The sequence below is a fragment of the Neobacillus sp. 204 genome (assembly GCF_046562815.1).
GTDB lineage: Bacteria > Bacillota > Bacilli > Bacillales > Cytobacillaceae > Neobacillus.
Genome location: NZ_JBJORY010000006.1, coordinates 288,358 through 376,569 on the forward strand (window position 1 = coordinate 288,358; position 88,212 = coordinate 376,569).

At 38.3% G+C, this 88,212-nt stretch carries 91 protein-coding genes, 1 pseudogene and 2 other annotated features (1 of these 94 only partly in view); of the genes and pseudogenes, 11 read left to right on the forward strand and 81 right to left on the reverse strand.

What is annotated here, in order from left to right; genetic code table 11:
* Together ACJ004_RS14775 and ACJ004_RS14780 are read right to left on the reverse strand one after the other, a co-directional pair.
* Positions 1-105 carry the 5' portion of a deoxyribonuclease IV gene (locus ACJ004_RS14775; protein ID WP_410893822.1) on the reverse strand. Its footprint begins 789 nt before the window's first position, so only the first 105 of its 894 coding nucleotides appear in the window; it begins with the start codon at positions 103-105; the stop codon falls past the left edge of the window.
* Positions 106-126: 21 nt separating this feature from the next.
* Positions 127-1,443 (reverse strand): DEAD/DEAH box helicase, encoded by a 1,317-nt coding sequence (locus ACJ004_RS14780; protein ID WP_410893823.1) that lies wholly within the window; start codon positions 1,441-1,443, stop codon positions 127-129.
* Positions 1,444-1,705: 262 nt separating this feature from the next.
* Between ACJ004_RS14780 and vrrA the strand changes: the two genes are divergently transcribed.
* The gene (vrrA, locus tag ACJ004_RS14785; RefSeq protein WP_410893825.1) at positions 1,706-2,365 is read left to right on the forward strand and encodes a VrrA/YqfQ family protein; all 660 of its coding nucleotides are present in this window, start codon (positions 1,706-1,708) and stop codon (positions 2,363-2,365) included.
* A 141-nt stretch (positions 2,366-2,506) separates the two neighbouring features.
* Positions 2,507-3,451 (forward strand): 4-hydroxy-3-methylbut-2-enyl diphosphate reductase, encoded by a 945-nt coding sequence (locus ACJ004_RS14790; RefSeq protein ID WP_410893826.1) that lies wholly within the window; start codon positions 2,507-2,509, stop codon positions 3,449-3,451.
* A gap of 43 nt (positions 3,452-3,494) precedes the next feature.
* Here ACJ004_RS14790 and ACJ004_RS14795 read toward each other — a convergent pair whose 3' ends face one another.
* The 25 genes from ACJ004_RS14795 to rpsU form a co-directional block, all read right to left on the reverse strand.
* Positions 3,495-4,610 (reverse strand): Nif3-like dinuclear metal center hexameric protein, encoded by a 1,116-nt coding sequence (locus ACJ004_RS14795; protein ID WP_410893827.1) that lies wholly within the window; start codon positions 4,608-4,610, stop codon positions 3,495-3,497.
* Entirely contained in the window at positions 4,597-5,316 is a 720-nt protein-coding gene (locus ACJ004_RS14800; protein WP_410893828.1) for a tRNA (adenine(22)-N(1))-methyltransferase, read from the reverse strand. Before ACJ004_RS14800 ends, ACJ004_RS14795 begins: the two co-directional genes overlap by 14 nt.
* A 101-nt stretch (positions 5,317-5,417) precedes the next feature.
* Positions 5,418-5,783 (reverse strand): cytochrome c550, encoded by a 366-nt coding sequence (gene cccA / locus ACJ004_RS14805; protein ID WP_410893830.1) that lies wholly within the window; start codon positions 5,781-5,783, stop codon positions 5,418-5,420.
* A 191-nt stretch (positions 5,784-5,974) separates the two neighbouring features.
* Positions 5,975-7,114, reverse strand: a complete 1,140-nt coding sequence (locus ACJ004_RS14810) for an acyl-CoA dehydrogenase family protein (RefSeq protein WP_410893831.1) — start codon at positions 7,112-7,114, stop codon at positions 5,975-5,977.
* Positions 7,115-7,503: 389 nt separating this feature from the next.
* Positions 7,504-8,634: an RNA polymerase sigma factor RpoD gene (gene rpoD, locus ACJ004_RS14815; protein ID WP_026563551.1), complete on the reverse strand. Its 1,131-nt coding sequence runs from the start codon at positions 8,632-8,634 to the stop codon at positions 7,504-7,506.
* A gap of 42 nt (positions 8,635-8,676) precedes the next feature.
* On the reverse strand, positions 8,677-10,485 hold the full coding sequence (gene dnaG / locus ACJ004_RS14820) for a DNA primase (RefSeq protein WP_410893833.1): 1,809 nt from the start codon (positions 10,483-10,485) through the stop codon (positions 8,677-8,679).
* A 633-nt stretch (positions 10,486-11,118) separates the two neighbouring features.
* A complete protein-coding gene (locus ACJ004_RS14825) occupies positions 11,119-11,928 on the reverse strand; it encodes a pyruvate, water dikinase regulatory protein (RefSeq protein WP_410893834.1) in 810 nt (269 codons plus the stop codon).
* A 33-nt stretch (positions 11,929-11,961) separates the two neighbouring features.
* The gene (ccpN, locus tag ACJ004_RS14830; protein ID WP_410893937.1) at positions 11,962-12,582 is read right to left on the reverse strand and encodes a transcriptional regulator CcpN; all 621 of its coding nucleotides are present in this window, start codon (positions 12,580-12,582) and stop codon (positions 11,962-11,964) included.
* A 133-nt stretch (positions 12,583-12,715) separates the two neighbouring features.
* Positions 12,716-14,098, reverse strand: a complete 1,383-nt coding sequence (locus tag ACJ004_RS14835) for a glycine--tRNA ligase (RefSeq protein WP_410893836.1) — start codon at positions 14,096-14,098, stop codon at positions 12,716-12,718.
* A 64-nt stretch (positions 14,099-14,162) separates the two neighbouring features.
* Positions 14,163-14,337, reverse strand: a binding site (T-box leader).
* 219 nt (positions 14,338-14,556) lie between these two features.
* On the reverse strand, positions 14,557-15,309 hold the full coding sequence (gene recO / locus ACJ004_RS14840) for a DNA repair protein RecO (RefSeq protein ID WP_410893837.1): 753 nt from the start codon (positions 15,307-15,309) through the stop codon (positions 14,557-14,559).
* 34 nt (positions 15,310-15,343) lie between these two features.
* Positions 15,344-15,487 (reverse strand): YqzL family protein, encoded by a 144-nt coding sequence (locus ACJ004_RS14845; protein WP_066257674.1) that lies wholly within the window; start codon positions 15,485-15,487, stop codon positions 15,344-15,346.
* Between the two features lie 173 nt (positions 15,488-15,660).
* Positions 15,661-16,584 (reverse strand): GTPase Era, encoded by a 924-nt coding sequence (era, locus tag ACJ004_RS14850; RefSeq protein ID WP_410893839.1) that lies wholly within the window; start codon positions 16,582-16,584, stop codon positions 15,661-15,663.
* A complete protein-coding gene (locus tag ACJ004_RS14855) occupies positions 16,574-16,975 on the reverse strand; it encodes a cytidine deaminase (protein WP_410893841.1) in 402 nt (133 codons plus the stop codon). The genes era and ACJ004_RS14855 overlap by 11 nt, the downstream gene beginning before the upstream one ends.
* 203 nt (positions 16,976-17,178) lie before the next feature.
* Entirely contained in the window at positions 17,179-17,559 is a 381-nt protein-coding gene (locus ACJ004_RS14860) for a diacylglycerol kinase family protein (RefSeq protein WP_410893843.1), read from the reverse strand.
* Positions 17,543-18,013 carry an rRNA maturation RNase YbeY gene (gene ybeY / locus ACJ004_RS14865; RefSeq protein ID WP_410893844.1) on the reverse strand — a complete coding sequence of 157 codons (471 nt, stop codon included), beginning with the start codon at positions 18,011-18,013 and terminating at the stop codon, positions 17,543-17,545. The genes ACJ004_RS14860 and ybeY overlap by 17 nt, the downstream gene beginning before the upstream one ends.
* Positions 18,010-20,181: an HD family phosphohydrolase gene (locus tag ACJ004_RS14870; protein ID WP_410893845.1), complete on the reverse strand. Its 2,172-nt coding sequence runs from the start codon at positions 20,179-20,181 to the stop codon at positions 18,010-18,012. Before ACJ004_RS14870 ends, ybeY begins: the two co-directional genes overlap by 4 nt.
* 67 nt (positions 20,182-20,248) lie before the next feature.
* Positions 20,249-20,506, reverse strand: coding sequence for a hypothetical protein (locus ACJ004_RS14875; protein WP_410893846.1), 258 nt, complete (start codon positions 20,504-20,506; stop codon positions 20,249-20,251).
* Between the two features lie 133 nt (positions 20,507-20,639).
* Complete coding sequence (locus tag ACJ004_RS14880; RefSeq protein ID WP_410893847.1) at positions 20,640-21,608, reverse strand: PhoH family protein; 969 nt, start codon at positions 21,606-21,608, stop codon at positions 20,640-20,642.
* Entirely contained in the window at positions 21,605-22,798 is a 1,194-nt protein-coding gene (gene yqfD / locus ACJ004_RS14885) for a sporulation protein YqfD (protein WP_410893848.1), read from the reverse strand. The genes ACJ004_RS14880 and yqfD overlap by 4 nt, the downstream gene beginning before the upstream one ends.
* Complete coding sequence (gene yqfC, locus ACJ004_RS14890) at positions 22,795-23,097, reverse strand: sporulation protein YqfC (RefSeq protein WP_410893849.1); 303 nt, start codon at positions 23,095-23,097, stop codon at positions 22,795-22,797. Before yqfC ends, yqfD begins: the two co-directional genes overlap by 4 nt.
* Positions 23,098-23,184: 87 nt before the next feature.
* Positions 23,185-23,634, reverse strand: coding sequence for a hypothetical protein (locus ACJ004_RS14895; RefSeq protein WP_410893850.1), 450 nt, complete (start codon positions 23,632-23,634; stop codon positions 23,185-23,187).
* A gap of 31 nt (positions 23,635-23,665) precedes the next feature.
* Positions 23,666-24,658, reverse strand: coding sequence for a flotillin-like protein FloA (floA, locus tag ACJ004_RS14900; RefSeq protein WP_410893851.1), 993 nt, complete (start codon positions 24,656-24,658; stop codon positions 23,666-23,668).
* A 15-nt stretch (positions 24,659-24,673) separates the two neighbouring features.
* On the reverse strand, positions 24,674-25,309 hold the full coding sequence (locus ACJ004_RS14905) for an NfeD family protein (protein WP_410893852.1): 636 nt from the start codon (positions 25,307-25,309) through the stop codon (positions 24,674-24,676).
* A gap of 204 nt (positions 25,310-25,513) precedes the next feature.
* The gene (locus tag ACJ004_RS14910; protein WP_410893853.1) at positions 25,514-25,960 is read right to left on the reverse strand and encodes a GatB/YqeY domain-containing protein; all 447 of its coding nucleotides are present in this window, start codon (positions 25,958-25,960) and stop codon (positions 25,514-25,516) included.
* Positions 25,961-25,975: 15 nt separating this feature from the next.
* Positions 25,976-26,149: a 30S ribosomal protein S21 gene (gene rpsU, locus ACJ004_RS14915; RefSeq protein ID WP_007087607.1), complete on the reverse strand. Its 174-nt coding sequence runs from the start codon at positions 26,147-26,149 to the stop codon at positions 25,976-25,978.
* A 217-nt stretch (positions 26,150-26,366) separates the two neighbouring features.
* Here rpsU and ACJ004_RS14920 point away from each other — a divergent pair, with 217 nt between their 5' ends.
* The gene (locus ACJ004_RS14920; RefSeq protein ID WP_410893854.1) at positions 26,367-27,308 is read left to right on the forward strand and encodes a Na/Pi symporter; all 942 of its coding nucleotides are present in this window, start codon (positions 26,367-26,369) and stop codon (positions 27,306-27,308) included.
* Between the two features lie 30 nt (positions 27,309-27,338).
* Here the strand turns inward: ACJ004_RS14920 and deoC are convergent, their stop codons facing one another.
* From deoC to gpr, 13 genes are all read right to left on the reverse strand, one after another.
* Complete coding sequence (gene deoC, locus ACJ004_RS14925; RefSeq protein WP_410893855.1) at positions 27,339-28,013, reverse strand: deoxyribose-phosphate aldolase; 675 nt, start codon at positions 28,011-28,013, stop codon at positions 27,339-27,341.
* Positions 28,014-28,139: 126 nt separating this feature from the next.
* Positions 28,140-29,507 (reverse strand): tRNA (N(6)-L-threonylcarbamoyladenosine(37)-C(2))-methylthiotransferase MtaB, encoded by a 1,368-nt coding sequence (gene mtaB, locus ACJ004_RS14930; RefSeq protein WP_410893856.1) that lies wholly within the window; start codon positions 29,505-29,507, stop codon positions 28,140-28,142.
* Positions 29,508-29,513: 6 nt separating this feature from the next.
* A complete protein-coding gene (locus tag ACJ004_RS14935; protein ID WP_410893857.1) occupies positions 29,514-30,263 on the reverse strand; it encodes a 16S rRNA (uracil(1498)-N(3))-methyltransferase in 750 nt (249 codons plus the stop codon).
* A gap of 110 nt (positions 30,264-30,373) precedes the next feature.
* On the reverse strand, positions 30,374-31,315 hold the full coding sequence (gene prmA, locus ACJ004_RS14940) for a 50S ribosomal protein L11 methyltransferase (RefSeq protein ID WP_410893938.1): 942 nt from the start codon (positions 31,313-31,315) through the stop codon (positions 30,374-30,376).
* Between the two features lie 18 nt (positions 31,316-31,333).
* Entirely contained in the window at positions 31,334-32,461 is a 1,128-nt protein-coding gene (gene dnaJ / locus ACJ004_RS14945; RefSeq protein WP_410893858.1) for a molecular chaperone DnaJ, read from the reverse strand.
* A gap of 251 nt (positions 32,462-32,712) precedes the next feature.
* Positions 32,713-34,548 carry a molecular chaperone DnaK gene (dnaK, locus tag ACJ004_RS14950; protein WP_410893860.1) on the reverse strand — a complete coding sequence of 612 codons (1,836 nt, stop codon included), beginning with the start codon at positions 34,546-34,548 and terminating at the stop codon, positions 32,713-32,715.
* 30 nt (positions 34,549-34,578) lie between these two features.
* Positions 34,579-35,178 carry a nucleotide exchange factor GrpE gene (gene grpE / locus ACJ004_RS14955; protein ID WP_410893861.1) on the reverse strand — a complete coding sequence of 200 codons (600 nt, stop codon included), beginning with the start codon at positions 35,176-35,178 and terminating at the stop codon, positions 34,579-34,581.
* Positions 35,179-35,285: 107 nt separating this feature from the next.
* Positions 35,286-36,317 (reverse strand): heat-inducible transcriptional repressor HrcA, encoded by a 1,032-nt coding sequence (gene hrcA / locus ACJ004_RS14960; protein WP_410893862.1) that lies wholly within the window; start codon positions 36,315-36,317, stop codon positions 35,286-35,288.
* A 111-nt stretch (positions 36,318-36,428) separates the two neighbouring features.
* Positions 36,429-37,562 (reverse strand): radical SAM family heme chaperone HemW, encoded by a 1,134-nt coding sequence (gene hemW, locus ACJ004_RS14965; protein ID WP_410893863.1) that lies wholly within the window; start codon positions 37,560-37,562, stop codon positions 36,429-36,431.
* Positions 37,563-37,642: 80 nt separating this feature from the next.
* On the reverse strand, positions 37,643-39,478 hold the full coding sequence (gene lepA / locus ACJ004_RS14970) for a translation elongation factor 4 (protein ID WP_410893864.1): 1,836 nt from the start codon (positions 39,476-39,478) through the stop codon (positions 37,643-37,645).
* A gap of 171 nt (positions 39,479-39,649) precedes the next feature.
* The gene (locus tag ACJ004_RS14975) at positions 39,650-39,976 is read right to left on the reverse strand and encodes a YqxA family protein (RefSeq protein WP_410893865.1); all 327 of its coding nucleotides are present in this window, start codon (positions 39,974-39,976) and stop codon (positions 39,650-39,652) included.
* A 19-nt stretch (positions 39,977-39,995) separates the two neighbouring features.
* Positions 39,996-41,192: a stage II sporulation protein P gene (spoIIP, locus tag ACJ004_RS14980; RefSeq protein WP_410893866.1), complete on the reverse strand. Its 1,197-nt coding sequence runs from the start codon at positions 41,190-41,192 to the stop codon at positions 39,996-39,998.
* Positions 41,193-41,320: 128 nt separating this feature from the next.
* On the reverse strand, positions 41,321-42,445 hold the full coding sequence (gene gpr, locus ACJ004_RS14985) for a GPR endopeptidase (protein ID WP_410893867.1): 1,125 nt from the start codon (positions 42,443-42,445) through the stop codon (positions 41,321-41,323).
* A gap of 315 nt (positions 42,446-42,760) precedes the next feature.
* Here gpr and rpsT point away from each other — a divergent pair, with 315 nt between their 5' ends.
* A complete protein-coding gene (gene rpsT / locus ACJ004_RS14990) occupies positions 42,761-43,021 on the forward strand; it encodes a 30S ribosomal protein S20 (protein WP_066257719.1) in 261 nt (86 codons plus the stop codon).
* 44 nt (positions 43,022-43,065) lie between these two features.
* On the opposite strand, the gene holA is transcribed toward rpsT, so the two are convergent.
* Entirely contained in the window at positions 43,066-44,082 is a 1,017-nt protein-coding gene (gene holA / locus ACJ004_RS14995) for a DNA polymerase III subunit delta (protein WP_410893868.1), read from the reverse strand.
* Positions 44,083-44,385: 303 nt separating this feature from the next.
* Between holA and ACJ004_RS15000 the strand changes: the two genes are divergently transcribed.
* Entirely contained in the window at positions 44,386-44,520 is a 135-nt protein-coding gene (locus ACJ004_RS15000; protein WP_410893869.1) for a YqzM family protein, read from the forward strand.
* 72 nt (positions 44,521-44,592) lie between these two features.
* On the opposite strand, the gene ACJ004_RS15005 is transcribed toward ACJ004_RS15000, so the two are convergent.
* The 3 genes and pseudogenes from ACJ004_RS15005 to ACJ004_RS15015 all read right to left on the reverse strand — a co-directional run bounded on the left by ACJ004_RS15005 (position 44,593) and on the right by ACJ004_RS15015 (position 48,166).
* The gene (locus ACJ004_RS15005; RefSeq protein WP_410893870.1) at positions 44,593-46,920 is read right to left on the reverse strand and encodes a DNA internalization-related competence protein ComEC/Rec2; all 2,328 of its coding nucleotides are present in this window, start codon (positions 46,918-46,920) and stop codon (positions 44,593-44,595) included.
* Positions 46,921-47,006: 86 nt separating this feature from the next.
* A pseudogene (locus ACJ004_RS15010) lies at positions 47,007-47,450 on the reverse strand (ComE operon protein 2); the annotation flags it as partial.
* A 74-nt stretch (positions 47,451-47,524) separates the two neighbouring features.
* On the reverse strand, positions 47,525-48,166 hold the full coding sequence (locus ACJ004_RS15015; protein ID WP_410893872.1) for a helix-hairpin-helix domain-containing protein: 642 nt from the start codon (positions 48,164-48,166) through the stop codon (positions 47,525-47,527).
* Positions 48,167-48,252: 86 nt separating this feature from the next.
* Between ACJ004_RS15015 and comER the strand changes: the two genes are divergently transcribed.
* Entirely contained in the window at positions 48,253-49,077 is an 825-nt protein-coding gene (gene comER, locus ACJ004_RS15020) for a late competence protein ComER (protein WP_410893873.1), read from the forward strand.
* A 64-nt stretch (positions 49,078-49,141) separates the two neighbouring features.
* Here comER and ACJ004_RS15025 read toward each other — a convergent pair whose 3' ends face one another.
* The 8 genes from ACJ004_RS15025 to ACJ004_RS15060 are packed head-to-tail and all read right to left on the reverse strand — an operon-like array spanning position 49,142 to position 54,175.
* Positions 49,142-49,891: a class I SAM-dependent DNA methyltransferase gene (locus tag ACJ004_RS15025; RefSeq protein WP_410893874.1), complete on the reverse strand. Its 750-nt coding sequence runs from the start codon at positions 49,889-49,891 to the stop codon at positions 49,142-49,144.
* A complete protein-coding gene (rsfS, locus tag ACJ004_RS15030; protein WP_410893875.1) occupies positions 49,888-50,244 on the reverse strand; it encodes a ribosome silencing factor in 357 nt (118 codons plus the stop codon). Before rsfS ends, ACJ004_RS15025 begins: the two co-directional genes overlap by 4 nt.
* A 3-nt stretch (positions 50,245-50,247) precedes the next feature.
* Positions 50,248-50,814, reverse strand: coding sequence for a bis(5'-nucleosyl)-tetraphosphatase (symmetrical) YqeK (gene yqeK / locus ACJ004_RS15035; protein ID WP_410893876.1), 567 nt, complete (start codon positions 50,812-50,814; stop codon positions 50,248-50,250).
* The gene (locus ACJ004_RS15040) at positions 50,804-51,373 is read right to left on the reverse strand and encodes a nicotinate-nucleotide adenylyltransferase (RefSeq protein ID WP_410893877.1); all 570 of its coding nucleotides are present in this window, start codon (positions 51,371-51,373) and stop codon (positions 50,804-50,806) included. The genes yqeK and ACJ004_RS15040 overlap by 11 nt, the downstream gene beginning before the upstream one ends.
* Before the next feature lie 24 nt (positions 51,374-51,397).
* Entirely contained in the window at positions 51,398-51,688 is a 291-nt protein-coding gene (yhbY, locus tag ACJ004_RS15045) for a ribosome assembly RNA-binding protein YhbY (RefSeq protein ID WP_410893878.1), read from the reverse strand.
* Positions 51,682-52,521 (reverse strand): shikimate dehydrogenase, encoded by an 840-nt coding sequence (gene aroE / locus ACJ004_RS15050; RefSeq protein WP_410893879.1) that lies wholly within the window; start codon positions 52,519-52,521, stop codon positions 51,682-51,684. The genes yhbY and aroE overlap by 7 nt, the downstream gene beginning before the upstream one ends.
* 28 nt (positions 52,522-52,549) lie before the next feature.
* Complete coding sequence (gene yqeH / locus ACJ004_RS15055; RefSeq protein WP_410893880.1) at positions 52,550-53,656, reverse strand: ribosome biogenesis GTPase YqeH; 1,107 nt, start codon at positions 53,654-53,656, stop codon at positions 52,550-52,552.
* Between the two features lie 3 nt (positions 53,657-53,659).
* A complete protein-coding gene (locus ACJ004_RS15060) occupies positions 53,660-54,175 on the reverse strand; it encodes a YqeG family HAD IIIA-type phosphatase (RefSeq protein ID WP_410893881.1) in 516 nt (171 codons plus the stop codon).
* A gap of 473 nt (positions 54,176-54,648) precedes the next feature.
* Between ACJ004_RS15060 and ACJ004_RS15065 the strand changes: the two genes are divergently transcribed.
* Complete coding sequence (locus tag ACJ004_RS15065; RefSeq protein WP_081825323.1) at positions 54,649-54,789, forward strand: sporulation histidine kinase inhibitor Sda; 141 nt, start codon at positions 54,649-54,651, stop codon at positions 54,787-54,789.
* A 63-nt stretch (positions 54,790-54,852) separates the two neighbouring features.
* Here the strand turns inward: ACJ004_RS15065 and ACJ004_RS15070 are convergent, their stop codons facing one another.
* On the reverse strand, positions 54,853-55,650 hold the full coding sequence (locus ACJ004_RS15070) for a phosphatidylserine decarboxylase (protein WP_410893882.1): 798 nt from the start codon (positions 55,648-55,650) through the stop codon (positions 54,853-54,855).
* Positions 55,651-55,779: 129 nt separating this feature from the next.
* Between ACJ004_RS15070 and pssA the strand changes: the two genes are divergently transcribed.
* Together pssA and sigK are read left to right on the forward strand one after the other, a co-directional pair.
* Positions 55,780-56,319, forward strand: coding sequence for a CDP-diacylglycerol--serine O-phosphatidyltransferase (pssA, locus tag ACJ004_RS15075; RefSeq protein WP_410893883.1), 540 nt, complete (start codon positions 55,780-55,782; stop codon positions 56,317-56,319).
* Positions 56,320-56,475: 156 nt separating this feature from the next.
* On the forward strand, positions 56,476-57,189 hold the full coding sequence (sigK, locus tag ACJ004_RS15080; protein ID WP_026563502.1) for an RNA polymerase sporulation sigma factor SigK: 714 nt from the start codon (positions 56,476-56,478) through the stop codon (positions 57,187-57,189).
* Positions 57,190-57,379: 190 nt separating this feature from the next.
* On the opposite strand, the gene ACJ004_RS15085 is transcribed toward sigK, so the two are convergent.
* Both ACJ004_RS15085 and ACJ004_RS15090 read right to left on the reverse strand, forming a co-directional pair.
* Positions 57,380-58,351: a F510_1955 family glycosylhydrolase gene (locus tag ACJ004_RS15085; RefSeq protein ID WP_410893885.1), complete on the reverse strand. Its 972-nt coding sequence runs from the start codon at positions 58,349-58,351 to the stop codon at positions 57,380-57,382.
* 35 nt (positions 58,352-58,386) lie between these two features.
* Positions 58,387-59,067, reverse strand: coding sequence for a response regulator transcription factor (locus tag ACJ004_RS15090; protein WP_410893886.1), 681 nt, complete (start codon positions 59,065-59,067; stop codon positions 58,387-58,389).
* Positions 59,068-59,244: 177 nt separating this feature from the next.
* Between ACJ004_RS15090 and ACJ004_RS15095 the strand changes: the two genes are divergently transcribed.
* Complete coding sequence (locus tag ACJ004_RS15095) at positions 59,245-61,041, forward strand: M3 family oligoendopeptidase (RefSeq protein WP_410893887.1); 1,797 nt, start codon at positions 59,245-59,247, stop codon at positions 61,039-61,041.
* A 618-nt stretch (positions 61,042-61,659) separates the two neighbouring features.
* Here the strand turns inward: ACJ004_RS15095 and ACJ004_RS15100 are convergent.
* From ACJ004_RS15100 to cymR, 26 genes are all read right to left on the reverse strand, one after another.
* Positions 61,660-61,800 carry a YrzI family small protein gene (locus ACJ004_RS15100; RefSeq protein ID WP_410893888.1) on the reverse strand — a complete coding sequence of 47 codons (141 nt, stop codon included), beginning with the start codon at positions 61,798-61,800 and terminating at the stop codon, positions 61,660-61,662.
* 44 nt (positions 61,801-61,844) lie between these two features.
* The gene (locus ACJ004_RS15105) at positions 61,845-61,985 is read right to left on the reverse strand and encodes a YrzI family small protein (RefSeq protein ID WP_410893889.1); all 141 of its coding nucleotides are present in this window, start codon (positions 61,983-61,985) and stop codon (positions 61,845-61,847) included.
* 498 nt (positions 61,986-62,483) lie between these two features.
* On the reverse strand, positions 62,484-63,620 hold the full coding sequence (locus ACJ004_RS15110) for a bifunctional cystathionine gamma-lyase/homocysteine desulfhydrase (protein WP_410893890.1): 1,137 nt from the start codon (positions 63,618-63,620) through the stop codon (positions 62,484-62,486).
* 1 nt (position 63,621) lies between these two features.
* Complete coding sequence (locus tag ACJ004_RS15115; protein WP_410893891.1) at positions 63,622-64,545, reverse strand: PLP-dependent cysteine synthase family protein; 924 nt, start codon at positions 64,543-64,545, stop codon at positions 63,622-63,624.
* Between the two features lie 13 nt (positions 64,546-64,558).
* Positions 64,559-65,254, reverse strand: coding sequence for a 5'-methylthioadenosine/S-adenosylhomocysteine nucleosidase (mtnN, locus tag ACJ004_RS15120; RefSeq protein WP_410893939.1), 696 nt, complete (start codon positions 65,252-65,254; stop codon positions 64,559-64,561).
* A 276-nt stretch (positions 65,255-65,530) separates the two neighbouring features.
* Complete coding sequence (locus ACJ004_RS15125; protein ID WP_410893892.1) at positions 65,531-66,238, reverse strand: YrrS family protein; 708 nt, start codon at positions 66,236-66,238, stop codon at positions 65,531-65,533.
* A 113-nt stretch (positions 66,239-66,351) separates the two neighbouring features.
* Positions 66,352-68,112: a peptidoglycan D,D-transpeptidase FtsI family protein gene (locus tag ACJ004_RS15130; RefSeq protein ID WP_410893893.1), complete on the reverse strand. Its 1,761-nt coding sequence runs from the start codon at positions 68,110-68,112 to the stop codon at positions 66,352-66,354.
* Between the two features lie 88 nt (positions 68,113-68,200).
* Positions 68,201-68,677, reverse strand: coding sequence for a transcription elongation factor GreA (gene greA / locus ACJ004_RS15135; protein WP_410893894.1), 477 nt, complete (start codon positions 68,675-68,677; stop codon positions 68,201-68,203).
* Positions 68,678-68,832: 155 nt separating this feature from the next.
* Positions 68,833-69,468 (reverse strand): uridine kinase, encoded by a 636-nt coding sequence (gene udk / locus ACJ004_RS15140; RefSeq protein ID WP_410893896.1) that lies wholly within the window; start codon positions 69,466-69,468, stop codon positions 68,833-68,835.
* Position 69,469: 1 nt separating this feature from the next.
* Positions 69,470-70,741 (reverse strand): peptidase U32 family protein, encoded by a 1,272-nt coding sequence (locus ACJ004_RS15145; RefSeq protein WP_410893897.1) that lies wholly within the window; start codon positions 70,739-70,741, stop codon positions 69,470-69,472.
* 85 nt (positions 70,742-70,826) lie between these two features.
* Complete coding sequence (locus tag ACJ004_RS15150) at positions 70,827-71,756, reverse strand: peptidase U32 family protein (protein ID WP_410893898.1); 930 nt, start codon at positions 71,754-71,756, stop codon at positions 70,827-70,829.
* Positions 71,753-72,403 carry an O-methyltransferase gene (locus tag ACJ004_RS15155; RefSeq protein WP_410893941.1) on the reverse strand — a complete coding sequence of 217 codons (651 nt, stop codon included), beginning with the start codon at positions 72,401-72,403 and terminating at the stop codon, positions 71,753-71,755. The genes ACJ004_RS15150 and ACJ004_RS15155 overlap by 4 nt, the downstream gene beginning before the upstream one ends.
* A 474-nt stretch (positions 72,404-72,877) precedes the next feature.
* On the reverse strand, positions 72,878-74,014 hold the full coding sequence (gene mltG / locus ACJ004_RS15160; protein ID WP_410893900.1) for an endolytic transglycosylase MltG: 1,137 nt from the start codon (positions 74,012-74,014) through the stop codon (positions 72,878-72,880).
* Between the two features lie 210 nt (positions 74,015-74,224).
* On the reverse strand, positions 74,225-74,536 hold the full coding sequence (locus ACJ004_RS15165) for a DUF1292 domain-containing protein (RefSeq protein ID WP_410893902.1): 312 nt from the start codon (positions 74,534-74,536) through the stop codon (positions 74,225-74,227).
* Positions 74,537-74,548: 12 nt separating this feature from the next.
* Complete coding sequence (ruvX, locus tag ACJ004_RS15170; protein ID WP_410893904.1) at positions 74,549-74,965, reverse strand: Holliday junction resolvase RuvX; 417 nt, start codon at positions 74,963-74,965, stop codon at positions 74,549-74,551.
* A 3-nt stretch (positions 74,966-74,968) separates the two neighbouring features.
* The gene (locus ACJ004_RS15175; protein ID WP_066257787.1) at positions 74,969-75,235 is read right to left on the reverse strand and encodes an IreB family regulatory phosphoprotein; all 267 of its coding nucleotides are present in this window, start codon (positions 75,233-75,235) and stop codon (positions 74,969-74,971) included.
* 72 nt (positions 75,236-75,307) lie between these two features.
* The gene (gene alaS / locus ACJ004_RS15180) at positions 75,308-77,944 is read right to left on the reverse strand and encodes an alanine--tRNA ligase (RefSeq protein WP_410893906.1); all 2,637 of its coding nucleotides are present in this window, start codon (positions 77,942-77,944) and stop codon (positions 75,308-75,310) included.
* Positions 77,945-77,998: 54 nt separating this feature from the next.
* Positions 77,999-78,226, reverse strand: a binding site (T-box leader).
* Positions 78,227-78,275: 49 nt separating this feature from the next.
* Positions 78,276-79,367 (reverse strand): AI-2E family transporter, encoded by a 1,092-nt coding sequence (locus ACJ004_RS15185; protein ID WP_410893908.1) that lies wholly within the window; start codon positions 79,365-79,367, stop codon positions 78,276-78,278.
* Between the two features lie 116 nt (positions 79,368-79,483).
* Positions 79,484-79,618, reverse strand: a complete 135-nt coding sequence (locus ACJ004_RS15190; RefSeq protein ID WP_410893943.1) for a YrzQ family protein — start codon at positions 79,616-79,618, stop codon at positions 79,484-79,486.
* An 83-nt stretch (positions 79,619-79,701) separates the two neighbouring features.
* On the reverse strand, positions 79,702-79,893 hold the full coding sequence (locus ACJ004_RS15195; RefSeq protein ID WP_410893910.1) for a hypothetical protein: 192 nt from the start codon (positions 79,891-79,893) through the stop codon (positions 79,702-79,704).
* An 11-nt stretch (positions 79,894-79,904) separates the two neighbouring features.
* A complete protein-coding gene (locus tag ACJ004_RS15200; RefSeq protein ID WP_410893912.1) occupies positions 79,905-80,378 on the reverse strand; it encodes a PRC-barrel domain-containing protein in 474 nt (157 codons plus the stop codon).
* A gap of 33 nt (positions 80,379-80,411) precedes the next feature.
* Positions 80,412-82,862: an SF1B family DNA helicase RecD2 gene (gene recD2 / locus ACJ004_RS15205; RefSeq protein WP_410893914.1), complete on the reverse strand. Its 2,451-nt coding sequence runs from the start codon at positions 82,860-82,862 to the stop codon at positions 80,412-80,414.
* Positions 82,863-82,895: 33 nt separating this feature from the next.
* Entirely contained in the window at positions 82,896-83,549 is a 654-nt protein-coding gene (locus tag ACJ004_RS15210; RefSeq protein WP_410893916.1) for a tetratricopeptide repeat protein, read from the reverse strand.
* Between the two features lie 82 nt (positions 83,550-83,631).
* A complete protein-coding gene (gene mnmA / locus ACJ004_RS15215) occupies positions 83,632-84,750 on the reverse strand; it encodes a tRNA 2-thiouridine(34) synthase MnmA (RefSeq protein ID WP_410893918.1) in 1,119 nt (372 codons plus the stop codon).
* A gap of 38 nt (positions 84,751-84,788) precedes the next feature.
* Complete coding sequence (locus tag ACJ004_RS15220) at positions 84,789-85,931, reverse strand: cysteine desulfurase family protein (protein WP_410893919.1); 1,143 nt, start codon at positions 85,929-85,931, stop codon at positions 84,789-84,791.
* A 45-nt stretch (positions 85,932-85,976) separates the two neighbouring features.
* Positions 85,977-86,396: a cysteine metabolism transcriptional regulator CymR gene (gene cymR / locus ACJ004_RS15225; protein WP_410893920.1), complete on the reverse strand. Its 420-nt coding sequence runs from the start codon at positions 86,394-86,396 to the stop codon at positions 85,977-85,979.
* Between the two features lie 516 nt (positions 86,397-86,912).
* Between cymR and ACJ004_RS15230 the strand changes: the two genes are divergently transcribed.
* Complete coding sequence (locus ACJ004_RS15230) at positions 86,913-88,187, forward strand: replication-associated recombination protein A (RefSeq protein ID WP_410893922.1); 1,275 nt, start codon at positions 86,913-86,915, stop codon at positions 88,185-88,187.
* Positions 88,188-88,212 lie beyond the last annotated feature (25 nt).

The following is an 88,212-nucleotide window of genomic DNA, read 5'->3' on the forward strand; positions in this document are numbered from 1 at the left end:
CGTATATACCATAAACGTGTTTGCACCGTAGGAAACGGCTTCTTCACTCGCTGAAAGAAGCATACCTTTTCCACTCATTGATACATGTGACCCTAATTTCAGCATGCCCTTCTCTCCCTGCTTCCATTATTTTTTTCTTTGTTCGATTCTTCGTTCTCGTTTTTTAATTTTATCCATTTCCCACTGCATTTTCTTTTTATAACCAGGCTTAACTTTAGTTGGTTTCTTTACCATTGATTTAGCCTTCTGATCTGCTTTATCTTCTTGTCTTACACGGGTTTTTCGCTTATTTCGCTCATCAATGGTCACAAACTCGTTATTTTTAAGATCGACGTAATTAAATTGAATCCCCATTTTTTCTAATCGATTTAATGCATCTTCATCCGATGCCTCATAGATTGTAAGGGCAATCCCTGAATAACCAGCACGGGCAGTTCTTCCGACGCGGTGGATATAAAAATCCAAGTCTGAAGGAAGTTCATAGTTAATGATATGGCTAACCCCTTCGATATCAATTCCTCGTGAAGCAAGGTCAGTGGCAACAATATATTGGTATTCCAAATCTTGAATTTGCTTCATCATTTGTTTTCGTTCACGTGGGTTTAAATCACCATGGACACGGCCAACCTTTAATCCTTTTTCATTCAAAAAGTACGCCACTTCTTCAGCCATTTTTTTGGTATTTGTAAATACAATCGCTAAATAAGGATTGTAAGCAAGAAGAGTATCATGAACCAGCTGCTTTTTACTCCGATGTCTTGAAGGTAAAAGGTAATGCTCTAAATTTTCTGCTGCTTTTCTATTTGGTTCAATTTGGATGGTCTTAGGATTTTCCATATACTTTTTAAGGAAAGGTTTTAATTTTTCTGGGATGGTTGCTGAGAAAACAAGCATTTGAAGATTTTCAGGCATTTTTCCAGCCACTCTGTCCAAATCCTCAATAAATCCCATGTCTAACATCATATCCGCTTCATCGACGACGAGTATTTCCGCAGTATGAACAAATAGTGCCTTATCACTCATGAGATCCTTGATTCTTCCTGGAGTCCCTACAACAATATGCGGTTGAACCTTTAATTTTTCAATTGTCCGCTGCTTGTCCGTTCCCCCAATGTAGCATCTAGTCATAATTGCTTGCTCTGGGTTGGCATGCTCAGTTATTTTCAATATTTGATGATAAATTTGTGAGGCTAATTCTCTGGTAGGTGCAGTTATGACAGCTTGAACTTCTGGTCGTTTCGGGTCAATTTTTTCAAGAATAGGAAGAACATAAGCGAGTGTTTTCCCTGTCCCTGTTTGAGATTGACCAATTGCACTTTCTCCCTTTAAAACGACTGGAATCATACGTTCTTGAATTTCGGTCGGCTCAGTAAAGCCGAATCCCTTAATAGCTTCTATAATAAATGGTTGAAACGTAAAACGATCAAAACGGTTTTCTTTCATATATTTTCTCCTTATATAAAAAATATCTAATGACTTTGGAGTAGTTTTCTTACTTTTGCAAGAGCAACACTTTTTATTCCATCATGCAATTATAGTCAATATTCCTCCAAAACTCCAGTTATCTTTCGTTTTATTATCATTTTCTACCTTCTACCGACTTTTAAACAACTAATTTTAGTCTTTGTCCTGTGTATAATACCTAAACCAAATTAGGGTATATGCATAATTTAAAGCATGAGGCAATTTGAAAGGAGGCTAAGAAATGCAACCAAGACCTAGAATGCCTATGCAAGGGGGAATGGGAACCAGGCCCTTTGGGCGCAATAACCAGATGATGAATCCCGGATCTAACCCTTTTGGCGGCAGGAATCCAATGATGGGATCCTCATCCAACCCCTTTGGAGGAGGATTTAACCCAATGATGGGACAAATGATGGGAAGACCTAATCAAATGAATAGAGGGGGAGGTGGACTACTTTCGAAATTATTAGGAAGAGGAAACCAAGCCGGCGGTTTTATGGGAATGCAAACGGCAGGAAAAGCAGCTTCTGGAGGTGGAGGCCTGCTTCAATCGTTAAGTAACCCCGGCGGACTAACAAGCATTTTGAACAATACACAACAGGTACTAAAAACAGCCCAGTCAATTGGTCCGATGGTCCAACAGTATGGTCCGATGATAAAAAATCTCCCTGCCATGTGGAAAATCTATAAAGGATTTAAAAATGCTACAAAGAATACAGATGAGGCTCCCGACGAAAATAGCCAACAAATCGAACCAGCCTCAACCGAATCATCTAATCATGAAGAACCTGAAAAAAGAACCTCAAAAAAGAAGGTCCAACGCAAAAATAATCAACAACCAGTAGCATCCAAAAAAACCTCACGACAAAAAGGATCTTCCATTCCAAAAATGTATATTTAAAATGAAGGATGCTGGTGACAGCATTCTTTATTTTTCCCTAAAACTGCTAAGGAAAAATGTATCTTTGTATTATATCTATTAGTTTTATATAATAAATACATAAAACTATGAATCAATGTCTTTTTTAGGGGGACTTTAAATATGCAAATTATCAAAATTTCACCACGTGGATACTGCTATGGTGTAGTTGATGCAATGGTTATTGCAAGAAATGCTGCTTTAGATAAAACATTACCTCGCCCTATCTACATATTAGGGATGATTGTTCATAACAAACATGTTACAGATGCGTTCGAGGAAGAAGGGATTATTACCCTAGACGGAAAAAATCGTAAAGATATTCTCGATAAAGTAGAAACAGGAACGGTTATATTTACTGCCCATGGGATATCACCAGAAGTAAGGGAGTTAGCTAAAAAGAAAGGGCTGGTAACGTTAGACGCGACATGTCCTGATGTGACGAGAACCCATGATCTGATTGAAGAAAAAACAAAACAAGGATACCAAGTAATATATATCGGAAAAAAGGGTCATCCAGAACCCGAGGGAGCCGTTGGTGTCGCTCCTGGAATGGTGCACTTGGTTGAAACGCCACAGGATGTCGAAGCATTAACAATTGGCAGTGACAAGGTGCTAGTCACAAATCAAACAACGATGAGTCAATGGGATGTTGCCGATACAATGAAAAAAGTTCAGGAAAAATATCCTCAGGTTGAAGTCTATAATGAAATTTGCCATGCAACACAAATTCGCCAAGAAGCAGTTGCAGAACAAGCAACCGAAGCAGATGTAACGATTGTTGTAGGTGATCCAAAAAGTAATAATTCTAATCGACTCGCCCAAGTTTCAGAAGAAATTGCTGGAACAAAGGCTTATCGGATTGCTGATATTACAGAGTTAGAAATCGACTGGATTAAAGACGCCCAAAACGTAGCAGTCACATCAGGTGCTTCTACACCAACACCAATAACAAAAGAAGTTATTACCTTCCTTGAGCAATTTGATCCAAACAAGGAAGCAACCTGGGAACGCCGTAAAAAGGTTCAATTAAGCAGAATACTGCCAAAGGTCAAAAGATCTGAATAAGTCTACAAAAAAGAACCGAGTCCCATGACCGGTTCTTTTCGTTTTATAAAAATTGGAATGGATCTGTATTTTCAGCAGATGGAAAAATCTCCACTGAGAAGCCTGCGTTTTTGCACATCCTCTGTAATGTTGCAGTTAACCCCTTTTTCATGACCTTTTCGACATTATGACCCGGATCTATCATATTCAGACCCTGCATTAAAGCGTCATGTGCGGTGTGATAATAAATATCGCCTGTTACGTATACATCTGCCCCTTGGTACTTGGCATTCATGAAGTATTTATTACCATCGCCGCCTAAAACAGCTACTTTTTTAACTTTAGCTGACAAATCGCCAACCACACGGACATGGGAAACTTCAAGTGCCTTCTTTACTTTTTCTGTAAATTCTCCTAATGTCGTTTCAGGAACTTTCCCAATTCGACCAAGACCGAGCACTTCGCCTTTGTTCTCAAGTGGATAGACATCATAAGCCACTTCCTCATAAGGATGAGCTTTAAGCATAGCAGTAATCGTCTTTTTTAGAACTGGTTCAGGAACGATTGTCTCAAGTCTCACTTCATCCACTTCTTCTAATTTGCCGGCCTCACCGATAAAAGGATTGGTATTGTCTTCAGGTAAAAATCGCCCCGTTCCATTCCCTGAAAATGAACAGTGACTGTAATTTCCAATTGACCCTGCACCTGCTTTACCAAGGACGTTTCTGATCTCCTCTGCATGACTGGCTGGAACAAAAACGACTAATTTCTTAAGTTTTGTATCAACCGTAGGTACAAGTACCTCTGTATCTTTCAGCTCAAGTGCTTCGGCAAGAAGGTCATTAACACCGCCAACTGCTACGTCAAGATTGGTATGTGCTGCATAAACAGCAATATCGTGTTTTAATAATTTTTCAATTATTTTTCCCTGGGCGGAATCCGTTAACAAATTTTTAAGTGGGCGATAAATAATTGGATGATGAGCGATAATGAGTTGGACATTTTTTTCAACTGCCTCATCAACTACATTTTCAAGGACATCGAGTGCAATCATGATACGTTCAACTTTTTTATTTAAACGACCTATTTGTAATCCAATCTTATCGCCTTCCATCGCCAAGCCTTTGGGTGAAAACTGTTCAAACAGTTGAATGACTTCGTGCCCATTAGGAATCTTCATCGGTTAATGCCCCCTTTACCAGCTTAATTTTGTCGATTAGTTCTTGTCTTTTTTCTAGCGTTTCAGGAGATTGAGCTGCCTTCTCAAGAGCCTCGTAAATACGCTCCCAATTTTTCATTTCTGCTGTCCATTTTTTCTTAAAGGTTTCATCATGCTTTTGAACAAGGAATGGTCCTACTAAAAGCCCTAAGTCTTGATTTGGACTATATGGCTTATACGGATCGCCCTTTTCTCCGATTAAAATTTCGTATATTTTTCCATCTTCTTCGAGTATTTCTTCACCAATAAGCTCCCAGCTATTGTCAATGAACCATTTCCTAATTGAGATCGCACTAATATTTGGTTGTAACACAAGGCGCTTGACTGAAGATAACTTTTCTTTACCATTTTCTAAAATACTTGCGATTAACGCTCCACCCATTCCAGCGATTGTAATACAATCGACTTCACCTTCATGAATCACCTCGAGACCATCACCCATTCTCACGGAAATGATATCATTTAACCCTTCTGCCAATACATTCCTTTTAGCTGACTGGAATGGACCAGCTGCTACTTCACCTGCTATCGCAAATGGCAACCCCTCGTTTTTTGCTAAGTAACAGGGTAAATAAGCATGGTCTGAACCTATATCTGCAAGCCTTGCCCCATTGGGGACATATTTAGCAACCGCTGCCAACCTAACTGATAATTTATCTGTATTCAATCCTACCACCACTTTTATATGTAATTAATATAGTATAAAAAAAGTCCTTTACAGATGCAAAGGACTTTCTTAAAGATACCAAAGTTAAACGGGCACTTCCACTATTTAATTGTAGCTAACCAGTCTGCCATAGCTGCTGCTTGTTCTTCTTTAACAAGTCCAGGTGGCATGCCTGTACCCTTACCTTTTGTTACAAAGGTCATTATTTCTTCTTTAGAATACTTGCTACCTACACCTTTAAGTGTTGGTCCTACTACCCCTTGATACTGATCGCCATGACAGCCAATACATGATTGCTTATAAATGTCTTCTGGCTTTGATGCGGCAACCTCAGTTTTTTCAGTGCCTTCTCCCTTATCCTTCGCAACTTCTTTCATATCACCAAGGCCCTTGAAAGACAAAAGTAATATTAGCCCAATTCCAAAAACCATGATGAGAACGTAAGGAATAACCGGATTTCGCTTCATGATATAACCTCCCTTATGTACGAACGTGAGTAAATATGAAAATAGTCTACAAACAACTACTATTTTACTTGAAAAAGAACAGAAGGAAAAGCCCTAAACTTATTTTATCACTATAATCTTAATAAAAAAAAGAAAACAGGCAAAATTAGTGGAATTTCTAATTTAGCCTGTTATTATTCTTAACCATTTTATTAACAACCAATTAGCCTTGAAATGACCATTCTTTGTACTTCGGAAGTACCTTCGCCAATTTCAAGTAATTTTGCGTCCCTCATCATTCTCTCTACATGATATTCCTTCATATATCCATAACCACCATGAATTTGAACAGCTTGACTAGTCACTTCCATGCAAATTTCTGATGCATAGAGTTTACACATCGCAGACTCTTTAGAAAATGGCCTTCCCTGATCTTTTAACCAAGCTGCCTTATACACCATATTCCGAGCTAATTCAATTTTCATCGCCATGTCGGCAAGTTTAAACTGGATAACCTGGAAAGAGGAAATGGACCTTCCGAACTGCATTCTTTCCTTTGCATAGGCGAGAGCTTTTTCATAGGCCCCCTGAGCAATCCCTACTGCCATTGCACCAATGCCTATACGTCCACCATCTAAAGTAATTAAAAACTGTTTAAAGCCCTCTCCACGCTTCCCTAGTAGGTTCTCAACTGGCACTCGTACATCCTCTAACACTAATTCCGTTGTATTGGATGAATTTAAGCCCATTTTTTCATAGTTATCAATAATAGAAAAACCATCTGCATTAGTCGGTACAATAATTGCACTTATTTCTTTTTTTCCGTCCTTCTCTCCTGTCACCGCTGTTAAAGCAAGGTGCTGCGCATAACTAGCATTTGTAATAAAACATTTATTTCCATTTATAACATACATACCATTTTCTTCGCGAGCAGATGTCCTAGTACCGCCAGCATCCGAACCAGCATTAGGCTCAGTTAGTCCAAATGCACCAAATGATTTCCCTGTACAAACCGGTGTTAGATATTTTAGCTTTTGCTCCATGGTACCAAATAAATGAAGCGGGGCCCCTCCTAGAGAGATATGAGCAGAATAGGTGATCCCTGTCGATCCGCATACTCTGCTTAATTCTTCTGTTACAATTGCAAAGCTAACCGTATCTGCTCCTCCCCCGCCATATTCTTCTGGAAATGGCAGTCCCATAATTCCCATCTCAGCTAATTTCTTAAATATTTCCACTGGAAATTGTTTTGTTCTATCGCGCTCGATCGTACTTGGAGCAACTTCCTCATCCGCAAACTGACGTATCATTCGTTTTATCATTTCTTGCTCAGAAGTTAAGTCAAAATTCATGTCAATCCCCCTTATCCAAACCCTTTGAATGCGCTTTCTTTTCTATTATAAGAGTAATTGTCTTTAATTCTCAATACTTTAAATTTTTTAAATATATTATATTATATGGATATAATTAATAATCAAATAATTTTAATGAACAATTAAAATGTTTTCATCACCCTGATAATGGAAAACAAGTTTAATCTTTTTTTACAAAAATAAAAGGTTAAAAACCATGTCAGGAAATACCCATGCCTATTTGCAAAATGAGAGACAATTCAGTAAAATGGATTCAAATAGAGAAAGTGCTTTCATTCCCTAAATGGAATTAAATGGTTTATCTGAAAGATAATACAAAAAAAATAGTTTACTTCAAATTATGAAGTAAACTATTGCATAAGTATATTTTATTCTAAGAAATCTTTTAATCGTTTACTGCGGCTAGGGTGACGTAATTTCCGCAAAGCCTTTGCTTCAATTTGACGGATACGTTCACGTGTAACACCGAAGACTTTACCGACCTCTTCAAGTGTACGAGTCCGGCCATCATCCAGTCCAAAACGCAGGCGAAGCACATTTTCTTCCCTGTCAGTAAGTGTATCTAAGACATCTTCCAACTGCTCTTTTAATAATTCATAAGCAGCATGTTCGGAAGGTGAAGTTGCATCCTGGTCTTCAATAAAATCACCGAGGTGGGAATCATCTTCTTCTCCAATAGGTGTTTCAAGTGAAACAGGCTCTTGTGCAATTTTCAAAATTTCCCTAACTTTATCAGGCGTTAGATCCATATCTTCACCAATTTCTTCTGGCGTTGGTTCACGGCCAAGATCCTGAAGTAATTGACGCTGAACACGAATTAGTTTATTAATGGTTTCTACCATATGAACTGGAATACGGATCGTTCTTGCTTGGTCAGCAATTGCACGTGTAATCGCTTGACGAATCCACCATGTTGCATAGGTACTGAACTTAAAACCTTTTTGATAATCAAATTTTTCAACGGCCTTAATTAATCCCATGTTGCCTTCCTGGATAAGATCTAGGAATAACATTCCCCGGCCGACATATCGCTTGGCTATGCTTACAACAAGCCTTAGGTTTGCCTCTGCAAGGCGCCGTTTAGCTTCTTCGTCACCCTGTTCAATGCGAAGTGCTAATTTTTTTTCCTCATCAGCCGAAAGCAGGTCAACCCGGCCGATTTCTTTGAGATACATACGAACTGGATCATTAATCTTAACTCCTGGAGGAACGCTAAGATCATTTAGATCAAATTCATCATCATCACCTTTTGCTAATTGCTTAGGATTTGGATCTTCCTCTTCACTATCACCAACAAGTTCAATACCCTGATCACCGAGGAACTCAAAAAATTCTTCCATTTGGTGAGAATCTAATTCATAATTAGCCAATTTCTCAGCAATATCATCATAGGCAAGGACGCCGGTTTTTTTACCCAGTGCCGTTAACTGGTCTTTCACTTGTTCAAAAGTGAATTCATTTTCCACTTCTTTTGAACGGGCTGATTTTTCAGCAGCCATATGTCCCCCTCCTTCCAAAATCAAAGACAGTAAAAATGGAATCTATAGAGATTTACGCAATTGAATGATTTCCATTGCAATTGCAGCAGCTTTACTTAAATCACTTTGTCGCTCTGCTTCTTTTTGTTCCACTTCTTTTTCTTTTATCTTTAACAATTTTTGATAATTCAACACCTGTTTGATATAATCAGTTAATTCCTGACTGGTTAACTCATCGTTTATGGACATCATTTCAATGTTTGCAACCATTCTTCTGAGATTATCATCTTGAATATAGGACAAAAATGCACTTGAGTCAGGTTGGAAATGATCTTCATAAAATCCTAGTAGATAGGTTATTATTGCCTGATGTTCATCAATATTAAACGTATTACCTTGTAATAAATCCTGTACTTTATATGCCACATCACGATCCTTTAACATGTGAGCAATCAATCGTCTTTCTGCGGTATAATGAGCAGGCTTAAGTTTACTAACTTGCTTCGGGACTATAATAGGCTTCGTAACAGGTTGCTTATTTCCAGATGATTTTCTTTTATCTGCGAAGAATATCTCTTTTTGCTGTTGTTTTAAAGCATCTAGAGAGAGTGAAAATTCAGCTGCAAGCTGCCGTAAATAGTGATCCCTTTCAACCGCTTTTTCCAAAGTGCTAATTTCCTTAATTATCACTTCGATATATGCAAGCCTATCTCCTTCAAGTTGCAGATTTTTACCTCTGCGAAAGTAAAGAAATTTAAACGCCATCCACGTAAGACTTGCCCCGATAACCTCGTTACGGAATTTTTCTGAGCCATTTTTTTTAATATATTCATCAGGGTCCATTCCATCAGGCATCATCGCAACCTTTACTTGAAAGCCGGCATTGTTAAGATGGTTACCAGCGCGAAACGCTGCTTCAATCCCAGCCTTATCAGAATCGTAGCAAATGGTTACGGATTGGACACTTTGCCGTAAGAGGGCAATATGTTCATCTGTCAAGGAAGTCCCCATCGTGGCTATACCATTTTCCACACCAGAGCGATCTGCAGAAATTACATCAGCAAATCCCTCAAATAAAACAGCAAATTGCAATTTTTTTAAATTTGGCTTCGCATTATGGTAATTGTATAAAATTTTACTTTTATTAAAGATTGGCGTTTCAGGACTATTTAAATATTTGGGCTCTTCGGCCCCTAGTGTTCTTCCTGAAAAAGCAATCGTATTGCCATTACGATCAAATATCGGAAACATAATTCGATCCCTAAATCGATCAAAAAAAGTTCCATCTCTTTCTCGTTTAATAATTAATCCGGCTTTCTCCATCCATTCTGGTGGAAAATCTCTTTTTGAAAGAAATTTAACAACATAATCCCATGAATTTAAAGAATACCCAATTTGGAACTTATCAATAGATTCTCGAGTAAATCCCCTGCTAAGCAGGTACTCCAAAGCATGTTGACCCTCTTTTGTATTTACTAGCAAATGATGGTAAAATTTCTGTAATAGCTCATGGGCTCCAAGAAAGGCTTGATGCTCTTGCGAAACCTTTTTCTCACCGTGTCCGCCTGATAAATTTATTTCTAGGTCAATATTAGCCTTCGCAGCTAGTTTGCTTGCTGCTTCTTGGAATGATAATCCTTCTAGTTCCATTAAAAAAGAAAAAACATTACCGCCTGCGCCACAGCCAAAGCAATGGAAAATTTGTTTATCAATTGATACAGAAAATGATGGGGTACTTTCTCCATGGAATGGACATAATCCGAAGTAATTTCGCCCCTGTTTTTTCAGTTGAACATAATCGCTGATTACTTCGACAATATCAACAGCTTGACGAATTTGATTAATCTTTTCTTCGGCAATACGCTCTGCCATGAAAACAACTCCATTTGTACTATTCGGCAGGCATTCTTAAATTCCTGCAAATTTCGACAAAATTTTTCCTCAAATACTATCCCCTTCGGTGAAAAACTTGAATACCCTTAAGCAGAAAAGCGGATGCCAGTCCACTATCCTACGTAATTGTTATATCCCCTTTCACAGCATGGTTCATAATAAAAAATCTGTAGCTGCCTTCCCTGTGTCAACATATTTCCAGAATGCATATGTAGAGTTTTCTTTCATATGATGGTCGCAGGAGGCAACGAAAAGAACACCGCGCTATATTCCATAGCTATTTCGACAATCTCCGCTTTTACCGAGCATGAATCTGCATCGACAAAAATAGTCGGATTGCCTTTTACTTAAGTATTAATTCTACATCACTCCGCATATTCCTTCTTTAACAAATAACTTTTGTAAAAGGATTTATGTCGAATTCTTTTTAGGGGGTCCCCTTGACATCTAACAATAAATAGTTTATTCGTTCATAAGCAAGTCTAAACCTAAAAAGATATATTTTTATCACAATTTTTTATTATAGTACATTTATTATCATTTTACCATAACTTTTTATCATTATTACGCAACTTTCATTCAGAAGAAAACACATAATCAAATGATTATGTGTTACACTCTCCCTTTATGGATATAATTTAAGATAACATTTGCGGTCTCTTCTACCGCTTTATTGGTAACATCAATGACAGGGCAATTTATTTTTTGTACTACTTTTTCAAAAAAGATTAACTCCGCTTTTATCCTGTCAAGCGTTGCATAACTTGCTTTATCATTTAACCCTAAAGAAATTAATCGTTCTCGCCTGATATTATTTAACTTTTCAGGACTTATTTTCAAACCGAAACATTTCTCGATTGGAACTCTATATAGTTCTTCTGGAGGATCCACTTCTGGTACAAGCGGTACATTGGCTACCTTTAATCGTTTATGAGCTAAATACTGTGAAAGTGGTGTCTTTGAAGTTCTTGAAACCCCAATTAAAACAATATCTGCTTTTAATATTCCTCTCGGGTCACGACCATCGTCATATTTTACGGCAAATTCGATTGCTTCCACTTTTTTAAAATAATCTTCGTCTAGTTTTCGAACAAGCCCAGGTTCACATAAAGGTGTTTTTCCGCTAAACTGTTGAATTTGATCCATAATTGGCCCAATTAGGTCGACAGCAATAATCCCTTCTTGTTCTGCTCTATTTTTAATATATGTACGCATTTCAGGCTTTACAAGTGTAAATGCAATCATAGCTTTATCCATTAGAACGAGTGAAAGAACTTCATCAATATGTTCCTTATCTTCTACATAGGGAAATCTTTTTAATGACATTCCTGACCCATTGAATTGACTTATTGCAGCTTTGGTAACTAATTCAGCCGTTTCCCCCACTGAATCGGATACCACATAAATAATTGGCAAACTCATTCTCCCTCAACAACCCCTCTAACGTTATCTTGTTTATTCATCACCCAATGCAACAAATGCTTTTGTAATGTTTGTTTTCGTAATTCTTCCGATTACCTCAAATCCACTTTCTGATTTCCGAACAATGGGAAGTGCATCGATTTGTTTTTCAATTAATTTCTTAGCGATATCAATTAATAAATCATCCCGTTCACACATTGTGATATTCGGCATCCTGGTCATAATGATATTTACTGGGATAGTTGACAATTCTTGTTTACCAATACTTGCTCGGAGCAAATCTTTTCTGGATAAAACTCCAACAAGAATGGTGTTTTGATCCACTACAAATAATGTTCCCACATCTTCAAGGAACATTGTACAGATTGCATCATAAACGGAGATATTTTCATTTACCACAACAGGAATGGATTGATAATCTTTAACGTAGATCTTTTGTAAATTCTCGGTTAAAAGCTGTGTCCCCGATTTTCCGGTATAAAAATAACCAACACGTGGTCTGGCATCTAAATAGCCAGCCATTGTCAAAATGGCCAAATCCGGCCGCAGTGTCGCTCTAGTCAAACTTAGTTGCTCTGCAATATGTTCTCCGGTAATAGGTCCATTTTCTTTTACAATTTGCAATATATGTTCTTGCCGTTTGGTCAGTTCGATTGTTCACACCACCTTTTTATTTACCGATCTGAAGAGGTCTAAATTGGTTTAACCTTCAAAAGACTATACTTTATTAGGAATATTATATACTAATGAATCTATTAAGAAAACTCGCCAAGTGGCGAGTTTTCAATTAAAACATCATTTTTTCTTGCAAAAAGCTAACTAGTTCAACAATTGGGATGCGTTTTTGTTCCATTGTATCACGGTCACGAACTGTAACCATATTATCATCCTTAGAGTCGAAATCATAGGTAATACAGAACGGAGTACCGATTTCATCATGACGGCGATAGCGTTTTCCGATCGAACCTGATTCGTCAAAATCCACTGAAAAATGTTTAGCTAAAGTTGCGAAAACTTCACGTGCTTCATCAGACAATTTCTTCGACAATGGAAGTATTGCTGCTTTAAACGGAGCTAATGCAGGGTGGAAATGCATGACCGTTCTAGATGTCCCATCTTCAAGCTGTTCTTCATCATAGGCATCAATTAAGAATGCTAACGTTACCCGGTCTGCTCCTAATGATGGTTCAATACAATAAGGGACATATTTTTCATTGGTTTCAGGATCAAGATAATGGAAGTCCTCACCTGAATACTCCATATGCTGCTTCAAATCATAATCCGTTCTAGATGCTACTCCCCATAGTTCTCCCCAACCAAACGGGAACTTATATTCAAAATCAGTTGTCGCGTTACTGTAATGGGATAGCTCATCTTCGGAGTGGTCACGAAGCCGTAAATTTTCTTTTGTAAGTCCTAATGACATTAACCATTCTTCAGCAAATTGCTTCCAATAATCGAACCATTTAAGCTCCTCGCCAGGCTTACAGAAAAATTCAAGTTCCATTTGTTCAAACTCTCTTGTCCGGAACGTGAAATTCCCTGGGGTAATTTCATTTCGGAAACTTTTACCAATCTGCGCAATACCAAACGGCATTTTCTTTCTCATTGTCCGCTGTACATTTTTAAAATTAACAAAAATTCCTTGGGCTGTTTCAGGACGAAGGAAAATTTCATTCGTACTGGATTCGGTCACCCCTTGGAATGTTTTAAACATTAAATTGAACTGACGAATTCCAGTAAAGTCATGACTGCCGCAATCCGGGCAGGCGATATTGTGTTCTTTCACCAACTCTTCCATTTTTTCAAACGGTAAGCCATCAACAACCATTTCAATGCCTTTTTCATCCAGAGCATTTTCAATTAATTTATCGGCGCGATGACGTGCCTTACAATTTTTACAATCAATCATCGGATCATTAAAGTTCCCAATATGACCTGATGCTTCCCAAGTACGCGGATTCATCAGAATACTTGCATCTAAACCCACATTATATGGTGACTCTTGAACGAATTTTCTCCACCATGCCTGCTTTATATTGTTTTTAAATTCAACGCCTAGCGGGCCGTAATCCCAAGTATTTGCAAGCCCTCCGTAAATCTCTGAACCAGGAAAAATAAATCCTCTGTGTTTTGCGTGTGAGACAATTTGTTCCATTGTTACCTTCATTGAAATTACTCCTTTAGATAAATTTAATTCAAACAAAAAAACTCCCGTTCCTATGCTTGTTAAGCATAGGGACGAGAGTTTACCCGCGGTTCCACCCTATTTGCTGCTAAAAAGCAGCCTCTTTTATTACAAAGATTGCTCAGGAACGCCTTCGTTAGTTCTCTATACCCTAGCTTTCACCATCCTAGGTTCGCTTTTATAGAGGATTACTAAGTACTCTTCTCCGTCACAGCAATTATTTTATTAAGGCTCTTTTCGTAAACTTTTTGCTTTAGGAACTTTATAAAGGTCCATTACTAAGTTTCTAGGCAATTTTTGCAAATGTTCTTACGAAAAGATGCCACGAAGCATCTAGTTATACGAGTTGATGTACTTATACGAAAAACAACAATCTATGCGAAAATAGCCTTTATTAATGAAAATAATAACGAAAACTCCAAACATTGTCAACAAGGCGATTATAAGAGATTACGAAATTTATCCATAGAATTAAGAAACTTTTTGGATTTAAGATGCAAACCAGAATACTCTTCATAGTAAGCAGTAATAACTTTCTTAAGTTCGGCTTTCGTCTCTTCTTTAACAGAAATATTTCCTAACCTTGAAAGATCAAAATAATAAAATACCCTTAATAATTTTACTGTTGCTGCTGAAATTTTAAAATGATATGGATCCTTACCGAGACAACGATGACAGATAAATCCGCCTTCTCGAATTGAAAATGAAAATTGTCCGTCTTTACTGCCGCAAACGGAACAATGATTTAAAACTGGGTTCAAACCCATCACATTCAGCATTTTCATCTCATAAATATTCATAAGAATATCAGGGTCGTAACCTTCATTCAAGTAATTTAATGTTTGAAAAAGTAATTCAAAATGATAAGGATTTGGTTTTTTTTCTTCCGTGCATTTATCGGTTAATTCGACGATATAACTAGCATAGGCTGTTAAAAAAATGTCTTCACCAATCGACCGCAGGGAAGTAGCTGTTTCTCCTTGCTGCAGGCTTCCTAAACCAGTTCCTCTTGTAATGAGAAAATAACCATGTGTAAAAAGCTGTGTAATGGAGGAAAGGCGGCTGTTTGGCTTTTTTGCACCCCGAGCCATAACACCCACCTTTCCCCATTCTCTAGAATATATAGTTACAATTTTATTTGTTTCACCATAATCTGTTGTTCGAATAACGATGCCTTCACACTTCTGAAGCACTATTATCACCTTCTAAAGTAGTACGAAGACAAACTTATGAAACGGGAAAATCGATTTGTGCTAGCTCATCATTCAGATTTCCGGGTATTTCTTGGTTTTCCTTCTCTAGTTCTTTAATGAGAAGGTATGTGTCAATATTACCTGTTTGGAGGAATACTTTCCACGTAAAATCCATCATCGAAAACCCCACCTTTCATATTTAGCCTAGCTATCATTCGGTCCCAAACCTTACAATTATCATAGCCTGCCAGCGCATAAATCATAAGACAAATTTTTTGTTAATGTTGTCCATGCATAATTTGAAATAAAACGTAATATTTTAGTTAGGGTTATTAGAAAAGAAAAAGCTATTTAATATTCATCTTCATTGAAACCATAATCACGAAGCTGGGACATCTTATTACGCCAGTCTTTTTGAACTTTTACCCATAATTCCAGGTACACTTTTGATCCCAATAGATTTTCAATATCTGCACGTGCTCGCTTACCTATTTCTTTTAACATACTCCCTTGCTTACCAATAATGATTCCTTTTTGTGAATCACGTTCAACAATAACCGTTGCCATGACATCAATCATATTTTTCCCCTCACGACGCTCCATTTTGTCAAGCACCACAGCTAACGAATGGGGAATTTCTTCTCTGGTTAAGTGAAGTGCTTTTTCCCTTATTAACTCTGTAATAATAAAGCGTTCCGGATGATCTGTCACTTGGTCTGCTGGGTAGTATTGTGGTCCCTCTGGCAAGAAAGACTTAATCTGGTCGAGCAGTCGTTCCACATTATTACCTTCTAGCGCTGATATTGGCACAATTTCTTTGAAAGGATATTTTTCTTGATATGACTCAATGATTGGCAATAACTTATCAGGATGGACTTGATCAATTTTATTAATAACAAGAAAGATTGGCGTAGTTACTGTTTGAAATTTTTCTAGAATAAATTCTTCTCCACGTCCAAATCCTTCTTCTGCATTAACCATAAATAAAATCAAATCTACTTCTTTAAGTGTATTTACAGCTACCTTCATCATAAAATCGCCTAATTTATGTTTTGGTTTATGAATACCTGGAGTATCTATAAAAATCATTTGGGCGTCATTTACGGTTAAAACGCCTTGGATTTTGTTACGAGTAGTTTGCGCCTTATCACTCATGATGGCAATTTTTTGACCAATTACTCTATTAAGAAACGTAGATTTCCCCACATTAGGACGGCCTATAATCGAAATAAAACCTGACTTATAACCTTTGCTTGAGTTCTCATTATTTAACATGGAGATCCTCCGGTGTAAAAGCTCCAGGCAATAAATTTTCCACAGTTATTTCTAAAATATCACCTTTTAGGTTGGTTAGAATAACTTTCATATCTTTGGAGCATAATTCTGAAATTACTTGCCGGCAAGCACCACATGGGGAGCAAGGTCGGTCTGTATCTGCAACTACAGCAAGCATTTGAAAATCCTTATCTCCCTCTGAATAGGCTTTAAATAAGGCAGTACGCTCTGCACAGTTACACATACTATAGGCAGCATTTTCTATATTACAGCCAAGATATACTTTTCCATCCTTTGTTAACAAGGCGGCACCCACTCCAAACTTGGAGTAGGGGGCATAGGCTTTTTCCCTTGCCCTTTTTGCTTCTTCAATTAAGTGTTCAATGTTCACTAGTGTGTTCTTCCCTTCCAGCAGAAATCTGCTGTTCCTTTATTTTAACTCAAAATTCATTGAAAATCATTACTTAAAGTCAAAAAAATTCAAAAAATTAGAATTTTCTCATAAATCAACCTGTCCTCTTTTTTGGCTGATAAGTTATTTTACCGAATTCACCATTCCATTTCAAATCACGGTCAAATTCCATCTCCACTGCCTTATAATAACGCTAGAACATAGGGTAAAAAAATAACGATCCCTATGGCTATGGAAAGAATCGCATAAACAAATACCGCACCTGCCGCCAAATCCTTTGCCTGTTTTGCCAAGGGATGATATTCGACTGTAACGAGATCAACAACTCGCTCAATCGCGGTATTTGCTAGTTCCAGTGCAAACATTCCTCCTATAGCAAAGAGGATAAATAACCATTCAGTTTTAGTAATTGAAAAATAATATGAGATAAACAAAACAACAATTGAACAATAGAAATGGAATCGCATATTTTTTTCGTCTCTAAGGGCAGTTGCTATTCCCGCAAATGCATATGAAAATGACCGTAAAAACCCTAACCATGATCGTTTAGCGTTTGAGTCCATATTCGTCTAAAATTTCCTTCTGCAGTGTAAACATTTCTTTCTCTTCTTCTTCCGTCATATGATCATAACCGAGAAGATGCAAGAATCCATGTACAGCTAAAAAGCCGAGTTCACGTAGAAAAGAATGTCCATATTCTTCAGCCTGTTCAACTGCTTTAGGTATAGAAATAATGATATCACCCAATACACGGGGCATATCAGTTCCCACAAGTTTCACTTCACCTTCTCCGAGCTCTTCCATAGCAAACGATATAACATCGGTGGGCTTGTCTTTGTCACGGTATTCTCGGTTAATCTCCTGAATTCTTTCATTTGAAACAAATGTGACAGAAACTTCACTTTGCTGTTCAATATTCTGTTTTTTAGCGGCAAAGTTAATGATCCTTTCGATTTCAAGCATTTGCTCTTCTGAAAGTTTTTCGGTTTCGTCGATACAATCTATTAGTAATGTCATGCTTGCTTCACCTTCTTTATCATTTCTGGATACTCAATTCTAGAGTGAAAAATTCCTTTTAAGGTTTCACATAAAGCTTCAGATACAGTTTCAATTTCTCTCATGGTTAGATCACATTCATTTAATTGTCCATCTTGAAGACGATCAGCAACAATTTTCTTAACGAGTGATTCAATTAACTCCGGCGTAGGCTGCGATAAAGAGCGAACCGCCGCTTCCACACTATCAGCAATCCCCACCACAGCAGACTCTTTTGTTTTTGCCTTAGGCCCAGGATATCGATAGTCTTCTTCCTTCACTTCAGCATCACCTTGGATTGCTTTGTGATAAAAGAATTTTAGTAAGGTGGTCCCATGGTGCTGTTCGGCGATATCGATAATTTCCTTAGGCATATGGTATTTCTTTAAAATAGCAGAACCATCTGTCACATGAGCAATAATTATATTCGCACTTTTATCTGGCGGAAGGCGATCATGAGGATTCTCAAGATGCATCTGGTTTTCGATATAAAAATTAGGTCGCTTAGTTTTTCCAATATCATGATAATAGCTTCCTACTCTGGCTAAAAGCCCATTCGCGCCGATTGCCTCACAGGCAGATTCCGCTAAATTCGCAACCATCACACTATGGTGATAGGTTCCAGGTGCTTCCATTAAAATCTTTCGAAGCAATGGATGGTTTGGATTTGATAGTTCTATCAGCCTCATCGTTGACAAGATTCCAAAACTCGCCTCAAAAAAAGGAAGGAGCCCGATTGTTAATACAGCTGAACCTATTCCTGAGACAAGCGCTGTGATTAAGTAATATCCATACTCAATTCCAGAAAATTGTCCATTGGGTAAATACATTAAGGCTAAAATCGTCAGCAAATTGACGAGCGCTGCAAATGATCCTGCTTGCAAAATCTTCGAACGACGATTTTGATTGCTTAAAAATAGGATACCCGCTAAGGAACTAAATAGGATATAAATACCCTCCGAAAAATTTAATGTCCCAGTAATCCCTTCATTAAATAAGATACTGCCGCAAACAGCCATGATAATGGACATAAGAGTGGCTAGTTTTTCATCAATTAATATCTTAATTAACATTCCACCTAATGCTGCTGGGAACAGATAGCCAATTCCAGCATAATTAAAAATTTGGAGCATACTGATGATTTTCATAATAAGGACCGTAAGGATAAAAATGATCCCAAACAACAACAAGTCTGTTTGTCTCTTTTCTGGAATCAATTTTATTTGCGAAAAATAAATATAGATAGAAGATAAAATGATCGTTATTAGGACCATTAATCCAATAAAAGGTTTGAACGATCTCTCATTATGTAGGAGGCCGACAAGCTTTAATTGTCGATAAATATCTTGATTAATTAATTCTCCTTCTTCTACAATAATTTGTCCCTGAAGGATTTTGGCCGGCTCTACACTTTCTACAGCTTGCTGCCTAAGTTCCTCAGTTGCATTGGGGTCATAAAATTCATTTTGAATAATAGCATACCTGCCTAATTCAATGACACCAGTTCTTAAATTATCATTTAACGTGGTATATTTTAATTCTTCCTCTACCCTTTTTTTGGCATTCTCCACATCATCTGCAGAAATTCGTTGAGCCATAACATTATTGATGGCCGTAACGGTTAAATCCTTAGCAATAGAAAGTTCATCATTACTGGCTTGGACTAAAGCGGTGAAAACCAACTCAGAGAGTCCTTTGGATACGTTCGGTGTTAATTTTGCTTTTAATCGGTCAATTTTTTCAGAATCACTTGGTTCAGGTTTTGCAGGATTTTCTTCAGTAGCTACCTCTGCGTGCTTTTTAATTTCTTCTTCTATTTCATCATTCATTTCAACAGTTGCTTGAAAAATAGAGCTAATTAAATCCACTCGATTTTGTGTGTACTCTTTTTTTAAGGTATAGACATCCTGTACCTGGTCGATAGCGTCCTTACGCTTATTTTCAGTACTTTTCTTATCTTCCACTGTCCCTGGTGATCGAATTGTTTTTTCTGCAACGGAAAACAGGCTTAAATCTAATTTCTCAGGTTTTACATTACTATACATCGCTGCAAATAAAACTGTACCTAACACAATAAAAAATAGAACTAGAAAAAAAGATATATCTAGCAGCTTACGTATCCGTATGAAGTATTGCTGAAGTTTACCCAACTATATCCCTCCAACCACTGCCCTTGAAAAAAGATTCATTTTTTCATAAATCAATTCTCAAAAATTGTCATATTTTCACTGTTCTTGCTACATGTAAAATGATAACAGTTTTTTGAACAAGTTTCACCTTCTTTAGGAGAAGATTTGTTAACGGTACATTTATTAGAAAGACTGTGTTAAACTTGTCTGTTGATTTCCGCTTCAGGCGCGAGCGGTTCGCGGGCGTTGCGGGGAGCCTCCTCGGCGCTTTTAGCGCCTGCGGGGTCTCCCCTGCCCCGTACTCCCGCAGGACATTGAATTGGCTTCCTTGAATCCGCCCACGCACGAAGGAAATGCGATAGCATTTTCGAGGAGTCTTCGCGCCTTCCGCTCCAATCAACAGAGTGGAAAAATCAACAATACCCTTTAACACAGCATTAGAAAAAAGAGGTAAACCTTAAATAGGTCTACCCCTCAAGTTATTGTTGAATTGCTTTCTTTTCGTACGCGTCAATAATTTTGCCAACAAGTGGATGACGAACCACGTCAGTTTGTTCTAAAAAGATAAAGGAAATCCCGTTAACATTTTTTAATATGGATTCCGCTGCAACCAAGCCGGATTTTGCTCCTTTTGGCAAATCAATTTGAGTTTGATCACCTGTAATAACCATTTTGGAACCGAAACCAAGTCTTGTTAAAAACATTTTCATCTGTGCATGTGTAGTATTTTGTGCTTCATCCAGTATGACAAAAGCATCATCCAATGTACGTCCTCTCATGTAAGCGAGTGGGGCAATTTCAATTGTCCCTCGTTCCATTAACCTTTGGGTATGCTCTGCCCCTAATACATCATGGAGCGCATCGTATAAAGGCCGTAAATAAGGATCCACTTTTTCCTTTAAGTCCCCAGGTAAAAATCCTAGACTTTCCCCCGCCTCCACTGCAGGTCTTGTTAGGATGATTTTATTTACCTGACCATTTTTAAGGGCATTGACAGCCATAACAACAGCTAAATAAGTTTTTCCTGTTCCAGCTGGCCCAATCCCAAATACTAGGTCTGTTTTCTTGATTGCCATCACATATTGTCTTTGACCCAGTGTCTTTATTCGTATGGTTTTTCCTTTAACATTTTTGCCGATTTCTTCTTCATACAAATTCACAAAATATTCTAATGTCCCTGCATTCGCCATTTGGACTGCATATAGGACGTCTCTTTGGCTGATATTTATCCCTTTACGAATCACAATCATTAACTTATCAAGAATCTGACCTGCCAGAATTACCTTTTCTTCATCCCCTGACAAACCAACAGCTTCACCACGAGTTATGACTGTGACACCAAGTTCCTGTTCAATTATTTTTAAATTGGAATCAGAATTGCCAAGCAAACTAATTGCTTCTGCAGGATTTTCAAGCTGTACATTTATGGTAGTTAACTTTTCTGTCATTCACTAGTCTCCTTGGAAATCGGTTGTCCGACCGCAATATTTTCAATTACCTTAAAATGAATATCCAGTATAACTTTACCATTTTTATTTACTTTGTGTAAAATTTTTTCATCCTTTATGATAGCATCCTCATCTAACCGACCTTTTATTTGTTTTTTTGCAAGTTCAATTGCAATTTGCTGGGCCTCTTTAATTGAATAGCTGCGTTGTACCTCTTCTCGCTCACGAAGGGTCTTATTGAGATAGGAAATTGGCAATTCCCACTTCAAGAAATGAATCTTATGAACATTTTCTTCGGTTTCATAGTTACTGAATTTAGGCTTACCAAATCCCCAAATAGGGAGCTCAAAATTACCAAGTAGAATAAAATGTTTTTCCTTTTCTTTACCATTATAAACTTTAAAGTTGGTGACTAATGGGAGTTCAACATGACTTTTAAACCAAGTTTCACCCCAAACCTCTCCCTTTGCAGCAACCAATTCTGGATTTTCTTCTTGGCCAAATTCACCAGAGACAAGGAGCTGTCCCGCTTCTACATGATCATTAATATCTACCACTTTTTGACCATTTTCAATATACATATTAACAATTACCGCTTTCTTTTTTGCGATAAGATTTCTCGGTGATAAATGCTCTGGCTTTTTGGGCTCATTTTTTTCAACTACCTGAAGGTGAAAGGTTGTCCCTTTTAACTCTACACCAACCCAGGTTAAGTCTCCAACGTTATTAGTCAGCTGCCTTTGGATCCCCTCCACATTATCTGTGAAAAATTGCAACTTTCCAATTTTCACACCCATCTTGTCCAATTCTTTACGAATCTGATACTCTGTCGCTGGCTTTGCCCCTTTTATGTCAATCCCCCAAATAACATTGGATAGAAGTACTAAAAGGACCAAGAATATGCCTGCCCCTGCCAAAAAGCCACTATTTTTTAGCATTCTCCGAAGCAAAAAAGGCACCCCGTTCCTTCGTAAGAAGGATATGGTGCATTCACTTTTCCTTGCATAATGTCGGATGCTCTTGGCATCTTTAAGCCTCATATTAAAAGTTATCGTCTCTGTTCCATGTCGTTTAATATTCCAAATTGGAAGATCATTTCGTATAAGAACATTAATAAATCGTTCTGTTCCCTTGCCCGATACTTTAACGGTAACCCTGCCATTAAAAAATTCGATCCATTGGTTATTCATTTTGTTCCTCCCGGATTATCATTTATATAAATGACCTGATCAATTTTACCTTCAAGCAAAATTTCTTCAGGCAAAATTGTTTTAATCACAAATGATTTACCTTTTATCAATAACTGCCCTTGTTTTAATAACAAGCGGAGTTCTTTATCAGTAAACACCAACAAGCCCCGATGATTTTCGATATAGACATGAATTTGCCCTATCATCGTAATCCGTGGTAGATCCATCATGACATCTTGAGGAAGATCCATTTTTTCAGCCATCCAGTTACGGATTCGTTGGCCCCATTTTTTCGCCATAAAAAAAGAACCCCCTTTCATCTCATATTTATGAAATGAAAGGGGGTTCTAGCACATCTTTTTCGTTTTAACTAAGTTGATTTATTACTAACTGTTTCTTGGACGGTATGGCTTTTTTGACCGTGGTTCCCCAAGAATTTCAGACCAGAGTATACCATTAATAAGTGTTTTTTCATCTGGTTTTAGCAAGTGGGGTACTTCATCTACTTGATTTGTACTAACTGGATTATTATCGATTTTTTGCTGAGCCATTGACATTCCAATACGATTGACTTTAGGTTCTTGCTTCATTTGCAAGTATTTCTTTTCGAGATTTCCTAGATCTTTGTTATTGAATACGTCTGTTTTGCGCTCTGGGCTAAACGGGCTGGTCTTTTTATCTTCAACATAAGAGATCTGTTTTTTAACCTGTGTTCGAATTTCCTCAAAAGCTGCCTTTGAAAATGGCCTATTTTTTGGTTGACCTTGCTTATGTTTCGACCTGCCAAATAAAACAGAAACAATACCGATGATAATCATAAATACTAAACTTTCCAATAATCACCACTCCTTTCCTTTCCAAAGTGGATTATTGACCGTCTTTTTTGTCTCCTGTAATCTTCCCGATGGAACCCCTCATTTCAGTGTCTGCTGAAATGTTTTTATAGTTCATGTAATCCATTACACCGATATTTCCCGATTTAAGGGCTTGAGCCATTGCAAGCGGAACCTCTGCCTCAGATTCTACAACTTTAGCTCTCATCTCTTGGACTTTTGCTTTCATTTCTTGTTCAAGAGCCACAGCCATCGCTCTCCGCTCTTCTGCTTTTGCTTGGGCAATTTTCTTATCGGCTTCTGCTTGCTCTGTTTGTAACTCCGCACCAATATTTTTACCGATATCTACATCAGCAATATCGATGGAGAGGATTTCAAAGGCCGTACCAGCATCTAGTCCTTTTGAAAGGACAGTTTGGGAAATAAGATCAGGATTTTCGAGTACCTTGCTATGACTATCGGATGAACCAATCGTAGATACAACACCTTCCCCGACACGAGCAACAACCGTTTCTTCTCCTGCACCACCAACAAGTCGCTCGATGTTAGCACGAACAGTTATTCTAGCTTTTGCCTTCACTTCTATTCCGTTCATTGCAACACCAGCAATAAATGGTGTTTCAATTACCTTCGGATTAACACTCATTTGAACTGCTTCTAATACGTCACGTCCAGCTAGATCAATCGCAGCACAGCGTTCAAAAGATAATTCAATATTTGCCCGGTGTGCAGCAATTAGAGCATTAACAACTCTATCTACATTACCGCCGGCAAGATAATGACTTTCCAATTGGTTTGTGGTTACATTTAAACCCGCTTTGTGGGCTTTTATAAGGGGGTTAACCACCCTGCTTGGAGTTACCCTCCTAAGTCTCATCCCAACTAACGTAAAGATACTAATTCGGACTCCTGCTGCCAAAGCCGAAATCCAAAGCATAACCGGTACAAATGATAATAAGATCCCAAATAATATTAAAGCAACTACTACAACGACAATAATAAAAATCGTTCCGTTACCAGCTATCATAATTTAACCCCCTTTTTAATCTAACTCTCTTACAACAATACGTGCTCCTTCAACTTTAATGACTTTAACAAGAGCATTCTGCTCGATAAAGCCACCTTCACTAACCACATCCACTCGTTCATTATTTATAATAACAGTTCCAGCTGGCCGCAAGATCGTTAGGGCAGTCCCTTCTTTCCCCAATAAATCGGTACGATTAATATTGGAAACATATCCATCTTCTTTCCTAGCTGAATCAAATAAAACCATTTTATTAAATAGAACGAGCTTTTTGTTAAAAATCTTTATCATTAGAAAGAAAACTAGTACAGAGAAAAAAATTGCTATTAAGATAGATACCCCGATTTGAATGGCATCCTCCCCCGCTAAAAAAAGGCTCAAAATTAATGCAGCCACACCTAGCGTGCCAGAGATAGCCCCAGGTAAAAAGAATTCAAGGAATATTAGGATTAAACCTGCCACAAATAATAGTAACGTACCATAGCCTGCAAGACCTGCCTGGAAATGCCCATAAAAGAATACAATGAGCGCTAACACACCGATGAACCCTGCTACACCAAACTTTGATGAAAAAAGCTCCAGTACAATTCCGATTCCTGCAATGGAAAGTAGAATAGTTACAACAATCGGGTCAGTAAGAAATGCTATCATTCGAGAGCCCCCTTTCTTTCTTTAGTCTCGACTATTATTATTACGTATGAAGTTCCAATAAGTTTCATTATAAAAATATGCTCTTAAATTGCCTGTTGATTTACGCTTCAATCTACATAGTGGTAAAATCACAATGAGCTTTAAAATAGTCTAAAAATTAAAAAGACCACAAGCCATAGGCCTGCAGTCTTTGTGCCAGAATACTTATGAAAGGTGTTGTTGTACAAGTTTATTTACAAGTGCCCCATCTGCTTTACCCTTAACTTTAGGCATAATCGCAGACATCACTTTTCCCATTTCTGCTTTTGATTTTGCGCCGACTTCAGAAATCGTTTCTTTAACGACCTCTGCCAGTTCCTCTTCAGAAAGCTGTTTTGGCATATATAATTCAACTATAGCCAACTCTGTGCGCAACTTATCAACTAGGTCATCACGACCAGCTTTACCAAATTCATGGAGGGAGTCTTTGCGTTGTTTTACTTCGCGAGAAAGGACTGTTAACTCTACATCTTCGGTAAGCTCTTTAGTACCGAGCTTAATGGCTTCATTTTGCAAAGAAGCCTTAACCATCCGAATGACTGAGAGTTTGTCTTTTTCCTTGTTTCTCATCGCTTGTTTCATATCATTATTCAAACGCTCGAGAAGACTCATGTATTACACCCTCTCTTAAAACTTACGTTTTCTAGCTGCTTCAGACTTTTTCTTACGTTTTACACTTGGCTTTTCATAGAATTCGCGCTTTCTTGCCTCTTGCAAAGTACCAGTTTTTGATACTGTACGTTTGAAGCGACGAAGAGCATCTTCAAGCGATTCGTTTTTACGAACGACGGTTTTAGACATTCTCTTTCCCTCCCTCCGAAACACAACACACTAACATTCAATCCATGTACCTTGCAATTATAATATAACCTTGATACAAGGTCAACTGAAATTCGCGGTGTTAAAACAAGCTTTTTTATTATTTTATCCGATTCGATGAAAAGCATGTCTTTATTTTCTCTTAAAATAGACATGTCCCACCCTAACAGACATAAAATGAAGGAGAGGAGGTCTAGAAATGTTGTACATATTACTCTTTATTTTATGTATTTTAATTTTTATTTTTGGGATGATGATTATTAGGTTTGGGCTGTTTAATTTATCAGAAAATAAATTAAAAGACTGGCTGATTAAATTAACTAGTTCACCTTTAAAAGGGATGCTAACTGGGACCTTCATTACCGCCTTATTACAAAGCAGTACTGCTGTTATGGTAATTACAATTGGATTAATTTCAGCAAGAATTATGACTTTCCCTCAATCAATCGGAATTATCCTTGGGACAAATATCGGAACTACCTTTAAAACAGAGTTAATTACATTTAATATTGATAATGCCCTCGTACCACTTGCCTTCTGTGGAGCAATATTAATTTTATTTCGTAACAAAAAAGCAAGAAGTTTTGGGATGCTCTTATTTGGAATCGCCTCTGTTTTCACGGCTATGAGAGGGTTCGAAATGTTGGCTAAGCCCTTAACATCATTAGATATAATCAATCATTACATTCTCTCGATTAATGATCATATTTTTTTAAGCCTGTTAACAGGTACAATCATAACAGCAATTATTCAATCAAGTACTGCAATGACTGGAATTGCCATGGGTTTTCTAACTGCAGGTCTACTCCAACTTGATGCAGGAATTGCCATTGTCCTCGGTGCTAATATCGGTACTTGTATCACTGCCATCCTTGCCTCTATTGGCGGTGGAAAGGAATCGAGATTAGCTGCCTTTGCCCATGTCTGGCTCAATATATTCGGGGTATTGCTTTTTATCCCGCTTATCCCCACACTCACTGAAAATGCCTCGCTGTTAGCAGATACAAAAAATGTACAATTAGCGCATATAAGTGTTATTTTTAATGTAGCCACATCGTTGATTGTCTTGCCTTTTGCAACGAAGTATGGAAAAATGATTTTATTTTTACACGATAAAACACCTAAAAAGCCAATACCATGAAAACAAGACGGCCATTTAGCCGTCTTATTTTTAATAATTAGCAGTTACGGTTTGACCTTTGACGATGGCAATACTTGAACTTGCCCCGATTCTGGTCGCTCCAGCCTCGATCATTTTTTGGACATCCTCCGTACTTCTAACACCACCTGAGGCTTTTACACCCATGTCTGGACCGACAGTTTTCCTCATTAAGGCAATGTCTTCTACTGTCGCTCCACCTGTTGAGAATCCTGTTGAAGTTTTAACAAAATCTGCACCAGCTTTTAAGGATAGCTCACAGGCACGAATTTTTTCTTCTTGCGTTAACAAAATAGTTTCTATAATAACTTTCGTATGTGCTTTACCCTTAGCCGCATCGACAACGGCACGGATATCCTTTTCCACTAATTCATCGTTATGATCCTTTAAGGCACCTATATTAATTACCATATCCACTTCATTTGCACCGTTCTCAATGGCATTTTTTGTTTCAAATGCTTTTGTTTCAGATGTTGTTGCTCCTAATGGAAACCCAATTACAGTACAAACCATTACACCACTGCCTTGTAGCAACGCTGCTGCGGTACTTACCCATGTTGGGTTTACGCAAACAGACGCAAATTGATATTCCTTCGCTTCTTGGCACAGGGCTTCTATTTGCTTTTTCGTCGCTTCTGGCTTCAATAGGGTGTGGTCAATCAATGCAGCAATATTTGTTGTAGCCATTACCATGCTCCCTTCGCATTCATTCCATTCGAAATTTACCAAATGTTCATGAGTGGATTAGAAAGAAATTTGCTGCTGTTATTAGTTTATCCGAAACACCATAAAAAAAAAGGACCTAAATGGTCCTTAAATGGCAGCTTCTTCTTCCATAAACAATTCTGTTTTTGAAACGGATTCCTCAACAACTCTCACAAATTGTCCTTCGTTGTAAGGGTAGCCTGCTTTGGTAATCTTAACTTTAACAATTTTACCAATCAAATCTTCAGAAGCTGAGAAAACAACTTTCATGTAATTATCAGTGTATCCAATTAAAGAACCAGGATTCGCTTCCTCTTTTGAAACCTCTTCAGGGATTACTTCTAAAACTTCACCCTCAAATTGAGAAGCGTACTCTTTCGCCAGTTGGTCTGAAAGGGAGATCAAGCGATGAACTCGTTCATTTTTAACTTCCTCATCGACTTGATCCTCCATCCGAGCAGCGGGTGTTCCTGTTCGCTTAGAATAAGGGAACACATGAAGTTCAGAAAATTTATGATCATTAATAAAATTATATGTTTCCATAAACTCTTCCTCAGTTTCACCCGGGAAACCGACAATAACATCGGACGTAACAGCAAGGCCTGGAAGAACTTCTTTTAGTCGATCTAATCTTTCTCCAAAGAACTCCATTGTATATTTACGACGCATTCTTTTTAGGACAGAATTCGATCCAGATTGCAACGGGATATGCAAATGACGGACTACAATAGTAGAATGTTTAATTACTTCAATCACTTCATCTGTAATCTGACTAGCTTCAATGGAAGAAATCCGCAGTCGCTTTAATCCTTTTACTGACTCTAAGTCACGAAGTAATTGGGCAAGATTGTAATCCTTCATGTCTTCACCATAACCACCTGTATGAATACCCGTTAGAACAATTTCCTGATACCCTGCATCAACTAATTGCTGGGCTTGACGGATAACTTCCTTCGGATCACGTGATCTCATTAATCCGCGTGCCCAAGGAATAATACAGAATGTACAAAAATTGTTACATCCCTCTTGGATTTTTAAAGAAGCACGGGTTCTATCTGTAAAAGAAGGAACATCTAGTTCTTCATAGACACGACTTTTCATGATATTTCCAACACCATTAATTGGCTGGCGCTCAAGTTTATATTGCTCAATATATTCAAGCATTTTAACCCGGTCCTGTGTTCCCACAACAATATCAACACCAGGAATCGCCATAATTTCCGCTGGTGACGTTTGTGCATAACAACCAGTTACACAGATAACAGCATCAGGATTTTTCCTAACTGCCCGCCGAATGACCTGACGACTTTTTTTGTCACCTGTATTTGTTACGGTACATGTATTAATAATATAAACGTCCGAAATTGATTCAAAATCAACTCGTTCGTAGCCCTCTTGTTTAAATAACTGCCAAATAGCTTCAGTTTCATAATGATTTACTTTACATCCTAAAGTATGAAACGCAACTGTTGCCATTGTTATTCACCTCATTAATTCAAAATGATAAGAAATAGCTGATAATGCATATAAAGGTGCTGTTTCCGTTCTTAATATTCTTGGGCCTAACCCACAAACTGCAAAATCGTTATCCCTTAATAGCCTAACTTCTTCATCGGTTAAGCCACCTTCCGGACCAAAAACGATAAGGAGTGTTTCACCTTGATTCATTTTTTTTAGCGTAGCAGCAAAAACGGAGGTTTCACCATTTCTACTCTCTTCTTCAAAGGCAACTATTTTATAATGAAAATCTTTGCTTTTTATAAGCAAATCTTTAAAGGAAACTGGATTCATGACTTCCGGTAAAAAAGCACGATGGGATTGCTCCGCAGCTTCTTTAGCTATCTTTTGCCATCTGTCTATTTTTTTCGCTGCTTTTTTTTCATCCCATTTTATAACTGAACGGGCTGCTGAAAATGGAAGAAACCGATGTGCACCTAATTCTGTTCCTTTTTGGATAATCCATTCCAACTTGTCCCCTTTAGGCAGACCACTAGCTATTGTAATCGAAATGGGCAGCTCGGAGACGATCTCTATCCATTGTACAACGTCTGCAACAACACTTGTATCGGTAATTTCTGCAAGAGCACATACAGCTTGCTTCCCTTCAGGATCAACACAAATAATTTGGTCGCCAATTTGCATGCGCATAACTTTTACGATATGATGGCGGTCCTCTTCATCGATCAAAAATCGATCGCCATTTGCTCGTTGTTTAACAAAGTATCGTTGCACACTTCCTGCACCCTTTCTAAAAACAATTTACTCTTTATTTTACAAAAGAAAAGTCAGTAATAAAAGTATGGCACGAAAAAAAGGGGTATGTCCCCCTCTTTATTCAACCATTATATCCGTTTTGCAATAATTGCAACCCAATCTTCCATCAAAATGGTTTCGGATATTTCAAAGCCAACTGCAATTAAAGCATCTTTGACTTGATCTTTTTTCTGCTTGATAATTCCAGAGGCAATGAATGCCCCGCCAGGTTTGACAACACTTGCAGCAGCATCAGTAAAGCGCAAAATAACTTCTGCCAAAATATTAGCTACAACGACATCAGCAGAATTTTCCTCCACACCATCTAGCAGGTTATTTTGGGCTGTTACCGCTCGATCACTTACTTTATTGAGCTTAATGTTCACTCTTGCGGTTGTTACAGCTACCTCATCAAGGTCATAGGCCCGGACATCTTCCGCACCTAGCATGGCTGCTGCAATACTTAATACCCCAGAGCCTGTTCCAACATCGATAACCCGGTCACCAGGACGAACGGTTCTTTCAAGTGCTTGAATACACAAGACAGTTGTCGGGTGCGTCCCAGTACCGAACGCCATCCCTGGATCTAATTCGATTATTAATTCATCACTGCTGACCGGAGTATAAATCTCCCAAGTCGGTACAATTGTAAATTTCTCGGAAATTTTCACAGGATGATAGTATTTTTTCCATGCAGTAGCCCATTCTTCTTCATTTACTTCACTTATTGTCACTTTATTTCGACCGATATCGATATTATGAATAATCAAATTATTGATTGATTCTTTAATAGCATCCACCGTTTCACCTAGAAAGCTATTAACCGGAAGATATGCCTTTAAGATGACGCCTTCTTCAGGATAATCATCAGGATTGAGTTGATAGATTTCTCCAAATTGATCTTCTCGTTCTTTCGTCAATTCAAATGGATCTTCAATGACTACACCACTCGCCCCAGCTTCATGCAAAATATGAGAAATAGGTTCAATCGCCTCATTTGTTGTGTGAATACTGATTTCAGACCATTTCACATCTACCAACTCCAATCCTTACTCGCTTTTAAAGGCTCTTTTTACTTTAGAGAAAAAACTTTCTTCGTGTTCACCAATGGGAGATGAGCCACTAAGCTCTGCAAATTCTTTTAAAAGCTGTTTTTGTTTTTCTGTTAACTTTGTTGGGGTAATAATCCGAACAATGATATATTGATCGCCTACACCGTATCCACGAACATTAGGAACACCTTTTCCTTTTAGACGGAATTTTTTCCCTGTCTGCGTCCCAGCAGGAATTTTCAACTTTACTTTCCCGTGTAAAGTAGGTACTTCAATCTCATCACCCAATGACGCTTGAACGAAAGTGATCGGCATTTCACAATAAATATCATCGCCATCTCTTTCAAAAAACTCATGTTGTCTTACATTGAATACAACATAAAGATCTCCTGGAGGTCCACCGTTAATTCCAGCTTCCCCTTGACCGGACATGCGGAGTTGTTGACCATCATCGATGCCCGCAGGAATTTTAACATGAATTTTCTTGCGCTTTTGTACTTTTCCTTTACCACCGCAAGTGGAACATTTATGTTTAATTTCTTTCCCGGTCCCATTACAGTGATTACAGGTACGACGATTAACAATTCTTCCAAAAGGAGTGTTTTGCTCCACATTTAATTGACCTGTTCCATTACAGTGCTGGCATGTTTCTGGTTTAGTGCCAGGTTTTGCCCCAGAACCACTGCATGTATCGCATGTTTCTTCCCGTGGAATTTCAATATCTGTTTCTTTCCCAAAGGCTGCTTCTTCAAAAGATACAGTCATCGTGTACTGAAGGTCAGCTCCTTGTCTTGGTGCGTTTGGATCACGCCTTCTTGAGCCTCCACCGCCGCCAAAGAAAGTATTAAAGATATCTTCAAACCCTCCAAAGCCACCGCCGAAATCTCCTCCGCCAAAGCCTTGGTTAGGATCCGTATGACCAAATTGGTCATAATGAGCTTTTTTCTGATCATCACTTAATACTTCGTATGCTTCTGTTATTTCCTTAAATTTATCAGCCGCATCTGCTGCCTTATTAATATCTGGGTGATATTGTTTAGATAGCTTTCGATAGGCTTTTTTTATTTCATCCTTTGAAGCACTTTTACTTATCCCTAGCACTTCATAGTAATCCCGTTTACTCATGATTACCCACTCCCGAATCTGTCACATAAAGGTTATTGTATCATTCATATTGATGTTAATGCAATAAAAAAAGCCAAAGCCCATAGTTCTGACTTTGACTTTTTCGGTGACTTTTAAATCTAAATATGTCTAGCTTCAGCGCCTAGTGGCTCGGGTCATAAGCCAATCCGTCAAGAAGGTTAAAAAGCAACCTTCTCGCCGGCTCGTCTTATGCCTGTCGCCCCTGGGCAAGGCGCTTACGCTTTTCTATTTTACTTATCTTCTTTTACTTCTTCAAATTCTGCATCAACTACATCATCTTTAGGACCAGCTGTATTTCCAGCTTCAGGGCCTCCCTGTTGTGCTTGCCCGGCAGCTGCTGCTTGTTCATAGAGTTTAACTGTTAAAGCCTGAACAATTTCTTGTAATGCATCCTTTTTCGCACGGATTTCATTAAGGTCATTTTTCTCAATCGCCGCTTTTAACGCATCTTTTGCTTCATTTGCATTGGCAACTTCACCTGCATCAACCTTACCTTCAAGGTCTTTTAAGGTTTTTTCAGTTGTAAAGACAAGTTGATCTGCTTCGTTACGAAGTTCCACTTCTTCTTTACGAAGTTTATCTGCCTCAGCGTTTTCTTCAGCTTCTCTTACCATGTTTTGGATTTCTTCATCTGAAAGTCCAGTTGAAGACTTAATTGTGATTTGTTGTTCTTTATTTGTACCAAGGTCTTTTGCACGGACATTTACGATACCATTCTTATCAATGTCAAAATTTACTTCAATTTGCGGAATTCCACGTGGCGCAGGTGGAATATCAGATAATTGGAATCGTCCTAAAGTCTTGTTATTAGCTGCCATTGGACGTTCCCCTTGAAGGACATGAATATCAACAGCAGTCTGATTATCAGCAGCAGTTGAGAACACTTGCGATTTAGACGTAGGGATCGTTGTATTACGGTCAATTAACTTCGTAAATACCCCGCCCATTGTTTCAATACCAAGAGAAAGTGGAGTTACGTCAAGTAACACAACGTCCTTAACATCACCAGTAATAACACCACCTTGAATGGCAGCACCCATTGCTACCACTTCATCTGGGTTAACACCACGATGCGGCTCTTGTCCTGTTGCTTTTTTAATAGCTTCTTGAACTGCTGGAATACGAGTTGAACCACCAACTAGGATAACTTTATCAATTTCTGAAGGTGTTAAACCAGCATCGCTTAATGCTTGGCGAGTTGGACCCATCGTACGTTCTACAAGATGAGCAGATAATTCGTCAAACTTTGCTCTAGTCATGGTTACTTCTAAGTGAAGTGGACCAGCAGCCCCTGCAGTAATAAATGGTAATGAAATTTGAGTGGAAGTGACACCAGATAGGTCTTTTTTCGCCTTTTCCGCCGCATCCTTTAAGCGTTGTAATGCCATTTTGTCTTGGGAAAGATCAATCCCATTTTCTTTTTTGAATTGGTCTACAAGGTAATCAATAACGACTTGGTCAAAGTCATCCCCGCCAAGGCGATTATCACCAGCTGTTGATTTAACTTGGAACACACCGTCGCCTAATTCAAGGATTGAAACGTCGAATGTACCACCACCAAGATCATAAACAAGAATTGTTTGATCTTCATCTGTCTTGTCTAATCCATAGGCAAGTGCAGCCGCAGTTGGCTCATTGATAATACGTTCCACTTCAAGACCGGCAATTTTCCCAGCATCCTTGGTTGCTTGGCGTTCAGCATCATTAAAGTATGCTGGTACAGTAATAACTGCCTTCGTAACAGGTTCACCAAGATAATCTTCTGCATAAGATTTTAAATATTGAAGAATAATCGCAGATAATTCTTGTGGTGTATATTCTTTCCCCTCAATCTCAACTTTGTAATTTGTGCCCATATGGCGTTTAATGGACATAATTGTATTAGGATTAGTAATTGCTTGACGTTTAGCAACTTCACCAACTTGGCGTTCTCCGTTTTTAAATGCAATCACTGAGGGAGCTGTTCGATTGCCTTCTGGATTTGGAATAACTTTTGGTTCGCCGCCTTCAAGGACAGCAACACATGAGTTGGTTGTACCAAGGTCAATACCGATAATTTTACTCATTTCCTTTTCCTCCTAAAAAAATATGTAGTCTTATTGATTTACTTTCACCATTGCAGGTCGGATAACGCGGTCTTTTAATAAATAACCTTTTTGAAATTCATCAGTTACAATGTTTGAGCCATAGTTCTCATCTTCACCCTGCATTACAGCTTGATGCTGATGCGGATCAAACACTTTACCTACCGCTTCAATCGGTTCAACACCTTCATTTTTCAAGGCATCTAGCAAACCGCGGTAAACCATATCCATTCCTTGTAGAAGTGTCTTGGTTTGTTCATTATCTGCTTCCACTTTCATTGCTCTTTCAAAGTTGTCAATTGCAGGTAATAAATCGGTAATAAGTTTTTGTGCTCTATATTTTTGGCCCGCTTCTAGATCTAATCTAGTACGCCTCCGGAAATTATCAAAATCTGCTTGTAGTCTTAGATATCGATTATCTGCTTCCTCTAACTTTGCCTTCAGCGATTGGATTTCTTGGTCCTTTTCATCAACAGGAAGGTCCTCTGCTTGTTCTGTTGCTACACCTTCTTCAAAAACAGGTTCAACCGTTTTTTCATCGGTAAGTTCAACATTATCAGTACTTTCAAGATCCATTTCTTCATTTAACGTGTTATTATTCTCATTCGTCAACTTACTCACCTCCCTTAAAGCATTTACTTCCATATATAGGATAATTCATCATCATAGAAAAGGGAGTGAAATAACAGGCATTTCACCCTTACTCAATATTACCCGTGTTATTTATTTTGATACAGCTTAGTCAATACAGCAGTTAAATCCTTACTTAAAAACTGTAATAAGCTAATCACGCGGGAATATTCCATCCTTGTAGGACCTAAGATGGCAATCGTCCCTAAATTTTCAATCCCTGCCGAGAACGTAGCTGTGATTAAACTGCAATTATCCATGACACTATTATTATTTTCGGTGCCAATTTTAACGTGAATTCCTGCCGAATCATTTCTAATTAAATTATATATCCACTCTTCTTGGTCAATCATCATTAAAAGACTGCGGAGTTTTGTTACATCATGAAACTCCGGCTGGCTTAACATATTTGTCTTTCCTGCAAAGAAAAGTTTTTCACTAATTGGCATTTTTAATGAATCTGCAAGTGTATTCAACATTAAATCATAATTATGGATATGCTGCCTTAAAAGCATCGCTACTTCTTTATAAATCTTATCATTTAGATCTTCGAGAGGAACACCTGCCAAACGATCATTTAAAATATTTACTGTTTTCTCCAAATCACTGGCATCAACTGATCCTGGTAAAGAAAAGGTTCTGTTTTCTACATGACCCGTATTTGTAACAAAAATTGCCACAGCAGTTTCTTTATTCAACGGGATAATTTGGATTCTTTTCAACTTATTAACGCTAACAGCTGGACCGAGAACAATCGATGTATAGTTCGTTAGGTCCGATAATATTTTTGCAGATCTTTGGATAATTTTTTCAAATTCAAAAATTTTCTCAGCAAAAACCGACTGTATGATAGAAATATCATGTTGATTTAAAACCTGTGGTGACAATAAATGATCAACATAATAGCGATAACCCTTTTCCGATGGCACACGCCCTGAAGATGTATGTGTCTTTTCAATATACCCCAACTCTTCAAGGTCGGACATTTCATTACGAATGGTTGCCGAACTAAAGGAAATTTCCTCCTTTTTCGACAAACTTCTTGAGCCGACTGGTTGGGCAGATCGAATAAAGTCATCAACAATAACCTGAAGAATTAACAATTGACGATCTGTTAGCAACATTCATCACCTCTGTTAGCACTCCCAGTTAACGAGTGCTAATTATATTAATAAATTATCAAATGAAGGGGGATGGTGTCAATCAAAAAGACTAATTTGGACATTAATTAACTATCTTAAAAATGCCTGGAAAACCTCATTTCCTAGCAGTCTCCCCTTTTTCGTTAAAAATATATGATTTTTTCCCACTTCTAACCACTGTTTTGCATGTAATTCAACAATCTCTTTTTCGAATAACTGAAGGGGATCTTCAGCAAACTTTTCAATAAAATGAGGAATGGAAACACCAGCAGTTTTACGTAACCCTAAAAACATTTCTTCTTCCATTTGTTCTACTTTTGTGGTCTGATGCTCTTCCATTACCGGTAAAACCTCGTTATTTACTTGATCCATGTATCTTTTTAAAGGACCAATATTTGAACGTCTAATCCCCTCTAAATAGCTATGGGCTCCAGCTCCAAACCCATAATAGGGTTCATTATTCCAATAGGTTAGATTATGCCTGCTCTCAAAGCCCGATTTAGAAAAGTTACTAATTTCATACTGATGAAACCCATGCTTTTCCATTTCCTTCATTAATAACTCATACATGACAGCTTCCACATCTTCACCAGGAGTTGGCAACTTTCCTTTTTTCAGTAAGTTATAAAAGACTGTTTTTGGTTCAATTATTAAGGAATATGCTGAGTAGTGTGTAATATCCAGTGAAAAAGCCTCTTTTAACGTTTCTTTAAAATCTGTAAGGGTTTGTGAAGGTAAACTAAAGATAAGATCAATGCTGATATTATTAAATCCTAAAGATTTTGCGTTATCAATGGTTTGATAAACATCTCTTGCTTTGTGAACACGGCCGATCTTTTGCAGTAATTCCTCATTGAATGTTTGAACTCCAAGGCTAATCCGGTTTACCCCGGCCTCTTTTAATATTTCTAATTTCCCCATTGTTAAGTCACCCGGATTCGCTTCAAAGGTAAACTCTACAGACTCATCCATGGGCAAATTTCTGTTAATACTCTCACAAAATTGATATAACTGCTTTTCATTTAAGGATGTCGGCGTCCCGCCACCGACAAATATTGTCTCAAGAGCATTTGTCGGAAATTGGTTTACGGTCATCTTCATTTCTAGCTCAAGTGCCTTTAAATAGTCATCTACCGGCTGTCCCTTTAGGAATACTTTATTAAAATCACAATAATGGCAAATATGCTCACAGAAAGGGATATGGAGATAGGCAGATTTAATCATTTCTTTCACTTCCTCTATCGATGTAACAAAAAGAGGCTAGAATTCGCCCGAAAAATGGCTTGTCCTAACCTCCCGCTAGTTTATTTTTTTGTGTTGCTATCGTCCATTTTTAAGACAGCCATAAATGCTTCTTGTGGTACTTCAACGGATCCAACTTGTTTCATCCGCTTCTTACCTTCTTTTTGCTTTTCTAATAATTTACGTTTACGGGAAATATCTCCACCGTAACATTTTGCTAAAACGTTTTTACGCATGGCTTTAATTGTGGAACGAGCAATAATTTTTTGACCAACAGCTGCCTGTATAGGAACTTCAAACTGCTGCCTTGGAATCAGTTCTTTCAACTTTTCAACGATAATTTTGCCCCGCTCATACGCAAAATCTTTATGGACAATAAAGCTTAATGCATCCACTTTTTCAGCATTTAATAATATATCCATTTTAACCAGACTGGAAGGTTTATAACCAATCAGTTCGTAATCAAAGGATGCATATCCTCTTGTACTTGATTTCAATTGATCAAAGAAATCATAGACTATTTCCGCTAGCGGCATTTCGTAAATAATACTTACCCTATTTTCAGCAAGATATTCCATTGTAACGAAAATTCCACGTTTGTGTTGGCAAAGTTCCATAATGGTCCCAACATAATCATTCGGAGCCATCATCGTTGCTTTTACATATGGCTCTTCGACGCGATCTATTTTTTGTGGATCTGGCAAATCAGATGGATTATCAACCTTAATTTCTGACCCATCAGTCATATGGACGTGATAGATAACGCTTGGCGCAGTCGTAATTAAGTCAATTTTGAATTCGCGCTCAATCCGTTCTTGAATGATTTCCATATGAAGCAATCCTAAGAATCCACAACGGAAACCGAAGCCAAGTGCTTGGGATGTTTCTGGTTCGAATTGAAGTGAGGAATCATTTAACTGAAGCTTTTCAAGTGCTTCACGCAGATCATTAAACTTAGCTGTATCAATCGGATATAATCCACAATAAACCATTGGATTGAGCTTTCGGTAACCAGGAAGTGGTTCTGTTGCTCCATTTTTTGCATTGGTAATCGTATCACCGACACGAGTGTCACCAACATTTTTAATTGATGCAGATAAAAAGCCAACATCTCCAACGTTTAATTCATCAAGTAAGGTCGCTTTCGGTGTAAATACGCCAACCTCATTTACTTCAAATTCTTTCCCAGTAGCCATCATTCTTACTTTGTCGCCAACCTTAACGGTTCCTTCGACAACACGGATGTAGGCTACCACACCACGATAGGCATCATAGAGGGAATCGAAAATCAAGGCCTTTAATGGTGCTTCTGGGTCTCCCTTTGGTGCAGGGACTTTTTGAACCACTTGCTCCAGGATTTCTTCAATCCCGATCCCAGCCTTTGCTGATGCTAATACTGCTTCTGAAGCGTCCAAACCGATGACATCCTCGATTTCCCCACGAACGCGCTCTGGGTCTGCACTAGGTAGGTCGATTTTATTAATAACTGGTAATATTTCAAGGTCGTTATCAAGGGCAAGGTAAACGTTTGCTAGTGTCTGTGCTTCAATTCCTTGTGCAGCGTCAACGACTAAAACAGCCCCTTCACATGCTGCAAGGCTCCTTGATACCTCGTAGGTAAAATCGACATGTCCTGGTGTATCAATTAAATGGAATATATATTCTTCTCCATCTTTTGCTTTGTATTTTAACTGAACGGCATTTAACTTTATTGTAATACCGCGCTCCCTTTCAAGGTCCATTGAATCTAAAAGCTGGTCTTTCATTTCCCGAGAGGTTAACGCATTGGTCTTTTCCAAAATTCGGTCAGCCAATGTTGATTTCCCATGATCAATATGGGCAATAATCGAGAAATTTCTTATTTTTGATTGTCGTTTGAGTCTTTCATTATTGTTCACGGTATTTCACTCCTACTATACTCGCACATATACACTATTTTGAATTATATCAAGAGGATTAACAAGATTCAATGAAAATCGAAAAGTGGATGCGCCTTGACACTGTATCTAGACATCGATAATTTCAACTAACCAAAATAGCGGCACCCAATTGGTGCCACTATCATGATATTAATCAGCAATAAAATGAACTAACTTTTCAGAAGCCCCTGAAATACCTTCAGACATCTTCTTCCCCATCGAGGAGAAAAAATTATATGCACTTATTTCTTCAAGTTTCTTCTGCTTTGCCTCAAGATCATGACTTGAGATATCGTTCCCCAAAAAAGTCGCTTGTAAGTTATTGTTTGTTTCACTTAAACTAACTGCATTTTGAAAGTTTGGATCATCATAACCTTTCATTTTATGAATTCCGTCATTGGCTAATTGCATTCCTACTAAAACAGAAATTAACATCAAAGCAGCTAGGCATAAGCTTTTTAGCATGAACATTTTCATAAAAAATGCTCCCTTACATCTATTGTTTTTTTGTGGATTGGTCTTCATCCTGATTAACTTTTTCAGCCTGCCAGTAAAATTCACTAAATACATCCGCGAGGGCATCTGCTGAACGATTTAATTCTTCAAACGTATTATCAACACCGCCAAATTCAATCAAGATTCCATTATTTGAGAGGTTTTGATTATAAACAGCATTCCCACTATACTTTACGAAAACACCTCTGCTTAAACCTTTATACTTTTTTTCTAAACTTTTATGCAGTGCGGTGGCTAATTTCTCATTCTTCTCATGATTCGGGTTCTTACCTCCGATGATAAAGGCAAGCTTTGCATATGATTTACCTTTAATGGTCACGGTCGATTTATCTTTGCGGCTAGCATCCCGATGAATATCGATAAAGTATTGTAAATCACGATCAGATGCCATTGCCGTTTGAACAACTGAGCGAGACTCCTGGTAAGAGGCCGTATATTCTAAACCTTTTTTGTTTAGTTTTGCCTGAACATCCGTTTTATCTAAATAGGTTCCAATCCCTCTATCCTCCAAACTTGTCTTTAGGTGATCGCCAATTTTTGTTACGTTGATTTGGGAATGATAAGCTAAATCTGGATTAGTAACACCCTTTAAATAGGGCAAATAGGATTCCCGATTATGTGTAAAGTATAGATATACAACCTTACGAGAGCCTGTTGTCTGACCAGGTGCAGGAGGTGGATCTTCATCTGCCGGCTTTTCTAAGCCCTCTAAATTCTGTAAGGATGCCTCCCGCTCCGCTTTCATTATTTCAATTGGCGGGGCAGATTCAATTGGCATATTTGTATAGTTAGTACCCTCACCTGCCACAAGAATTTTTCCATCAAATTCATAAAAACCTGGAAGTTCTCTACCTAGGAGACTGCGTGGATCATTTAAATTAATATTACTCGATAACTTAAATACCAAGTTGGTTAATGTAGGAGTTGAGGTCCAATCTTGATCAACTGATAAGAAATGATGATTTTCCCATCCCATTAATTGATACAACAATTCTCCATTTACGTTTGTCGCTGCCTGATTTACTGAGGATGACATCGGCCGATATTGTGGCTTTAACGAGGTTAATAATCCACTAATAGAGAAAATCAATAGCATAAATAGTAACAATAAACCTGCGGCTTTAAGTAGACTTGTCCCTTGCACCATAACAAAAGTTCCTGAATTTCTAGCTTTCATGGTTCCACCTCGCAAAACGGATTCTAGTAAATGATATGAAGATACTAGAATCGATAGAACCCGAAGTTTAACTTTAGAGGCATCATTTGAAAAAAAGTAGTTTTCAAAGATGCCTCTAATCCTACCTATTATTTTGTATAGAAACCAGTATTACCTTGGTCAACAGCCCCATGAAGCGAAGCATTTAAACCGTTCGCAATTAAATTAGCCATATCTTCAATAAAAACATCTACTTCCTTGGGAGTAACCATTAAATTATGTCCAATTGGAGAGAGAACTTCATAAATTAGTTTCCGTTTCTCATCCTCCTCCAATGTGCCGATCATTCCAAGAAAGGTCTTCCGTTGATTTTCTTCCGGCAAATCCTCTTCGGTCAGTTTACGACGCTCACCAAAGCTCATTCCTGCCGGAGCAAGCGCTCTTGAAGGACGATTGCCCTCCCTAAGCTCTTTTCCAAAATGCTTAAGAATAAAATCGATTGTATCACTAGTAATGGATACCGCATCTACCACAGTCGGAACCCCAATCGCAATCACCGGTATTCCTAAAGTTTCTTTACTCAATTCCTTCCGTTTATTACCTACCCCGGAACCAGGATGTATACCTGTATCGGAAATTTGGATGGTTGAATTAACCCTTTCAATCGATCGTGAGGCAAGTGCGTCAATAGCAATGACAAAATCCGGTTTAGTTTTTTCAACAACCCCAAAAATAATATCGCTTGTTTCGATTCCTGTTAATCCCATCACGCCAGGTGAAAGTGCACTAACAGATCGAAAGCCTTCATCCACATTTTCCGGTTGAAGCTGAAAAAGATGTCGCGTAACCAGTAAGTTTTCACATACCATTGGTCCAAGTGCATCTGGGGTCACATTCCAATTACCTAGACCAACCACTAAGCATGAATCCGTTTTTTTTATTCCGGCTCCCTCCAAAAAGTAGGAAAACTCGCGAGCAAAAATCTCCTCCACCTTTTTTTGGACCTCGGTATCTTGCTGACGAATACCTTGTACTTCGACAGTTAGATATCGACCTGCTTTTTTCCCAAGCTGTTGTTCCCCTTGTTTGGTCACTTCCACTAAAGAAATTTTTATGTCATCAACATCTTTTTCTTTAATAATGACGCCTTCAATTTGCGATAGATCTTTCTCTTGTCCGACAGAACCTTTCTGCTTCGTCAGGACCATTTCCCTTGCTTCTATCGCCAAATCTGTTCGTACAGAGTACTTACTTAAGTCAATTGACTCACCCATCATTATTCACTCCTATCAAAAGTCTTCCTAAAATCTAGCAACTATTTCCTATTTTTGCCCTTTCCGTCATAAATCATGCAAATGATATAAAGGAGGTATGAGCAGTGCTTAACTAAACTAATTCATTATGGTAAATAAATATTTAACTACACTTGGATATGTTTATTAGTTTTTGCGATGCTCTGCCCCTTTTCATAAATCAAGTATTGCAATATAGGCTTCCATTTGATAAAATATTTCATGTTCTGAATTATTTTTTAGGAATGTTAAGTCGAGTTCATATAGTGTCTCGATTCTTTGTAGGAGGTGAAAGTAATGCCTAATATTAAATCTGCAATTAAACGTGTAAAAACAAGCGAAGCTCGTAATGCTCAAAATACAACTGTTAAATCTGCAACTCGTACTGCTGTTAAGAAAGCAGAAGCTGCGATTACACTTAACGATGCTACAGCTGCAAAGGAAGCATTAGTAACTGCTGCTAGTAAATTAGACAAGGCTGCTGCAAAAGGTCTTATCCACAAAAATGCTGCTGCTCGTAAAAAATCTCGTCTAATGAAAAAGACAAACGCTCTTTAATTTGAGTAAAAAAAAACGATTCCTTTATTAAAGGAATCGTTTTTTTATTTCTTCAAATGAAATAGAAACATTTCAATCAATAAGGATTTGTTCATGCCGCCTGTTTTCATTTGGTAATCTGCTTCTGCGAGAAGATCAATTAAATGGGCCAATTCTTCATCTGAAAATTTATTCGCTTGTCCAAGTGCCAGCTTGACACGGAAAGGGTGCGTTCTCAAGTAACCAGCGATTTGCTGCTGTCCATATCCTCTTCTCGAAAGCTCCTTAACTTGGTAGATTAACCTAAATTGTCCTGCAAGCAGCGCCAAAATTTTTATCGGCTCTTCATTTTGTTTTAATAAATCATAATAAATCCTTAAGGCTTCATCCAGTTTTCGTTGGACAACTTTTTCAATAAGGGTAAATATATTCTGTTCAAGGGATCGTGCAACTAATTTCTCTACTAGGCTTACGTCAATTCTTTTTTCACCTGCAGCATATAAGGCCAATTTATCCACTTCACTGGTAATCATAAACATATTTGTTCCAACTAAAGCCAACAATTGGTCAATAGCATCTTGTTCGAACTCAATCCCGCTGTTTTTCGCCCTCCCCTTGACCCAGTTCTTTAAATCATGTTCATTCAATTTTTTTGCTTCAACCACTTCAGCGGTTCTTTTTAATTCCTTCGTTATTTTCTTTCGTTCATCCAACTTCTCATAGGGCGCCGAAATAACTAACACCGAATAGGGCGACGGTTCTTTTAAATACATTTCGAATCTGGATATATTGTGTACCGCTTTTTCCTTTGTTTTTTCAGCTGTTAAAAAAACAGGATTATGTAAAAAGATGACTTTCTTTTCACCTAAAAAAGGAAAAGTTTCAGCATCTTCGATGGCAACCTCTATTGGCGTTTCCTCTAAATCATAACTAGCAAAATTAAAATCCTTCTCTTCTTCCGTCAAAATATGGTTAAGTAATAATTGCTTCGTTTCATTAATTAAAAAGGACTCGGTTCCAAATAATAAATAAATAGGAGCAATTTCCTTTTGTTTAATTTTTCTCCAAATATCCATTACCATGTGTTAGCGCTCCCCTTCTTCCCATTCATTTCTATGGTAAAGAAGCTTGGACATTTTGACAAGTATTTTAAAGGGAATTAGCACCGATTTATAAGTGCTAATTCCCAATCTATAATGAACGCCCGCAATAGAAGCCCTAGGATATTCTATTGTCTGGCGGAGTTCCTTTAGTAAGTATAGTGTAGCCGTTTATCCGTCTAACTATTTTGACAACTCTTGTCAGTTAAGGAAAGCAATTTGAAGTATGCTGGATTTTTTCTCGAGAATGACTTATACTATATTGTGAAATAGGAGGGGTAGACTGTGAATGAATTTGAAAAAGATGTGCAAAGTAAACGAAACGACGCGATTGATTCTGGGGTAGGATTTGGGGTTTCTTTTGGTTTTTTTGCCATAATGTTTATTGTTGCAACAGTCATTAAGATAATCGGTTCATAATGAATAGCTACATATGTGTCAAGTAGAAGACTGCAATTCGTGCAGTCTTTTTTTTATTAGCGATGCTTTATCCTATGGTAAATATGGCAAAAAGGTTCCTTTTCCATGATAAAATTTATAGGTTATTGCCCCTTGCTCATCGGTTCGAAAAATTATCGTATTTGTTTTTTCTAAGCGTTGAAGCACCTCTTGATGGGGATGACCATAGCGATTATTCTCACCAGCTGAAATTAATGCTACTTTTGGGTTTATTTGATTGATAAACGTTTCCGCACTTGAGGTTTTACTACCATGGTGACCCGCTTTTAACACATCAATATGTAAATTAGGATATTTCTTTTTAATTTTCTCTTCCCCTGCTTGATCTAAATCCCCTCCAAAAAACCAGCTTGTTCCGTCTATTTGGGCAATAAAAGTAATGGAACCGCCATTTCTTTCTCCTGTATAATCTTTTTCAGGGGATACAATAAAAAATCCGTTTTCTTCATCCGTCCACTGACCTCCTGCAGACACTTTTTTAACGGGAATGTTCTGCTTTTTAGCTTCCTTAATAATATCAAGTTCGACAGCTGATGGTTCAACAACATCAGGCATCAGGATTTGTTTTACTTTAAGTTCTTTTAGTATTGAAAATGTCCCGCCAATATGATCCATATCCCCATGGGTTAAAATCAGTTTGTCAATCTTGGTAATTCCCTTTCCTTTTAGAAATGGAACAACAATATCCCTTCCCACTTCAAAAGGTTCAGCACGTTCTCTCCATTTTTCTTCTGGGAAATTTATTGATCCCCCTGTATCAATGAGGTAGGTGCCTTTTCCATGTGGAAAATGGATGAGGATACTATCGCCTTGGCCGACATCAATCATCGTTACTTCTCCATAGGGAGATAACCAGTTCCAACTTTGTTGGGAAATTAAGAGCAATATACTTACAATAATTAGGCAACCCTTCCTTTTAGGAAAAACTTTTGATTCCCAAAGATAAAAAAGCGCAAGCAACAATAAAAAATATGCAATGAGGAAAAGCCCATTTGGTCTACCAGGTATAAACCGAAATAAGGAAAAATCGGCTAGATATTCAATTAGATGATTGGCGAGGCTAATCATGGCTAAGAAAAATTTAGTAAGAATAAGAGGAGTTTTCCCGAAAATAACCTGAATGAAAAACAAAAGATATAACCCTGGGAGATAAACAAATGAGAAAAGCGGGATATAAACCAGATTGGCAACGATGCCTATTAATGATACCTCAAAATAATGATACAACAAGATAGGAAGGGCTGCTAATTGAGCAATCAATGAGGTCGCAAACATCCGCGATAAATTTTTTTCATAAGTTTGAAGGATAAAGGGTGCCGATAAAATGATGAAAAGACTAACTGAGAAAGAGAGCTGGAAGCCAGCATCAAAAATTATCAATGGATTAAAAAGCAAATAAGCAAGAAAAGCTAAACAAATGGCATCAAGCGGGAAAAGCTTAAGTCGGGCCCGCCATTTTATTGTGAGTAAGACAAGAAAAATCATCATGGCTGAGCGGATAACAGAGGGCGAACTTCCAGTCAAGATAACATAGATGGGAAGAATGATCAGAAGGAAATTAATCATGAACTGTCTCGTTAGTCCAAATCGAATCCCAAGATAAAATATCATCGCGATTAATAGGGAAACATGGAGACCAGAAATAGCAAGTAAATGGACAATTCCGGTTTTTTGATACGCGGATAAGACATCCGGATCAAATAAATTTCTGTCACCAAAAATTAAGGCGGCTGAAAGAGAGGCAATTTCCACAGGAAATTGAGACTCAAGATATTTAATCCCTGTATAACGCAGTTGTTTAATCATAACCAAGGGAGATGGCTTCAACGGAGAACAATTTTGAAGCGGGTTTTCTTCGCTCTCTATTGTCCAATAAATTTTGTTTCTAGCTAAATAGGTTCGGTAATTAAACGCATTGGGATTTTTGGCAACTGCTGGTTTTTCTAAGGTACCAGATATTCTGCATAAACTTTGATAATACATTTTCGTTTTTAAACTCGCTTGTTCTTGTTCGGATTGAATCTTGTAGCGGACTAGAATTTTCTCCTTATAGTGGGGATCTAATGCCTGCACTTGTAATAAGTCACCATCGATTTTTGGGTCTTGAGTATATTGAAGATAAAAAGTCGTAGTTGACGCGGGGATTACTGTTTTATTGTTGGAAGCTGAATGGTAACCAATAAACATGAAGGTCATAAAACACAAGGCAACACTTGTTAGCTGTATGTTGGAAAATCGTTTGAATTTATATAGAAGATAAAGAGTAAGAATTTGTAATAAGAAAAAAGGAAGGAACTTAAATAGCACAGAAAGTACTCCAAATAAAGCGGAAACTGCAAAATAAAAATATTTTCCATTCATCGATTTTCTCCATTTTTGGTTTCTTATAAAAACATAGAAGAGCCGGCACATGACCGGCGTCCGAAGTATTATTTGGTGATCTTACCTAAATCAATAATTGACTCACTTAATGCAACCTTTTCAATTGAAACGTTTGCCTGTTGAAAAAGGTCAATTGCATACGGATGGTTTTTATAATCCTCCGCATAATAAACCGTTTTAATACCTGCTTGGATAATCGCCTTACAGCATTGAAGGCAAGGAAAATGAGTAACATAAATTTCAGCGTTAGCGGTCGGAACTCCAAATTTGGCGCACTGTAGCAGTGCATTCATTTCAGCGTGAATAGTTCTAACACAATGATTATCAATCACGTAACAACCTTTATCTATACAATGATCTCCGCCTGCTATCGAACCGTTGTAGCCCCCAGCAATAATTCGTTTATCTCTAACGATAGTAGCACCGACTGTCAAGCGAGTACATGTGCTTCTCAGTGCGAGCAAATGGCTTTGTGCCATAAAATATTGATCCCATGAAATTCTCTCCACTTCTCCCACTCCTTTTTTAGATACTCATCTATAAGTTTAAGCGTGCTTGTCCTTTCTGGTCAAATATAGAATTATTAAATAGCAATTAAATCTTTTAATTTTTCAAAGGTTTTGTCTCCGATACCGCTTATACTTTTTAAATCTTCGACTGTTTTAAAAGGACCGCTGGTATTCCTAAATTCGACGATGGCTGCTGCCTTAGCCGGACCGATGCCGGGAAGATTTTGCAGTTCAGTTTCATCGGCCTTATTAATGTTAATTTTTGCTTCTTTTTGACTGCCATCTGAGGAGGCAGGACTTCCTCCGGTGTTGATTGGTGATGAAACACCCTCCTCTCCCTTTGCGGGTATATAAATAATCATTTCATCCTTAACGTGTTCAGCAAAATTAACCAGACCTTGGTCAGCTTTGTCCGTTAAGCCTCCGGCACGGCTAATAACATCAATCACTCTTTCACCAGTATTCGCTTGATAAACTCCTGGCTGTTTGATTTGCCCTTTCACATCCACCATAATTTTATCGGGTAGTTCTGGTTGTTTTTCTGTTTGTTTATTTCCTATTTCTTTTTCATCTGCTTGAAAATTTTCTTCCATAGTTACTGTGTTTGCGGGGGAAGGCATTACAGAATCACTGACATAAAAATAATAAATACCACCTATTGCTATCAACGCACCAATCAAAACATAAATCTTGTGTTCGATCAACCAGTCTTTCACTTGAATCCTTCCTTTCTAAAGGTATATTTCACTTTCTGATTTCATATGGTTATAAAAGAATATTGCATGCGAGGAGGGTCGGAACAATGAATATAGGTATTATCGGTACTGGTAATATGGGGAGGATGCTGGTTGAAGCCATGATTGAAGGAAAAGCCATTTCCCCTGCTTCAATGATAATTACAAACAGGACAAAATCAAAAGCCATGTTGCTTAAAGATAAATATAAAGAAATTAAGATTGGGGCAAATCCAGGAGAAGTAGCTGCTGAGTCCGACTTGGTATTTGTTTGTGTCAAACCATTTGATGTTTATAAAATTTTAAATGAAATAAAACCACATTTAAAACCAGAAAAATGTATGATATCCATAACGAGTCCTATCAGTACAAGCCAAATTGAAAAAAAGGTTTCCTGCTCAATCGCAAGGGTAATCCCAAGTATTACGAATAGAGCCTTATCAGGGGTGTCGTTGATTACCTATGGAGAAAATTGCAGTGAGTTATGGAAAACAAAGATTGAGGAATTAATTAACAAAATTGGGGTGCCGGTTCATATCGAAGAAAAAATAACAAGAGCTGCCTCTGATATCGTTAGTTGTGGTCCCGCTTTCTTCAGTTATCTATTGCAGAGTTTCATCAAAGCGGCCGTGAAAGAAACTGAAATCGATGAAAATGATGCAACCGTTATGGCGAGTGAGATGATAGTCGGTCTAGGTGAGTTATTAAAACAAGGACATTATACCTTACCGTCACTACAAGAAAAGGTATGTGTTAAGGGTGGGATTACAGGTGAAGGAATAAAGGTATTGGATAATGAACTCGGGGACATTTTTGAACATATCTTCCAGGCTACTCAAGCAAAGTTTAAAGAAGACCTGGATAAGGTAGAGTCACAATTCTCAAATTATTAATTTCGCCATGAACTGACAAAAATCCTTTTTATTTATATAAAAAAGCCATCATTTTTAGATGGCTTTATTTGTATTTTTTGGCTATAAAAAAGATCCGTTCTGATTCTGGCTGTGGTTCCAGGTTTTCAAAATCTGCACTGACTTCAAGCAGTTCAAAACCGGCCTCGAGCAACCATTTTGAATATTGCTGGATGGTATATGTACGTTGAAAATGAAGTTCATCGAAGCGTTCATATTTTCCGGTCCGTTCATCTAAAACAAAAAAGCTTAACTCATGTTCGACACTATTTGGACTTTTACCAGCAAAGCTATTCCAGATATAGGAAATCTCTTCCTCACTGGAAGCATATGTTTGATTAATAAATAGTTGAGCAATTTTATAAACGGAATGGACATCAAAGATAAAAATCCCTTCATCGGCCAAATGCTGAAAAACATTTGAGAAGGTAGATCTAACTTCTTCCTCGGTTTGAAGATAATTTAACGAGTCACATAAAATTCCAATGACATCAAAATCAGCCTGACCTTCTAAGTCAGCCATATTTTGCTGAAAAAACGGAATACTTACCTTTGCATCCTCAGCTTTAGCCTGTGCAACAGCCAACATATCTTCAGATAAATCGACACCCGTTACTTGAAAACCGTCTTGGGCTAATCGGACGGATAATTCACCCGTTCCACAAGCCAAATCAAGTAAGCGAGTGCCCAAAACATTATATTTTACGCAGCGCTCTTTGACAAACTGGACCCACTCGTCATATGGTGCATCCTTCATTAGTTCGTCATATAGATAAGCGAATTGCTGATAACTCATGTATTTAACTCACTGAGGATATCTTCCATTGGTGCATCGCCCCATAAGCGCTCTAGCTTGTAATAACTTCTTTCATCACGATGGAATACGTGAGCAACCACATCACCAAGGTCAATTAATATCCATCTCGCTTCATCAAAACCTTCCATTCGTTTTACTTCATATCCATGTTCTTGCGCTTTTTCCTTCATTTCCCTTGCAACCGCCTGAACTTGTTTATCCGAATTACCATGACAAATGATAAAGTAATCGGCAATAAGAGAAATCCCCTTCATATTTAAGGCTAGTATGTCTTCCGCTCGTTTGTCATCCGCGGCTTTTACAGCAATTTTTAGTAGTTCATGATTATCCATGAATCAATCCTCCAGTTTTTCGATTAGGTCATTGTACGTATAGAATGTATCAGGGTATACAGTTTGATTCTTTTTCAATAAAAAGATAATTGTGTTTTTGATTGCCATAATTAATGCTTTATCTAAATTTTCTTTAGCCATCTCTCTTACTTCTTCCACACCTGGAAAATGACGGCCTGGTTCAATGTAATCAGCTAAATAGATTATTTTTTCTAAAAGCGTCATTCCCAGTCTTCCTGATGTATGATACCGAATGGCATCTAACACTTCACGATCTTTTATGCCGGCTTCCTTTTCCACCAAATAAGTTCCAGCAGGTGCATGCCACAATTCCGAATTGAAATGAAGAAGATCCTTTGGAAATCCCTGTTTAGCGATAATTTCCTTCATTTCTTCTTTTGGACGAAATTTAGCATAATCATGAAAAATGGCGGCTAATTCAGCTTTTTGTTCATCTCCGCCATATTGCCTCGCAAGTGCTATTGCTGTCTCCATTACACCTAAAGTATGCTGATAGCGATGGTCGGTAAGTTGTTCCTTAACAAGCTTTAATGCTGCTTCACGATCCATATAAATGCTTCTCCTCGATATATTGAATGACCGAATCGGGCAATAAATACCGAACGGTCTGTCTGCTTTTCACCCTATCTCTAATCATACTTGATGATACATCAATTGCGGGCACATCTACATAAAGGACAGGGTACTCAGTTCGACTGTTATACTCGGGTCTTTCAACTCCAACAAATTGGACAAGGTTAATAAGTTCGTCAATTTTATGCCATTTCGGCAGATACTCAATCATGTCCGCACCAATAATAAAGAAAAACTGATGGTCGGAATACTGGGCATTGATCATTTTCATCGTATCGACGGTATAAGAAGGGCCTTGCCTATCGAGTTCGATCGTTTCGACTCTAAAAGAAGCATTGCCAGAGATGGCTAATTCGAGCATTCGCAGGCGGTCTTCATTTTTAATCGATTCGGATTTTTTCTTATGAGGAGGCTCTTGGTTTGGCATAAACCAAATTTCATCCAGATGAAGGGTGGAAAGAACCTCATTTGCAATTAAAAGATGTCCGTAATGCGGAGGATCAAAGGTCCCTCCCAATATTCCCACCTTCTTCACGCGCTCGACTCCTTATACTTTCATTTATGGAAGCTTGATTGTTTTCTTTTCCTCAGACTCTTTATAAAGGACAATGGTATTCCCGATTAATTGAACAATTTCTGCTCCTGTCCCCTCTGCTAACTGTTCAGCAACGACAGTTTTATCTTCTTCACAATTTTGCAGCACACTGACTTTAAAAAGCTCCCTTGCTTCAAGGGCATCAGCAATTTGCTTAATCATATTTTCGTTGACTCCCCCTTTACCTACCTGAAAAATAGGATCTAAGTGGTGAGCTTTTGAACGTAAGAATCTTTTTTGCTTTCCTGTTAACATGTTCTTCCTCCTAGTTGTTTTAACACATTATCTCTCATTCTTTCCACATCTGGGAATATACCTGTCCATTTTTCAAAAGCAAGTGCTCCTTGATAAACAAACATATCTAATCCGTTTTGAATGATTGCTCCTTTTTGCTCGGCTTCTTTTAAAAATTTTGTTTCAAGTGGATTGTATATGATATCACAAAATACTGCTTGTTTCCTTAAATTATTTAAAACGAATGGCTGTTCATCAATTTTAGGGGACATTCCGATCACAGTCGTTTGAACAACTAAATCATATTCCCCCAATGATTCACTTGCCTCTTCAAACGAATATGCTCTTGAAGAAACGGAATATGGACAATCCTTGATTAGTTCTCGGGCTTTTTCAACCGTACGATTTGCAATGTCCAATGTATCAGGGTTTTCCTTTGCCAATGTAAAATAGATAGCCCTCGCTGCTCCGCCTGCCCCGATAATCAGAACCTTTTGACCGGCTATTTTAGGTAGAATTGGATTTAACCCTTTTAGAAAACCCGGACCATCTGTGTTATATCCCATTAATTGTCCGTTCTCATTTACAACCGTATTCACTGCCCCAATATTTGCGGCTAATTCATCTATTCCATCCAGAAAAGGAAGGATTTTGCTTTTATGTGGTACTGTAACATTAAATCCACCCACACCTAGAGCTTTTAGCCCTTTGACAGCATCATACAAATCCTCATCCTTTACTTGAAATGGCAGATAGACGCCATCAATATTATAAAAGGAAAATAAATCATTGTGCATAACCGGAGACATCGAATGTCCGATTGGATCCCCCAAAACAGCAAATAATTTCTTCACAGTACTCCCCCACCTGTAGGTTATCTTTTTATATTAAAGATTTACGAATTAATGCTTGGACCCCTTTGGGCACGTAGGCAGCTACCTTTGCACCAGGCTCATTAACGGTAATCCATCCAAGTCCAGAGAAAACAATATCAGTTTTTGCTTCTTTAATGATAAACTCCTGTTTCACAAGTTCTGGAAAGGAACCTAATTGATCCATTCGAGGCGGGGCTAACATTTCCCCCACATGTTTTTCATAAAGTTCATCGGCATTCTCTATTTTGGTCCTGTGAATAGATAATTCATTGGAAACATAACAAACAAATGATCTTCGGCCGCCGCTAATATAATCGAAGCGAGCTAACCCGCCGAAGAACAAGGTTTGCCCTTCATTTAATTGAAATACCTTTGGCTTGATTTCTTTTTTAGGGGTGATGATTTTTAAATCCTTTTTATCAACAAAATGAGCCATTTGATGATGGTTAATAATACCAGGAGAATCTATTAATGCTTTTTCATCATCCAACGGTATTTTGATAATATCCAACGTCGTACCTGGAAAATGGGAGGTGGTAATAACATCCGCTTCACCTGTTACCTCTTTAATGATTCGATTGATAAACGTAGATTTCCCGACATTTGTACAACCGACTACATAGACGTCTTTACCATTCCGGTGTTCATCAATGGCTGCCGCTGTTTCTCGAACAAACAACCCTTTTGCTGCACTTACAAGGAAAACATCTTCAGGCTTTAACCCGAGTTCTTTCGCCTCATGTTTCATCCAATGAATTAATTTGCTATGCTTCACAGATTTTGGCAACAAATCTACCTTGTTCCCGACAAGAAGCACTTTATTGCTGCCAACAAAACGATGTAACCCAGGGAGCCAACTGCCATTAAAATCGAAAATATCGACGATCATGACAATTAACGCATCTGACTTACCCATTTCATTTAATATTTTCAAAAAATCATCGTCCGTTAAGCTAACATCTTGAACCTCATTGTAGTGCTTGAGACGAAAACATCGCTGGCAAATAATTATTTCCTTTTCCAAGGCTGATGTTGGCGCATATCCTAGTTCCTCTGGGTTCTCTGTTTGTACTTTTACTCCACAACCCATACATATATATTGATGTTCACTCACAAATTAATCCTCCCATTGAAGCATACCTTTTTTTCGAAACCAATTTAAAATTCTTCTTTCAGCAAAACGGTTAAATTTTGTCCAAAAGCCGTCCGTCTGGGCAACAGGGACAACCAGGATGGTATGAAATCCACCCCGGTTCCCGCCAAGTACGTCTGTCAGTAACTGATCTCCAATGACTACTGCCTCTTCTTTTTTGATTCCCATTTGTGAAATTGCTTTATGAAAAGCGACTGCAAATGGCTTCCTGGCCCTAAAAATAAAGGGAATTTTCAGTGGATCCGAAAAAGCTTTGACTCGTTCTTCATTATTATTCGAAACAATTGTCACGAGAATATTATGTTTTTTAATTTCCTCAAACCATTTAATTAATGGAGGAGTAGCAAAGGGACGGTCCCACTCTACTAATGTATTATCTAAATCCGTAATGATCCCCTTAATCCCCTTAGAACTTAGCTCTTCAGGAGAGATATCAAGAATGCTTTTGACATGTTCATTCGGTAAAAATTGTTTTAACACTCAGCTTACACCTCATTGGCTTCTAAATAGATTCGTTCAAAATTTTTTCTTGTACCATCATAACCAATTTTAGCCTTTGTTTCAAAGATTAAAAGAAATTAGTTTTAAACTTATTATTCATCAAAACATGATAATACATGATTGTTAAATATCATTGTTGTATTAAATACAACCTAAATATATCAAATTTGTGACGATAAATAAAAAACATAAAAATATTTTTCGACAAAATCCAACATTTCCAAACATTGTGGATAAAGTTATTAACATTATACCCATTGAATCATACACTTTTCATCATTTTATAAACAAAGTAATCACAAGTTATCCACCAGAATATGTGGATAAATGGAACGATTGTTCTACAGGAATAAATTTGGTAGATTTAGGTTACACCAATTGAACATACCATTTTATGTTTATATTTCCTATAATAGAACACTTTATTTTTCAAATCGGAGGTGGAATTTGCCGTGCGGAAACTATCAGATGAATTATTAATCGAGTCTTATTTTAAGGCAAGAGAATTAAATCTAAGCCCAGAATTCATTGGACTTATTGAGTCGGAAATGCTTCGACGTTCCTTATACCATAAAATAAAAATATCTTCTTAAATAAATCTTAGCCCTCAGAGGGCTTTTCTTTTTGGCTATTTTCCTTGCATAACAGGCTGGCTCTTAGAGTTGTTTTTCATTTTTTCTAAAGACCCCTATTTTCTCACCCACCTTAATTTCTTTCGGGGTACGAACATTTGAATCCATTTGAAAGATATCCTTTTCAAATAACAGGACAACAGTAGAACCGAAGCTGAAGTAAGCCATTTCTCCGCCCTTCTCTAAATCAGATCCCTTGTGTGTGGTTTCAATGGAATTAACAAACATAGCCCCCACCTTTACAATTGCCACATGCCCGTAATCGGTTTTAACTTCAGTAATCACCCGATAATTTTTGGCAAGCGTTCGAACTCCATACTTTAATCCCATCTTATTGACTGGATACGATTTTGAACCAAGCGTCCATTGCTTAGTAACGATCCCATTTACAGGACTATGAATACGATGGTAATGACTTGGGCTTAAATAAAGAATCATGTATGTACCTTGTATATACTTAGCTAACAACTCGCGGTCACCGAGCATTTCCTCTATGGAATACGTCTTTCCTTTGACAAGGATGTCACTCGTCTCTTTAATGGGTCCAACATCTTCAATAACAGCATCAACTGGACTAACAACGGTGTCCTCACTTTTATCGATAACTCTTGCTTCCTTTTTCAATGTCCTAACAAATAAATCATGAAGAGTAGGATATTCTAACAAGCCCTTCTCCATTTCTCCTTGGTTTAAATGATAAATCTTGGCGAAGGAAGGTACCATGAAACGACTGACTGAAGAACGAGCAAAGCTTCTTAAAATACCTGATGTCCACCTTCCATTTGTTAACTCAATCATAAGACGATAAAGACCTTGGATCATTGAACTACCCCCAAATAGTGTAAAAATACTCTTTACGAAAAGACATAAAACGCTTAAAATTAAATATTATAGAATGGATGAACGAAATTTAATTCCCTTTTGGCTTAAAAAAAAGGAGTGGTGTGGAGCATGTTTTTGTTGGATGTACTTGATCAAACAATAAAAAAACTTAAATCGCAAACAGCTAATGTTATAACCTTAACAAACTTATCACTGGGCGGGTTTGCAATAGTATTCGGACTTCATGGGAATCTACGATTAAGCCTGCTGTTAATTTTTATTGCCGCATTGGCAGACCGTTTTGACGGCATGATTGCACGAAAGTTTAATATCGAATCTGAATTAGGGAAACAATTAGATTCCATGAGTGATATTATATCATTTGGCGTAGCACCTGCACTATTACTATATGAAGGAATTTTGCATGAATTTGGCGGACCGGGTTCATTTTTCACCGTTTTCTATATCGGTTGTGGTGCCTTTAGATTAGCACGCTTTAATATATCGGAAAACAATGGATACTTTACCGGCTTACCCATTACGGCAGCAGGATGTCTGGCAACCCTAAGCTTTTTAGCCATCCCTTATATTCCATCGCAATCCTTCTTATTTATTACCATCATTCTATCATTCCTTATGGTAAGTTCTTTTAAACTGAAAAAAGTCTAATCATTACAGAGCATCCATCTCGCCAACGATGGATGCTCTTTTTTCCCCCAAAATGTTTCCTCAAATAAAAAAGTTTATGGACAGACACAATTTCCCTTTTTCTTCATAGGAATTAATAATAGGCGAAATGGCCAAAAAAGACGGGGGTGGATGTGGATGTCTGGAATCTTAACAGCTCTCGGATATTTAATGAAGGAATTTTTATTTCTTGTATCCTATGTAAAAAATAATGCCTTTCCTCAACCCTTATCTGCTGCAGAAGAACGAAAATATCTTCGTTTAATGGCTGAAGGGGATTCACATGCGCGTAATATGTTAATTGAACACAATTTAAGACTGGTCGCGCATATAGTAAAGAAATTCGAAAACACTGGGGAAGACTCGGAAGACCTAATCTCGATTGGAACGATTGGTTTAATCAAGGCCATCGAGAGCTACTCAGAGGGGAAAGGAACAAAGCTAGCAACCTATGCCGCACGTTGCATTGAGAACGAAATTTTGATGCATTTACGAGCACTTAAAAAAACAAAAAAAGATGTCTCCTTACATGATCCAATCGGTCAAGATAAGGAAGGAAACGAAATCTCGTTAATCGATGTGCTGAAATCAGAATCGGAAGATGTAATTGATACGATTCAGTTGAACATGGAGCTTGAGAAAGTGAAGAAATACATTGAAGTTCTCGATGATCGAGAAAAAGAAGTAATCGTCGGGCGCTTTGGTCTGGACCTTCAAAAAGAAAAAACACAACGAGAAATTGCGAAAGAACTGGGCATATCAAGAAGCTATGTATCAAGGATTGAAAAAAGAGCCTTAATGAAAATGTTCCATGAATTCTATCGGGCAGAAAAAGAGAAGAAAAAGAAGTAATAAAAAGGCTCTTTTCGTAAACTTTGTTACTTTTGGAGCTTTATAAGGTTCATTTACTAAGTTCCTAGGCAATTTTCGCAAATGTTCTTACGAAAAGATGCCACGAAGATATAGTTATACGGGTTGATGAACTTATACGAAAAACAACAATCTATGCGAAAATAGCCAATAAAAAAAACAGAGCAGGGATTTATTCCAGCTCTGTTTTTCCATTCTGCATTGGATTATTCCATTTAAGCCCACCATCAAGCGATTCATATACATCATTCTTATAGGTGGTAAAGGCTATTTGTTTCGAATTTTTTGGATTTACTGCCAAATACGTAATTGGATTATCATAATCAAGAAATGGAAAGGCAATATTTTTTTGTTCGCCTGTAGCAGGATTAATCGTTTTTAATAATATTTTCTTATTTTCAACACTTGAAAATAAAATTGTATCACCGCTAAAGGTAAGTGCTGTTACCATAAATGGATCTGTAATCTGCTTCATCGTATTTCCGTTATCGGTTGAATAATAAATGCCAGATCTAGTCGACAACGCGATGGTATCGCCATTTTTCGGATGAACAGCAATCATCCCAAATGAATCCGCACTAAAATTCTTTAATGCACTTTGTTTCCACGTGGTTCCATTATCTGTAGAATAGTTCAGGCCTTGGCCTAGTTTTTCATTGGGCTCTTCATTAATGACATAGAGACCTTTTCCTAAATAACTGGCTCCCACGAAATGAAACAGTGACTGACCATAGAAGGATACCTTACTGATGGTTTGTCCTTTATTAACACTCTGAATTAAACCGAGAGGATCCTTTAACCCCGATCCTTTTTGCGGATGACCACTGGCCAAGAAACCAGCATTAACCGCTTGAAATCCAAAGTATTCATGTTGGTTCGTTGTAGTTTCATACCATTTAGAACCTTTAAACATTGTTAAGCCCTTATCTGTCGCTACATACAAAGCAACATCATTTCCTGGATAGCCCACACCAAGAATCTGACCAACTTTTAATGATTTCGCCTCATTAATGTCATAGGTAATGTTTGCTTTCTTTTCCTGTTGTGAATTCTTTTGCTCTTGTTTTGTGTCTTGGCAGCCTGAAGCCACAAGGAGCATGATTCCTGCTAGCATCGCAAGAAAGACTTTCATTGTAATCTTCACTTTATTCCCTCCATACTAAACTATGAGGTATTCGTTTATGAATCCTTATCCATCCACTTATACCCTAGTCCCCATACGGTTGTCAAATATTCATCAACAGGAAATCCAGTTTTCCGTAATTTATCTCGTAAATTCCGAACATGAGAGTCAATCGTCCGGTCTTCTGTTGGAGCTGCATAACCCCAGATTGTCGTCAATAAGTGTTCCCTGGTAAACACTTTGTTCCGATTTTTAAGTAAAAGCGCTAATAAAGCAAATTCTTTAGGTGTGACAGGTATATGCTGATTCCTATATGAAACATCGAACGATTCCTCATTTAATGCTAGACCAATAAAGTTAATTAAGCCTGTATGACCTGTTCTTCTTCTTAAAACGGCATCAATACGTGCTAGTAACTCCTCTTCATCAAATGGTTTCGAAATATAGTCATCCGCACCCATTTTTAAACCTTTTACAATATCATTTTTTTCACTCCGTGCCGTTAGCATGATAATCGGGATGTCCCAGTTTTTCCGAATTTCCTGACATGCTTCCCATCCATCCATATCAGGCATCATCACATCTAGCAGAATGATTTCAGCTTTCTCCTCTTCCAAATATTGAATGGCCTGTCGAGCAGTGGTCATTTTTAGGCAATTATATCCCTTGGGAGTTAAATAAAGGGAAAGTAAATCTAACATTCTTGGTTCATCGTCAACGAGCAGTATTTTCTTCACTATCTTCCACTCCCGCATATTAAAATCTTGAGTAAATTATACTATATAACGGCTTAGACAAATATGAAGATAATAGTAATTTCCCTTATTGAGTTTCTTTCGGAAAGCGTAGTGTATAGAATTTTTTGAAAAACAACTATATAATTATGTTGTTCATACATAAAGGGGGTATATAGAATGAAAGCCACTCCATATTTGGATGTTTGGAACCTAGACGTATTTTTTAAAGGGGGCAGCGAGTCAAAAGAATTTGCTGACCACTTAAACCGAACCTCAGAATTAATTGAGTTATTTCAATCAAAAGTGAATAACTGGACGCCACTTAATTCCCCTGAGGATTCAAAACTCTTGGTAGAGTTGCTTGAAGATTTTGAGAATTCCGCTAAAAAACTGCGTCAAGCGGGTGCATTTGTGGGATGTTTGCAGGCACAAAATACCGAAGACAAGAAAGCTTATAACCTAGAAGCAAAAGTAACCAGTTTAAGCGCTGCCTTCCAAACAGCTCTTAGTGAGTTTGATAGTTTATTGACAACAATTACTGATGAAGTTTGGACACAGTTATTAGCGGATGAACAACTAAATGTACTTTCTTATATATTAACGGAACGACGTGAACGTGCAAAAGATAAGCTTTCTAAGGAAGAAGAGGCATTAATAAGCGCCCTTGGTGTTGATGGTTATCATAGTTGGGGTCAGTTGTATGATTTAATCGCTGGAAAGATAAAAATCTCTTTTAACGAAAATGGAGAGGAAAAACGGCTATCTGTTGGGCAGGCTTTCAATAAATTTTCAAGCCCCGACAGGAATGTCCGCACAGCGATGTTTAAGAATTGGGAGAAGGCTTGGGGGGAAGAGGCTGACCTTTTAGCAAAAACCCTAAATCATCTTTCAGGCTTTCGTTTAAATGTATATCAGAAAAGAGGCTGGGAAGATGTATTGAAAGAGCCGCTTAGTATTAACCGAATGGAAAAAGGGACACTGGAAACGATGTGGTCGGTCATTTCGGAAAATAAACAAATGCTTGTTAAGTATTTAGAGCGGAAAGCTTCGCTCCTAGGACTTGAAAAATTGAGTTGGTATGATTTAGATGCCCCTTATGGTAAAACGGCTTCAAAGGTTTCGTATCAAGAAGGTGCTGAATTTATCGAGCAGAACTTCGCTATTTTTGGTGAAAAAATGGCTTCTTTCGCCCGAAAGGCGTTTGAGCAACAATGGATTGAGGGGGAAGATCGTCCTGGAAAAGCACCTGGCGGCTTTTGTACTTTCTTTCCGGAAAGTAATCAATCCCGTATCTTTATGACCTATTCAGGAACACCGTCAAACGTTTCAACCTTAGCTCATGAACTCGGTCATGGGTTCCATACATTTGCAATGAAAGGTGTCCATCATCTCAATCGCAATTATGCGATGAACGTCGCTGAAACGGCTTCAACCTTTGCTGAAATGATTGTGTCGGACGCAGCAGTAAAAAATGCGAAAAATGAAGATGAAAAGCTAGTTCTTCTAGATGACAAAATCCAAAGAACTGTTGCCTTATTAATGAATATCCATGCCCGTTTCTTGTTTGAAACACAGTTTTATGAGGAAAGAAAACAAGGTCCTGTGGCGGTGGAACGTTTGAATGAGTTAATGCTTGAGGCACAAAAAGAGGCGTATTGCGATGCTTTAGAAGAGTACCATCCGTTATTCTGGGCGTCGAAACTCCACTTCTTTATTACCGGAGTTCCATTCTATAACTTCCCATATACCTTTGGCTTCCTTTTTTCACTTGGCATCTATGCGCAGGCGCTTGAGGAAGGCAAAGGCTATGAAGAAAAGTATATTGCCTTATTAAGGGATACGGCGTCAATGTCAGTGGAAGACCTTGCTCAGAAACATTTACAAGTGGATTTAACTCAACCGGACTTCTGGGAAAAGGCCGTTCGAATATGCTTGGATGATATTGATGAATTCTTGGTGTTAACAGATAAGTAAAAAGATTAAAGCATCGACCAAAGTTGGTCGATGCTCATTTTTTATTCTACACTAAGCTCAGCTGAGATTACACAGCTGATTGCCGCAGTAATGACGATCCCCATCACAACCATGAACATACTCTCCACCCCTTAGATAGATCCTGTTCTTTCTAATTTGAATTTATCATATTATCACAGTACCTATCGGAAGGAAATTTGAACATTTTGTTAACAAATAATTATGGCAATTAGCAAATTATCTATATATATGATATCATTATGATCCTTTTTTCTTTGATTTAAAGAGTAGCGACAATAATAAGGTATGCAGTGGCATCTCGTTACCTCCTAATTTTAATCACGTAGCTAAGTGGTATCCTTCATAACCCAGAAACTAGCACCCCGACCTTGCATTCGTAAAAATAACATATATAAAACCACCTTTCTTCTCATCAAATTTTTATTAAGGCTCTTTTCGTAACCTTTGTTGCTTTTGGAGCTTTATAAGGCTCATTTACTAAGTTTCTAGGCAATTTTCACAAAAGTTCTTACGAAAAGATGCCACGAAGCATATAGTTATATGGATTGATGTATTTATACGAAAAACAACAATCTATGCGAAAATAGCCTTTATTAATTACATACCGTGGTACATGGATGCTTGACGGTCTTTGTTTTGTTCATAGATCTTCTCAACCATTTCTTGATGAATAGCTTCTTGTGTACTTACTTTTCGTCTCTTAATCGTGATCGAAAAGAAGATAATATTTAGAGTCATTTCTGTTCACTTCCTTATTTCATTTATTAAATTAATTATTTCCATTATATATAGCGGTACATAGAAATTTGCTTATCCTTGTTTTGTTCATAAAGCTTTTCAACGATTTCCTGGTTGGCAGCTTCTTGTAAACTAATTTCACGTTTTTTCAATGTGATCGTGAAGAAGAAAATATTCAGGGTCATGTGTGACCACCTCCTTTAAATAATCTTTAGTAATGCAGTCGCAACAGATTTAATTTATGCTGCACATATCCAAAGTGCTCGTAAAAAGGGCACAAAAAGGGCACAAAAAGGCCGCAGAAGAGTATCCCCTGCGGTTCGGTGATTTTTAGGCACAAAAATACCGCAGAGCATCATTCTCCCTGCGGCATGGATATGTATGGTAACTTAATTTAATATTAAGCAATCCATTCCAGTTGGGTCGAATGTTTGATATTCAAATATACAGTTGTAGATGCTGCCATTTTGCCAGTTGCTGCTACCGATCTGCCAGTTAGTTCTAACATCATTTTCTTCGACCTCCATTTGGAATAATTTACTTACTACGGTAATTATATCCACACACCAATACTTTGTAAACCTTTTTTACAGAAATTTTAATAAATTAATTTAAATGCCTACAAACAAAAAGGGTGTCAGGCACCATGTGAATTTTTCACATGGTGCCTGACACCCTAGGTGTTACGACTTTAATGCATTGTCCAGATCCTCAATGAGGTCTTCTACGTCTTCGAGGCCTACGGAGATTCTCACTAGGCCATCTGTGATTCCTAGTTCTGCTCTGCGTTCTGCTGGGATTGAAGCGTGAGTCATTCTTGCTGGAACTGAAATCAAGCTTTCGACAGCTCCAAGGCTTTCAGCTAGTGTAAAATATTTCACCTTACTTAGTAATTTGTCAGCATTTTCGGCACTTCCGACATCAAATGAAACCATCCCGCCAAACCCTCTTGTTTGCTTTTTAGCGATTTGATGATTTGGATGGGTTTCAATTCCAGGGTAATAAACTTTCTTCACATTCCCGTGCCCTTGTAAAAATTCAACAATAGCCTTTGTATTAGCTTCCATCTCTTCTAAGCGAACTCCTAAGGTGCGAATGCCGCGAATTAACAGATATGAATCTTGCGGACCTAAGATCCCGCCAGTTGAATTCTGAACAAAATGAAGATCTTCAGCAAGCTGTTCACTATTGACAACCGCTAAACCTGCTACGACATCACTGTGCCCGCCAAGGTATTTTGTGGCACTATGAACAACAATATCTGAACCAAGTTCGATTGGATTTTGCCAATAAGGTGTTGAAAATGTGTTGTCAACAATAGTTAAAAGGTTATGCTCTTTCGCAAGCTTCGCTACAGCCTCAATATCAGTAATCTTTAAAAGCGGATTTGTAGGTGTTTCTAAATGTATAGCCTTCGTATTTGGTCTAATTGCACTTAAGATATTTTCTGTTTTACTTGTATCAACAAAGGTAGAGTCAATTCCTAATCGATTCAATACTTTGGTCATAACACGAAACGAGCCGCCATAAACATCATCTGTTAAAATTACATGATCTCCACTGTTAAACAGCATCATCACAGCTGTCATTGCTGCCATTCCAGAGCCAAAAGCAAATCCTGCTTTACCTCCTTCAAGTTCTTTGATCAATTCCTCAAGCGCATGTCTTGTTGGATTTCCAGTACGTGAATATTCATACCCCTTGTGTCCGCCGACACCCTCTTGCTTATACGTACTCACTTGATAAATCGGAAAGGTAACCGCACCTGTTGCTGGGTCATTACTTATTCCACCATGAATCAATTGTGTTTTTCTTTTCAATCTAAATACCTCCTTCAAAAATCTTCTTGCTTAAGTAACGTTCGCCTCCGTCAGGGAAGATAACAACGATATTTGTACCAGGTTTCGCCTTTTCTGCCTCTTTAAGCACAGCATGAAAAGCTGCACCAGAAGAGCTGCCCACTAACAAGCCTTCTTTTATAGCTAATTTCTTAACAAGGGCAAATGCAGTCTCATCCGGTACTGTATGAATTGCATCAAAGTAAGCTGGATCCATATACCCTGGCAAAAATTCCATTCCAATACCCTCGGTCTTATGCGGACCTGATTCACCACCGTTTAGGATTGATCCCTCCGGCTCAACAATGACTGTTTTTACTGCTTTCTTTTGGTCCTTTAAGTAACGAGCAGTCCCCATAAATGTCCCGCCTGTACCTGCTCCGGCAACAAAGATATCAATTTGACCATCCATTTGATCCCAGAGTTCTGGGCCAAGTGTTTTATAATACGTTTCCGGGTTCGCGGGGTTACCAAATTGCTGCGGACAGTACGACCCAGGGATTTCCTTCAGAAGCTGCTCAGCCTGGGCAATTGCCCCCTTCATCCCCTGCTCGGTTGGGGTGTGAACAATTTTTGCCCCCAGTGCTTTCATTAAATCTTGCTTTTCTATGCTAAACTTTTCAGGAACACATAGAATAACCTGTACTCCTTTGTCAATAGCTGCAAGCGCTAAACCAATACCTGTATTCCCTGCAGTAGGCTCAATCACGGTTCCACCCGTCTGCAATTTTCCAGTAGTAAATGCTTCCTGTAATAGCTCAATCCCAAGGCGGTCTTTTACACTACCGCCTGGATTCATAAATTCTAACTTTGCAAAAAGACGAACTCCATCCGGTACAGGAAATTTTGAGATCTCGACGATCGGTGTATGCCCGATTAATTCATGAACACTATGATAAACCTTCATGTTTTCACCTCTACTATCGTAAAGCTGCTACCATTTTCATAACAAGTGTTGCAGAATTAGTTGCTGCTTTATCAATAAATTGATCAAAAGAAAGTTCGGATTCTTTTCCAGCAATATCTGAAAGCGAGCGAATAATCACAAATGGGACACCAAAACGGTGGGCCACTTGCGCTATCGCAGCTGCTTCCATTTCAACGGCTTGCAGGTCATTAAATTTCGAACGGACAAAATCCACGCGGACCGGGTCTTCCATAAATGAGTCACCAGTGACGATTAAGCCTTTAACAATCTGGAAATTATCAAGTTCCTGTGCGGCTGTTTCCGCGACCTTGATTAATTTTTCATCCGCTGCAAATGCTGCGGGAAGCTGCGGTACTTGACCATATTCATAACCAAATGCTGTTACATCGACATCATGATGCCGTACTTCCGTGGAAATCACTGCATCCCCAACATTTAGTGAAGGATTGAAGCCCCCTGCGGAACCTGTATTGATGATGCAATCAGGCTTATATTTTTCAAGCAGGATAGTAGTTGACATAGCTGCATTAACTTTCCCAATCCCAGAACGAAGCAATATAACATCCGCCCCATGCATTTTTCCAAAAGTAAATTCACATCCGGCGACGGTTTCTTGTGTTTGATCGTCGATATTGTCTCTAAGTAAGGTAACTTCCTCTTCCATTGCTCCGATGATTGCTATTTTCATACTTTGACCTCTTTCTCCGTTTTTTACGCCTCCCGAGATACTTTCTTTGCTGAAGTCGTAATATTTCTGCTTATAATCTTCCTCGGATACATCCAACGTATCCGCAAACACTATTCTACCCTTTTTGAAAAAAGCATGCTACATAGAACAATTATTTTACACCTAAAAACATCATCAATCCTATAAGTATACTATGGATTAGTGAAAAACCTGTTCCCAACTTATCATATTTAACAGAAAAACCTCTCGAAATCTCGAGAGGTTTTTTCACCATGATTATTGGTCAATTTCAGCTAGTTCTTCTACCTTTGTCGGTTTCCAGCCTTGGCCATCAACCCACTGAAGATATACATTATACTTATGCTGATTATCTTTTGAAGCGACTGTGCTAAACGAACCATTGGTTGTAGATTTATCTCTTCCCAGCCAATACACTGTCATATTGCCTTTGTCTAATCCAGTGGCATAGGAAATGGCATTCAACATTTCCTGCCAGTCAACAGAAGATTGATCATAAACAGCCGTATGCTCGCCTGTTTGCGATGTACCAACAGGTTGCCAGGATGGATTTTCCGTTACACGAACCACATTATTAGTCCCGTCTCCCTCTGTTACCACTTCCTGTGACTTGTCAGCATCCTCAGGAACCGTAGCATCTTCGGGTGTTTCAGAATTCTCCTGTGTTGAAGTCTCTTCACTTTGTGCATCTTCTTCAGCAGCAGAATCAGTGACATTGTCGTCGCCATTAGAGGTGACTTCATCCGTCTCTTTTTGTTCCGTATCCTTTTGTTCTGTTGCTTTTTGCTCTGTTTTAGTCGTATCATTTTTTTGTGAAGCATTGTCATTCCCTGTTGCAAAAATATTGTATGCGACAAAAATTATTAGTAAGAGCACAACGATGATTAAACCATTTAAAACAATATTAGTCTTTTTTCTTTTCGCACGATTACCTGAACGCGAATTAGAAGTAAAGTCATTAGTCAATTTATTCCCTCCTAAAGTAAAATACAGAAGCCCCCTTGGTACAGGAGCCAGTCATTTATAGACTCTCAATATTCTAACATGATTTTAAGAGAACTTGAAGGAAAAACCATTTCCTATTGCATTCCTTTATCTTTTTGATACAGCATTTTTACCATATCAGCAAATAATGAATTTACCCCTCCCTCCGAATCGAGAACATCCAAATTCACTGCAACAAGTACGTATTTGGGATTATCATAAGGGAAATAACCCGCGAACCATTTATTATGCAACTGCTTTCCAGCTTCATATTTTCCTGTTTCAGCGGTCCCTGATTTTCCTGCTACCTCGTATGGCAAGTCCTTAAACCATCTTCCCGTTCCATTCGGATTCAATACTACTTCCCGCAGTAATCTCTGTAGTTTCATCGCGGTATAAGGAGAGATGTTATCGCCATTTAAGTTTTGCTTTGGAAAATCGACCATTGTCGTCCCGTTTTTATATTCAATTTTTGATACGGCTCTAACCATCTCCTTTTTACCACCTCTGGCGATGGTTGCCATCATATTTGCGACAGCTAATGGAGTTGCCCGCACCTCATTCTGTCCAATTCCAGACATAGCAGCGAAATTTGCATCCTTTCTAGCGTCATCAGAAAGAAACACTCTTCCCTTATCTTCATCAGCAAGTTGCTTAAAATCATTTGTATGATAAATATCTCCGTTCCAGCCAACAGACCCAATTAAGGACAATTTTTCAGAATAGTCTTCTAAAAGGTGTGGATTCATTTTTTGTAATTCAGTTGCTAGCACTCCGAACGTCCGATTACAGCTTCTGGCAAAGCTATTTGTAAAATCCAACATTCCATAATTATATTTTAATTCTGGTTTTCCATTGATTTTCTTACTACAATTATACAGACGGGTTGGGTCATCAAGATTATGATCTATAGCCGCAGCTGCCACAACTGTTTTGAAAACAGAGCCCATAATCTGCTGTTTTAACATCATATTTGTCATTCCTACACCATTGTAGGGATCATTTTTATTTATTGTTGGCCGCGAAACGAGCGAGAGGATACTATTATCCTGAATATTAAGGAGGACCAGGCCTCCTTTTTTAATTTGATATTGGTCAACTAAATCCTCCGCTTTTTGCTGAATTGTTTTATCAAGGGTTGTCCGAATATTAACAGGATAAAACGGATTGGCAGGGTCCACATATTTAACATTAATACCAAACAGTGGGGCTCCGCCTCCATCCACATGATAAACAAGCTTAGACTTTCCTTCAGGGAGAAGGAACTCGTCAAAGCTTTCCTCAAGCCCTGACACTCCAATCAAGGTTTTCTCGGATAGTTCTTTATCTGGGTATCGTTTTTTTAATTCTTTTACATTTTCTCCTGTAAGCCCAATCAGTTGTTCTGCTGGTACGTCTGAGCGCTCAAACTTTTTTTCAATCGCAAATACTCCTGGAATTTTCAAGCTGTTGATTCTATCCTTTTGTGATGTAGTAAGTTCTACTGGTTCAGGATCACCATAGGCAAATGGCTTTTTCGCCCCTTCAACTGCCATTTTAAGGACATGTACTGGTATTCCAGAAATGTTCGATACCTTGTCAGCATCCCAATTCAATTTCTTTAAAAACGGAAAAAGGACAAGAACTGAGACCTTTTTATGTGTGAGCATGGTACCATTTCTGTCTAGAAAATTTCCTCTGCCATTATCGATAACTAGCTCTTGTGTTCTTTGTTGCACACTTTCCTCTAGTAAATTTACGTTATGTTTGGAAAAAGTCTCCGTCTCAATTAACTGTATTTGCATTAAACGTCCTAAAAGTAACAGAAAACCTATAATAGAAATAATAAGCCACCCAATTGCTCGTTTTCTCCACATAAAAAACACCTCGTCAAAAGTTTTGACGAGGTTTTCTTATTTCAATCAATGATTCTAATGAAAGACCAAAAAATAGTTATAAGTAAGATTATTTAATACTTACAATACGGACGCTCATTTCACCGCCAGGAGTTTGAACTGATACTTGATCGCCAACCTTTTTACCTAACAGGCTTTTGGCGATTGGAGAATCATTCGAGATCTTCCCTTCAAATGGATCCGCTTCAGCGCTTCCAACAATGGAATACGTTTCTTCATCACCTTCTGGAAGCTCTACAAAAGTAACCTGACTACCTAGTGTAACAGAGTCACTAGCCATGGCAGCCTCTGCAATAATCTTAGCGTTGCGAATCATATTTTCTAAAGTTGTAATCCGTCCTTCAACAAAAGCTTGTTCTTCTTTCGCAGAATCGTACTCAGAGTTTTCAGACAAATCCCCAAAGCTTCTCGCAATTTTAATTCTTTCAACCACTTCTTTACGCTTCACTGATTTTAAGTATTCAAGTTCTTGGATAAGTTTTTCTTTACCTGCTTGTGTCATCGGAAATACTTTCTCTGTAGCCAAAACCCTCACTCCTTCTAGTCCTTAAGAATTGTGTATGTACTATATGTAATACTATGCCGTTCAGCACAATAGATAGTAGCGCGTCCTCTTAAATAAGGGCGCGCGACAGAAATATTCTTACAGTCTGAAATTTAGACTTATCTTTTGCTATTGTTTCATAAAAATGACTTTTGTTCAAGAATTGTTTGAATTTTTGTGACCATTAAATCAATCGCCACATGGTTATGGCCGCCTTCAGGGATAATTATATCAGCATATCGCTTCGTTGGCTCGATAAATTGATTATGCATTGGACGAACCACATTTAGGTATTGTTCAATAACGGAATCAAAGGTCCTGCCACGTTCACTAATGTCACGAGTTAGACGGCGGATGATTCGTAAATCTGCATCCGTATCTACGTACAATTTAATATCCATTAGATTCCGAAGCCGTTCGTCCTCTAGTACTAAAATCCCCTCCAAGATGATCACATCTTTTGGTTCCACAGGGATCACTTTGTCAGAACGCGTATGAATTGCATAATCATAAACAGGCTTTTGGATTGTTTCATATCGTAAAAGTTTTTCGATATGTTTAATAAGTAAATCGTTATCAAAGGCCAGTGGGTGATCATAATTAGTTTTTAAACGTTCTTCAAATGGTAAATTACTCTGGTCCTTATAATAATAATCCTGTTCAAGTACTAAAATGGAATGATCTTTCAAAGTTTCATAAATGGCCTTTGTTACACTGGTTTTTCCGGAGCCGGAGCCGCCGGTTACACCAATAACAACTGGTTTGCGCATCATGCTAGTTCTCCTTCCGCATCATGTTGTTAGGGTAGACCGGTTTGTCCAATTTAAATTGTACAATTTGAAGTGGATGTCTTGCAGCATCCAGTTCATTACCTTTTTCATCCCATATTTTATCAATTACATGTGTAAAGTTTTGAATCTCAGGTCCAAAAAACTCTACTTCTTCACCTGGTTTAAAATGGTTGCGCTGCTGAAGAGTAACCATTTGAGTTTCATGATTATAATCCAAAACAAGACCTGCAAATTCAAAATTTGTCTTCTTGCTATGATTACCAAACATTTGCTCTTTATACCCCGGAACACCTTCAAAAAATGCTGGTGCTGTTTCCCGATTTGCACACTTGTCTAATTCTGTTAACCATTCTTTCTGAATAACAAAATTCTCTGGATCGGCGCAATAGGCATCGATCACCTTACGATAAACACTAACGACTGTTGCAATATAGTGGATTGATTTCATCCGGCCTTCGATTTTTAAGCTATCAATACCAAGTTCAATCATTTGCGGGATTGCTTGGATTAAGTTAAGATCTTTCGGGCTCATTGCAAACGGAGCGTCTCCTTCTTCATAAAGAGCCACCTCTGAATTGCTGCCTTCTAGTTGGTAAAGATCATAATCCCAACGGCAGGATTGACAGCAGCCACCACGGTTTGAATCTCTTGCCGTCATATGGTTGCTTAATGTACAACGACCAGAATAAGCGATACACATTGCACCATGAATAAAGGTTTCAATCTCAACATCGACCTTTTCTTTCATTTCTCTAATTTCTTCCGCACTTACTTCGCGTGCTAAAACCACCCGTTCTGCCCCGGACTCTTTCCAGAACTGAGCTGCCTTCCAGTTAGAAAGTGATTGCTGTGTACTGATATGAATTTCAATCTCCGGTGCAAGACGGCGGCAAGTTTCAATAATTAACGGGTCTGCGACAATAATACCCGCAATTCCTGTTTCCTTCAAGCCCAGGATATATTCCTCTAAACCAGCTAAATTTTCGTTATGCGCAAATATATTGGTAGTTACATAAATCTTTGCTCCATATCCTCTTGCAAACTCTACTCCTTCTTTCATTTCTTCGAAGGTAAAGTTATCTGCGTTTGAACGAAGCCCATATTCCTGTCCACCGATAAACACAGCATCTGCACCATAATGGACAGCAATTTTTAACTTTTCAAGATTTCCAGCTGGAGCAAGGAGTTCCGGCTTCTTAACAATGACACGTTTTCCGTCGATAATTTCAGAAATCTTATCTTTAACTGTATTCATAGTTGAACCCCTCCTAATGTCTAGCTTCAGCGCATAGGAAAAAATGAACTACTTTTTCCCTGGGCAAGGCGCTTCCACTTTTCTGTTAATAAACTGTCTCTTTAAAAAAGAACCCAGTATCTAATGAACGATTTGCCGGCTGAATTTCTTCAATTGCAGCTAATAGCTCATCCTTTTTATCTTCATATGCATCAGGATCTTTGCTATACAAATCAATTGCTTCACGATAAGCCTTCGTAATAGCAAGAATATATTCTGAGCTTTTTAAGATTCCATCTATTTTAAACGAGTCTACACCCGCCTCGAGCATCTCTTGCAATTCATCAATGATACAAATGTCATTTGGACTCATAATATGGGTCCCATTTTCGTCTTCAAAAATGGGATATTTATTTTCACGTTCCTTATCATGAAGGAACATATTTTTTTCCATTTTTCGGTTTTCGATTTCCAAAACCTTCCCTTGGTACTCATAATAATTCCCTAACAGAGAGCGTTTGGATTGAAACATACAACTCATCCCATGAACTTGTACTTCAATTTCAACTTCTGCATTTTCTTTCGTTTCAAGAATGGCATCCATATTAATTTCTCGAGCTAAGACCGCTCTTTTAGCACCTTTTTTACCCCAATAGTTGCAAGTAAACCAATTTGTTCCGGTTGTCTCAGTACTCCAATGCAGTTTCATATCTGGTGCAATTTCTCTTGCTGTCATTAAAACGGCCGGATCGCCGAAAATAATCGCATCTGCCTTGACGTCCGATACAAATTTTATATAATCATTTAATTCATCGATTTTTTCATTATGAAAAATTGCATTCATGGCCACATATACTTTTTTACCTTTTGCATGGGCAAGTTCAATTGTTTTTTGAACATCTCCACGTGTAAATTCTCCAGCCAGTCGTAAGCCATAACGCTGTTCACCGACTACAAATGCGTCCGCACCTGCTTCAATTAATGGCAAGATATCATTGACTGTTATAGGAGTTACAAGTAATTCCGTTTTTTTCATTTACTCTCACCTCTTCTTTTGCTGATGGCAACCCCATCCCCGACGGGTAGAATGACAGAATCGTAATCAGGATGGTTCATTAACCAGTGGTTAAATTCATTAATTTTTTTTACGAGATTACGGATTCTTTTTGTTTCAATTTCTGGTTCTGCGACTAGGCCTTTAAATAAAACATTATCAGTAATGATCATTCCATCATCTTTTAGATATTTCGAATAAATCTCGAAGAACTTTTTATATTGACCTTTTGCTGCATCAATAAAAATGGCGTCAAATAAGGCATGTTCTTTTACAACATCCTCAACTTCTAGTGCATCACCTTTAATCAAAGTAATTTGATGACTAAGTTCCGAACGTTGAATAAATTGTTCAGCCACTTGTATACGTTCAACATCACGTTCGATGGTAACAATTTGGGAATATGGCAGAGCATAGGCCATCCGTAATGCGGAGTAACCAATTGCTGTTCCAACTTCGAGTATTCGATGAGAACGGTGAATCCGCAGCAATTGAAGCATCGTTTCTATACCTGCTAGTTCCATTATAGGAACATGATGAACACTCGCATAATTCTCCATTTCTGTGAATAACGGATTTCGTTCTGAAATAAGACCTTCAATATAAGAATGCAGCTTTTCATTTAACAAGCTGCCCTCACCTCTATCCTTAAATAAGAATTGCATGAATGATAGCAATTCTCTAAGTAAAATACTTTTATTATCTCTATCCATAATGGTCTTTAGACATGAAAAAATAGCGTTCACAGTAATCTTCAGCATTAACGGGCAAATTTCCGTCATCATGCATTCCAAGCAGTTGCTGCTTTGGTTACCTTTACTGTGAGTTACGCTATGGATCATTTATTAAAGGCTCTTTTCGTAAACTTTGTTGCTTCTGTAGCTTAATTAGAGTCATTTACTAAGTTTCTAGGCAATTTTCACAAAAGTTCTTACGAAAAGATGCCACGAAGTATAAAGTTATACGGGGTGATGAACTTATTCGAAAAACAATAATCTATGCGAAAATAGCCTTATTAAAACACTTGAACTATTTTACCATAAAACATATGGAGGTTTCAATATAAAAACGAGGGAAAGAATCGTACCCCCTCGTTCAAACAATTATTTTTTACTAGTGATATGCTTTGCTTTTTCTTTATTATGCTCCTCGAGTGTTTTTGTAAAAATAACATCCCCGTCAGCTGTTGCTATGAAATAATAAAAATCTGTGTCATTAGGATCAAGTGATGCCTCAATTGAAGACTTCCCGGCATTGGCAATTGGCCCAGGAGGTAAACCAGTATTTTGATATGTGTTGTATGGAGAATCCACTTCTAGATCCTTGTATAACACTCTGGCCTTGTGTTTTCCTTGCGCATAGAGAACGGTTGGATCCGTTTGGAGCATCATTCCCTTTTTTAAGCGATTATAAAAAACACTGGCGATGGTTTTCCGGTCTGCTTTTTCGGTTGCTTCTTCTTCGACTAATGAGGCCATTGTCAAAAGCTGATGAACCGAAAGCTTTTTCTTCTCACTTTCTTCTACATATCCAGATAATACTGTCCGTGTTTTAGAAAGCATAGCAGCTACCATTTCCTCTACAGAAGGATTCTTTTTGTAGAACGGATAGGTTGCAGGGTATAAATAACCCTCAAGAGGATATTTAACTGTAGAATTTAGGATTTCTTCTGTTAAGATATCAGGATATTTAGCCATCAGTGTTTTAACAAATTCTTTATCGTTTAATTTATTAAACACATCATTTTCATTCTGTTTAGTTGCTTTAGCCATAATGGCAGCTATTTCCTTCAGTTGTTTTCCTTCAGGAATGGTTATTTTAAAACTGGCCTGTGCCAGTACTTTTCCGGTTTTAAGGCGGCCGACGATTTCAGGGACATCCATCGAAGGACTTAGTTGATATTCGCCTGCCATAAATCCGCCTTCATTTTTTAGCTTGACATAATATTTAAATACCTTTGCGCTTTTGATTATGCCTTTTGATTCTAATATTTCAGCAATACCGGTTACCGATGAACCAATCGGTATATCCACCTGTTTAATATTTTTACTATCGGAGTCAACAGGTTTAAGCGCTGATTCTATATACAAATATCCTCCACCACTAATTAAGACGATTAATAATAGCAATAAAATGGAAATAATTAAAACAATCTTTCTGACAACTTTGGCTTCTTTCTGATGTTCTATCATTTTTTTGCGAATAACATCTTTTTTTGTATCTGTTTTGTCTATTGTCATACGACTCCCCCTTACCTTAAACCTATGGAATGACTGACTAGGTTTGTAATGTACTAATTTATGCTGAAATAAAATAGACATCTTAATTATTTCAGCACATAGTAAGAAAAATGTCAATTTAACGATTAATTTGTCAGAATTTATAAAAGAATAAGGGTAAATTTCATAAAAAAAACCGGCCAGAGAATCAGCCGGTTTATCATCATTATTTTATTCTTGGTCTTCTTGATCTTCGTTGAAGGTATTGAAAACTTCTTCAACCATATCCCATTCTTCTTCGGTTTCAATTTGCATTAACGGACCATATCCGCCGTCTTCCGTAGGAATATAGGCATAGACATGAATGTCGACATCCTCTTCCTCATCATCAAAAGATCCTACTGGATAGAAAAATACATATGATTTTTCAAACTCATCAGAATCAAAAGTAAAAAGTACTTCATGTAATTGTTCATTACCATTTTCGTCTACAAGTGTAATAAATTGATCTTCTTCATGTTCATGGTCGTGTTCGTTTACCATTTCTTCACCTCATTAATTTTTACTATCAAGATAGCCTTGCAGGATCATTACTGCTGCCATCTTATCAATTACTTTTTTCCGTTTTTTCCGACTTACATCGGCTTCAAGTAAAACGCGCTCCGCTGCCATAGTCGTAAGACGCTCGTCCCATAGGACTGTAGGCACTGCAAATTTATTTTCAATTTCAGTTGCATATTGCATACTCGCTTCAGCGCGTGGTCCAATTGTCCCGTTCATATTTTTCGGCAGGCCAATGACAACCTTTTCTACTTGATACTCTTTTATTAATTGACCAATTTCCTCAAAACCAAACACATTTTTTTCTTCATTGATTTTGAGAGTGGTGAGGCCCTGCGCAGTCCAGCCAAATTCATCACTTAACGCAACACCGACTGTTTTCGTGCCTACATCTAAACCCAATACTCGCATTCATTAACCCTCTCGCTGTTGTTTAAGATAGGATTTTACTAATTCCTCAATTATTTCATCACGTTCCAGCTTGCGAATTATATTGCGGGCATCACGATGACGCGGAATATAGGCTGGATCTCCTGATAAAAGATAACCAACAATTTGGTTAATCGGATTGTAGCCTTTTTCCTGCAAAGCTTCATAAACCTGAAGAAGAACATCATTTATATCGTGTTCAAATGGTTCTTCAGGAAAATTAAATCGCATCGTTTTGTCAAATGAGCTCATTGCATGCACCTCGCTTTTTATTAGAGGAAAAATGTTCTATTTCTTATCATTTTACACTACTTTGTTTTATTATCAAATGGATTTTACCCATTCCTCTACGAATTGAAGCGCTGCATCGAGCTTTTCAGGGTCTTTACCACCAGCTTGAGCCATGTCAGGACGTCCACCGCCACCACCGCCGCAGCGAGAAGCTACTTCTTTAATTAACTTACCTGCATGGTATCCTTTTTCAATAAGATCCTTCGTTACCGCTGCAATTAAGTTAACCTTTCCTTCGTGTGCACTACCCAAAACAATCACAACGGAGCCCAGCTTTTGCTTTAAATCATCAGCCATATTTCTTAGGTTGTTCATATCAGCACCTTGAACATTGGCTGCTAAAACTGTTACCCCATCAATTTCTTTGGCTTTTGTTACGAGGTTCCCAGCTTCAATATTGCCAAGTTTCGTTGCAAGAGATTCGTTTTCTCTATGAAGTTGCTTGATTTCCCCCATTAAGCTTTCAATGCGATTCACAATATCTTTTGGATTTGTTTTTAGCTTATCAGCCGCGTCCTTTAACAAGCTAACCTGATCATTTAGTGACTTGTATGCAGATTCACCAGTAACGGCTTCAATCCTTCTCGTTCCTGCGCCAATTCCACCTTCAGAGATGATTTTAAATAATCCAATCACCGATGTATTTGGTACATGGCATCCACCGCAAAGCTCAAGGCTGTAATCGCCCACTTTTACAACACGGACTATATCCCCATATTTTTCGCCAAAAAGAGCCATAGCTCCCATTGCTTTTGCTTCAGCAATTGGTTTTAAGCTGATGTCCAGTTCGATATTTTTCCAGATCTTTTCATTGACGATTTTTTCGACTTGTTCAAGTTCTTCTGGTTTAATTTGACCAAAATGCGAAAAGTCAAAACGGAGACGATCAGGTTCTACAAGGGAACCAGCTTGATTAACGTGCTCACCAAGAACGTCTTTTAAGGCTTGGTGCAACAAATGTGTTGCTGTATGGTTTTTGATAATCTTGACACGATTTTCCGCATCCACTTCAGCAGTTACCTTGTCGTTGGTCTTTAATGTTCCAGCTTTAACAACGACCTGATGGAGGTTTTGGCCATTAGGAGCTTTTTGAACGTCTCTAACAGCAACGCTGCATCCTTCGCCTTCGATCATACCACGGTCGGCAATTTGTCCGCCGCTCTCTGCGTAGAATGGTGTCACATCAAGAATTAATTGTACTTCTTCACCACTTGTTGCAGTGTCCACAAGTTCACCATTTTTAATAATGGCTGCCACAGTTGAATTCGTTTTGAGTTCATTGTAACCAACAAATTTACTTTCGACCTTTACATCTCCAAGAACCCCGCCTTGAACCTGCATCGAATCAACATCCTGTCTTGCTGCCCGGGCACGTTCACGCTGTTGCTCCATTTCTACCTCGAAGCCAGTATGATCAACTTTCATCCCTTCTTCTTCTGCATATTCCTCAGTTAATTCAACAGGGAATCCATATGTGTCGTAAAGGCGGAAAATATCAGCGCCTGTAATGGTATCACTGCCTTTTTCTTTTTCCTTCTTAATCACAGTAGCAAGAATTGCTAAGCCTTCATGGAGTGTCTCATGGAAGCGTTCTTCCTCACTTTTGATGACTTTTTGAATAAACTCTGTTTTGTCCTTTACTTCTGGATAGAAATCATCCATGATCTCGCCAACCACTGGAACGAGTTCAAACATGAAAGGACGATTAATATTAATTTGTTTGGCATAACGGACCGCTCTACGCAGCAGACGGCGTAGTACATATCCGCGGCCTTCGTTTGATGGCAGTGCCCCATCACCAACAGCAAAGGCAACGGTACGAATATGGTCAGCAATTACTTTGAAAGCCACATCAATTTCTTTATTTTGTCCGTATTTTTCACCGGAAATTTCTTCTGTTGCCCGAATAATTGGGATAAATAAATCTGTATCAAAATTAGTAGGGACGTTTTGAACAACAGAAGCCATTCGTTCTAATCCCATCCCCGTATCAATATTTTTCTTTGGCAGCGGTGTATAGGTGCCATCAGGGTTATGGTTGAATTGAGAAAATACTAGATTCCAGACTTCAAGATAACGATCATTTTCACCGCCAGGGTAAAGCTCAGGATCTGATGGGTCATTGCCATACTCTGGCCCGCGATCATAAAAAATTTCTGTATTCGGACCGCTTGGACCTTCACCAATATCCCAGAAATTCCCTTCAAGACGGATAATACGTTCTTCTGGCAGGCCAATGGTGTTATGCCAAATCTCGTATGCTTCGTTGTCCTCCGGGTGGATGGTAACCGAAAGGAGTTCCGGATCCCAACCTATCCACTTTTCCGATGTTAAGAATTCCCATGCCCACTCAATCGCTTCCACTTTAAAATACTCACCAATGGAAAAGTTCCCGAGCATCTCAAAGAATGTATGGTGACGAGCTGTCTTCCCAACATTCTCAATGTCATTAGTTCTAATTGATTTCTGTGCATTGGTAATTCGCGGATTTTCTGGAACAACCCGTCCATCAAAATATTTCTTTAATGTGGCAACACCACTGTTAATCCATAATAGTGAAGGATCATCGTGGGGCACAAGTGATGCACTTGGCTCAATTGCGTGACCTTTTTCTTTGTTAAAAAACTCTAAAAACATGGAACGAATTTGTGAACCTGTTAAATTTTTCATATGTAGACCTCCTTTAATTATAAAAAAGCATACAAAAAAGCCCTCATCCCCAAAAACAGGGACGAGAGCTTGCCTCGCGGTACCACCCTGATTACGGATACCATTACTCGTATCCATCTCTCAAAAATCCCTTAACGCGGGTATACGGCAGTGATTAGCTGCACTCCGGATTAGCTTTCAGTCGTCCTTCATCTAGAGCTTCTTTCAGCCAAGGAAGCCCCTCTCTTCTACGCAAATCGTTACAGATGGTCTACAACATACTTTATCCTTCAACATTTTCATACAATTATTCTATATCACGAATTATAGCCACACGAAAAAAGTTTGTCAATCAATCTTCAACTAATGTAGGAGGTTCTTTTGCTTTCTTTTTAATAAAATGATTTTTCGCGTGAACAATAGCTACTTTTAAAACAACCAGGACCGGAACTGCTAAGATTAGTCCAAGTATCCCCCCAACTTCTCCCCCAGCCGTTAACGCAATCATAATAATTAAGGGGTGCATGTGAAGACTTTTCCCAACAATCAGGGGTGATAAGATGTTTCCTTCAAGAAATTGAAGCCCAAAAACAATAACTAATGTAACCAAAACCAATTTAACTGACGAAGTGGCAGCAATGATTACCGCTGGGACGGCCCCAATAATGGGTCCAAAATAGGGTATAACATTGGTCACTCCTACAATTAGCCCTAATATTAACGGGTATTTTAAATGAAACAACCAAAACAATAGGGCAGAGACACTGCCAATAATGATACAAACCAATAGTTGCCCCCTGATGTAGCTGCCTAGGGATTCATCCACATCTTTTAAGAAGAATGTTCCTTTTTTCCGCCACTTTTTAGGTGTTATATACCAGAGTGTTCGTTTAATCAATGGAAAATCCTTTAACATATAAAAAGCAATGAACGGAATAATCATCAAGATTAGTGCCGAATTAAGAAACCTAATTAAAATATTAACAATCACTGTCAAAAGGGAGTCCAACTTTTTTTCAAACGCATTAATCCCCTCATCAATTCTTGATTGCAGACCATCAGGCCATTCTCTGGTATTCGATTCAAGCTTAGCAATCCACCCCCTATATTGTTCTGCTAAAACAGGTGCACTGTCGGAGAGGTCTTTTAATTGGTCAATCATCGCCGGAACGCCTTTATAAATGCCTAAGCCAATGCCTCCAAAAAATAAAATATATATTAGAAAAATAGCAAGTCCTCGGTGCACCCCTTTTTGATGCAATTTCTCCACAATCGGATGGAGCAGATAAGTAATAAATCCTCCAATCGCAAAGGGGAGAATAATAATGGTCACTACCCTAAGAATAGGCAGCCAGAAAAAGCGGATTTTTAGAAAAACATAAATAGCACTTAATAAAAGGAGTAAAAAACCGATACGGTAATACCATTTCATTCGAATTTCCACGTTTTCGAGCCTCCTTTAAGTTAGTTTTAGAGACCCATGGTAGAATTATGCACCTCAAAAAAGAAAGTACTTGTTTGGTACACAAAAATCCCCCTCAAGATGAGGGGGAAATCGTTTTAAAATAGCGCACGTCTGACTTTCTTTGTCATTCTTCTCATATTGCGCGCTGACATCATATTATTTCTAGTGGCCACATTATAAGCAGCCAGCCCAGCACCAAAAGCAATCATTGTCGTCATCATTTTATTCATACGTTTCACCTCTTTAATAGACGTTAAATAAGTTTCATTCTAACTTTTTATAACTGTCTAACTTAGCGTTTCCGCTTTTTTTCTTAAAGGGTGTAACGACGCTCTTCTTCTTCAAACAAATCATCTAAGGAACTAAGTGACCCGTCTTCTTCGACTTGATGGGTATTGATAAGGCCTTTGTTTACTGTAAGTTCGATAAAGCAATTCCAGCAATAAAATTGGTTAATACCAATCTTACCGATATCTTTGCTTTGACAATTGGGACAATTAAACATGAAAAGACACCTCACGTATTTTTTACGTCTACGATAATGGCATCCTTTCCGATTGCTAAGGGCTTCCCGGATTGAATGACTTGTTTGCCTTCCGTAAGATCCGAAAAGAAGCCATCCGTGATTTCGTACCCTATGATTGTGCCCAATTCTTCCTGAAAATATACATCTTTTAACAAACCGAGGGATTCTCCACTTTTCGAAAGCATCATCATCCCATCTAATGGCTGTTGATGAGTAAATGTATATTCTGGATCTTTCAGCTTTTCTAAAGAGCCGTTATCCTCAATCATTACCCCATCTGCACCGAAGGAAGTCACTTTGTGTATATCCAAGAAAAAGGATTGTTTGAAAAAAACGCCTCTTTTAACAAGTAAGCCTGTTACCTTACCATTGCTAGTGATACATAGATCACAAACCTCACCAATTTTCTGACCGCTTTTTGTTTCAAAAACAGGCTGCCCTTTTAATAACGAAAATGTCCGCAAAGAGTGTCCCTCCTCCTGTGAACATTCATAGTGTTAGTCATTTAACATAAAATCATAAGGTGAAACGTTTTCCATGCCAACCATTGGATTAGCCTGCATGATTTCCTCCTCATAGGACAAGACAGTGACTAATTTTTCACCATCTTCATTTTTCACATTAGGCGGATTTAGTTCAAGCTTTTCGTTAATAGGCGGTTTAGCCGCTATAAACTCTTGCAGCTTTTGACACAAAGATGTTTGGCGAGAAAGTTCATCCGCTCTTTCGACGCCCATTTTAAGGGCATCTACTTCCCCGCATAGAATCAAGGATTGTTTACTTCTTGTAATTGCTGTATAGATCAAATTTCTACGTAACATTCGATAATAGCTTCTTGTCACTGGTAAGATGACAATTGGGAATTCACTGCCCTGCGATTTATGGACGGAACAACAATAAGCGTGGGTGATTTGATTTAAGTCTTGCCTAGTATATTCAACTTCATTGCCTTCAAAGGAAATATAAATCATATCCTGTTTTTCAGTATTTTCTTTTGCATAAATAATCGAGATAATTTCCCCAATATCCCCGTTAAAGACATTGCTCTCAGGTTGGTTTACCAACTGGAGTACCTTATCGCCAATCCGATATTTTACCTCCCCAAAGGCAATTTCCTTTCTTTTCCCGTCAGGATTGGGATTAAAAATTTCCTGCAATAACACATTCAAACGGTCAATACCAGCCGGCCCTCTATACATGGGCGCCAACACTTGAATATCTTTTGCCGAATAGCCTTTATTTTTTGCATTTTGAGCTACCTTCTCAACCACCTGTGCAACCTGTGCTGTAGAGCATTTAATAAACGAGCGATCTGCTTGCTTCATGGTAATATCTGCAGGCAAATACCCTTTTTTTATCTCATGGGCAAGTTCAATAATCGATGAACCTTCTGCTTGACGGTAAATATCCGTTAATCGTACCGTCGGGATTCGTTCAGAGGTCAGCAAATCTTTTAACACCTGGCCTGGACCAACTGACGGCAATTGATCTTCATCGCCAACCATAATGACCTGAATATTTGCAGGGAGCGCCTTAAACAATTGATTTGCGAGCCATATATCGAGCATGGAGGTTTCATCTACGATGATAATTTTCCCTTCCAACGGGCTCGTATCATCGCGGTCGAACCCTTCAGTGCCATTAAACCCAAGAAGACGATGAATGGTCACGGCCGGCAGTCCAGTGGATTCACTCATCCTTTTTGCCGCTCTTCCTGTCGGGGCTGCCAATAGGAACGGAAAAGGTTCGCCTTTTTTTTGGTAGTCCTTAGGCTCTAAGGAACAGCCATGCAGTTCTGCATAAAGTTCAACAATTCCTTTGATGACCGTTGTTTTACCCGTTCCTGGTCCACCAGTTAAGATCAACATCGGCGACATTAACGCCGTTTGGATGGCCTCACGCTGCGAGGGTGCATAATGTACTCCAAGCCGTTCCTCTAAACTTCCTAATGAGAGAAGAAATTCAGATTCTGGAAATTGATCCTTATATTCCGTTTGTTCAAGAATCTGCTGGATGTTCGTTACAAGCCCTTTTTCTGCAAAATATAAGGATGGTAAGTACACACGTTTCTCTTCACCAATTAATTTACCCTCTTCTTGCAGCTTGATGATTTCATTAGATATATCTATGTATTCAATTTGATCACGCTTGTTTTCTTCTAAAAGTGTTTTTACTTGTTCTAATAAGTCCTCAGCATTTATATAGACATGTCCGGTCTGCATGCTTTCATTTTCAAGGATATAGAGACAGGCTGCTTTGATCCGGTCGGGATGGTTACCCGAAATACCCAGTTGGTACCCCAGTTCATCTGCCCGGCCAAAGCCAATTCCTTCGATATCTTCAACAAGTTTATATGGATTCTTCTGCATAATTTCAAGTGTTTCATCTTTATATGCCTGATAAATCCGCATCGAAATCTGTGGTCCAAATCCATACTGGTTTAAAGCCACCATTACTTGCTCTAGTCCTTGATGTTCCATCAATGTATCGTATAGCATTTTTGCTTTTTCAGGAGGGAGTTTTGGAATGGAATCAAGCAAGGACGGCTGGTTAAGTATTTTTGAGATGGCGTTTTCTCCTAAGGTTTCAACGATGTTTTCAGCAGTCTTCTTTCCGATTCCTTTAAACATTTCTCCCGATAAGTAGTTGATTACCCCTTGCTTCGATTGGGGCATGTCCTTGCGGAAATGATTGGTATGGAATTGCAGCCCAAACTTTGGATGATCCTTAAATTCTCCGAAAAAGATATAGGTTTCTTGTTCATGAATTTTTGGAAAATAGCCGGTGACCACTGCCTCTTTGTCCTCATACGAATGATTGGTTTCATCAACTCTTATCCGTAAAACTGTGTACAGGTTCTGTTCATTGTGAAAAATGGTGACAATCGGTCTTCCCTTTACAAATTTACCTTGTTCTGCAAATAAATCCAACGTGTCTTGCTTTTCCATTTGGCTCCCTCCCTTCTAGAAAAATAAGGACGATTATTGATTGCTTTCAATTAATTTTTTCGCGTGACCTGCAAGTAGATGATCTGGTTGAATGTCGAGTGCTTTATTGAACATTTCTAGCGCTTTCGCAGGCTGGTCTTGAAAAGCGTAACTAACACCTAAATTATAATAGGCATCCGAATGATCGGGATCTAACTCGATGCATTTTTCAAATTGAGTGACTGCTTCAGCAATTAATTCTAGCTGGGCAAGACATAATCCGTATTGAAAACGGGCTTCTGCATCATTTTCATTTAACTCTACACTTCTTTGTAAATAAGGGAGCGCAAATTTCCCTTGCTCCAATTGAACAAAGGTCATCCCTAACATGAAGTAATTATCGCTTGATTGCAAGCCCTTTTTCATGGCTGTCTCAAACATATTTTTGGCTTCATTGAAAAGGTCTTTGCTAAATAACAAAGTCCCAATACTATAATAAGCCGCCGCAGCATTCTCATCTATTTCAATTGCCTTTTGATAAAAATTAAGTGCCTTTTCGTCGTCACCAACCGCGGAAAGAACATTCCCGAAATTAATATAGGCAACGGGGTCGTTTGGGTTTTCTTGAATGGCTTCATTAAAGGCCTTTGCTGCCTCTTCTAAATTACCATCCTGCATGTATTGTACACCTAATTGGTTTTTATCCATTTTTACCACTCCAATCTAAGAGAAAGTATATCATATTTCTTTACAAAAAAACCTGACTCCATTAATAGGAATCAGGTTAGAATTAACCAACATATGTTAAACGTTCACCATTTTTAAAAACTTTATCAATCGTCCCACCGCCGAGACATTCATCACCATTGTAAAAAACAACAGCTTGTCCTGGCGTGATGGCGCGAATCGGTTCATCAAAAATAACCTCAACTTGACCATCCTCTAATAGACGCACGGTTACGTTATTGTCATCCTGACGATAGCGAAATTTCGCGGTACATTTAAATTCAGCTGGTTTTTCCCGGTTCGATACCCAGCTGACACCGACAGCTGTAATGGAGTCTGAATATAGTTTTTCATTATGAAAACCTTGGCCTACATAAAGGATATTTCTCTCTAAATCCTTACCGATGGCAAACCATGGTTCACCTGAACCGCCAATCCCCAGGCCATGACGTTGGCCAATCGTATGATACATTAAACCCTCGTGCTTGCCTTTGACTTCTCCATCAAACGTTTCCATGTTCCCTGGCTGGGCCGGCAAATATTGGCCTAAGAACTCTTTAAAATTCCGTTCTCCAATAAAACAAATCCCTGTGCTATCTTTTTTTGTAGCAGTAGCAAGGTTTGCTTCCTTGGCAATTTCACGAACTCTAGGTTTCTCAAGATTTCCAATTGGGAACATCACCTTACTTAATTGATCTTGAGTCAGCTGGTTCAAGAAATAAGTTTGATCTTTATTTTCGTCAAGACCGCGGAGCATTTTATATTCTCCATCACGATATTCTACTTGAGCATAGTGTCCTGTAGCTAAATAGTCCGCCCCTAAATTCACTGCATGCTCAAGGAAGGCTTTAAATTTAATTTCCTTATTGCACATAACATCTGGATTAGGGGTCCGGCCTGCTTTATATTCTTCAAGGAAATAGGTAAATACCTTGTCCCAATATTGTTTTTCAAAATTAACAGCATAATAAGGGATGCCGATTTGATTACACACACGAATAACATCCTCATAATCTTCTGTTGCCGTACAGAAACCAGTATCATCCGTGTCATCCCAGTTTTTCATAAATATGCCGATCACATCGTAGCCCTGCTGCTTCAATAAAAGTGCTGCCACGGAAGAATCTACTCCACCAGACATGCCTACAACCACTCTTGTATTTTTCGGATCTTTTCTTTCCATTGATTTTCACCTCTCTTTTTCAAAAAGCTATCTTGCATTTATTTTTTCAAACGTGTAACAATTCGGGCCGTTTCTTCTGCCGTCTTAACTACGTCTTCAATTGTAGTATTATAGCCAAAGCTGAAACGAATGGAATTGGTTAATCGTTCGGATTGTTTACCAAACATGGCAACAAGTACGTGGGATGGTTCAATCGAGCCAGCTGTACATGCCGAACCACTCGATACCGCAATTCCCGCTAAATCGAGATTGACTAGCATTGCTTCCACACTTGTCCCAGGAAAGCTTAAGTTTAATACATGTGGCAAGGAATTTTCAAGTAATCCGTTTATGTCAAATTCTACATCTAGCTCCTGGAGCTTTCCGATCAAAGATCTTTTCAATTCGATGAATTGTTCGCGCTTGGCCTCACGATTTTCATTTGAAACTAAAACAGCTTCATGAAATCCAACAATCGCGGCAATATTTTCGGTCCCTGCACGTCTTTTTCTTTCTTGCTCACCGCCAAAGGATCGTGGAGAAAGTTTCACGTTTGACCTTGCATAAAGGAAACCTGTTCCTTTTGGTCCATTGATTTTGTGGGCAGAGACAGATAACAAATCAATGAAGTTTTGGTTGACGTCAATTTTTTCAACACCATAGGCTTGGACAGCATCTGTATGGAACTTTGCTTGATGATCTTTTAATAACTGACCTATCTCCGAAATTGGTTGGAGCGTCCCTACTTCATTGTTACCATACATAATCGACACTAAAATGGTATCTTCCCTTAAAGCCGCTCGAAGTTCAGCCAAGGAAATTTGCCCTTTTTCATCTACGGGTAAATAAGTGACTTCAAAACCCATTTTTTCTAATTTTCCGCAAGCGTGGAGAACAGCATGGTGCTCCACTTCAGAGGTAATTATATGTTTGCCATGATGCTGATAGGTTTCAGCTACTCCAAACAACGCCATATTATCTGCTTCTGTTCCACCACTTGTAAAAATAATCTCGTTTTCCTTTGCGCCAATGCTGCCTGCTAAAACCGAGCGCGCTTGATCAATCAGATGACGGGCTTCCCTTCCAAAAGAATGGATGCTAGAAGGATTTCCGAAAGTTGATTGCATCACCTCGAGCATTTTTTCAATAACCTTTGGATGCATAGGCGATGTTGCAGCATGGTCGAGATAGATTCGTTCCACATTTACACCTTCTATCAAAATAATTCTCAATATTACTTTTTTACCCTAAATGTAAAACATATATCCTTCTGGCTCTTCGTCATTACTATGATTCGCTAAATCTTCTAACGTCGTGTTGTCCAAAACGTCCTTAATCGCATCCCGGATTCGAATCCACAATTCCCGCTTTGCAGGTTCTTCATCTTCAATTCCTTCCACTGGTGTAATTGGTCCTTCAAGGACACGGATTACATCTCCAGCTGTTATTTTAGATGGAATGTCAGTTAAAATATAGCCACCGTATGCACCCCGAATGCTTTTTACTAAACCTGCATTACGCAATGGAGCAATTAATTGTTCTAAATAATGTTCGGATAGTTCATTTGCTTGTGCAATCGTTTTTAATGAAGTTGGACCCTCACCGTGTTTTTTAGCAAGTTCAATCATAATCGTTAAACCATAGCGACCCTTTGTTGAAATTTTCATATCGCACCTCTATTCGTATCAATCTATTTATTTAAAAAGAAAATGACGTTCTTAGCTGTACCTACAATGGAACTACAATTAGTGTATAAAGCACCATCCTAACATAATAAAGGCGGTGTGAGCAGAGCTAGGCTTCACCATTTTAATGTGGTAAATGACTATTTTTCACTAAAACTTGATTTACCGATTCGCCATGCGACGCTCCGCCCCTTTTCCACAAATTCCATAGTAATTTGATAGGCATTAAAATTATATCATATTCTTCTTTAATATGCTTTTTCAACAGAAAATGATAAAGTAAGGCTATATAAAGTCAGATTGTTATTAAAGGCTCTTTTCGTAAACTTTGTTGCTTTGGAAGCATAATAAGTGACATTTACTAGGATTAACAGGCATATTTGCTAATAGTCTTACGAAAAGATGCCATGAAGCATTTAGGAATACGGGTTTTTGAACCTATACGAAAAAAAACAATCTATGCGAAAACAGCCTTATTAAATTTTGGAGAGATGTAACATGCAGCAGCAAAAGCCTTTAGCATTTCGGATGCGGCCTAGAACGATCGAAGAAGTTGTCGGGCAGCAGCATTTGGTTGGTGATGGGAAAATAATTTCAAGAATGGTGAAAGCGAAACAATTGACCTCGATGATCTTATACGGACCGCCTGGCATTGGCAAAACATCGATTGCCAGTGCGATTGCCGGCAGCACAAAATACGCCTTCCGCACACTTAACGCCGTAACTAATAATAAAAAAGATATGGAAATTGTTGCCGCCGAGGCAAAAATGTCTGGTAAAGTCATTTTGCTCCTCGATGAAGTCCATCGTTTAGATAAAGGAAAACAAGATTTTTTATTACCTTACCTAGAAAACGGAATGATTGTATTAATCGGGGCAACCACAAGTAATCCATATCATGCAATCAATCCAGCAATCCGGAGCCGCTGTCAGATTTTTGAGTTAAAGCCACTAACACCTGATGAAGTGAAACTCGCATTAAATCGCGCCCTAGAGGATGAGGAACGGGGTTTAGGCAAATTAAGAGTAGAAATTGCGGATGAAGCACTGATGCATTTTGCCCAAGGATCAAATGGGGACCTAAGAAGCTCGTTAAACGCCTTAGAATTAGCGGTACTATCAACCGATAAAAATGAAAATGACGTCATCCCTATCGATGTGGAAACAGCCGAAGAATGTTTGCAGAAAAAGAGCCTTGTTGCCGATAAAGACGGGGATGGGCATTATGATGTCCTGTCTGCATTTCAGAAGTCGATCCGCGGAAGTGACGTCAATGCTGCTCTCCATTATCTCGGTAGATTAATTGAAGCAGGAGACCTGCCGAGTATCAGCCGGAGATTAATTGTGATCGCCTATGAAGATGTCGGGTTAGCCAATCCACAAGCTGGTGCTCGCACGTTGGCAACGATTGAAACGGCGGAAAGAATCGGTTTTCCCGAGGCAAGAATTCCCCTAGCTAATGCGGTAATTGAATTATGCCTGTCACCAAAATCCAACTCTGCTGTCCTAGCTATTCAGGCTGCACTCGAAGATATTCAAAAAGGTATTGTCGGCGAAGTTCCTGACCACCTCAAGGATGCTCATTATAAAGGAGCTAAGGAGCTTGGTAGAGGAATCGACTACAAGTACCCTCACGACTATGAGAACGGCTGGGTCCCGCAACAATACTTGCCCAACAAACTAAAAAACAAACAATACTACCAGCCAAAGAAAACCGGAAAATTCGAACAGGCCCTCGCCCTCGTATACGAAAAGTTAACCAGGAAAAAATAAGGTGTCAGGCACCATGTGAAAAATT

Bases quoted from the DNA above. Each gene is read 5' to 3' on its own strand.
- pssA (WP_410893883.1), top strand. From the start codon at position 55,780: ATGTTTTTGTTGGATGTACTTGATCAAACAATAAAAAAACTTAAATCG.
- ACJ004_RS14880 (WP_410893847.1), bottom strand. From the start codon at position 21,608: ATGACAGAAAAGTTAACTACCATAAATGTACAGCTTGAAAATCCTGCA.
- era (WP_410893839.1), bottom strand. From the start codon at position 16,584: ATGTTAAATAATGAGAACTCAAGCAAAGGTTATAAGTCAGGTTTTATT.
- recD2 (WP_410893914.1), bottom strand. From the start codon at position 82,862: ATGGAAAAGCAAGACACGTTGGATTTATTTGCAGAACAAGGTAAATTT.
- floA (WP_410893851.1), bottom strand. From the start codon at position 24,658: ATGATAGCTGGTAACGGAACGATTTTTATTATTGTCGTTGTAGTAGTT.
- ACJ004_RS14860 (WP_410893843.1), bottom strand. From the start codon at position 17,559: ATGGACTCAAACGCTAAACGATCATGGTTAGGGTTTTTACGGTCATTT.
- gpr (WP_410893867.1), bottom strand. From the start codon at position 42,445: ATGGGTGAGTCAATTGACTTAAGTAAGTACTCTGTACGAACAGATTTG.
- ACJ004_RS15195 (WP_410893910.1), bottom strand. From the start codon at position 79,893: ATGTTTAATTGTCCCAATTGTCAAAGCAAAGATATCGGTAAGATTGGT.
- yqfD (WP_410893848.1), bottom strand. From the start codon at position 22,798: ATGAATAACCAATGGATCGAATTTTTTAATGGCAGGGTTACCGTTAAA.
- yqfC (WP_410893849.1), bottom strand. From the start codon at position 23,097: ATGGCGAAAAAATGGGGCCAACGAATCCGTAACTGGATGGCTGAAAAA.
- spoIIP (WP_410893866.1), bottom strand. From the start codon at position 41,192: ATGAAAGCTAGAAATTCAGGAACTTTTGTTATGGTGCAAGGGACAAGT.
- yhbY (WP_410893878.1), bottom strand. From the start codon at position 51,688: ATGTTAACAGGAAAGCAAAAAAGATTCTTACGTTCAAAAGCTCACCAC.
- ACJ004_RS14795 (WP_410893827.1), bottom strand. From the start codon at position 4,610: ATGAAGATTCCTAATGGGCACGAAGTCATTCAACTGTTTGAACAGTTT.
- holA (WP_410893868.1), bottom strand. From the start codon at position 44,082: ATGGTAATGGATATTTGGAGAAAAATTAAACAAAAGGAAATTGCTCCT.
- ACJ004_RS15100 (WP_410893888.1), bottom strand. From the start codon at position 61,800: ATGACTCTAAATATTATCTTCTTTTCGATCACGATTAAGAGACGAAAA.
- rsfS (WP_410893875.1), bottom strand. From the start codon at position 50,244: ATGGATAATCATGAACTACTAAAAATTGCTGTAAAAGCCGCGGATGAC.
- mltG (WP_410893900.1), bottom strand. From the start codon at position 74,014: ATGACAATAGACAAAACAGATACAAAAAAAGATGTTATTCGCAAAAAA.
- ACJ004_RS14835 (WP_410893836.1), bottom strand. From the start codon at position 14,098: ATGAAGGTAACAATGGAACAAATTGTCTCACACGCAAAACACAGAGGA.
- alaS (WP_410893906.1), bottom strand. From the start codon at position 77,944: ATGAAAAATTTAACAGGTTCACAAATTCGTTCCATGTTTTTAGAGTTT.
- ACJ004_RS15115 (WP_410893891.1), bottom strand. From the start codon at position 64,545: ATGAAGGTTTATCATAGTGTTCATGAATTAATCGGGCATACACCGATC.
- ACJ004_RS15105 (WP_410893889.1), bottom strand. From the start codon at position 61,985: ATGACCCTGAATATTTTCTTCTTCACGATCACATTGAAAAAACGTGAA.
- ACJ004_RS15165 (WP_410893902.1), bottom strand. From the start codon at position 74,536: ATGGTAAACGAACACGACCATGAACATGAAGAAGATCAATTTATTACA.
- ACJ004_RS15005 (WP_410893870.1), bottom strand. From the start codon at position 46,920: ATGAATGGAAAATATTTTTATTTTGCAGTTTCCGCTTTATTTGGAGTA.
- dnaJ (WP_410893858.1), bottom strand. From the start codon at position 32,461: ATGAGTAAACGGGATTACTATGAAGTGCTAGGGATAAGTAAAAGTGCT.
- ACJ004_RS14920 (WP_410893854.1), top strand. From the start codon at position 26,367: ATGTTGTACATATTACTCTTTATTTTATGTATTTTAATTTTTATTTTT.
- ACJ004_RS15025 (WP_410893874.1), bottom strand. From the start codon at position 49,891: ATGAGTTATCAGCAATTCGCTTATCTATATGACGAACTAATGAAGGAT.
- sigK (WP_026563502.1), top strand. From the start codon at position 56,476: ATGTCTGGAATCTTAACAGCTCTCGGATATTTAATGAAGGAATTTTTA.
- ACJ004_RS15175 (WP_066257787.1), bottom strand. From the start codon at position 75,235: ATGAGCTCATTTGACAAAACGATGCGATTTAATTTTCCTGAAGAACCA.
- ACJ004_RS14810 (WP_410893831.1), bottom strand. From the start codon at position 7,114: ATGAATTTTGACTTAACTTCTGAGCAAGAAATGATAAAACGAATGATA.
- rpsT (WP_066257719.1), top strand. From the start codon at position 42,761: ATGCCTAATATTAAATCTGCAATTAAACGTGTAAAAACAAGCGAAGCT.
- ACJ004_RS15230 (WP_410893922.1), top strand. From the start codon at position 86,913: ATGCAGCAGCAAAAGCCTTTAGCATTTCGGATGCGGCCTAGAACGATC.
- deoC (WP_410893855.1), bottom strand. From the start codon at position 28,013: ATGGCTACAACAAATATTGCTGCATTGATTGACCACACCCTATTGAAG.
- ACJ004_RS15150 (WP_410893898.1), bottom strand. From the start codon at position 71,756: ATGAAAAAAACGGAATTACTTGTAACTCCTATAACAGTCAATGATATC.
- ACJ004_RS15130 (WP_410893893.1), bottom strand. From the start codon at position 68,112: ATGTGGAGAAAACGAGCAATTGGGTGGCTTATTATTTCTATTATAGGT.
- ACJ004_RS14780 (WP_410893823.1), bottom strand. From the start codon at position 1,443: ATGAAAGAAAACCGTTTTGATCGTTTTACGTTTCAACCATTTATTATA.
- ACJ004_RS14845 (WP_066257674.1), bottom strand. From the start codon at position 15,487: ATGATGGATTTTACGTGGAAAGTATTCCTCCAAACAGGTAATATTGAC.
- rpsU (WP_007087607.1), bottom strand. From the start codon at position 26,149: ATGTCTAAAACCGTCGTTCGTAAAAACGAATCGCTTGAAGATGCTCTT.
- ACJ004_RS15095 (WP_410893887.1), top strand. From the start codon at position 59,245: ATGAAAGCCACTCCATATTTGGATGTTTGGAACCTAGACGTATTTTTT.
- ybeY (WP_410893844.1), bottom strand. From the start codon at position 18,013: ATGACATTACTAATAGATTGTATCGACGAAACCGAAAAACTTTCAGAA.
- cccA (WP_410893830.1), bottom strand. From the start codon at position 5,783: ATGAAGCGAAATCCGGTTATTCCTTACGTTCTCATCATGGTTTTTGGA.
- mtaB (WP_410893856.1), bottom strand. From the start codon at position 29,507: ATGGCAACAGTTGCGTTTCATACTTTAGGATGTAAAGTAAATCATTAT.
- ACJ004_RS14905 (WP_410893852.1), bottom strand. From the start codon at position 25,309: ATGATAGCATTTCTTACTGACCCGATTGTTGTAACTATTCTACTTTCC.
- yqeK (WP_410893876.1), bottom strand. From the start codon at position 50,814: ATGGATCGTGAAGCAGCATTAAAGCTTGTTAAGGAACAACTTACCGAC.
- ACJ004_RS14790 (WP_410893826.1), top strand. From the start codon at position 2,507: ATGCAAATTATCAAAATTTCACCACGTGGATACTGCTATGGTGTAGTT.
- hemW (WP_410893863.1), bottom strand. From the start codon at position 37,562: ATGATTAAATCTGCCTATCTCCATATCCCTTTCTGTGAGCATATTTGC.
- mtnN (WP_410893939.1), bottom strand. From the start codon at position 65,254: ATGAAAATAGCAATCATCGGAGCAATGGAAGAGGAAGTTACCTTACTT.
- ACJ004_RS14825 (WP_410893834.1), bottom strand. From the start codon at position 11,928: ATGAGTTTGCCAATTATTTATGTGGTATCCGATTCAGTGGGGGAAACG.
- udk (WP_410893896.1), bottom strand. From the start codon at position 69,468: ATGATGCGCAAACCAGTTGTTATTGGTGTAACCGGCGGCTCCGGCTCC.
- ACJ004_RS14910 (WP_410893853.1), bottom strand. From the start codon at position 25,960: ATGAGTCTTCTCGAGCGTTTGAATAATGATATGAAACAAGCGATGAGA.
- ACJ004_RS15145 (WP_410893897.1), bottom strand. From the start codon at position 70,741: ATGAATACAGTTAAAGATAAGATTTCTGAAATTATCGACGGAAAACGT.
- ACJ004_RS15070 (WP_410893882.1), bottom strand. From the start codon at position 55,650: ATGATCCAAGGTCTTTATCGTCTTATGATTGAGTTAACAAATGGAAGG.
- rpoD (WP_026563551.1), bottom strand. From the start codon at position 8,634: ATGGCTGCTGAAAAATCAGCCCGTTCAAAAGAAGTGGAAAATGAATTC.
- dnaG (WP_410893833.1), bottom strand. From the start codon at position 10,485: ATGGCAGAGCGTATTGCCGAAGAAAAGATTAATCAAATTCGTCAAGCT.
- ACJ004_RS15210 (WP_410893916.1), bottom strand. From the start codon at position 83,549: ATGGATAAAAACCAATTAGGTGTACAATACATGCAGGATGGTAATTTA.
- ACJ004_RS15190 (WP_410893943.1), bottom strand. From the start codon at position 79,618: ATGAATAAAATGATGACGACAATGATTGCTTTTGGTGCTGGGCTGGCT.
- cymR (WP_410893920.1), bottom strand. From the start codon at position 86,396: ATGAAAATTTCAACAAAGGGTCGCTATGGTTTAACGATTATGATTGAA.
- vrrA (WP_410893825.1), top strand. From the start codon at position 1,706: ATGCAACCAAGACCTAGAATGCCTATGCAAGGGGGAATGGGAACCAGG.
- ruvX (WP_410893904.1), bottom strand. From the start codon at position 74,965: ATGCGAGTATTGGGTTTAGATGTAGGCACGAAAACAGTCGGTGTTGCG.
- ACJ004_RS14975 (WP_410893865.1), bottom strand. From the start codon at position 39,976: ATGAAAATGTTCATGCTAAAAAGCTTATGCCTAGCTGCTTTGATGTTA.
- dnaK (WP_410893860.1), bottom strand. From the start codon at position 34,548: ATGAGTAAAATTATCGGTATTGACCTTGGTACAACCAACTCATGTGTT.
- comER (WP_410893873.1), top strand. From the start codon at position 48,253: ATGAATATAGGTATTATCGGTACTGGTAATATGGGGAGGATGCTGGTT.
- mnmA (WP_410893918.1), bottom strand. From the start codon at position 84,750: ATGGAAAGAAAAGATCCGAAAAATACAAGAGTGGTTGTAGGCATGTCT.